This is a genomic window from Bacillus sp. D386 (assembly GCF_006346415.1).
In genome coordinates this window covers 173014-288356 of the sequence record NZ_VEMV01000006.1, presented here as the reverse complement: position 1 = coordinate 288356, position 115343 = coordinate 173014, and the positions used below count along the sequence as shown (strand labels likewise).

General features: G+C 37.9%; 97 protein-coding genes, 1 pseudogene and 1 riboswitch (2 of these 99 only partly in view). Of the genes and pseudogenes, 77 read left to right on the top strand and 21 right to left on the bottom strand.

Translation table 11 applies throughout. The annotated features are described in order from the left end of the window. From purF to rlmD, 21 genes are all read left to right on the top strand, one after another. Nucleotides 1–818, top strand: partial view of an amidophosphoribosyltransferase gene (gene purF / locus FHY45_RS18610; RefSeq protein WP_139892760.1) — the 3' portion only. 601 nt of this gene lie to the left of the window's left edge; only the last 818 of its 1419 coding nucleotides appear in the window; its start codon lies beyond the left edge, outside the window; the stop codon is at nucleotides 816–818. 42 nt (nucleotides 819–860) lie between these two features. Continuing rightward, nucleotides 861–1886, top strand: coding sequence for a phosphoribosylformylglycinamidine cyclo-ligase (gene purM / locus FHY45_RS18605; RefSeq protein WP_139892759.1), 1026 nt, complete (start codon nucleotides 861–863; stop codon nucleotides 1884–1886). Between the two features lie 68 nt (nucleotides 1887–1954). Further along, nucleotides 1955–2536, top strand: coding sequence for a phosphoribosylglycinamide formyltransferase (gene purN / locus FHY45_RS18600; RefSeq protein ID WP_066108508.1), 582 nt, complete (start codon nucleotides 1955–1957; stop codon nucleotides 2534–2536). After that, nucleotides 2533–4065, top strand: a complete 1533-nt coding sequence (gene purH / locus FHY45_RS18595; protein WP_139892758.1) for a bifunctional phosphoribosylaminoimidazolecarboxamide formyltransferase/IMP cyclohydrolase — start codon at nucleotides 2533–2535, stop codon at nucleotides 4063–4065. The genes purN and purH overlap by 4 nt, the downstream gene beginning before the upstream one ends. A 19-nt stretch (nucleotides 4066–4084) precedes the next feature. Beyond that, nucleotides 4085–5356: a phosphoribosylamine--glycine ligase gene (gene purD, locus FHY45_RS18590; protein ID WP_139892772.1), complete on the top strand. Its 1272-nt coding sequence runs from the start codon at nucleotides 4085–4087 to the stop codon at nucleotides 5354–5356. 851 nt (nucleotides 5357–6207) lie between these two features. After that, nucleotides 6208–7953, top strand: coding sequence for an adenine deaminase C-terminal domain-containing protein (locus tag FHY45_RS18585; protein WP_139892757.1), 1746 nt, complete (start codon nucleotides 6208–6210; stop codon nucleotides 7951–7953). 70 nt (nucleotides 7954–8023) lie between these two features. Continuing rightward, nucleotides 8024–9055 carry a DUF3048 domain-containing protein gene (locus tag FHY45_RS18580; RefSeq protein ID WP_139892756.1) on the top strand — a complete coding sequence of 344 codons (1032 nt, stop codon included), beginning with the start codon at nucleotides 8024–8026 and terminating at the stop codon, nucleotides 9053–9055. A gap of 15 nt (nucleotides 9056–9070) precedes the next feature. Beyond that, nucleotides 9071–9370 carry a YerC/YecD family TrpR-related protein gene (locus FHY45_RS18575; protein WP_066108496.1) on the top strand — a complete coding sequence of 100 codons (300 nt, stop codon included), beginning with the start codon at nucleotides 9071–9073 and terminating at the stop codon, nucleotides 9368–9370. Nucleotides 9371–9609: 239 nt separating this feature from the next. Further along, nucleotides 9610–10302 (top strand): heptaprenylglyceryl phosphate synthase, encoded by a 693-nt coding sequence (pcrB, locus tag FHY45_RS18570; RefSeq protein WP_066108493.1) that lies wholly within the window; start codon nucleotides 9610–9612, stop codon nucleotides 10300–10302. A 64-nt stretch (nucleotides 10303–10366) separates the two neighbouring features. Further along, nucleotides 10367–12640, top strand: coding sequence for a DNA helicase PcrA (gene pcrA / locus FHY45_RS18565; protein WP_066108490.1), 2274 nt, complete (start codon nucleotides 10367–10369; stop codon nucleotides 12638–12640). Between the two features lie 37 nt (nucleotides 12641–12677). Further along, complete coding sequence (gene ligA, locus FHY45_RS18560; protein WP_066108485.1) at nucleotides 12678–14693, top strand: NAD-dependent DNA ligase LigA; 2016 nt, start codon at nucleotides 12678–12680, stop codon at nucleotides 14691–14693. Nucleotides 14694–14703: 10 nt separating this feature from the next. Beyond that, nucleotides 14704–15882 (top strand): CamS family sex pheromone protein, encoded by a 1179-nt coding sequence (locus FHY45_RS18555; protein WP_066108482.1) that lies wholly within the window; start codon nucleotides 14704–14706, stop codon nucleotides 15880–15882. Nucleotides 15883–16036: 154 nt separating this feature from the next. Continuing rightward, entirely contained in the window at nucleotides 16037–17584 is a 1548-nt protein-coding gene (pruA, locus tag FHY45_RS18550; protein ID WP_066108479.1) for an L-glutamate gamma-semialdehyde dehydrogenase, read from the top strand. 598 nt (nucleotides 17585–18182) lie between these two features. Next, nucleotides 18183–19772 (top strand): malate synthase A, encoded by a 1590-nt coding sequence (gene aceB, locus FHY45_RS18545; RefSeq protein ID WP_066108474.1) that lies wholly within the window; start codon nucleotides 18183–18185, stop codon nucleotides 19770–19772. Between the two features lie 42 nt (nucleotides 19773–19814). Then, nucleotides 19815–21092 (top strand): isocitrate lyase, encoded by a 1278-nt coding sequence (gene aceA / locus FHY45_RS18540; protein WP_139892755.1) that lies wholly within the window; start codon nucleotides 19815–19817, stop codon nucleotides 21090–21092. A gap of 434 nt (nucleotides 21093–21526) precedes the next feature. Then, complete coding sequence (gatC, locus tag FHY45_RS18535) at nucleotides 21527–21817, top strand: Asp-tRNA(Asn)/Glu-tRNA(Gln) amidotransferase subunit GatC (protein WP_066108467.1); 291 nt, start codon at nucleotides 21527–21529, stop codon at nucleotides 21815–21817. A gap of 16 nt (nucleotides 21818–21833) precedes the next feature. Beyond that, nucleotides 21834–23303, top strand: a complete 1470-nt coding sequence (gatA, locus tag FHY45_RS18530) for an Asp-tRNA(Asn)/Glu-tRNA(Gln) amidotransferase subunit GatA (protein WP_066108465.1) — start codon at nucleotides 21834–21836, stop codon at nucleotides 23301–23303. A 1-nt stretch (nucleotide 23304) separates the two neighbouring features. Further along, the gene (gene gatB / locus FHY45_RS18525; protein ID WP_139892754.1) at nucleotides 23305–24735 is read left to right on the top strand and encodes an Asp-tRNA(Asn)/Glu-tRNA(Gln) amidotransferase subunit GatB; all 1431 of its coding nucleotides are present in this window, start codon (nucleotides 23305–23307) and stop codon (nucleotides 24733–24735) included. 230 nt (nucleotides 24736–24965) lie between these two features. Continuing rightward, nucleotides 24966–27128: a GDYXXLXY domain-containing protein gene (locus tag FHY45_RS18520; RefSeq protein ID WP_066108460.1), complete on the top strand. Its 2163-nt coding sequence runs from the start codon at nucleotides 24966–24968 to the stop codon at nucleotides 27126–27128. Between the two features lie 97 nt (nucleotides 27129–27225). Continuing rightward, nucleotides 27226–28206, top strand: a complete 981-nt coding sequence (locus tag FHY45_RS18515; RefSeq protein WP_139892753.1) for a diacylglycerol kinase — start codon at nucleotides 27226–27228, stop codon at nucleotides 28204–28206. 240 nt (nucleotides 28207–28446) lie between these two features. Further along, nucleotides 28447–29823 carry a 23S rRNA (uracil(1939)-C(5))-methyltransferase RlmD gene (gene rlmD, locus FHY45_RS18510; RefSeq protein ID WP_066108449.1) on the top strand — a complete coding sequence of 459 codons (1377 nt, stop codon included), beginning with the start codon at nucleotides 28447–28449 and terminating at the stop codon, nucleotides 29821–29823. A 74-nt stretch (nucleotides 29824–29897) separates the two neighbouring features. Here the strand turns inward: rlmD and FHY45_RS18505 are convergent, their stop codons facing one another. Further along, nucleotides 29898–30584: a hypothetical protein gene (locus FHY45_RS18505; RefSeq protein ID WP_066108446.1), complete on the bottom strand. Its 687-nt coding sequence runs from the start codon at nucleotides 30582–30584 to the stop codon at nucleotides 29898–29900. A gap of 881 nt (nucleotides 30585–31465) precedes the next feature. Between FHY45_RS18505 and FHY45_RS18500 the strand changes: the two genes are divergently transcribed. The 8 genes from FHY45_RS18500 to FHY45_RS18465 all read left to right on the top strand — a co-directional run bounded on the left by FHY45_RS18500 (nucleotide 31466) and on the right by FHY45_RS18465 (nucleotide 38579). Further along, nucleotides 31466–32305 carry a tyrosine-type recombinase/integrase gene (locus FHY45_RS18500; protein ID WP_139892752.1) on the top strand — a complete coding sequence of 280 codons (840 nt, stop codon included), beginning with the start codon at nucleotides 31466–31468 and terminating at the stop codon, nucleotides 32303–32305. A 250-nt stretch (nucleotides 32306–32555) separates the two neighbouring features. Continuing rightward, a complete protein-coding gene (locus tag FHY45_RS18495) occupies nucleotides 32556–33251 on the top strand; it encodes a hypothetical protein (RefSeq protein ID WP_139892751.1) in 696 nt (231 codons plus the stop codon). Between the two features lie 254 nt (nucleotides 33252–33505). Further along, on the top strand, nucleotides 33506–34237 hold the full coding sequence (locus tag FHY45_RS18490; RefSeq protein ID WP_066108437.1) for an ABC transporter ATP-binding protein: 732 nt from the start codon (nucleotides 33506–33508) through the stop codon (nucleotides 34235–34237). Then, on the top strand, nucleotides 34234–35298 hold the full coding sequence (locus FHY45_RS18485) for an ABC transporter permease (protein WP_066108436.1): 1065 nt from the start codon (nucleotides 34234–34236) through the stop codon (nucleotides 35296–35298). The genes FHY45_RS18490 and FHY45_RS18485 overlap by 4 nt, the downstream gene beginning before the upstream one ends. 40 nt (nucleotides 35299–35338) lie before the next feature. Further along, nucleotides 35339–35992: a TetR/AcrR family transcriptional regulator gene (locus FHY45_RS18480; protein WP_139892750.1), complete on the top strand. Its 654-nt coding sequence runs from the start codon at nucleotides 35339–35341 to the stop codon at nucleotides 35990–35992. Nucleotides 35993–36683: 691 nt separating this feature from the next. Continuing rightward, nucleotides 36684–37112: a helix-turn-helix transcriptional regulator gene (locus FHY45_RS18475; RefSeq protein ID WP_066108432.1), complete on the top strand. Its 429-nt coding sequence runs from the start codon at nucleotides 36684–36686 to the stop codon at nucleotides 37110–37112. A 4-nt stretch (nucleotides 37113–37116) separates the two neighbouring features. Beyond that, nucleotides 37117–37848, top strand: a complete 732-nt coding sequence (locus tag FHY45_RS18470; RefSeq protein ID WP_066108428.1) for an ABC transporter ATP-binding protein — start codon at nucleotides 37117–37119, stop codon at nucleotides 37846–37848. Continuing rightward, nucleotides 37848–38579 carry an ABC transporter permease gene (locus tag FHY45_RS18465; RefSeq protein ID WP_066108426.1) on the top strand — a complete coding sequence of 244 codons (732 nt, stop codon included), beginning with the start codon at nucleotides 37848–37850 and terminating at the stop codon, nucleotides 38577–38579. The genes FHY45_RS18470 and FHY45_RS18465 overlap by 1 nt, the downstream gene beginning before the upstream one ends. An 814-nt stretch (nucleotides 38580–39393) precedes the next feature. On the opposite strand, the gene FHY45_RS18460 is transcribed toward FHY45_RS18465, so the two are convergent. After that, nucleotides 39394–40662 (bottom strand): MFS transporter, encoded by a 1269-nt coding sequence (locus FHY45_RS18460; protein WP_066108425.1) that lies wholly within the window; start codon nucleotides 40660–40662, stop codon nucleotides 39394–39396. Between the two features lie 820 nt (nucleotides 40663–41482). Between FHY45_RS18460 and FHY45_RS18455 the strand changes: the two genes are divergently transcribed. After that, the gene (locus tag FHY45_RS18455; RefSeq protein ID WP_066108423.1) at nucleotides 41483–41671 is read left to right on the top strand and encodes a hypothetical protein; all 189 of its coding nucleotides are present in this window, start codon (nucleotides 41483–41485) and stop codon (nucleotides 41669–41671) included. A gap of 139 nt (nucleotides 41672–41810) precedes the next feature. Here the strand turns inward: FHY45_RS18455 and FHY45_RS18450 are convergent, their stop codons facing one another. Further along, nucleotides 41811–42971, bottom strand: a complete 1161-nt coding sequence (locus FHY45_RS18450) for an ROK family transcriptional regulator (RefSeq protein WP_139892749.1) — start codon at nucleotides 42969–42971, stop codon at nucleotides 41811–41813. A 250-nt stretch (nucleotides 42972–43221) separates the two neighbouring features. On the opposite strand from FHY45_RS18450, the gene xylA reads away from it, so the two are divergent. The 8 genes and pseudogenes from xylA to FHY45_RS18410 all read left to right on the top strand — a co-directional run. Next, complete coding sequence (gene xylA / locus FHY45_RS18445) at nucleotides 43222–44529, top strand: xylose isomerase (protein ID WP_066108417.1); 1308 nt, start codon at nucleotides 43222–43224, stop codon at nucleotides 44527–44529. Nucleotides 44530–44656: 127 nt separating this feature from the next. After that, the gene (locus tag FHY45_RS18440) at nucleotides 44657–46267 is read left to right on the top strand and encodes a glycoside hydrolase family 43 protein (RefSeq protein WP_066108416.1); all 1611 of its coding nucleotides are present in this window, start codon (nucleotides 44657–44659) and stop codon (nucleotides 46265–46267) included. A 53-nt stretch (nucleotides 46268–46320) separates the two neighbouring features. Continuing rightward, nucleotides 46321–47829 carry a sugar ABC transporter ATP-binding protein gene (locus FHY45_RS18435; RefSeq protein WP_066108411.1) on the top strand — a complete coding sequence of 503 codons (1509 nt, stop codon included), beginning with the start codon at nucleotides 46321–46323 and terminating at the stop codon, nucleotides 47827–47829. Between the two features lie 65 nt (nucleotides 47830–47894). Further along, on the top strand, nucleotides 47895–48857 hold the full coding sequence (locus tag FHY45_RS18430) for an ABC transporter permease (RefSeq protein WP_077248174.1): 963 nt from the start codon (nucleotides 47895–47897) through the stop codon (nucleotides 48855–48857). An 82-nt stretch (nucleotides 48858–48939) separates the two neighbouring features. Then, complete coding sequence (locus FHY45_RS18425; protein ID WP_066108405.1) at nucleotides 48940–49968, top strand: sugar ABC transporter substrate-binding protein; 1029 nt, start codon at nucleotides 48940–48942, stop codon at nucleotides 49966–49968. Between the two features lie 94 nt (nucleotides 49969–50062). Further along, the gene (gene xylB / locus FHY45_RS18420) at nucleotides 50063–51556 is read left to right on the top strand and encodes a xylulokinase (protein ID WP_066108401.1); all 1494 of its coding nucleotides are present in this window, start codon (nucleotides 50063–50065) and stop codon (nucleotides 51554–51556) included. A gap of 68 nt (nucleotides 51557–51624) precedes the next feature. Beyond that, nucleotides 51625–54003, top strand: a complete 2379-nt coding sequence (locus FHY45_RS18415; RefSeq protein WP_066108398.1) for a phosphoketolase family protein — start codon at nucleotides 51625–51627, stop codon at nucleotides 54001–54003. Nucleotides 54004–54047: 44 nt separating this feature from the next. Next, nucleotides 54048–54185, top strand: a pseudogene (locus FHY45_RS18410) (adenine deaminase C-terminal domain-containing protein); the annotation flags it as partial. A gap of 352 nt (nucleotides 54186–54537) precedes the next feature. On the opposite strand, the gene FHY45_RS18405 reads toward FHY45_RS18410, so the two are convergent. After that, on the bottom strand, nucleotides 54538–54837 hold the full coding sequence (locus FHY45_RS18405) for an IS3 family transposase (protein WP_066108397.1): 300 nt from the start codon (nucleotides 54835–54837) through the stop codon (nucleotides 54538–54540). A 383-nt stretch (nucleotides 54838–55220) separates the two neighbouring features. On the opposite strand from FHY45_RS18405, the gene FHY45_RS18400 reads away from it, so the two are divergent. The 6 genes from FHY45_RS18400 to FHY45_RS18375 all read left to right on the top strand — a co-directional run bounded on the left by FHY45_RS18400 (nucleotide 55221) and on the right by FHY45_RS18375 (nucleotide 61340). Beyond that, nucleotides 55221–55403 (top strand): Sec23/Sec24 zinc finger-containing protein, encoded by a 183-nt coding sequence (locus FHY45_RS18400; protein WP_066108395.1) that lies wholly within the window; start codon nucleotides 55221–55223, stop codon nucleotides 55401–55403. A 60-nt stretch (nucleotides 55404–55463) separates the two neighbouring features. Then, on the top strand, nucleotides 55464–55709 hold the full coding sequence (locus FHY45_RS18395) for a hypothetical protein (RefSeq protein ID WP_066108394.1): 246 nt from the start codon (nucleotides 55464–55466) through the stop codon (nucleotides 55707–55709). A 731-nt stretch (nucleotides 55710–56440) separates the two neighbouring features. Further along, nucleotides 56441–57580 carry a BMP family lipoprotein gene (locus FHY45_RS18390; RefSeq protein WP_218975792.1) on the top strand — a complete coding sequence of 380 codons (1140 nt, stop codon included), beginning with the start codon at nucleotides 56441–56443 and terminating at the stop codon, nucleotides 57578–57580. Between the two features lie 124 nt (nucleotides 57581–57704). Beyond that, on the top strand, nucleotides 57705–59237 hold the full coding sequence (locus FHY45_RS18385; protein WP_066108391.1) for an ABC transporter ATP-binding protein: 1533 nt from the start codon (nucleotides 57705–57707) through the stop codon (nucleotides 59235–59237). Beyond that, the gene (locus FHY45_RS18380) at nucleotides 59230–60381 is read left to right on the top strand and encodes an ABC transporter permease (protein WP_139892748.1); all 1152 of its coding nucleotides are present in this window, start codon (nucleotides 59230–59232) and stop codon (nucleotides 60379–60381) included. Before FHY45_RS18385 ends, FHY45_RS18380 begins: the two co-directional genes overlap by 8 nt. Further along, on the top strand, nucleotides 60381–61340 hold the full coding sequence (locus FHY45_RS18375; protein ID WP_139892747.1) for an ABC transporter permease: 960 nt from the start codon (nucleotides 60381–60383) through the stop codon (nucleotides 61338–61340). Before FHY45_RS18380 ends, FHY45_RS18375 begins: the two co-directional genes overlap by 1 nt. A 286-nt stretch (nucleotides 61341–61626) precedes the next feature. Here FHY45_RS18375 and FHY45_RS18370 read toward each other — a convergent pair whose 3' ends face one another. Next, nucleotides 61627–62121: a DinB family protein gene (locus FHY45_RS18370; protein ID WP_139892746.1), complete on the bottom strand. Its 495-nt coding sequence runs from the start codon at nucleotides 62119–62121 to the stop codon at nucleotides 61627–61629. A gap of 466 nt (nucleotides 62122–62587) precedes the next feature. Beyond that, nucleotides 62588–62692, top strand: a riboswitch (purine riboswitch). A gap of 84 nt (nucleotides 62693–62776) precedes the next feature. Between FHY45_RS18370 and ade the strand changes: the two genes are divergently transcribed. Then, nucleotides 62777–64486 carry an adenine deaminase gene (gene ade, locus FHY45_RS18365; protein ID WP_066108381.1) on the top strand — a complete coding sequence of 570 codons (1710 nt, stop codon included), beginning with the start codon at nucleotides 62777–62779 and terminating at the stop codon, nucleotides 64484–64486. A 503-nt stretch (nucleotides 64487–64989) separates the two neighbouring features. Here the strand turns inward: ade and FHY45_RS18360 are convergent. The 3 genes from FHY45_RS18360 to FHY45_RS18350 are packed head-to-tail and all read right to left on the bottom strand — an operon-like array spanning nucleotide 64990 to nucleotide 67154. Further along, nucleotides 64990–65358: a hypothetical protein gene (locus tag FHY45_RS18360; protein WP_139892769.1), complete on the bottom strand. Its 369-nt coding sequence runs from the start codon at nucleotides 65356–65358 to the stop codon at nucleotides 64990–64992. A gap of 54 nt (nucleotides 65359–65412) precedes the next feature. After that, on the bottom strand, nucleotides 65413–66486 hold the full coding sequence (locus FHY45_RS18355; RefSeq protein ID WP_139892745.1) for a HAMP domain-containing sensor histidine kinase: 1074 nt from the start codon (nucleotides 66484–66486) through the stop codon (nucleotides 65413–65415). Further along, nucleotides 66483–67154, bottom strand: coding sequence for a response regulator transcription factor (locus FHY45_RS18350; protein ID WP_139892744.1), 672 nt, complete (start codon nucleotides 67152–67154; stop codon nucleotides 66483–66485). The genes FHY45_RS18355 and FHY45_RS18350 overlap by 4 nt, the downstream gene beginning before the upstream one ends. Nucleotides 67155–67454: 300 nt before the next feature. Between FHY45_RS18350 and bsh the strand changes: the two genes are divergently transcribed. The 6 genes from bsh (at nucleotide 67455) to FHY45_RS18320 (ending at nucleotide 73642) form a co-directional block, all read left to right on the top strand. After that, on the top strand, nucleotides 67455–68453 hold the full coding sequence (bsh, locus tag FHY45_RS18345) for a choloylglycine hydrolase (protein WP_217491085.1): 999 nt from the start codon (nucleotides 67455–67457) through the stop codon (nucleotides 68451–68453). A gap of 392 nt (nucleotides 68454–68845) precedes the next feature. Next, a complete protein-coding gene (locus tag FHY45_RS18340) occupies nucleotides 68846–69217 on the top strand; it encodes a DUF956 family protein (protein ID WP_066108374.1) in 372 nt (123 codons plus the stop codon). A 434-nt stretch (nucleotides 69218–69651) separates the two neighbouring features. After that, the gene (locus FHY45_RS18335; RefSeq protein ID WP_066108371.1) at nucleotides 69652–70620 is read left to right on the top strand and encodes a mannose/fructose/sorbose PTS transporter subunit IIA; all 969 of its coding nucleotides are present in this window, start codon (nucleotides 69652–69654) and stop codon (nucleotides 70618–70620) included. A gap of 37 nt (nucleotides 70621–70657) precedes the next feature. Then, nucleotides 70658–71464: a PTS mannose/fructose/sorbose transporter subunit IIC gene (locus FHY45_RS18330; protein WP_066108368.1), complete on the top strand. Its 807-nt coding sequence runs from the start codon at nucleotides 70658–70660 to the stop codon at nucleotides 71462–71464. An 18-nt stretch (nucleotides 71465–71482) separates the two neighbouring features. Next, the gene (locus FHY45_RS18325) at nucleotides 71483–72394 is read left to right on the top strand and encodes a PTS system mannose/fructose/sorbose family transporter subunit IID (protein ID WP_066108365.1); all 912 of its coding nucleotides are present in this window, start codon (nucleotides 71483–71485) and stop codon (nucleotides 72392–72394) included. Between the two features lie 231 nt (nucleotides 72395–72625). Next, nucleotides 72626–73642, top strand: coding sequence for an oxidoreductase (locus FHY45_RS18320; protein ID WP_066108362.1), 1017 nt, complete (start codon nucleotides 72626–72628; stop codon nucleotides 73640–73642). A 126-nt stretch (nucleotides 73643–73768) separates the two neighbouring features. Here FHY45_RS18320 and FHY45_RS18315 read toward each other — a convergent pair whose 3' ends face one another. Beyond that, the gene (locus FHY45_RS18315; protein WP_180350020.1) at nucleotides 73769–74797 is read right to left on the bottom strand and encodes an HD domain-containing protein; all 1029 of its coding nucleotides are present in this window, start codon (nucleotides 74795–74797) and stop codon (nucleotides 73769–73771) included. 451 nt (nucleotides 74798–75248) lie between these two features. Between FHY45_RS18315 and FHY45_RS18310 the strand changes: the two genes are divergently transcribed. Beyond that, nucleotides 75249–76226: a tRNA dihydrouridine synthase gene (locus FHY45_RS18310; RefSeq protein WP_066108600.1), complete on the top strand. Its 978-nt coding sequence runs from the start codon at nucleotides 75249–75251 to the stop codon at nucleotides 76224–76226. A gap of 280 nt (nucleotides 76227–76506) precedes the next feature. Then, nucleotides 76507–78168, top strand: coding sequence for a M4 family metallopeptidase (locus FHY45_RS18305; protein WP_066108356.1), 1662 nt, complete (start codon nucleotides 76507–76509; stop codon nucleotides 78166–78168). Nucleotides 78169–78577: 409 nt separating this feature from the next. On the opposite strand, the gene FHY45_RS18300 is transcribed toward FHY45_RS18305, so the two are convergent. Continuing rightward, entirely contained in the window at nucleotides 78578–79432 is an 855-nt protein-coding gene (locus tag FHY45_RS18300; protein WP_139892742.1) for a DegV family protein, read from the bottom strand. 151 nt (nucleotides 79433–79583) lie between these two features. Between FHY45_RS18300 and FHY45_RS18295 the strand changes: the two genes are divergently transcribed. The 3 genes from FHY45_RS18295 to FHY45_RS18285 all read left to right on the top strand — a co-directional run bounded on the left by FHY45_RS18295 (nucleotide 79584) and on the right by FHY45_RS18285 (nucleotide 82980). After that, nucleotides 79584–80147: a TetR/AcrR family transcriptional regulator gene (locus tag FHY45_RS18295; protein ID WP_066108350.1), complete on the top strand. Its 564-nt coding sequence runs from the start codon at nucleotides 79584–79586 to the stop codon at nucleotides 80145–80147. A 354-nt stretch (nucleotides 80148–80501) separates the two neighbouring features. Next, the gene (locus FHY45_RS18290) at nucleotides 80502–80906 is read left to right on the top strand and encodes a MerR family transcriptional regulator (RefSeq protein WP_139892741.1); all 405 of its coding nucleotides are present in this window, start codon (nucleotides 80502–80504) and stop codon (nucleotides 80904–80906) included. A gap of 574 nt (nucleotides 80907–81480) precedes the next feature. Continuing rightward, on the top strand, nucleotides 81481–82980 hold the full coding sequence (locus FHY45_RS18285) for a malate:quinone oxidoreductase (RefSeq protein WP_139892740.1): 1500 nt from the start codon (nucleotides 81481–81483) through the stop codon (nucleotides 82978–82980). A 115-nt stretch (nucleotides 82981–83095) separates the two neighbouring features. Here the strand turns inward: FHY45_RS18285 and FHY45_RS18280 are convergent, their stop codons facing one another. Next, a complete protein-coding gene (locus FHY45_RS18280) occupies nucleotides 83096–84190 on the bottom strand; it encodes an SH3 domain-containing protein (RefSeq protein WP_066108340.1) in 1095 nt (364 codons plus the stop codon). Between the two features lie 303 nt (nucleotides 84191–84493). On the opposite strand from FHY45_RS18280, the gene FHY45_RS18275 reads away from it, so the two are divergent. The 4 genes from FHY45_RS18275 (at nucleotide 84494) to FHY45_RS18260 (ending at nucleotide 89277) form a co-directional block, all read left to right on the top strand. Next, nucleotides 84494–85279 carry an SDR family oxidoreductase gene (locus FHY45_RS18275; protein ID WP_139892739.1) on the top strand — a complete coding sequence of 262 codons (786 nt, stop codon included), beginning with the start codon at nucleotides 84494–84496 and terminating at the stop codon, nucleotides 85277–85279. Nucleotides 85280–85652: 373 nt separating this feature from the next. Then, nucleotides 85653–86414 carry an SDR family oxidoreductase gene (locus tag FHY45_RS18270; RefSeq protein WP_066108337.1) on the top strand — a complete coding sequence of 254 codons (762 nt, stop codon included), beginning with the start codon at nucleotides 85653–85655 and terminating at the stop codon, nucleotides 86412–86414. Between the two features lie 278 nt (nucleotides 86415–86692). Next, nucleotides 86693–88657: an ABC transporter ATP-binding protein/permease gene (locus FHY45_RS18265; protein ID WP_139892738.1), complete on the top strand. Its 1965-nt coding sequence runs from the start codon at nucleotides 86693–86695 to the stop codon at nucleotides 88655–88657. 8 nt (nucleotides 88658–88665) lie between these two features. Beyond that, nucleotides 88666–89277: a TetR/AcrR family transcriptional regulator gene (locus FHY45_RS18260; RefSeq protein WP_066108333.1), complete on the top strand. Its 612-nt coding sequence runs from the start codon at nucleotides 88666–88668 to the stop codon at nucleotides 89275–89277. Nucleotides 89278–89333: 56 nt separating this feature from the next. On the opposite strand, the gene FHY45_RS18255 is transcribed toward FHY45_RS18260, so the two are convergent. The 4 genes from FHY45_RS18255 to FHY45_RS18240 all read right to left on the bottom strand — a co-directional run bounded on the left by FHY45_RS18255 (nucleotide 89334) and on the right by FHY45_RS18240 (nucleotide 93775). Then, nucleotides 89334–89813: a flavodoxin domain-containing protein gene (locus tag FHY45_RS18255; protein ID WP_066108330.1), complete on the bottom strand. Its 480-nt coding sequence runs from the start codon at nucleotides 89811–89813 to the stop codon at nucleotides 89334–89336. A gap of 272 nt (nucleotides 89814–90085) precedes the next feature. Further along, nucleotides 90086–91267, bottom strand: coding sequence for an NAD(P)/FAD-dependent oxidoreductase (locus FHY45_RS18250; protein WP_139892737.1), 1182 nt, complete (start codon nucleotides 91265–91267; stop codon nucleotides 90086–90088). Between the two features lie 85 nt (nucleotides 91268–91352). Beyond that, nucleotides 91353–91778 carry a DUF1641 domain-containing protein gene (locus tag FHY45_RS18245; RefSeq protein ID WP_066108324.1) on the bottom strand — a complete coding sequence of 142 codons (426 nt, stop codon included), beginning with the start codon at nucleotides 91776–91778 and terminating at the stop codon, nucleotides 91353–91355. 365 nt (nucleotides 91779–92143) lie between these two features. Continuing rightward, nucleotides 92144–93775 (bottom strand): Na/Pi cotransporter family protein, encoded by a 1632-nt coding sequence (locus tag FHY45_RS18240; protein ID WP_175354313.1) that lies wholly within the window; start codon nucleotides 93773–93775, stop codon nucleotides 92144–92146. Nucleotides 93776–94124: 349 nt separating this feature from the next. On the opposite strand from FHY45_RS18240, the gene FHY45_RS18235 reads away from it, so the two are divergent. The 6 genes from FHY45_RS18235 to megL all read left to right on the top strand — a co-directional run bounded on the left by FHY45_RS18235 (nucleotide 94125) and on the right by megL (nucleotide 99739). Further along, on the top strand, nucleotides 94125–94355 hold the full coding sequence (locus tag FHY45_RS18235; protein ID WP_066108321.1) for an excisionase family DNA-binding protein: 231 nt from the start codon (nucleotides 94125–94127) through the stop codon (nucleotides 94353–94355). A gap of 265 nt (nucleotides 94356–94620) precedes the next feature. After that, complete coding sequence (locus FHY45_RS18230) at nucleotides 94621–95613, top strand: Gfo/Idh/MocA family protein (RefSeq protein ID WP_066108319.1); 993 nt, start codon at nucleotides 94621–94623, stop codon at nucleotides 95611–95613. A gap of 177 nt (nucleotides 95614–95790) precedes the next feature. Further along, nucleotides 95791–96087, top strand: coding sequence for a phasin family protein (locus FHY45_RS18225; protein ID WP_225983642.1), 297 nt, complete (start codon nucleotides 95791–95793; stop codon nucleotides 96085–96087). 40 nt (nucleotides 96088–96127) lie between these two features. Then, complete coding sequence (locus tag FHY45_RS18220) at nucleotides 96128–97804, top strand: ABC1 kinase family protein (protein ID WP_139892736.1); 1677 nt, start codon at nucleotides 96128–96130, stop codon at nucleotides 97802–97804. Nucleotides 97805–97818: 14 nt separating this feature from the next. Further along, complete coding sequence (gene ybaK, locus FHY45_RS18215; RefSeq protein ID WP_139892735.1) at nucleotides 97819–98301, top strand: Cys-tRNA(Pro) deacylase; 483 nt, start codon at nucleotides 97819–97821, stop codon at nucleotides 98299–98301. 253 nt (nucleotides 98302–98554) lie between these two features. Then, nucleotides 98555–99739 carry a methionine gamma-lyase gene (megL, locus tag FHY45_RS18210; protein ID WP_139892734.1) on the top strand — a complete coding sequence of 395 codons (1185 nt, stop codon included), beginning with the start codon at nucleotides 98555–98557 and terminating at the stop codon, nucleotides 99737–99739. A gap of 28 nt (nucleotides 99740–99767) precedes the next feature. Here megL and FHY45_RS18205 read toward each other — a convergent pair whose 3' ends face one another. Further along, nucleotides 99768–100904, bottom strand: coding sequence for an amidohydrolase (locus FHY45_RS18205; RefSeq protein WP_066108308.1), 1137 nt, complete (start codon nucleotides 100902–100904; stop codon nucleotides 99768–99770). Between the two features lie 168 nt (nucleotides 100905–101072). On the opposite strand from FHY45_RS18205, the gene FHY45_RS18200 reads away from it, so the two are divergent. Next, entirely contained in the window at nucleotides 101073–101648 is a 576-nt protein-coding gene (locus FHY45_RS18200) for a beta-class carbonic anhydrase (RefSeq protein ID WP_066108306.1), read from the top strand. Between the two features lie 589 nt (nucleotides 101649–102237). Here FHY45_RS18200 and FHY45_RS18195 read toward each other — a convergent pair. Next, nucleotides 102238–102453, bottom strand: coding sequence for a hypothetical protein (locus FHY45_RS18195; protein WP_066108303.1), 216 nt, complete (start codon nucleotides 102451–102453; stop codon nucleotides 102238–102240). 59 nt (nucleotides 102454–102512) lie between these two features. Then, nucleotides 102513–103637 (bottom strand): o-succinylbenzoate synthase, encoded by a 1125-nt coding sequence (menC, locus tag FHY45_RS18190; protein ID WP_373925503.1) that lies wholly within the window; start codon nucleotides 103635–103637, stop codon nucleotides 102513–102515. Between the two features lie 149 nt (nucleotides 103638–103786). Here menC and FHY45_RS18185 point away from each other — a divergent pair, with 149 nt between their 5' ends. The 5 genes from FHY45_RS18185 (at nucleotide 103787) to FHY45_RS18170 (ending at nucleotide 109507) form a co-directional block, all read left to right on the top strand. Beyond that, nucleotides 103787–105427: a M20/M25/M40 family metallo-hydrolase gene (locus FHY45_RS18185; protein WP_066108300.1), complete on the top strand. Its 1641-nt coding sequence runs from the start codon at nucleotides 103787–103789 to the stop codon at nucleotides 105425–105427. Between the two features lie 91 nt (nucleotides 105428–105518). Continuing rightward, nucleotides 105519–105677, top strand: a complete 159-nt coding sequence (locus tag FHY45_RS20680) for a hypothetical protein (protein WP_175354311.1) — start codon at nucleotides 105519–105521, stop codon at nucleotides 105675–105677. A gap of 332 nt (nucleotides 105678–106009) precedes the next feature. Further along, entirely contained in the window at nucleotides 106010–108268 is a 2259-nt protein-coding gene (pflB, locus tag FHY45_RS18180) for a formate C-acetyltransferase (RefSeq protein WP_139892733.1), read from the top strand. Nucleotides 108269–108367: 99 nt separating this feature from the next. Further along, on the top strand, nucleotides 108368–109117 hold the full coding sequence (gene pflA, locus FHY45_RS18175; protein ID WP_066108295.1) for a pyruvate formate-lyase-activating protein: 750 nt from the start codon (nucleotides 108368–108370) through the stop codon (nucleotides 109115–109117). Between the two features lie 144 nt (nucleotides 109118–109261). After that, nucleotides 109262–109507 (top strand): DUF2164 domain-containing protein, encoded by a 246-nt coding sequence (locus FHY45_RS18170; RefSeq protein ID WP_066108292.1) that lies wholly within the window; start codon nucleotides 109262–109264, stop codon nucleotides 109505–109507. Between the two features lie 187 nt (nucleotides 109508–109694). Here FHY45_RS18170 and FHY45_RS18165 read toward each other — a convergent pair whose 3' ends face one another. Next, nucleotides 109695–110153, bottom strand: a complete 459-nt coding sequence (locus tag FHY45_RS18165) for a C40 family peptidase (protein ID WP_066108289.1) — start codon at nucleotides 110151–110153, stop codon at nucleotides 109695–109697. A gap of 427 nt (nucleotides 110154–110580) precedes the next feature. On the opposite strand from FHY45_RS18165, the gene motA reads away from it, so the two are divergent. From motA to FHY45_RS18150, 3 genes are all read left to right on the top strand, one after another. Beyond that, on the top strand, nucleotides 110581–111396 hold the full coding sequence (motA, locus tag FHY45_RS18160) for a flagellar motor stator protein MotA (protein ID WP_066108286.1): 816 nt from the start codon (nucleotides 110581–110583) through the stop codon (nucleotides 111394–111396). Next, the gene (motB, locus tag FHY45_RS18155; RefSeq protein ID WP_139892732.1) at nucleotides 111365–112129 is read left to right on the top strand and encodes a flagellar motor protein MotB; all 765 of its coding nucleotides are present in this window, start codon (nucleotides 111365–111367) and stop codon (nucleotides 112127–112129) included. The genes motA and motB overlap by 32 nt, the downstream gene beginning before the upstream one ends. Nucleotides 112130–112400: 271 nt before the next feature. Next, entirely contained in the window at nucleotides 112401–112919 is a 519-nt protein-coding gene (locus FHY45_RS18150) for a type 1 glutamine amidotransferase domain-containing protein (RefSeq protein WP_066108283.1), read from the top strand. Between the two features lie 46 nt (nucleotides 112920–112965). Here the strand turns inward: FHY45_RS18150 and FHY45_RS18145 are convergent, their stop codons facing one another. Together FHY45_RS18145 and FHY45_RS18140 are read right to left on the bottom strand one after the other, a co-directional pair. Then, the gene (locus FHY45_RS18145) at nucleotides 112966–113199 is read right to left on the bottom strand and encodes a DUF1128 domain-containing protein (protein ID WP_066108582.1); all 234 of its coding nucleotides are present in this window, start codon (nucleotides 113197–113199) and stop codon (nucleotides 112966–112968) included. Nucleotides 113200–113252: 53 nt separating this feature from the next. Further along, nucleotides 113253–114608, bottom strand: coding sequence for an alanine/glycine:cation symporter family protein (locus FHY45_RS18140; protein ID WP_066108579.1), 1356 nt, complete (start codon nucleotides 114606–114608; stop codon nucleotides 113253–113255). Between the two features lie 201 nt (nucleotides 114609–114809). Between FHY45_RS18140 and FHY45_RS18135 the strand changes: the two genes are divergently transcribed. Together FHY45_RS18135 and FHY45_RS18130 are read left to right on the top strand one after the other, a co-directional pair. Beyond that, entirely contained in the window at nucleotides 114810–115229 is a 420-nt protein-coding gene (locus FHY45_RS18135) for a YtxH domain-containing protein (RefSeq protein ID WP_139892731.1), read from the top strand. A gap of 32 nt (nucleotides 115230–115261) precedes the next feature. Then, nucleotides 115262–115343: the start of a YihY/virulence factor BrkB family protein gene (locus FHY45_RS18130; RefSeq protein ID WP_066108277.1), read on the top strand. It continues 758 nt past the right edge of the window; only the first 82 of its 840 coding nucleotides appear in the window; it begins with the start codon at nucleotides 115262–115264; its stop codon lies beyond the right edge, outside the window.

Below are 115343 nucleotides of genomic sequence, written 5' to 3'. Positions count from 1 at the left end.
TAGCTGCATCTGAGACATGTGCCTTCGATTTAATAGGTGCTGATTATATTCGGGATGTTCGGCCCGGAGAGCTGGTGACGATTAATGATGACGGCATCCAATCAGAGTATTTTGCTGAATCACAGGGCAGAGCCATGTGCAGTATGGAGTATATTTATTTTTCAAGACCCGATAGCAATATAGATGGTATTAACGTTCATACGGCCAGGAAGAACCTGGGGAAACAACTGGCTATTGAAGCGCAAATTGAAGCGGATGTTGTCACAGGTGTACCGGATTCAAGTATATCGGCAGCTATCGGTTATGCCGAAGTAAGCGGGATTCCATATGAGATGGGGTTAATTAAAAATCGATATGTGGGACGGACCTTTATACAGCCATCCCAATCTCTACGTGAGCAAGGGGTGAAAATGAAGCTGGCCCCAGTGCGCGGTGTGGTCGAGGGCAAAAGGGTCATCATGGTGGATGATTCGATTGTAAGGGGAACGACCAGCAGGAGGATTGTGACGATGCTTAAAGAAGCCGGCGCAAAAGAGGTACATGTGTGCATTAGCTCTCCTCCAATCAAAAATCCCTGTTTTTATGGAATTGATACATCGTCCAAAGAAGAGCTGATTGCCGGGTTTAACTCGGTTGAGGAAATCAGGGAGATGATCGGAGCAGATTCTCTGACCTTTTTAAGTGTGGAGGGGACGGTTGAGGCAATTGGCAGGCCTTTTGGTGGCGAGTATCGAGGTCAATGCATGGCATGCTTTACGGGGAACTATCCAACTGAAATTTATGCCACCGATGATCAGGCATATGAAAAAATAAAGTAACGGCAATAGATTATTGACAGGAAGTATGAAAGGATGGTCACTTTGGCGAACGCATATAAACGTGCAGGAGTGGATATTGAAGCAGGCTATGAATCCGTCTCACGTATGAAAAAGCATGTAAGCCGTACACAAAGACCAGAGGTACTCGGTGCTTTGGGCGGGTTCGGAGGTATGTTTGATTTGTCGGCATTGTCCCTTAAGGAGCCTGTACTCGTTTCGGGAACAGATGGAGTCGGGACTAAATTGTTGCTCGCTATGATGATGGATAAGCACGATACAATTGGTGTTGACTGCGTTGCCATGTGTGTAAATGATATTATTGCCCAAGGTGCAGAACCATTATATTTTCTTGACTATATTGCTTGCGGAAAAGCAGAACCGATAAAAATTGAGGCAATCGTAAAAGGAATAGCGGATGGATGTGAGCAGGCAGGCTGTGCCTTAATTGGCGGTGAAACGGCTGAAATGCCTGGAATGTATTCTGTAGATGAATATGATCTGGCTGGTTTTACGGTTGGTGCGGCAGAAAAAAGGAAGCTGATTGATGGAAGCCTTGTACGAGATGGCGATGTATTAATTGGGCTGCCTTCAAGTGGGATTCATAGCAATGGGTTTTCGCTAGTGAGAAAGGTATTACTTGATGAATCGTTAATGAAATTGGATCAATTTATCAAAGAGTTGGATTGTATGCTTGGAGAAGAATTACTGCGTCCAACTAAGATTTATGTAAAACCCATCCTTGAAGTTTTGAAGTCCGGCTCAGTTCATGGAATCGCCCACATTACCGGAGGAGGATTTATCGAAAATATACCGCGCATGCTTCCGGATGGATTTGGGGCGGAAATTAAAAAAGGAACATGGGAAATTAATCCGATTTTCAACCTTATAAAGGATAAAGGATCACTTGAAGAGGATGACATGTATTCGATTTTTAATATGGGGATTGGCATGGTTCTAGCTGTACAGGCTGAAAAAGCGAGTGAGCTAATTGGTACCCTGAATCAATTGGGGGAAGACGCAAAAAGAATCGGTCGGGTGATTCAAAAAGAAGGCGTGCATTTCCGTTGATTTACAAAAAGGCAAAGACAATTTAGTAGCTTATTAAGTTGAAATCATATAAGACTAAGGGAGAAGCTATGAAAAAAATTGCTATATTTGCATCAGGTAATGGCAGTAACTTTCAAGCGATAGCAGAAGCGGTGGAAAAAGGAAAATTGTATGCCTCGATAGAATTGCTGATTTGTGATCATCCAGGTGCTTACTGTATAGATAGGGCGGAAAAGTTAAATATTCCGGTATTATCCTTTTCTCCAAAGGATTTTCCTTTGAAAGAGGATTATGAACAGCAAATTTTACAGGAGTTGCAGGCGAAAGAAGTCGAGATGATTATTTTGGCAGGCTATATGCGATTAATTGGCTCAGTGCTGTTAAGGGCCTATCCTAATCACATTATTAATATTCATCCTTCTTTATTGCCAGCCTTTCCAGGAAAAAATGCCGTTTTGCAGGCGATAGAAGCAGGCGTCGAAGTGACGGGGGTTACGGTTCATTATGTAGATGAAGGCATGGATACGGGACCGATTATTGCACAGAGAGCCGTCTCGATACATAAAGGGGAGAGCGTGGAGGAGATCCACAGGAAAATTCAGCAGGTAGAGCATAACCTATATCCACGCATTATAGAGCAGTTAAGCAACGAACAGGAGGAGAAAGTATGAAAAAGCGGGCATTGATCAGTGTATCAAACAAAGAGGGGATTGTAGAATTCGCCAAAGGAGTTACGGAGCTGGGCTTTGAGATTATTTCCACAGGTGGAACCAAAAAAACATTGTCGGATCATGGTATTCCAGTTATCAGCGTCAGTGACGTGACAGGTTTTCCGGAAATAATGGATGGGCGCGTAAAAACTTTACATCCCTATATTCATGGGGGTCTCCTTGGAAAACAAAACGGTGAATCCCATATGGCTCAGCTTGAAGAACAAGGGATTGCTCCTATTCAGCTAGTTTGTGTGAACCTTTATCCATTCCAAGAAACGATTGCTAAACCAGGCGTGACAGTTGAAGAGGCAATCGAGAATATTGATATTGGCGGTCCTGCAATGCTGAGGGCCTCTGCTAAAAACCATGAGTCTGTAGCAGTTGTGGTGGATCCTGCTGACTATGGAAAAGTACTTAATGGTTTCCGTAATGGAGAACTTTCCTTATTGGATAGAAGAAAGCTGGCGGCAAAGGTTTTTCGCCATACAGCGGCTTATGATGCCCTGATTGCTGAATACATGACAAATTTGGCAGAAGAGGATCAGCCTGAAAACTATACTGTTACATACACGTTAAAGCAACCACTTCGCTACGGTGAAAACCCTCATCAAAAAGCTGCGTTTTATGCAAAACCACTTGGCTCTACTTTTTCAATTGCAGCAGCCAGGCAGCTGCATGGTAAGGAATTATCCTATAACAATATCAATGATGCAGATGCTGCCCTGCAAATCGTGAAGGAATTTGAACAGCCGGCTGCTGTTGCTGTGAAGCATATGAATCCTTGCGGCGCAGGAACTGGAGACACTATTTATGAAGCATTCCAAAAGGCATATGAAGCGGATCCTACATCTATCTTTGGCGGTATTGTTGCGTTAAATCGGGAAGTAGATGCTGAAACGGCGAAACTGCTTCATGAAATTTTCTTGGAAATTGTGATTGCCCCATCATTTACTGACGAGGCATTAGAGGTCTTAACATCTAAGAAAAATATTCGCTTACTTACTATTCAATTTGAGGGAAGAGAGAAAAGGGAGAAAAAACTATCTTCCATTACAGGCGGTTTACTTGTCCAAGAGTCAGATGAGGCAACTATACAGGATGCAGAGCTTCAGGTTGTTACAAAAAGAGAACCTACTGAAGCTGAATGGAAAGCTCTTCAATTTGGATGGAAACTCGTAAAGCATGTTAAATCAAATGCAATCATCGTAACAGATGAGCAAATGACACTGGGAGTAGGTGCTGGTCAAATGAATCGTATCGGCGCTGCGAAGATTGCCTTAGAACAGGCTGGTGAAAAAGCGAGAGGCGCCATTATCGCATCAGATGCATTCTTTCCAATGGATGACACAGTGGAAGCCGCGGCCAGAGCCGGGATTACCGCTATCATTCAGCCAGGCGGATCAAAGCGAGATGAGGACTCTATAAAAAAAGCAGATGAGTATGGTATTGCGATGGTTACTACCGGAGTACGGCATTTCAAACATTAAGAGGGAGAGACACGAGATGATGAAAGTACTTGTTATAGGGCGTGGAGGTCGCGAACATGCATTGGCCAGAAAATTTGCTGAGAGCAAGCGCGTTACAAAAGTATTTGTAGCACCAGGCAATCCCGGAATGGCAGATGTTGCTGAGATTGTGGATATCCAGGAGATAGATCATACCAGATTAGTTGATTTTGCGAAAGAAAATGAAATAGAACTAACATTTATAGGTCCGGAAACTCCTTTAGTGAACGGAATTGTAGATGAATTTCTGGACCATGACCTAATCGTATTCGGACCCACCAAAGCTGCCGCCATAATAGAAGGAAGTAAGTCTTTTACGAAGGATTTGCTGAAAAAATATGATATTCCTACAGCAGAATATGAAACATTTACGGATTATGAAAAGGCAGTCCAATATGTAAAGAAAAAGGGTGCACCAATTGTTATTAAGGCGGATGGTCTTGCAGCAGGCAAGGGTGTAGTCGTCGCAATGACGGAAGGGGATGCGCTCAGTGCCTTGAAAGAAATGCTGCTCAATCAAAGGTTTGGAGAGTCTTCTAAAAAAGTTGTGATTGAGGAATTTTTGATTGGGGAGGAGTTCTCCTTTATGGCTTTTGTAAATGGAGAAAAGGTCTATCCGATGGAAATTGCTCAGGATCATAAACGTGCTTTTGATGGTGATAAAGGTCCGAACACAGGTGGAATGGGAGCTTACTCTCCTGTTCCGCACATCAGTCAAGACATGGTTAGCCAGGCGTTAGCGAAAATTCTGATACCGACAGCAAAGGCAATGGTGAAAGAGGGTAAATCATTCACCGGGGTCCTTTATGCCGGATTAATCGCTACTGCTGAGGGTCCAAAGGTGATTGAGTTTAATGCCCGATTTGGTGACCCGGAAACACAGGTCATCCTACCAAGGTTAAAGTCAGATTTTATGGATGTGGTTGAAAACGTTCTGAATTCTGTCGATATGGATTTGGAATGGTCTGAAGAAAGCGCCCTTGGAGTCGTCATGGCAGCTAATGGCTACCCAGGTGAGTATGAAAATGGCAGTATTATAAAAGGCTTAAAGTATGTTGATATCGATACACATATTTATCACGCAGGGACAAATAAAAATGAACTGGGTGAGTTTTTGACAAATGGAGGAAGAGTCCTCTTACTAACTGCACTCGGTAAAACACTGGAGATTGCCCAGAAAAAGGCTTATCGGGAGCTAGAGGGAATTCAATGTAATGGTCTCTATTATCGCCATGATATTGGAGAGCGTGCTATTGAAAAATATAACGGTTAGAGGCTGTTTATTAGCTAGTTAGTAATGCAAGGAACATTAAATTGGCTACTGGTCGACCTGAAGAGGTCGGCCTTTTTCATATGCCAAAAAGGTATGCAGAGGAGCATGGTTAACGTTGGCAAAAAGTGATCCAATCACTTTATGTTTAGTAATAAGATAAATTTTAAATCGCTTCAAACAAACTTCAACAAATCAGAAGGGAATTCGCGTAAAATCTATTAATATCGCTCAATCACAGTATAATTCGCTCTATTCTCTGAAATTCGCTCATAAATCCTCTAAAATCGCTCAATAATCTTTGTTTTCGCTCATTTATTTTTAAAATCGCTCAATAGTTTAATAAATTCGCTCATATACCTTTAAAAAACAATAATATTCTTAAATATTAGACTAGAAAAATCATTAACTTGTTCTTTGCGACAAAAATTACTAAAAAGATATCATTTTTTAAAGAGAAATGATGTTTTTTGAAGAAGTATAGGATACTTCCTATCCATATACATTTTTGTATCCCTGCATCTTGAGAGCGATAAAATAAATAATGCGGCTTTACAGGTTTAGTTTAAAGGGGCAAGGGAAGAGTCTATTTGGGGGTTGTCTAATCTTTTTCCTTTATTAAAGGGAACTTTTTAATGTGATTATACGTAAAAGTCATATATCCAAAAATACTTATAGTTATTTAATAATGCTGAAATGTAAAGAATTACAAATTAATTTCATTCTTTAATGCTCTAAATAATAAAAATATGTTAGTATATTGAAAGGGCTTACATTTTAATTTTAAAAATGGAAGGGCGATGCTTCCGTTTTTTTAAATATAAGAAATGATGTTTTGCGAAGGGGGTATTTTTATGCTTGGACAACGATATAGATGGAAAAATAAACAACTGCGCGAGCATGTTCATGTGATAGATGGTAAAGTAGCGCCAACTCTTGTTTTAACGAATACCGTGTATTTGAATCAGGTGTTTAAAAAGTGGATGAAGGCGAATATATGGATCTATGAAGATCGAATTGTATATGTCGGGGATAACATGCCTGTTATACAGGACGGGTATGAGATTGTAGACTGTACGGATCAATACCTGGTACCAGGTTATATTGAACCGCATGCCCATCCATATCAATTATATAATCCGGCTACTCTTGGCATGCATGCTGCTCAATATGGAACAACCACCTTAATCAATGATAACATGCTTTTGTTTACTCTTTTGGACAATAGACAAGCGTTTGCACTGCTGAAGGAATTACGTCATCTTCCAATCAGCATGTATTGGTGGGCCAGATTGGATTCTCAAACTGAGCTGAGAAATGAAGAGATGGTATTCTCGCATTCTAATGTAAAGAGCTGGCTTGAGCACGATGGAGTCCTGCAGGCTGGAGAGCTAACAGGATGGCCGCGTCTTCTTGATGGAGATGACATGATGCTTCACTGGATACAGGAAGCAAAAAGAATGAGAAAGAAAATTGAAGGACATTTCCCGGGCGCTTCTGAAAAAACATTATCTAAATTAATGCTGCTTGGTGCGGATTGTGATCATGAGGCTATGACAGGAGAAGAAGTCATTCGCAGACTGATGCAGGGATATGATGTGTCCTTGAGGCATTCATCCATTCGTCCGGATTTACCCCGTATTTTGGATGATTTAAAAGAATACGAATTGAACTCCTATGATCGATTATTTTTTAATACAGATGGTTCAACACCTGGATTTTATAAAGATGGATTTACGGATCAATTAATCTCGATAGCAATTGAAAAAGGTGTGCCTATTATTGATGCGTATAATATGGCTTCCTTAAATATAGCCCGCTATTATAATATCGATTATTTACACGGAAATATTGCGACAGGACGAGTAGCCAATATTAACTTCCTGTCTGCCAAGGATCAGCCTACTCCTCACTCTGTTTTATCAAAAGGGCAGTGGGTGAAAAGGGATGGAAGACAGGTTGAAACGAATCGAACATCGATCGCCTGGAAAGACTTTGGCCTTAGCCCTCTGGAGCTTGATTGGGAGCTTACAGATTACGACTTCCAATACTCAATGCCATTTGGCATCAATATGGAAAATAGCGTCATCACTAAGCCATATTCGATTCATATTGATATTTCAAGAGAAGTTTTGGATGAAGACCATGATGAGAGCTTTTTTACGTACCTAACAAGAGATGGTAAATTCAGAATCAATACGATATTAAAGGGGTTTGCCAACCGTTTGTATGGATTTGCTTCATCCTTTTCTAACTCTGGGGATATATTGTTGATTGGAAAAAGTAAGAAAGATATGAGACTGGCTTTTAACCGAATGAAAGAAATCGGTGGGGGAATTGTGATTGCAGAGAAAGGTGAAATATTGTTCGAAATGCCTCTGGAGCTGCAAGGAATGATGTCTAATCAAGAACTCCCGATTTTAATAGAAGAAGAAACTAGATTGCGAGAAATATTGACTGAAAAGGGATACCCATTCGAGGATCCGATTTATTCTTTACTGTTCTTTTCCTCTACTCATTTACCTTATATAAGGGTAACACAGGCAGGATTATATGACGTTATGAATAAATCTGTACTCTTTCCGACTATAATGCGTTAAAATAATAAAGAATAGAGAAAAATAAAAGGTAGATCATGGTGGGTTAATTTCACTTTAAGGGGTGTAGGGCATGTTGAGGAAAGCTGGGTTCATGGTGGCTTTAGTTTTTGTCCTTCTGGCAGGGTGTTCAGGGAATAAGATAGAAACCATTATTGATAAACCTCAAACTGATAAAGAAGAGGTAGCTGCTAAGCCGGTGAATACGTATCCGTTAACGGGTGTGGGAACGGACGAAGAGGTCAACCACAGGGCTGTATCGGTTATGGTCAATAATCATCCCAAAGCAAGACCACAGTCTGGCCTATCTAAAGCAGATGTCGTATATGAGGTTTTAGCTGAAAGTAATATAACTAGGTTTTTGGCTATCTACCAAAGCGAATTTCCCGAAAACATTGGGCCAATTAGAAGTGCGAGAGATTATTATATAGAGCTTGCCAAAGGATATGAAAGCCTGTATATTTTTCATGGCTGGAGTCCTGATGCGAAAAAGCTGATTCAATCTGATTATATAGACCACTTGAACGGACTTAACCATGACGGGACACTCTTCAAACGATCTTCTGATCGAAAAGCGCCGCATAATTCCTATATCACCTATGAAAATATCTTAGAGGGTGCACAAAAAGAAGGTTATTCAATGGAAGAGAATACCCCGCCGTATAGCTTTTTTTCCGACGATGAAACAGGATTAATTTCCGGTGATGACTATAAAGTTGCTGCTCTATCTTATGGATCTCTAGATTATGATGTGACCTATAAGTATGATTCGGCGAGTGAAAAGTATACACGCCATACAGCGGGAGTACGCACGGAAGATCAAGATACGAAAGATCCCGTTCTACTGGATAATATCCTTATTGTGGAAGCTATTCATAAGGTGATTGATGATAAAGGCCGCAGGAGTATTGATTTAACTGCGGGCGGAGATGCATACTTACTGCAAAAAGGTAAACGCCTGGAGATTCAATGGGTAAGTAAAGATGGTCGAATTGTACCTGTATCCGGTGAAACGGAAGTAAAATTGGTGCAGGGAAAAACATGGATTAATATTATTCCGGATCAACCGGGCTTAAATAATAGTGTCAAACTCTCAAATGATTAGGAGGAACCTGGATATATGCAAATTAACAAACTAAAAGGGAAAGAGTTGGATCAATTATTCAACGCGATATTATCCTTGAAAGATCTCGATGAATGTTATCGTTTCTTTGATGATTTATGTACGGTGAATGAAATACAATCTCTTGCCCAACGCCTCGAGGTTGCCCGAATGCTTGAAGAAGGTAAAACGTATCATATGATTGAAACTGAAACCGGAGCAAGCACTGCAACTATTTCAAGGGTTAAACGTTGTTTGAATTACGGGAATGATGCGTACTCAATGGCACTTGGAAGATTAAAGGAAGATAATGCCTGAAATAAATAAAAGCAAGCAGACCGCGTGGAATATGCACATCGGTTGCTTGCTTTTTTATATGTACACCTTTGTCTATGAACGTATCCTCTAATTTTCAATTAAGTAGGCGCGCACCAGAGTAGAACACATATTTATAACCAGTTAGATAACAGTTGTGCATATGAATTTTCTAACTCTTTGGGAACTCTAAAAGGAATGCTATAATGGTTAAATGGAAATTAGAATGGGGGCTGTTTTGCATGTACGATTTTCGCGAGTGGAAACATGTGTTTAAACTCGATCCTAATAAGGAAATTTCAGATGAAGCACTCGAAAAGGTTTGTGAATCGGGTACGGATGCTATTATTGTCGGAGGAACAGATGGTGTTACACTAGAAAATGTTCTGGACTTAATGGCCCGCGTTAGGCGTTATACATTGCCTTGTGTGCTTGAAGTATCAAATATAGAATCCATAACCCCGGGATTTGATTTGTATTTTATACCATCTGTTTTAAATAGCAGGAATCCGGATTGGATTCTTGGTTTGCATAAAGAAGCAATTAAAGAATTTGGCCACATGATTAATTGGGACGAAATGCATGTGGAAGGATATTGCATCATGAATGCTGATTGTAAGGCAGCAGATTTAACGGATGCCAATACCGATTTGACGGAAGAAGATGCGGCAGCCTATGCTCTTGTGGCAGAAAAAGTATTAAATTTGCCTATTTTTTATTTGGAATACAGCGGAAAGTATGGGGATCCAGCACTTGTCAAGACCGTTAAAAATACATTGATGAATACAACGCTATTCTACGGCGGAGGGATTACAAGCATCGAAAAAGCTGAGGAAATGTCCAGCTTGTCAGATGTAATTGTAGTCGGAAACCTCGTCTATGAGGATTTAAAAACGGCTCTCTTGACAGTAGATTCTGCCAAAAAGAATAAATAAAATTGTCGTTAAAGCCATTGGATGAAGTATAATAAGAACAAATGTTCGTTAGGGTGGTGTCATAATGCAATTCTTAACAGATCGACTGTTAACGGGATTAAATAATAAACAAAAAGAGGCTGTACAAGCTACGGATGGACCTTTGCTAATTATGGCCGGAGCGGGCAGTGGGAAGACAAAGGTACTTACCCACCGCATTGCCTTTCTAATTGTAGAAAAAGAAGTAGCACCGTGGAATATTCTTGCCATTACGTTTACCAATAAGGCAGCAAGAGAAATGAAGGAAAGAATTCAGGGAATCCTAGGCGGCGCTGCAGAGGATATTTGGATTTCTACTTTCCACTCAATGTGCGTGCGAATCCTGCGCCGTGATATTGACCGAATTGGTATGAATCGCAATTTCTCAATTCTTGACCCAGGTGATCAGCAAACGGTTATTAAGCAAATAATGAAAGAGAAGAATATTGATACGAAGAAATTCGATCCTAAGACGATTCTTGGGTCCATTTCCTCTGCCAAAAATGAATTGATCAACTATGAGGAATTTGCGAACAGTGCAGGCAATTACTATGAGCAAACAGTAGCTGATCTTTATACAGAGTATCAGAAGCGACTCCGTAAAAATCAGGCATTGGACTTTGATGATTTGATTATGAAGACATTTGAACTTTTTGATAAGGTTCCGGAAGTACTGGAATTCTATCAAAGAAAGTTTCAATATATTCACGTGGATGAGTATCAGGATACGAACCGTGCACAATATATGCTTGTAAAGAAATTGGCACAGCGTTTTAAAAACCTATGTGTAGTTGGTGATTCCGATCAGTCCATCTATCGCTGGCGTGGTGCTGATATTGCCAACATTCTCTCCTTTGAAAAGGATTATCCTGATGCCAATGTTATTTTGCTTGAGCAGAATTATCGCTCCTCAAAACGGATTTTAGCGGCTGCCAATGGAGTAATTAACAACAACCTGAATCGTAAGGAAAAGAATTTGTGGACAGAAAACCTGGAAGGGAATAAGTTGGCATATTACCGTGCGGACAGTGAACAAGGTGAAGCACAGTTCGTTGCTGGAAAGATTAAAGAGCTGACAGAACAGCAAGGGAAGAAGCTATCTGATATTGCCATTTTGTACCGTACGAATGCTCAGTCAAGGGTAATGGAGGAAGTTCTGCTTAAATCCAATATTCCATATACGATTGTTGGCGGTATTAAGTTCTATGATCGTAAGGAGATTAAAGATATTCTTGCTTATCTGCGACTCATTGCCAATCCGGACGATGATATTAGCTTGCGCAGGGTCATCAATGTTCCAAAGCGTGGAGTTGGAGCAAGCTCAGTTGATAAAATTGCTAATTATGCTGCCGATCATGATATTTCTATGTATCAGGCTATGATGGAGCTTGAATTTATTGGACTTAGCGGTAAAGCTTATAATGGGGCTGCTGAATTCAGGGACCTAATTAAAAACTATACGCAAATGCAGGAATTCCTGTCTGTTACAGAATTAATAGAAGAAGTCATTGAAAAATCAGGGTATCGAAAGTCGTTGGAAATTGAGAAGACGATTGAAGCAGAAACACGCCTAGAGAATATTGATGAGTTCTTATCTGTTACGAAAAACTTTGAAAAGGGCAGTGATGATAAGAGCCTGGTTGCCTTCTTAACAGACCTTGCTCTTGTTGCGGACATTGACCGTATGGATGAGGATGAAGCCGTGACAGATGGCGTTGTATTAATGACACTTCACTCGGCAAAAGGGCTGGAATTCCCTGCTGTATTCCTGATTGGACTTGAAGAAGGTGTCTTCCCGCATAGCCGTGCCTTAATGGAAGAAGCGGAAATGGAAGAAGAACGACGGCTTGCTTATGTTGGGATCACACGGGCTGAACGTGAATTATTTATTACGAATGCACAGATGCGTACATTATATGGACGTACTAATCTGAACCCTGTATCTCGCTTTATTAAAGAAATTCCACAGGATTTAATTGAACTGTTAAATCCGCCTGAAGAGCAAAGGCAGTCAAGACCTTCCTTTATGCATTCAGGTTCAGGTACAAGAACTAGAACGGGTATAAATGGTGCCGGTCTTAACAATTCAGGAATCAATGGTGCAGCAAGACCTAAAACTGTCGGAAGATCGATGATGAATGAGTCCGGCGGAGAAAAACTCGACTGGCAGGTTGGCGATAAAGCGGCCCATGGTAAATGGGGCGTAGGTACAGTTGTCAGCGTAAAAGGAAGCGGAGACGGTCTGGAGCTGGATATTGCATTCCCATCTATGGGTATCAAACGACTCCTTGCCAAATTTGCACCAATCACAAAACAATAGTCCGCAAGAGAAACATTGAGTAGAGAGGGCTGAAAATATGGATATAAAAGAAGCGCAAAAACGAGTGGCTGAGCTTCAATCACTATTAAACCAATATGGATATGAATACTATGTTCTCGACCAGCCATCAGTTCCTGATTCTGTATATGATCAGACGTATAAAGAGTTGGTGGAATTGGAGAGTCAATATCCGGAGCTGCAAACCCCAGATTCACCTACTCAAAGAGTTGGTGGACAAGTGCTTGATACGTTTGCAAAAGTAGAACATATTACACCGATGCTAAGTCTTGGTAACGCCTTTAACGAAAGTGATTTGCGCGATTTTGACCGCCGAGTAAATTCAGGGCTTGGTACAGACCGATATTCTTATATATGTGAATTGAAAATAGATGGACTGGCAGTTTCCCTGCGTTATGAAGAAGGGCTATTTGTTAAAGGGGCTACAAGAGGAAATGGAACAATTGGTGAGGATATTACTGCTAATCTTAAAACCATTCGTTCCATCCCACTCCGATTGAATGAACCAGTTACATTTGAGGTACGCGGTGAGGCATATATGCCAAAGAAATCGTTTGTTTCCTTAAATGCAAAGAAGGAAGAAAATGGGGAAGAGCCATTTGCCAATCCACGAAATGCAGCAGCAGGATCCTTGCGTCAGCTTGATCCACGCATAGCTGCTTCGCGGAATTTAGATATTTTCCTTTATGGGATTGGTGAAACAGGAGAAACAGGTGTTGAATCCCATGGTGAAGGACTTGACTTTCTTCAAAAATTAGGATTGAAAACCAATCCGCATCGCAGAAGATGTGCTACGATTGAAGATGTATTAGAGTATATTGAGGAATGGTCAGCCAAAAGGCCTGAGCTTGATTATGATATTGATGGAATCGTCATCAAAGTCGATTCACTTTCTCAACAAGAGGAATTAGGATATACTGCAAAAAGTCCAAGATGGGCGATTGCATATAAATTCCCTGCAGAGGAAGTCATCACTATTCTTCGCGATATTGAATTGACTGTCGGTCGTACAGGCGTTATTACGCCAACCGCCTTATTGGACCCGGTAAGAGTAGCAGGTACAACAGTTAAACGGGCTTCCCTTCATAATGAGGACCTAATCCGTGAAAAAGATATTCGGCTTGGAGACCATGTTGTCGTCAAAAAAGCCGGTGATATTATTCCGGAGGTTGTCAATGTTCTGTTTGATAAGCGGACAGGGGAAGAAAAGGAATTCCATATGCCAACGCATTGCCCTGACTGCGATAGTGAGCTTGTTCGTTTGGAAGGAGAGGTAGCTTTGCGCTGCATCAATCCAAAGTGTCCAGCTCAGATTAAAGAGGGGATGATTCACTTTGTTTCACGAAATGCCATGAATATTGATGGTCTGGGTGAAAAAGTCATCATTCAATTATTCGATGAATCGTTAATTAAGGATGTAGCGGATATTTATAAATTGACATATGACCAGCTGATTAATTTGGAGCGTATGGGGGATAAATCAGCGAACAATCTTTTGAACGCTATTGAAGCATCTAAGAGCAACTCATTGGAGCGCCTTTTATTTGGACTGGGAATCCGCCATGTTGGTGCTAAGGCTGCAAGAATCCTCGCGGAAGAATTTGAAGACATGGATCGTCTAATGTCGGCAAATGTAGCTGAATTGACAGCTATTAATGAAATTGGGGACAAAATGGCTGATGCGGTTGTGACTTATTTTAATCAGGAAGAATGCCAGCAATTGATCGATGAATTAAAAAATGCTGGGGTTAATATGCTCTATAAAGGTAAAAAGAAAAATATCGCTGAAGCTACAGATAGTTATTTTTCTGGAAAAACCATTGTACTTACAGGAAAGATGGAAAAGTACGGACGAACTGAAGCAAAAGAGTTGATTGAAGCTTTAGGTGGAACTGTAACGGGTAGCGTAAGTAAAAAGACAGATTTAGTAATAGCCGGAGAAGATGCCGGATCAAAATTAAAAAAAGCCCAGGATTTAGGAATTGAAATATGGGATGAAAGCAATTTACTGGAAGAACTGGGCAAGCAGGGATAGAGGTGTAGGGATGAAGCGTTTGATAGCAATAACCATGGTACTGGCACTTATGCTTGTAGGCTGCGCACCACAATTTGATAAGGATGAGGTAGTAGAGGATAATACCGAGAAAGATTCCAAGAAAGAGTCTTCCATTATTCCCGAATATCAAATCTCCGACAATTATTATCAAACGATGCTGCCTTATCAGATAAGCAGTTCCAGAGGTCTTGTGGTTTCAAACATTAATACGCGACTTGATTTGGAAGAGTTTGAAACAGGGCTGATGAGATTGTCTCATGACCCATTCTCAACGGAGGAATATATTTTTAGAGAAGGTCAGTTATTGGACACGAAAACGATTAAAAGCTGGCTGAATCGTAAATATACAAAAGGGCAGTTGAAAGAGAACAAACTGACTGCTGAGGACAACGTCGGCTTAAACCCTTTAGATGATGGGAAGGGTGATATTGAGGAAAGATATGAGAAAAATCCAGAATATCTTGCCCATATTTTAGAGCATGATTATCTGATCAAAACAGATGATAATAAAGTTGAGTTGGGCGGCATTTCGATAGGGCTTGCCTTGAATTCAGTATTTTATTATCAAAAGGAAAAGTATGGGGAAACGTACGAAATAAAAATTGAAGAAGATAAACTGCTTGAAGAAGGTCAAAAAATTGCAGCTGAAGTTGTGAAACGAATTAGAACAATGGAAGGCGGAGAAACCGTTCCGATTATGGTTGCTTTATTTGAACAAGGAAGCAAGGATGCGGTTGTGCCTGGGAATTTTATTTCTTATACAAAAGTAGGAGAGAAAAGTAATAAGATTTCCAAATGGACAAACGTACAAGAAGAGTATTATTTGTTCCCATCCAATAAAGCAACAAAGGATTTCCGTGATGATGCAACGACCTTTGCTAATTTTAAGCAGGATGTTGAAGAATACTTCCCTAATTTTAATGGAGTAATTGGAAAAGCCTTTTATGTGAATAAAGAATTGCAAAAGCTGACCATCTCCATAGATATGCAGTTTTACGGAAAAACAGAGGTTATTGGATTTACACAATATGTGGCTGGATTGGTGAAATCGAGTTTCCCTGAATATTTATCGGTGGAGACAAAAATTGCATCTTCCAATGGACAGGAATCACTCATTGTGAAAAAGGCAAATTCCAAAGAACCAGATGTGTATATATATAATGAATAAACAGAGCTACCCATTGTGGTAGCTTTTTTGTGGATATAGATATGTAGTTAGTTTCTTGTGAAGATTTTGAATATAAACTATTTTAGATGACTTACAAGCTTCCAATAGAGTAGAATAAAAAGGGGTTACTACAGAAATATAGGGAGGGAATCAAATGGTACAAGCATATAAGCACGAACCACTTACTGATTTTTCTGTAAGCGAAAACAAAAAAGCGTTTGAGGATGCTTTGGGATTAGTAGATAGCTATCTTGGCAAGGACTATGATTTGATTATCGGTGGAGAAAGAGTATCTACAGATGATAAAATTGTTTCCATTAGCCCATCAGATAAAAAAGTAGTAGTAGGCCGCGTTTCCAAGGCAAATAAAGATTTAGCAGAAAAGGCAATGCAGGAGGCACTAAAAGCTTACAAGACTTGGAGTAAAACGAAACCTGAAGTGCGTGCAGATGTTTTATTTAAAGCAGCTGCCATTATTCGCCGCAGAAAGCATGAATTTTCTGCCATTATGGTAAGAGAAGCGGGAAAACCATGGGTTGAAGCGGATGCGGATACAGCTGAAGCAATTGATTTCCTTGAGTACTATGCTAGACAAATGTTGAAATTAAAGAATGGGCAGCCGGTACAAAGCCGTCCTAATGAATATAATAGATATGACTACATACCACTGGGAGTGGGAATTATTATTTCCCCATGGAACTTCCCATTTGCGATTATGGCCGGTACATGCGTAGCAGCTGTTGTTACGGGTAATACAGTATTGCTAAAACCAGCTTCCACAACACCGGTCGTGGCTGCTAAGTTCGTAGAGGTTATGGAAGAGGCCGGTCTTCCTGCAGGCGTTATTAACTTTGTACCTGGAAATGGAAGTGAAGTGGGAGACTATCTTGTTGATCATCCGCAAACTCGTTTTGTCAGCTTCACAGGTTCCCGTGAAGTTGGAACCAGGATTTACGAGAGAGCTTCTAAGGTACAGGAAGGCCAAATTTGGCTGAAGCGTGTTATCGCTGAAATGGGCGGTAAAGATACAATTGTCGTAGATTCAGATGCTGATCTTGAATTGGCTGCCAAGTCAATCGTTGCGTCAGCGTTTGGATTTGCCGGACAAAAATGCTCTGCTTGTTCAAGAGCTGTTATTGTAGAAGATGTGTATGATAGAGTACTGGACAGAGCGATTGAATTGACAAAAGAATTGACTGTAGGAGATCCGACCGATTCTGCTACATTTATGGGACCAGTCGTGGATGCTTCTGCATTCAAGAAAATAACCGAGTACATTGAGATTGGCAAAAATGAGGGTCGCCTCATGACAGGCGGAGAATCGGATGATTCCAAAGGATTCTTTGTTCAACCGACCATTATAGCCGATTTGGCACCTGATGCTCGAATTATGAAAGAAGAAATCTTCGGTCCTGTTGTAGCATTCAGCAAAGCCCGTAACTTTGATGAAGCAATTGAAATAGCTAATAATACAGATTACGGATTGACAGGCGCTGTAATTACTAGAAATCGTGCACACCAAGAAAAAGCCCGTGAAGATTTCCATGTTGGAAACCTATACTTTAATAGAGGCTGTACAGGTGCGATAGTCGGCTACCAACCATTTGGCGGCTTCAATATGTCCGGTACAGATTCAAAAGCAGGCGGTCCTGACTACTTAACATTGCATATGCAAGCTAAAACTACATCTGAAACCTATTAATATATATGGCTATATTAAAGCTCCTCTCCGATTGTTTTCGGTGGGGAGCTTTTTTATTAACAGGGGGAATAAGAGTCTATTAACATAAAAAATTTGATTGAGGGGGAAATCAAATTTTTTAAGCAAACTATCAAAAATAATAAGCTTTTGAGTTTCTTGGGTAAGAAAACTAAGACTTTTAATGGAGAAATGAGCGAAAGAGCACTTTATTGGGCGGATTTTGGTAGGAATTGAGCGGAAACAGAAATTTATGAGCGAATAGGTTTTTATTGAGCGGAAATAGATCCTAATGAGTGATAATCATAGTTTTTTAGCGATTGTTACTTTGATTGAGCGAGATTATCAATCAGTCGTCTTGTGTTCAAGATAAAGTTAAGAATATCAAAATGGTTATTGTCTATGAAATTCATACTATACCTGTAATCTCTAAATATTACATTTCTCCTTAGTTTGTGAGATGTTTTACCCTATTTTATAAAATATGCAAAATTTTACTGCAAAATAGTTTGCAAAAACCACAAACTGTTATATAATACAAAATATAATAATTTTTCTGTTTTATAACAAAACATACAGGTAAAGGAAGTGAATGTCTTACATGGCAGTACAAACGAATGGAATCAATATTCTTGGAAAAATGGAGAATGGTTTTGATGAGATATTGACTCCGGAAGCTCTTGAATTCATTGAGAATCTGGAAAGGCACTTTGGATCAAGGCGAAAGGAATTGCTTGAGCAGCGTACCAAGCGCCAAGAAGAAATTGATAATGGTAAACTTCCAGACTTTTTGCCGGAGACAAAAAGTGTTCGTGAAGGTGATTGGACAATTGCACCTTTACCACAGGACCTGCAGGATAGAAGAGTTGAAATTACAGGACCTGTAGATCGGAAAATGGTGATTAATGCTTTAAATTCAGGCGCTAAATGCTTTATGGCTGATTTTGAAGACGCCAACTCCCCAACATGGAAAAACAATATTGAAGGCCATATTAATCTCCGCGATGCTGTAAACCGTACAATTACTTTTGAAAATCCAAACGGTAAAAAATATAAATTAAATGAAGAAACTGCTGTTCCCATCATTCGACCAAGAGGTTTTCATTTGGAAGAAAAAAATGTCACGTTGGAAGGACAGCCGATCTCCGGTGGACTTTTTGACTTTGGACTTTACTTCTTCCATAATGCAAAGACCTTACTCGAAAATGGAAGCGGTCCCTACTTTTACTTGCCTAAAATAGAGAGTCATCTGGAAGCACGCTTATGGAATGACGTCTTCGTTTATGCACAAAATCACCTAGGTATTCCACAAGGTTCCATTAAAGCAACTGTCCTCATTGAAACCATCCTTGCAGCATTTGAAATGGATGAAATTCTGTATGAATTGAAGGATCATTCAGCCGGTTTAAACTGTGGAAGATGGGATTATATTTTCAGCTATCTGAAGAAATTCAGAAACCATGATTCTATCATTCTACCGGATCGATCTGTTGTCACAATGGCTGTGCCATTCATGTCTGCCTATTCCCAGTTGGCCATTAAAACCTGCCATAAACGGAATGCACCAGCTATTGGCGGCATGGCTGCACAAATCCCGGTTAAAAATGATGAAAAAGCAAATGAAGAGGCCTTTGCCAAGGTAAAGGCTGATAAGGAACGCGAAGCGAAAAATGGCCATGATGGAACATGGGTCGCCCATCCTGCTCTTGTACCAGTGGCAAAGGAAGTATTTGACCACTATATGCCGAAGCCGAATCAAATCGATAAAAAGCGTGACGATGTTCAGGTTACAGCAACTGATCTCCTCGAGGTGCCAGAGGGCTCCATCACAGAGCAAGGTGTTCGGACTAATATTAATGTTGGAATTCAATATATAGAATCCTGGCTTAATGGAAGAGGTGCAGCACCGATTAATAATCTGATGGAGGATGCAGCTACTGCTGAAATCTCCCGAGCTCAAGTGTGGCAATGGTTACGTCATCCTAAAGGTGTATTGGATGATGGACGCAAGATTGATATGGAGATGTACAAAACATTAAAAGAAGAAGAGCTGCAAAAGATTAAACAGGATCTTGGTGAAGAACGTTTTGAGAATGGGCGTTTCACCGAAGCAGCAGAGCTTTTTGATAAATTGATTATCAGTGATGAGTATTATGACTTCTTGACTTTACCTGCCTACGAAATTCTATAAAACAAATCATTAGGTTTCATATAAAAGGAGGAAGTACAAAAGATGAGAGAAGAACTGATTAAACAAATAGAGGCTGAGTGGAAAGATGAAAGATGGGAAGGAATTGAACGTTCTTATACAGCAGAAGATGTATTAAAACTGCGTGGTTCCATGCAAATTGAACACACTTTAGCAAGAAGAGGTTCCGAAAAGCTTTGGAATTACCTTAAAACAGAGGATTATATTAATGCGCTAGGTGCATTAACAGGTAATCAGGCTGTCCAACAGGTAAAAGCAGGATTAAAAGCGATTTACTTAAGCGGATGGCAAGTTGCTGCAGATGCGAACCTTTCCGGAAATATGTATCCTGACCAATCTTTATACCCAGCCAATAGCGTACCGGCTGTCGTAAAACGTATAAACCAGGCGCTTCAACGTGCGGATCAAATCCACTACTCAGAAGGTAAAGAAGATATCGATTGGTTCCAACCGATTGTTGCTGATGCTGAAGCAGGCTTTGGCGGTCAGTTGAATTGTTTTGAACTGATGAAAGGCATGATTGAAGCAGGTGCAGCAGGTGTTCACTTTGAAGATCAGCTATCTTCTGAAAAGAAATGCGGCCATTTGGGCGGTAAAGTACTTCTTCCAACGCAAACAGCAGTGAGAAACCTAATTGCAGCTCGTCTTGCTGCAGACGTAATGGGTGTCCCAACTATTCTGATTGCCCGCACGGATGCGGATGCAGCTGACTTAATCACAAGTGATATTGATCCTACTGATAAGGAATTTATCACAGGTGAAAGAACTCCTGAAGGATTCTATCGTACGAAGGCAGGCATTGATCAAGCAATTGCAAGGGGACTTTCTTATGCACCATACGCAGATTTAATCTGGTGTGAAACATCTGAGCCTAATCTTGAGGATGCGAAGAAATTTGCCGATGCCATCCATGAAAAATATCCAAATAAAATATTAGCCTATAACTGTTCACCATCCTTCAACTGGAAGAAAAAATTGGATGATGATACCATTGCAAACTTCCAAAAGGAAATCGCGAAAATGGGCTACAAATTCCAATTCGTTACACTTGCCGGATTCCATGCCCTGAATCATAGCATGTTTGAATTAGCAAGAGGATACAAAGAGCGCGGAATGGCTGCCTATTCTGAGCTGCAACAGAATGAATTTGCAAGCGAACAATACGGCTACACAGCAACAAGACACCAACGTGAAGTAGGAACTGGCTATTTTGATGAAGTAGCACAGGTTATTACTGGAGGAACTTCTTCTACAACGGCCCTAAAAGGTTCTACGGAAGAAGAGCAATTCCAAGAAGCCTAATATACAAAAGGAATCTGAAACTTATTCAGATTCCTTTTTTTATATTTGGAAAATGAATCTCCAAACTATTTGAATAACCGAAGTATTTTCGAGCTATTCTGCTTACAAAAAACAGGTCATAGGTGGAAAAAGGTTGAGTTATCTATCGGGTCTTTGAAAGAAATGTATAAGTGACTGGTCAAAGAAGGAAGATTGATTTATAAAAAGGTGTAGTATGTCGTATTTTATCAACAATTGAGATTAATGGATTTTTCAAATCACGACAAACTTTTCCCGGGCAATAATTCGGTGATCAGGGGAATAATTCCATCTTTCTTTATTTAATTGTCTATAAGCTAGTTTCTGTGGTTAATTCCGATTGCTTTAACGCGCGAAAGTTTGGTATTATCATAATAATTGTATTTGGAGCACGTAGCAAAATGGAGGTGTATGAAATGACTCGCATTTCAAAAGAAGAAGTAAATCATGTTGCTAATTTGTCAAGATTAGCTATTACAGAAGAAGAAACTGAAAGGTTACAAAAACAGTTGGATTCAATTATTACGTTTGCTGAACAATTGAATGAGTTAGATACTGAAAATATCGAACCTACTACACATGTTTTACATATGAAGAATGTCTTGAGAGAAGACAAGGCATCTAAAGGATTGCCTAGGGAAGAAGTACTGAAAAATGCTCCTGACCATCAAGATGGACAAATACGTGTACCGGGAATAATGGAGTAGTCAGGGAGGGAAAATCATGTCTTTATTTGATCGTAAAATAGCGGACTTGCATGAGTCGCTTCGTAAAAAGGAATTATCAGTAACAGATCTAGTTTCAGAATCCTTTTCTAAAATAAAAAAAGTTGAAGACAATGTAAATGCATTTCTAACATTAAATGAGGAAAATGCATACAAAGAAGCTGAAAAACTGGATGAACAGCTAGTTTCCGGAGAAATCGGCGGTCCTTTATTTGGAATGCCAATTGGAATTAAAGATAATATTGTAACTAAGAATCTTCGCACGACCTGTGCCAGCAAAATATTGGACAATTTTAACCCGATTTATGACGCAACAGTTGTGGAAAAGTTAAAACAAGAGCAAACCATCACAATTGGTAAGTTGAACATGGATGAATTCGCGATGGGTTCTTCCACAGAAAATTCAGGTTACAAAAAAACAGCTAATCCATGGGATTTAGAACGTGTGCCTGGAGGTTCTTCAGGTGGATCAGCGGCTGCGGTTGCGGCTGGTGAAGTCCCATTTAGCCTGGGGTCAGATACAGGCGGTTCTATCCGTCAACCGGCTTCCTTCTGTGGGGTTGTAGGGATGAAGCCGACATACGGACGTGTATCCCGTTATGGTTTAGTAGCATTTGCTTCTTCATTGGACCAAATTGGGCCGATTACACGTAATGTAGAGGATAATGCTTATTTATTAAATGCCATAGCCGGACTGGATCCAATGGACGGAACTTCAGCGCATATTGAGGTGCCAGATTTTACAAGGGCATTAACTGGTGATGTAAAGGGGCTTAGGATTGCTGTTCCGAAAGAATATCTTGGCGAAGGCGTGACTGAGGAAGTACGTCAGTCAGTCCTCGATTCATTGGCAGTTCTGGAGAAATTGGGAGCAACATATGAAGAGGTATCTCTGCCGCATTCTAAATATGCTCTATCAACGTATTATTTATTGTCTTCTTCTGAAGCATCTGCAAACCTTTCTCGTTTTGACGGTGTTCGTTATGGACATAGAACGGAAAACCCACAGAACTTGCTTGAAATGTATAAACAATCGAGAGCCGAGGGCTTTGGGGATGAAGTAAAAAGACGGATTATGCTTGGTACCTTTGCATTAAGCTCCGGTTACTATGATGCATACTACAAGAAAGCACAAAAAGTACGTACATTAATTAAACGGGATTTTGAAAACGTATTTGATCAGTATGATGTCATTGTAGGACCAACTACACCGACACCTGCATTTAAATTGGGTGAAAACACAAATGATCCGATGACGATGTATATGAATGATATTTTAACTATCCCTGTCAATCTTGCTGGAGTGCCGGGAATTTCCGTTCCTAATGGATTTAGTAAAGGCTTACCGCTTGGTTTACAAATTATTGGGAAGCATTTTGACGAAAGTACGGTTTATAAAGTTGCCCATGCCTATGAACAGGCAACAGATTTTCATAAACAAAAACCGTCTCTACAGGAGGTGGAGTAATTTGAAATACGAAACAGTCATTGGGCTTGAGGTCCATGTTGAATTAAAAACCGAATCAAAAATATTCTCCTCCTCTCCGAACCAATTTGGAGCGGAGCCTAATACGAATACATCCGTTATCGACTTAGGATATCCAGGTGTTTTACCGGTGTTGAATAAAAAAGCAGTTGAATATGCTATGAAAGCAGCAATGGCACTGAACTGTGAAGTGGCGACTGATACAAAATTTGATCGTAAAAACTATTTCTATCCGGATAATCCGAAAGCTTATCAAATTTCACAGTTTGATAAACCGATTGGTGAAAATGGTTGGATTGAAATTGAGGTAAATGGTGAGAAGAAAAAAATCGGAATTACTCGTCTTCATTTAGAAGAAGATGCCGGGAAATTGACACACACTGCTGATGGCTATTCTTTGTGTGATTATAACAGACAGGGAACACCGCTTATCGAGATTGTTTCTGAGCCGGATATTCGTACACCTGAGGAGGCGTATGCTTACCTTGATAAACTAAAAACGATAATTCAATACACAGGTGTGTCTGATTGTAAGATGGAAGAAGGAAGCTTACGCTGTGATGCGAATATTTCCTTACGCCCATATGGTCAGGAAGAGTTTGGTACGAAGACGGAATTGAAGAACTTAAACTCCTTCAACTTTGTTCGTAAAGGACTTGAGTTTGAACAACAAAGACAAGCGGAAGTACTGAATGAAGGCGGAGAAATCCAGCAGGAAACTCGCAGGTTTGATGAAGCGACAGGTGCTACCCTTTTGATGCGTGTTAAAGAGGGCTCTGATGATTATCGTTATTTCCCTGAACCAGATTTAGTTGAATTATATATCGATGATGAATGGAAAAGCCGTGTGCGTGCGGAAATTCCTGAATTGCCGGATGCAAGGATCAAGCGTTATACAGAAGATTTCGGACTGCCGGCATATGATGCGAGTGTGCTAACTGTTACAAGGGAAACAGCCGATTTCTTTGAAGCAACAACGGCTGCCGGTGCTGAACCTAAGCAGGCTTCCAACTGGATTATGGGTGAGCTTTCAGCTTACTTAAAAACGTCTCAAAAAGAACTGCATGACACGGCTCTTACTCCAGAAGGATTAGCTGGCTTAATCAAATTGATTACGGATGGTACAATCTCTTCGAAAATTGCTAAAACTGTATTTAAAGAATTAGTGGAGCATGGTGGAAATCCTGAAACGATTGTAAAGGAAAAAGGTCTTGTACAGATTTCTGATGAGGGAGCCTTACGTACAATCGTCACAGAAATATTGGATAAGAATCCTCAATCCATTGAGGACTTTAAAAATGGTAAGCAAAAAGCGGTTGGATTCCTTGTTGGACAAATGATGAAAGCAACAAAAGGGCAAGCCAATCCGCAAATGGTCAATAAATTGATCATGGAAGAGCTTCAAAAAAGATAAATGGTAACTGACAGCCTCCCTATATGTATGGGAGGCTTTTTAAGTATCACTGGAAAGCCAACAGTCTTTGTCGGCTTTTTTTAGGTTCCTCTCTGTCGGAAAGTTTGATATGGTAGATATATACATATTTTCAGATTAGTCAGTTATTTAGGTGTTAACAACTTTGGTAAGGTGGAGGTTTTTTTGATGAGTAGAAAGAATATACATGATAGAGAAAAGGGGTGAAAGGATTGAAGTATGAAAAGATGACGAAAACAAGTTACCTGATTGGGCTGCTCTTTGGGTTGAGCGCGATCATTTATTTTTTTGCGGCCAACTGGGGAGGAATGGACCGCTATGTGAAAATAGCATTAATCGTAATTTTAATGCTTTTATTTTACGGAGTAAGCTATGGCTTTTCAAAATGGAAGCAGCATCAGCAGGACGTAGGAGCCTGGATATTCTGGGGAGGATCAATCGCATTTGGAGTAGTGGTAGCACTTTTGGGGCAGGTATATAATTCACACGCTGATAGCTATACATTATTTTTAGTGTGGCTGATTCCCTCTGTCCTGTTAGCTGTGTTTACCCAATATCCGATATTTTTTGTTCAATCCTACATACTTTTGAATATAACGGTATACACGTATTTCTTTCCTTTAAATAGCTGGATTGATAGAAGTGATACAGAGCACACATTAATTCTTCTGGGAGTCATTATGTTAAACATTGCTTGTCTGTATGGCTTCTCAAAAAGAGGACCAAGGCTTATTTCTTATTTATCCAGCGCCTGGATTCAGTTATTATCTATTGAACTGACTATCCGGTGGACATCTATCTATTTATTTAATGAGGAGCATGCTTTTTCTTATATCGGGATCTTTGTCTATCTGGCAGTTGCCCTCATTTCGGGCTGGATTTTCTATGACTATATGAATAACAGACAGAATAAAGTAGTTATTGTCATTGTTTCTTTAGGAATTTCAATTAATCTCATAGCGCAGTTTATCATGGTTTCATCATGGATAAATGGATTCTTAGCATATTTTGTTGGGTTACTTATTGCAATCACCCTCATTATTTTGGGCTCTAAATGGCTGGCTAAATTCACTGCTTCCAAAACAAATGATGAAAATAACTTTCTCCCAACACTTATTAAGCTAGTCTTTGTTTTCCTGGCAGTTTTACTTTTATCCTCCTCTTTAATCGGTATGCTTTATTTGATTGGATTAGGTGAGGATATCGCATGGTTAATGGTGAGTATGGTCATTCTCGTTCCAATTGGCAGTCATATTGGCAGGGAGCATTCCATTCTTCGATACACAGTGATGTTGACGGGCTGGCTTATTTCATCTTCGATTCTGTGGTATCACTCAAGCGTTGTTCTAATCATCTATTTACTCCTGATTGGCTATACAACCTGGCGTGAAAGAGAGAGAATCATATACCCATTGGGTTTAGGTGGGACGATTTATGCAGTGGTACTTCTGCTCTATGAATTATTCTCAGGAATATCAGGTGAATTGGTCGTCATACTACTGATTGCATTAGCCTTTGGACTTTACTTTTGGCTAAAAAATCCATATACAAAAGGATGGAACCTGGTTGCGATTCTGACACTTTGGCTCATTCTTACATTTTTCTCGGAAAACAGTGTGCTTTACTACCTTTACAATTTCAGTTATCTTTTCTTCCTGGTTTATTTTACATACCGTGTTGTACATAAAAGAAATCACTGGTTAGAGTATGCCGCTATTCTTTATCTGATCGGATACCTCGCTTATAAATACTATGATTTATTTTGGACACTGCTCCATAAGTCGATTACCTTTGCGATTGTAGGAGCAATATTCTTCTTTATAGCAATTTATCTGGATAAGAAAACAGAAAGAAACAATAGCACGGGGCGATTCGAATTTGTCCTAAGGAGTGTGCGTAAATGGGTACCAATTGTATTCGTTCAGCTAATCATCCTGATCGTGATTATTTTTCAGAAGGAAACGATCTTACGGAATGGGACAGATATTATCTTAAAAGTAGAGCCGGTTGACCCGCGTTCTATTATACAAGGGGATTATGTTCAATTATCCTATAATATTAGCCAGATAGATTCCGATGAACGTTATGATCGTGTATATGTGCTTGTGGAAAAGAATTCAAAAGGGATTTATCAAATGAAAGGGATATATGATACTATAGAAGAAGCTAAAAAAGAAAGAACAGATGACCATCAAGTGATTGTTACAGGAAAAGCAAATGGAAATACGATTACCTATGGCATTGAGAATTTTTTCATTGAAGAAGGCACGGGGATAGAAGTAGAACAGAATGCTAAATATGCAAATATAAAAGTCGGCAGTAATGGGGATGCCATTTTGATCAGTGTATCATCAAATCTGCCCGAAGATAAGTAAAATTAGCAATTGTTTTATCACGGATGTATAATAGTAGAGGTATTTTTTTTGACAGATATATTAACTCCGAATTTGTAATATAGGATGATGATTGATTATGAAAAAGGCAAGGATAATATACAATCCTACCTCCGGGAAAGAAGCATTTAAAAGACAGTTACCTGAGGTTTTGGAAATTTTAGAGAAGGCTGGATATGAAGCTTCCTGTCATGCAACTACTGGAGCGGGCGACGCGACAAGAGCGGCACAAATTGCTGTGGAAAGGCGCTATGACGTGGTTATTGCAGCGGGTGGAGATGGAACGATATATGAAGTGGTAAATGGATTGGCCGAACAGGAATACCGACCTAAATTGGGAATTATCCCAGTAGGTACCACAAATGATTTTGCTCGCGCTTTACGTATATCAACGAAATCGATACTTGAAGCTGCTGAAACTATTGCAGAAGGGCTTACGATTCCAATTGATATTGGAAAAATGGATAATCGTTATTTCATCAATATAGCAGCTGGTGGCCGCTTAACCGAGCTTTCATATGAAGTGCCAAGCAAGCTGAAAACCAGACTGGGACAGCTGGCCTATTATATGAAAGGGTTGGAAATGTTGCTTCCGTCTCTTAAGGCGACTCCGGTGTCAATAGAATATGACGGTAAACTGTTTGAAGGTGATGCAATGCTTTTCCTTGTTGCTAACACGAACTCAGTTGCTGGTTTTGAACGCTTAGCACCAGATGCTTCCCTCAATGATGGTATGTTTACGCTTTTAATTCTAAAGAAAATTAACCTGCCAGATTTTGTACGGATCGCAGCGTTGGCTTTACGAGGAGAGCATATTCATGATCCGTCTGTGATATATGTGAAGGCGAACCGCATTAAAGTACATTCATCCGAAAAGCTGCAGTTAAATTTAGATGGAGAGTTTGGCGGTTTGGCACCTGCTGAATTTGTTAACCTCTATCGTCATTTGGATGTATTCGTGCCGGAAAGCGTACACGAAAAGCAGAAAATAACAGATCGGCATATACTTGTTTCAGACGATGCCGTATTTGAGAAGCCAGATTTAGACCAACTTCTTTAAGAGGTTGGTTTTTTTATCCCGTTCAAACTAGCATAGACACCTCTATATTAAACGTAAGCAGAAGTTAAATTGGAAGATAAGCGCCAGCAGAACCTGAGTAGTCAATTACTCCTCAATGGGAGATGAATGAAAACCCGTTTGAGCAAAGTTTCACTTTATGGTAAAATCCATGGATTATCTGTCTGTCCTGTTTTATGATACAATCATGAGTACTCAATAAAAAATCGAGGTTAGCAAAGAATGACTGAAAAGAAAAAAGCGCCAATTCAAAAAAATGATTATATAGATGTTGTATTTGAAGATCTGACTCATGAAGGCTCCGGAGTTGCAAAAGTGGAAGGGTATCCTATTTTTGTTCCGTTTGGTTTACCGGGAGAAAAAGCCCGCATTAAAGTGACCAAAATTAATAAAGGCTATGCCTTTGGCCGCTTGATGGAGCTATTGGAAGAAAGTCCTGATCGAGTAGAGCCTCCCTGTCCAATTTATCGTCAGTGCGGAGGCTGCCAGCTTCAGCATTTATCCTATGAAGGCCAGCTGAAAGCAAAGGAAAAAATGGTTCGGGAAATTATGGCGAGAATCGGAAAACTGCCTGATGTACCGGTCCATCCAGTACTTGGTATGGAACAGCCATGGAACTATCGTAATAAAGCCCAAGTACCTGTTGGAGAAATGGAAGGCGGCTTAGTTGCCGGCTTTTATGCTAAACGTTCACATGAAATTATTAATATGGATGAATGTCTGATTCAGGTTTCAGAAAACGACGATACGATCCGCACAGTGAAGAATATTTGCGAAAAGTACCGTGTCCGTGCCTATGATGAACGGAATCATAAAGGATTGCTTCGTCATATTATGGTACGTCATGGACAAGTGACTGGTGAAATTATGGTTGTCCTTGTAACAAGAACACCTGAGCTCCCGCATGCGAGAGAAATCATCAAAGAGATTATTGATGCAGTTCCTGGGGTTAAATCCATTATTCAGAATGTGAATTCCTTGAAGACAAATGTTATTCTTGGGTCGAAAACAACAGTATTATGGGGAGCAGAAGTGATCTATGATTATATCGGTGATGTTAAATTTGCCATCTCTCCGCGTTCCTTCTATCAAGTGAATCCTACTCAGACGAAGGTTCTCTATGATAAGACGCTGGAGTATGCGAATCTATCAGGTAACGAAACGGTTATTGATGCTTATTGCGGAATCGGTACAATTTCCTTATTTTTAGCACAAAAAGCCAAAAAGGTATATGGAGTCGAAATCGTCCCAGAAGCAATCGAAGACGCCAAAAAGAACGCAGAACTAAACGGCATCACCAATGTCGACTTTTCGGTAGGCAGTGCTGAAACCGTCATCCCGGCCTGGTATGAAGAAGGAATCACAGCAGACGTATTAGTTGTCGATCCACCACGTAAAGGCTGTGACGAAAATCTCTTAAACACCATCGCAGAAATGAAGCCGAAAAAAGTCGTCTATGTTTCCTGCAACCCAGCAACATTGGCACGTGACTTAATGTATTTGGAGGAGCATGGATATCAAACGGTGGAAGTGCAGCCTGTGGATATGTTCCCGCAAACGATGCACGTGGAGTGTGTAGCAAAATTAGTATTGAAATAAGGCAGTGCCACACAGGGCACTGCCTTATTATCCTTATTTTCATTCAGTTTTTTATCCAGATTCTTGTTAATGATTTAAAGATCTTCTAGTTCTTTGTTAACTAAATCTAGCTCTTCTTCCGATTCTTCGAACTTGATATCTCTGATAGGAACTTTGATTGTTTCATTTTCAATTAATTTGTTTATTTCGTCTTTTAAATGACCTTGCACTTTTTCTCTACCTGTTTGAATATTATCTCTAATTGTCTGCTCGATAACTGTGTTAGCTTGTTCATCATATATTTTTGCTTCATCATAGGAAGTCGGAGAGAGTATGGATTGTACCCAGCCTAAATTTTCATCAGATTCAACTAATTCTTTTGCGTAAAATGCAGTTAGTTGAGGCTCTTTAATTGTTAGTATCTTCTCTTTCTCATTGTATTCTACTGTTTTTTCATCAAACTCACCTTTATACCCCCATCTAACTATGGCCTTATATTTCAATTCAACTACCTTTTGCATTCCCATAACCTCGTTATAGAAAAAGTTCCCTTGTTTATCAACAGGTTTAATAGTAGTTGTCACTGGGTTACCTGCTATGTAAGTCTCTTTAACGATATCTTGTATAGCTCCAACCTCTAATTCAGTAATTTTATAGATGTCTTTCCCTAGTGGGGCTATAATCGTTTCTTTTGCTTCAGAGTCTCCGAAAAACACTAAAAATAATCCTACAAGAATTGCTGTAGAAGCTGCTCCAATAATAAATAATTTAACTTTAGGCACGATGTTCTTCCTTTCATAGATGTTTTTAAATTATAGTGAGCGGTGTTATTTTGTTGTGAAATATTTATTCTTAAAGGGAAGAAAATAAATAACAATGAAAAAAAGAAATGAAAGCTAGAATAAAAAAAGGAAATATTTCCTATCTACTTAAGTAGTAGATTCAAACTGTAGGGATTTCTATATATTACTTGTAAGGTTCCTGCTAATGGCCATTCTGATTAAATGGATATGTTTGAACAAAAGAAGAGCTAGTAACTTTATTAAAGTGATAGTAGGAAGTATTGAGAACAACAAAAGAAAAAACCTAATCACCTTTACTATATTAGAATAATATAATTTCAAGCTTATGTGAATAAATAGACAAAAATATTTTTATATTTAATATATTTCGTTAATTATATTTAAATTCTTCTGTAACGATTGTTATTGTACCTTTCCTTACTCAACTATAAGTGCAGATCTCTGTAATTTAATTTTTAACTATTAATGTCTGCAGAGAGAAGCTGTTGAACATAAACCCACCAACATCCCATTGTGTTGCCACATACATTCCACACACGTAGAGTGTGTCTCGCAAATTATTTTAAAATAAGGCAGTAAGCCCTCTAAATAGGGGGCACTGCCTTTTTTCGTTTCTTACAAAGGAATTACGAAGTGATACTTAATCCTAATTTCCTCACTAGATTTACAAGTAATTTTTCTACAAAAATTTGTAGTACCTGTGGAGTTAAGTAATAGAATTGCCCTCGTGGTTTTTAAATAAAACCTTATAAATCTTATCTTTTATAAAAAAGTTTCATAAGAAATCATTTAATAAAATTGGAGTATTACTTCCTTTCTATTTGTCTATACTGATAAAAATAGATTAGGAGAGTAATAGGATGATACTATCTGAAGCGAGGGATTTATATAAAGCTGATAAACAGATCCAAGGATATTCATTTCAGACTTTAAAAGCCTATAATGTCCAATTAAACTTGTTAATCCGGAATCTCGGTGATCGATCCCTTGATGAAATAACCACCGATTCATTAAAGCTTTATCTTGGGAATGTTGCTGATCAATTAAAGGCTGCTAGCCTGAGTCATAGGATACGTTTTATAAAGTCGTTGTTTAGATGGGCTCAAGATGTAAATGTCCTGAATGGTAATCCAGCCGCGAAAATTAAGGAACCGAAACTAGATGTCCGCATACCAAAGTTTTTAACTGAAGTAGAAATTGAGCATTTAAGAGAAGCTTGTGATACAACATTAGAAAATGCATTGTTCGAGTTTATGTATTCAACCGGTTGTCGAATTGGGGAAGCCGTTAATTTGAATCGACAATCTATTAATTTTTCTAACCAGTCCGTAATTGTCTTAGGTAAGGGAAATAAAGAAAGAGAAGTTTACTTTAATACTAGGTGTGATATCTGGTTGAAGAGGTACCTGGATGAGAGAACAGATGATCAAGAAGCTTTATTTGTAACCGTACGTGCTCCTCATCGTATGAGCATAGCTCAAATGAGATATATCATAAAACAGATATCGAAAAGATCTGGCATCAATAAAAGTATTCACCCCCATCAGTTGAGACATAGTTATGCCACTACTTTATTGAATAATGGGGCACCTTTAGAAGTCATTCAAAATTTGATGGGACACGAAAAGAGCGAAACGACTAAAATTTACGCTTATTTAAGTGGGGCATTGCGAAGGGAGTTATATAAAAAGTTTTTCTGATACGATCAAGGGCATTGATCCAAGAAGGATTAATGCCTTTTTATGTTGAACCTCTTATAGAGCTAAAGGGCAGGTTAGCGGAAGAAGGATTATCTATTTTACCCGTCGAATTTATATGTTTAATGAATTGGAAATATTAAATTACTGGAGTACATTTATGTATAATTGTGAAAATATCATTTTTATTCATCTCACTTTGTTCATCTAAACTTCCGGGTGAACAATTTTTATAGTTTATAGGGGGAAATATATGATAAGTTCTTTAGTATTATTTTTTCTGGGTTTTCTGTACAGTTATTACTTCCACAAAGATGGACAAAAACAATATGAAATCACAGTCTTTCCAGACACAACTTTTGCTAAAGAGCAAATTTACTATTATTATGTTTGGAATTCCGGAAAAACAACTATTTTTCACGAAGATTTGTTGAATGAGTATGATGGTTTTGAAGTTTATTTTGAAGATAAAGTTTGTGTTGAATATGTTAAAATTTCAGACCAAACAAGCCGATATTTCAATTTAGACGTAGTTAAAAACTCCAAAAATATTAAGATACATTTCGATTTATTGCGACCAGATGAAGGATTTACTTTAATGGTAAAAGGAAGAGAACAACCTAAAGGAGGTCGTTGGCATCTCCCTTTAAAACAGCGAAAAGATATATTTAAATTCCCTCGTTTTATAAAAGCTAGAGGAAAGACTTCTATGTTGTATTTAGCCAATAATCTTTCTAGTTTCACAGTTCTTACTTTCGTTTTATATACATATTTTGTTGCTGATAAAACTAAATTAAGTGACCTAGGTGGATTTGTGAGTTATTTTCAATTCTTTGTTTACACAATTTTAGCTATGTTTGCATTTTATATGCTCCCAGTTCTCTTCAACAGAATTAAAGCAGCTCGTCCACCAATAGAGTTAAAGCTCCATTTTATAAATAAGAGATGAGAAAACTAATTTTTAGACGTGTTTGATCTAAGTTGGTATCCTATAAATTTGACTCTATTCGTAGATATTACTGCTTATGGAATGCTCTTCCTTCTTCTACTAACGGGGCAGGTTAGTTGCATAAGAAATATAATATATAAACCCTTTAAAAAAAAGTGAGTAATTACTCACTTTTTTTTATTGAAAACCAGTTAACTTGGAATTATAATCAACCTAAGTGAGTAAACGCTCACTTTTGAAAGGAGGATTACATAATGAATGAAACTAATACTATTCAAATACAAGCAGTAACGAAAAGTTTCGGCAAAAAAGTGGTATTAAAAGATATCAACTTAGATATTAAACAAGGTAGTATCTATGGTTTTATAGGGCCTTCAGGAGCAGGAAAAACAACCTTGATAAAGTTGATTGTTGGAATGGATTTTCCTGATGAAGGTTACGTCCATTTATTAGGTGAAAAAATGCCTAATTTAAACATCTTGCAAAAAATTGGCTATATGGCACAATCAGATGCCTTATATGAAGCACTTACTGGTAAAGAAAATCTTATGTTTTTCGCATCGCTCTTTAAATTAAACAAAACTGAAAAACAGAAACGGATTGCCTATGCAGCACAATTAGTTAACTTGACCGCAGATCTTAATAAAAGAGTGTCAGCGTACTCAGGTGGTATGAAACGTCGATTATCTCTTGCAATCGCTTTAATTCAGGATCCCCAAGTTTTGATATTAGACGAACCTACTGTGGGAATAGATCCTGAATTAAGATTAAGTATTTGGAATGAGCTGTTAAGATTGAAAAACGAGGAAGGCAAAACGATTATTGTAACGACTCACGTAATGGATGAAGCCGAAAAATGTGATTATATCGCAATGGTTAGAGATGGTTCATTCATAGCATCTGGCACACCTCGCCAATTGAAAGAACAATATAATGTCAATAGTTTAGATGAGGTATTTTTGGATGCTGGGAGGAAAGTACAATGAGAACAGTAGCACTTATTAAGAGGATTTTATTGCAAATACTTAGAGATAAGCGTACATTGGCTCTTCTCTTTGTTGCTCCATTATTAGTATTAACACTAATGAACCTAGTCTTTAATGGAAATACCGTTGATCCTGTTTTAGGAGTTGCTAATGGGAATCAGCAAATCATCGAAAAATTAGAAGACGCAGATATTGTAGTAAAAGAATATAACAAAGTTTCTAATGTTAAGGATATGATACTTGATAAAGATTTAGATGGTTTTTTACAAGTGGAAGGCGATCAAACAACCTTAACTTTACTGAATGATGATCCGACAATAGCAAAAAGCTTAGAAATGAAAGTAAAGCAAATTGATACTCAAGCAAAGCAATTAAAATTGATGGGGACTAACGCAATACAGAGTGAATTGCTCTCACAAGATTCCTTGAACACAAATTATGTTTATGGCAGCAGTGAAACAGAGCTTTTTGATACCTTTAGTCCTATTTTAGTCGGGTTCTTTGTCTTCTTCTTCGTCTTCTTAATCTCTGGCATAGGCTTATTAAACGAAAGAACAACTGGCACGTTGGAACGACTATTAGCAACCCCTATTAAAAGAGGAGAGATTGTCGCAGGATACCTTGTTGGCTATGGTTTACTGGCATTGATACAGACAGTTATAATCGTTTTGTTTGCGATAAATGTATTAGATATGGTTTTAGTTGGTTCCATTTGGACTGTTATGTTAATCAATGTCATCATCGCCCTTGTAGCCTTGTCACTTGGAATATTATTATCTTCTTTCGCAAGTTCCGAGTTTCAGATGATTCAGTTCATACCAATTATTATTGTGCCACAAATATTCTTCTCAGGTATTTTCTCCATTGAGGGAATGGCGGATTGGCTACAAGTATTCGCAAACTTTATGCCGTTGTATTATGCAGCAGATGCATTAAAAGGAGTAATGTACGAGGGCTTAAGTTTATCTGAAATTAGTAGTAATCTATATATTCTATTGGCTTTTGCAGCAGTATTTATCGTTTTAAATTTGTTTGCTTTGAAAAAGTATCGTAAGCTATAATACGGAAGCGATACAGCTTTACGCAAAGATGGTGATTTAAATGGTTAATAATAATCTACTGGATGAAATGGCTAAAATACTTGAAAAATCCAATAAACAAACGGTTAAGCAAAAGAAAATTATTGAGGTTGCTATCACCTCTTTTGCGGAAAAAGGATATTCAAATACATCAACATCTGAAATAGCTAAAAAAGCAGGCGTAGCAGAAGGAACAATTTTCAAACATTATGGAACAAAGGAAAATTTATTGTTATCTATAATGGTTCCTTTTCTAAAAGATTTTTTTCCTACGATGGCAGATGAACTCATTGGGGAATTAATGAATGATAAGCGTTCTTTTGAGGAATTCTTAAGAGTTCTTTTAACAAATCGTAGTGCTTTTCTTGCGGAAAATAGAGAAATATTTCAGGTGTTCATTAAGGAAATATTTTATAAAGAGGAACTTAGAAACGAATTCCTTCCCTTTGTTTTAGAAGTTGGATCCAATCACTTAATAAAAGTGATTGAAGCGTTTAAACAACGGGGCGAAATTAGAGATATACCGAATGAAATAATTTTAAAAATGCTAGGCACTGTAATAGGTGGATTATTTATTTCTAATTTTGCATTGTTAAATAAACATTCGGTTAGCGAAAATGAAATTGAGGAAGCCATATTTTTTATACTGAATGGTCTTGGACAATCTCCTCAATAGAGGGATTTTTCTTTGAAGATTATGGATAACCTCTCTTTTCATTTAAAGGCAGTTATATTTTAGCTGCCTTTCCTTTTTATACAGAAAAATGATGGAATTATGCCAATTCACATAATAAACATTGTGAATGTTTGTACTTAAACTAATAGGGGCGTTGATCCAAGGAGGATTAATGCTCTTTTTTGTTGAATTCCTTATTGTAGAAACGGGGCAGGTTAGTTGAAGATCGATATTAAACTTATGTTCAACAATCGGTCCATATTGTCAAGTAAATATTTACTTGTATAGCATTACATCAGGTAAGACCGTATCGTAAGTAAGTACGGAATTATAAAATATCTACCTGAGATGCTGTTTAGTCAGCATCTCAGGTAGATATTTTAATTAGGATATGTTAAATTTCAACGTTGAAAAATGAGAGAAGATTTTAAGTGGTAATTAGTAGTAGATTTAATTTTCTTATTAAATAATTGTAGATAGCCGTAAAGGAGGCTATCCCTCTTTTTCTTAACATTCAATTTTAACAGAGCTAAAGTCTTAAAAATTTTACGGTTTGTTAGAATGTGGGGTTTATCATTCACATCTATTTTCATTTTACATTTTGCTACGAATAATAACATTAATGTTATACTCCGTTGGTAGATTTACTACTAAAATAGTATTTATAATTACATATGAGAGGATGAAAAGTATGATTAATATGAATTTATGCTCGATGAGAAAACGTCATAATCTAACTCAGGAGCAATTAGCCCAAGAATTAAATGTTTCACGTCAAGTAATTGCAAAATGGGAAAAAGGCGAATCGACACCAGATTTACACCATAGTATGAATATTGCCAATTTCTTCGGAGTAACCTTAGATGCGTTAGTAAACCATAACCCAGAAGAAATGGGTATAGATATTCCACCCAAAGGCCAGCATTTTTTTGGGACAGCAACAGTAGGGGAACGTGGTCAAATTGTAATTCCCAAAAAAGCCCGTGAAATTTTTCAAATTACCCCAGGTGATTCAGTCGTTATTATAGGGGATGAGGATCGTGGGTTGGCGTTAGCACCTGAAAAAATGATTAAACAGTTTTTAAATATGGTGAAAAATCATCAAAAAGAGGAGGAATAAATTAATGAGTGCTGCAATTGAACTTCAAGGTTTATCAAAACGCTTTAAAGAAAAAGTTGCCGTTTCTCCGATGACACTTACGATTAACCAAGGTGAACTATTCGGACTCCTTGGAGTAAATGGTGCTGGTAAAACGACAGTTATCAATATGTTAAGTGGCCTTGCCAAACCGACTTCAGGAGATGCGCTTGTACTTGGGCATTCGCTTAGTAAAGAGTTGCCAAGTATTCGGGGATTACTCGCTGTCTCACCTCAGGAAACGTCCATTGCACCAAATTTATCTGTGCGCGAAAATTTATTATTAATGGCACGCATTCACGGCTTTTCGAAGGATGAGTCCATTGAAAAAACGGAGGCTTTAATTAGCCAGTTTTCACTACAGCCTTACGAACATCAACGTGGTAAAAAATTATCCGGTGGTTGGCAACGAAAGTTAAGTATTGCAATGGCTCTCATTGCAGATCCAAAAATTTTATTTTTAGATGAACCTACATTAGGGTTAGATATTATTAGCCGCCAGGAACTATGGGCAATGATTAATAAACTGAGAGAGACGACTACAATTGTACTTACGACGCACTATTTAGAAGAAGCGGAAGCATTGTGTGATCGCATTTGTATTATGAGGGATGGCGAAATAAAGGCACTAGGTACAGTAGACGAGCTCCTTACAACAGCAAGTAAAGAAAACTTTGAGGATGCATTTGTGCATTTCGTAACAGGAGGCGAATTATAATGAGGGCATTGGCATTTGCTGGACGTTGTACGAAAGAAATTGTACGTGACCCGATTTCATTATTTTTTGGTATAGTCTTTCCAATCATTTTACTTATGATTTTAACTGCGATTAATCGCAATGTTCCAGAAGCACTTTTTAATATTGAACATTTGACACCTGGCATCGCAGTATTTAGCCTTTCTTTCATTGCTTTCTTTGCAGCACAAACGTTAGGAAAAGACCGTTCTACTTCTTATTTAATAAGATTGCTAACTACTCCTATGAAAGCAAGTGATTTTATTATTGGATATACGCTTCCTTTAGGGATATTTGCTGTGCTTCAAAGTATTACTTGTTTTATAACCGCTTACTTTTTAGGTTTGGAGCTATCTTTCAACCATGTATTTGCATTTATTGCCTTACTCATTACATCTACTATTTTCATAGGAATCGGACTGTTATGTGGCTCCTTATTTAACGAAAAGGCAGCAGTAGGCTTATGCGGAGCTTTATTAACTAACTTAACAGCATTTTTATCTGGCGCATGGTTAGATTTATCGTTAGTTGGAGGAGCTTTTGAAAAAGTCGCTTATGCCCTGCCATTCGTCCATGCTGTTGATTTAGTTCGAGCAATTGTGGCAGAAGACTTTAGCGCAATGTTTCCCCATTTATATGTTGTGGTAGTTTATGCAGCTGTCCTTTTTAGTCTTTCGATTTTTATTTTCAAATATAAAATTCAGCAAAATTAATAGTTAATCAAACTTACGTTACTTAAACGTAGGTTTTTTTATTTAAATTAATAGCTCTGTAAAAGTTGATTATTGGAATAGAAAGCGCTAGCCTTTGTTACGGTGCAGAAAATAAAAAAATACTTTCTTAGACAAATTAGAAAATGAGCTTAAAAGCTGATTGTTATTCAATTAAAAGGCACAATTGTTGAATAAGGTTGCTTCTCTTTTCCTTATTGAACTAACAGGGGCGTTTGTTTAAGAGCAAGTATACCGACTTTCTTTCTGAAGGTGCCTGTTTTCATATCTCGAATAAATATTAGACAAAAGCAACAATCCTTACGAAAACAGGTAAAGATGTTGATAAACCCACCAACATCCCTTGTGTTGCCACATACACTCCACACACGTGGAAAGTGTAGCAAAATTAGTATTGAAATAAGGCAGTTGCCCTTTGGCGCTGCTTTTTTCTTTTCCCTGTAATTAGATTTAAGTACTGTACTTTTTCAATATATAGCAGTAGAAAATTTTCTTAATGATTTCAATCGGTAATACTATTTAAAAAAATTTGGTAGTCGTATCCTCATAATTCTTTCGCCTTTCAAGTCCAATACAGACCCATAAAAGCAAGCTATATTTTTCTATGTATTTATATCTACTCTCATTCTTAGCTCCCCTTTGCTGATTTCTATTCGGGAATATTTCCGTTTTCCTTGCTCTAAAGAAAACGTTCCCTTTGGGTTTAAAGCAAACTGCTAATAGAGAAGTGAAAAAGGAGGGTATCAAAAAGAGCGAAACCACAGATGTGATTTCGCTTACTCCTTAACTATATCGCTTAATTCCATTGACCCGCTTTTTCTAATTTTTCTTTACCTTTGAACGCAATGATGATTAACAAGACACTTAACAGAATCATCCCTGCAACAGCATATAACACGTATAGATAGCTGCCCGTTGCATCAAATACAAACCCATAAGCAGGGAGCGCCGTAATACCTGCTAATGCTAATCCTAATGCTGCCGTTCCATAAATGGCGCCATATTCTTTCGTGCCGAAGATAGAAGTAGTCAATAACGGTCCTAGCGTTCCAACTGATGAAGAAACAAATCCAAATAATCCGATTGCCACTGAAAATACCATTGGATTGTCTGGTATGAAGATCAATAAGAAAACGGAAATCAATCCGACGAACATGGAGAAAAAGGTGGTTTTCTTTGCACCCATTTTATCGGTCAAGAAACCGAACACCAATGATCCAACTAAAACACCAAACATGAACACACCCATGACATTTCCGGCAAACTGGACATCATACCCAATGCTTTGTGCGTAAGGGGCAATAAATTGAGCAAAACTTGCAACCGCGGTAATTAAGAATAAAAAGAATAATAGAGCATAAAAGGCCAATGACTTTTTCGCCACTGCGGCTGTGACACCTTTGTTTTCTACCGTTTGTGCATCTTGTTTCGAATCGTTAGCTTCTACCTTGTCTAAGCCATAAGGTAATAGACCTTTTTGTAGTGGTGACATACGAATGAACAGTAAAACCACTGGTATTACAATGACAATCGCCGCAATCCCAACAATGATGTAAGAAGTTCTCCAACCTTGTGAGGCAATTAACGTTCCTACATTCGGTTGAATGATCGCCCCAAACATACCGCTCGCTGCCATCATAATACCAAGGGCTAGTCCGTTTCGTTTTTTAAACCATTGGTTTATAAGAACGGGACCTGCCAATTGTGTCACAAGAACACTACCGACAGACAGCGGAATCGCTAATAAATACCAGCCCCATACCGAATTCATCATTCCAAATAACGCAAATGCACCACCTTGTAACAGAATGGATACAATCAAGACCATACGAATATCGTATTTACCCATTATCTTTCCGGCAAACGGCAAGAATACCATCATCGCAATGGAAGAGACACTCAAGTATAGGGTAAGTTGTCCCATACCAACGCCTAAATCTTCTGACACAGGTGTTAAAAATAAACTAGCAGCATTATTTATGCCACCACGTGCAACACCCATCATAATGGCTAACCCAAACAATACCCACCAAGCAAAATGAATTTTTTTCTTTTTCTGTTGCATGTTCTACCCCTCCTGTCCCTGTATAATTTTTTCTTTCCATAACCCTTTGCTTTCGCAAAAAAATATATCAGTATGTTCTTTATTTATTTTACCTTATAAAAAAGGAGAGTTACAATTTTGACCTTCCTCTTTTTTATATACTCACATAATACCTTTATCGAAGCTTAGTAGGATTAACACCTGTTTTTAATATAGCTAATGAAAAGTTCAAAGATTTTACTCAGTATATTGTTGAATCGGCTATATCAATAAGATCAATAGAAAGTAAGATTGGCAATTTAAAGGTGAAGCAACATAAGAGACATTTGGGACTTGCAAATGATTTGGCTGTTAGAAGCCAACTTACGCTTTCTATATATTCTTTTAGGTTATTTAAAAACATCACCAACATCCCATGTGTTGTCAATTACACTCCACACACGTGGAAAGTGTAGCGAAGCTTATATTAAAATAAGGAAGTCAGCCCTTTTTTGATCTGACCCAAGAAAGTTAGAAATAAATAGTCATGCTGCTTTGAGGACCTGAGTCCGTTATTCAACCGGGTTTAGGTCTTTTAATTTTGCCTTCATTCGTTTGTGATTGTAATAATGTGCCATCCAAACTTATGAAAAAGTGGCTATAAACTATTCGATTGGTAAATTCGAAACGAAGGGATATGAATGGACATATAAAGCGGAGAGTAACTGTGTTTTAGCAAAAAGGCAAGCCGGTGAAGTGTTTACGATAAGTAAAATTTCACCGGCTTTTTTGCATGCGAAAACGTGAAAAGAAAGGCCTTGCTATATATAATATTTGAAATTGAAGTGAAGAGAGGGGTGAAATGAGATTAACTTTACGATTTGTCAGTAAATTCGAGGGCAATTACTATGAAAATTGCGGTACATGGAATTTATGGCTAACAGGGATCGGAAGCGAACGTTTTATTTATGCCCTCATAGCATTTTCAGCTCTTTTATCTGGTTATCCATTGTGTGGCCTAATGAACATGGTAAAGTCGCTTGAGCCTTGATGCATGCAAGTTCTGGGAATCTAATTGAAAATGCCCAAACAAGTCTGCATAGTTGACTACTTGGGCATTTTTACCTATGGAAAATCATTTGAACGAGAGCAAACGCAAAGAAATCCATTAGGTCCATCTGAAAATTCCACTAAGCCTTTGTATTGAATTTCATATGTTTAATACCAAGGAAATTTTGGAGATTTAAGGCTAAGCCTCCTAGAAGAGTAGCTCGTTCATTAAGTTTGCTGTTTCGAACAATTATACATTTAGAAAAAGTGCTATATAGATTATTTTTTAACATTGTCATCATTTCAGGAATTTCGCGGTAAAGAGAACTATTTAAAACGATAACCTCAGGGTCGTAATGGGCAATCATATTATTTATACCGAAACTTAAATAGCGTGTATTCTCCTTGACGACTTTTTTGGCATCAGTATCCCCATTGTTATAGTATTCTCTTAAAATAATTGCATTGACATAATCCATATCTTTTAATTGTGCAAAATATTCAAAGGAAGCTTTATTTGAGGCATAGGCTTCTAAACACCCGAGATTCCCGCATTTGCACTTCTTACCGCCAGCAGAGATAATTTGGTGGCCAATCTCTCCAGCGAACCCATGCGAACCAGTTTGTATAATTCCGTCTCGGACGATACCGGCACCTATACCTCCATGAATATTAATACTGATTAAACTAGAGGATTCAGATGTAAAAGTATACTCACCTAGCGCTGATAAGTTAGCTTCGTTTTCTAGAAATATAGGGTAATCAATTAGGCTTTCAGTTATTTCACGGAATCGAATCTTATCTAAATTGTAATGTGGAGTAAAAATAATATTTCCATTAAAAACAGGTCCATGAACAGCGATTACTACACCAATAATATCGTAGAGCGATTTAGGCTTTATCTTATCAAAAGAAGAGAATATCTCAGAAAAATAAGATCTAACGGTGTCTTCATTTAAGGTAATTGGTTTCTTCTCAATGTAGAAAATTTCTTCACCATCAAGATAAGTTAATAAGGCGCGAATGTAATTATATCCAACATCAATAGAGATAGAGAGACCGGATTTTCCATTGTATTGTAGCTTGATGGGTTTACGTCCGCCTAAATTACTGCTTTGACCACTGCCTGTTTCAGTGACTAAATTGTCATCCAGTAATTTCTTAACGATGCTAGAGACAGTAGCTTTAGTTAAACCAGTTATGGTAGCCAGTTCAGCTCGTGACACACCTAGATTATTAATAATCGTCTCCAGACAAAGGGATTCATTTTGAGTACGTATAATATAATGAGAGTTTTCCATATCATAAACACCTCCTTTGTTAATTTATTTATTAAACATACTAACTAATATACTAATAGATTTTTCATAAATTTACTAGTCATTTGTTGGAAAAGTAGTAATTTACTAGTCATTTGTTGGAAAAGTAGTAATTTAGTATAAATTTATTATAGTGCGAAAATTACTTGACTACTAAAATGAAAGCGACTACAATCAAGTTAGTAAAACATATAAACAAACTAACTTGCTTAGTTTGGGAGGAGGATTTCAGATGACTTATTTTCCGAATGTAGGAAAAATCAAGTATGAGGGAAAAAACTCAGATAACCCGTTTGCTTTCCGTTATTACAATCCAGAAGAGGTTGTGGCCGGCAAAACAATGAAAGAACATTTGAGATTTGCGGTCGCATACTGGCATACAATGACACAAGATGGTAGTGATCCATTTGGTTTGCCTACAAATCAACGAACTTGGTTTGGTGAAACAGCAATGGATACAGCTAGAAACCGTGTGGTCGCTTTCTTTGAAATTTTAGAGAAACTAGGCGTTGAATATTTTTGCTTCCATGATGTGGATATTGCGCCGGAAGGTAATTCTTTAGAAGAGTTCTATAGAAATCTAGATGAAATTACTGATTTGATAAAAGAACAAATGGATAGAACTGGAATCAAATTACTGTGGAATACCGCAAATATGTTTAGTCATCCAAGATATGTAAATGGAGCAGCTTCTACTAATAATGCAGATGTATTTGCTTATGCAGCGGCACAAGTCAAAAAAGGGCTTGATATTTCCAAAAAGTTGAACGGCGAAAATTATGTGTTCTGGGGCGGCCGTGAAGGCTATGAAACACTATTGAATACAGACATGGCTCTTGAACAAGATAATATTGCGCGTTTATTCAAGATGGCTGTAGCTTATGGAGAAAAGATTAATCATAAACCACAATTTTTGATTGAACCTAAACCAAAAGAGCCATCTAAACACCAATATGATTTTGATGCTGCTACCGCATTACAGTTTATCCAAAAATATGATCTTACTGGTGAATTTAAGCTGAACCTTGAAGCAAACCATGCTACACTTGCTGGCCACACATTTGAACATGAGATTGAAGTTGCACGCATAAATAATGCCTTAGGATCTCTCGATGCGAACCAAGGTGATGTTCTGCTAGGTTGGGACACAGACGAATTCCCAACAAATGTTTATGATGTTACGATGGCCATGTATGGTGTACTAGAAAATGGAGGAATTGCACCAGGTGGTATTAACTTTGACTCTAAAGTGCGTCGTTCCAGCTTTGAAATGGAAGATTTGTTCTTAGCCCATATTGCCGGTATGGACACATTTGCTAGAGGACTAAAAGCAGCGGCTAAATTAAAAGAAGATCGCTTCTTTGATAGTTTGAAAGAAAAACGCTATGCCTCTTTCTATGAAGGAATTGGAGCTTCCATTGTTAATGGCAAGGAAGACTTAGAAAGCCTGACAGAATACGCATTAAAATTAGATGACATCAAATTGGAATCCAGTCATATTGAATACGTGAAATCTCGCTTAAATGACTATCTATACTAAAAAGGATTTACATCTCCAGTCACAGTGTATAAGCTACTTAATCTTTTAAACCTATTATATAGTATTGATTTAACAGGGTACCGTCTTTATGGAATAGCGTATAAAGAACTTAAGAATGGAGTTTATCATGAAAATTACAAATCCTATTTTAAAAGGCTTTAATGCAGACCCTTCTATTATTCGCGTAGAAGATACCTATTATATTGCGACTTCTACTTTTGAGTGGTTTCCAGGTGTAAGGATTCATGAATCAAAGGATTTGATTCATTGGCAATTAGTTTCGCATCCATTATCAACTACTGAATTGCTGGATATGAAAGGAAATGCGGATTCTGGGGGAATATGGGCGCCGGATCTATCTTACGCTGACGGGAAATTTTGGTTAGTTTATACTGATGTGAAAGTGGTAAACGGTGCGTTTAAGGATTGTACAAACTATCTGACCACCTCAGAAAATATCCATGGCCCTTGGAGTAAACCAATCAAATTAAATGGAGTAGGCTTTGATGCTTCCCTTTTTCATGATGATGACGGGCGGAAATATCTGCTGCAAATGGAATGGGATCATCGAGAATACCATCATCCATTTAATGGTATTAAGTGCACGGAGTATTCTGTGCAGGATGAACGCTTACTTCCAGAAACCGCAAAGATTATATGGAAGGGTACGGATGTAAAACTGGTTGAAGGTCCACATCTGTATAAATTATTCGGAAAGTACTATCTTTTCTGTGCCGAAGGCGGAACAACTTATACACACCAAGAAGTTGTAGCTAGATCTTCTTCGATTTATGGTGAATATGAAAGTCAACCAGATACGTTCCTGACCGCTTTTAATCATCCTGATCATCCTTTGCAAAAATGTGGGCATGGGTCTTTAGTGGATACACCGGATGGAGAATGGTATTTCGCCCATTTAACGGGACGTCCATGGCACCATTCTTACGAATCTAGCCATGATCCTCGTGGCTGGTGTACGTTAGGAAGAGAAACTGCGATTCAAAAAGTTGAATGGTCGAAAGATTTATGGCCAATGATTGTTGGTGGAAAACAAGGATGCGTTGAAGTGGAACCGCCTAAAAATGTGGTGCCAAATAGTTATCCTTCTAACTATTTGGTGATGGATGATTTTGATCAACCAGAGTTAAACATTCACTTTAACACTCTACGTGTACCATTTACAGAACAAATTGGAAAAATCAAAGATGGTCATCTTGTATTGATGGGCTCTGGAAGCTTAACTAATCTGCATGAAAATTCACTTGTGGCTAGAAGATGGCAGGCATTTGAATTTGAAGCAGAAACAAAATTAAGCTATCACCCAACAACTTTTCAACAAATGGCTGGACTGACTAATTACTACAATAGTCAGCATTGGTCCATGGTTCAAGTAACCTGGAACGAGCTTAATGGTCGTGTAATTGAAGTGACTGAGAATAATCGTGGTGTACTCACTAGCTATTTAAAGGAAAGGGCAATTGCCATTCCAGAAGAAGTTCAATATGTTTACTTTAAGACGGTTGTGAAGAAGAGCTATTATACATATGCTTATTCATTTGACGGATTAACGTGGATAGATATTCCTGTCCAATTGGATGCCAAGATCCTATCTGATGATTATGTGAATCAAAGCTATGGCGGTTTCTTTACAGGTGCATTTGTAGGAATGGTGAACGTAGACTATTCTGGTTATGAGCTAGAAGCTAAATTTGATTACTTCAAGTATCAAGAAAAATAAATAAATTGTAGCTCTTAGTTACTTATTTTCTGAGAAAGGAGGATTAAGATACCATGAAAGATGAGATTTTATTTTCAATGACTGGTATTGAAAAAAGTTTTGGCAAGGTTCATGTATTAAAGAATACTCAATTTGAAGTCCGTAAGGGCGAAATTCATGCATTGATGGGTGAAAATGGTGCTGGCAAGTCTACCTTGATGAATATTCTAGCGGGACTATTAGATAAGGATGCTGGTGAAATTACTTTTGAAGGAAAACAGATAAGCAAAATGACACCAGATCTTGCATCCGAATTAGGAATTGCTTTTGTACATCAGGAATTAAACTTAGCAGAGGATTTATCAGTTGCAGAAAATGTCTTCATCGGACGTTTGCCGTATATCAATAAGTTTCTTGGGATAATTGATTTTAAAAAATTATATGAAGATACACAGTACTGGCTGAATATGGTTGGAGCTAAGGTGAAACCTACAGATCTTGTAAGCTCTCTTTCTACGGCAAATAAGCAGTTGATTGAAATTACAAAAGCTTTGAGCTTGAATGCTAAAGTAATTATTTTTGATGAACCAACAACGTCTCTTTCTGATAAAGATGTAGAAGTATTATTTATTATTATCCGTCGCCTAAAAGAGAAAGGCTTTTCGAGTATCTATATCTCTCACCGCATGAGAGAGATCTTTGAATTATGTGAACGGATTACAATCATGCGTGATGGAAATTACATTGCGACGGAGGAAGTAAAGAGTTTATCAGAAGACCAAATTATATCCATGCTTGTTGGTAGGGAAATAAAGGATTTATATCCCAAACAACCTACCGATATTGGACCTGTGCGCTTACATGTGAAAAACTTCACATGTAAGGCCGGGAAAGTAAATGATGTGAGCTTCGAAGCAAAGCGTGGAGAAGTAGTAGGATTTGCGGGGTTGGTTGGTAGTGGTAGAACTGAAACGATGCGATTGCTTTTTGGAGCTGATCGCCTAAAATCGGGAGAAATCACTATTGATAACCGTAAAGTAACCATAAAATCTCCAGTAGATGCAATTAAGAATGGGATTGGATTATTGACGGAGGATAGGAAGCACCAAGGGCTTTTCTTGGGACTATCAATTAAGGACAATATCACAATTACTAGCTTGAAACAATTCCTTCTCAATCAGAAGCAATTAGTCAAAATCACCAATGATTCCGTTGAAGAGGTGAATATAAAAGTTAGTGACATCGATAATCCAGTTTCTAGTTTATCAGGGGGAAATCAACAAAAAGTCGTACTGGCTAAATGGTTAAATGCGGATAATCAAATTTATATTTTTGATGAACCGACAAAAGGAATTGATGTAGGTGCAAAATCAGAAATCTATGCAATTATTAATCAGCTTGCTCTTCGAGGGAAAACCATTTTGATTGTTTCATCGGAAATTCCTGAATTATTGGGTACTTGCGATCGCATTCATGTCTTCCATGAAGGAAAGATAACCGGTGAGTTAATTGTTTCTGATTATAAGAATAGAAAAGATGAAGCACAAGAATTGATTATGAAATATGCAACTGGGAGTCAATGATAAATTTCTTATCCTAGGGAGTCGTTCATCAAATCATACTTACTATGAATGATAGGAGCAAAAACATGGAAAAAGCGGGAAAAAGAATAGACTTAAAATCCCTATTTATGAATTATTCAGTGTATATAGTTTTAATCGTTCTACTGGTATACTTTTCAATCGCAAATAGTGATTTTCTTAGTTCATACAATATTGAGAATTTCTTGCAACAAATACCACCTGTAGGAATCTTAACTGTTGCATATGCCATGATTCTGATTTGTGGTTATGTTGATTTATCGATTGGTTATGTAGCAATGGCCTCTGGTATGGTAGGTTTATATGCTGCTAATAGCGGGCTTCCAGCGCCTGTTGTGATCCTCCTTGCATTGATGACAGGTGCAATATTAGGAACGATGAATGCTTTGTTAATCAAAAAGTTCGACTTACCTTCATTTATTTTGACTTTAGGTTCATGCTATGTAATTAAAGGTATGCTTGGATTTTTCACGAACGAACAATTTATTGGTTCAGAAGCAGAGTGGTTAAGTGGATTAGCCAAAACACCTATTGGTACTGAAACTGTAAAAAGTAACACATTGATATTCATTGTGATAATCGTATTATTTGTCTTTATCATGAAAAAGACACGTCTTGGAAAAAATACATATGCTGTTGGTTCTAATCAGGAGGCAGCACGCCTATCTGGTATCAATACGGACCTTCATATTGTCAAGGTCTTCATTATTGAGGGTATTCTAGCAGCAATTGCCGGTCTATTGATTGTGTCTAATTTAGATGGCGGTGCTTCAAAAGATGCCAATGGTTTGGATTTATTCGCCATGGCAGCTGCGATAATGGGCGGTACATCATTTAGTGGCGGTATTGGTACTATTGGCGGAGCTGTAGCTGGGATCATGACTTTGCAGGTATTCAAAAACGGATTAACTCTTATGGGAGTGAATTCTTTCTTGCAGGATACGGTAACAGGTCTTGTAATCATCCTGGCAATCATCATAGATTACTTCAAACGCAAAGCAAGTCGCTGATCTTGTTTTGAGCAAAAGGGTAACAAATAAGAATTGGAGTTTATTTCTACTCAAATAGATAAGGTAAAGGAGATAGTCTATCATGTTGAAAAAAGGGAAAAAACTAGTTACTGGACTCACTATTGCAACATTGTTATTAGCTGGATGTGGGAAAGAAGAAAACACTGCGAGTGGAGCTGAGGATAAGTCCTTGTATTTTGTTCCTATCGTAGATACGGGTGCCTATTGGAATCCGATGAAAAAAGGAGCAGAGGATGCAGCGAAAGAATACGGTTACACATTAGTAACGAAAACCTCCCCATCCGCTGAGCCAAGTAAGAAAGAAAAACATATTGGATTTATTAAGGAAGCAACAGCAAAAGACGTTGCAGGTATTGCAGTTGCGCCTATTGAAAAGAAAGCATTTGTTTCTCCAATCAAAGCAGCAATGGATAAAGATATCCCTGTAATCACTTTTGATGCAGATTTAGAAAATGAGGCAGATCGTACAGCTTATGTTGGAACAGATAACGTATCTGCCGGTAAAGAATTAGGGGTTCAAGCAGCTACAGAAATGAAGGAAAAAGGGATTACAAGCGGTTCAATTGCAATTGTTTGTGTAGACGTGGCACAGCCGACGATGATTGACCGTGAAAAAGGGATAAAAGAAGGCTTTGAAGAAGTTTATGGAGCTGACGCGAAGAATTTCAAATTCTTAGCTACTATCCAGGATAATGACCAACCATCTGAATCTAAGAAGCAATTAGAAGGTTATATTTCTGCGAATAAAGATTTAGTAACTGTATTCTCACTTGGTTCTGAAGGTCCAGATGTAGGTGTTATGAGTGCAATTCAATCACAAGGAAAAGCTGGAAAAATTCTTCATTATGGATTTGACTATACTGATACTTGGTTAAAAGGTATTGAAGATGGCCGTATTACTGCTATTGTTGATCAGGATGCCTATCAAATTGGTTATCAAGTAATTGAAAACCTAGTAAAAGTAATCGATGGTGAAGAAATTGATTCTACAATTCCAATTGACGTTAAATATGTTAAAGCTGATGATTTGAAAGAATATGGAGAAGGAAAAAGTAAAGTAAAAACTAGCTCTACTGACGATGCAGAATAATAAGCATAGTTCGTCATTTGGAAGATAAATAGAATGAGAGATAAACAGACTGTTTATCTCTCATGTATTAGAATGATCGTTTAGAGGTGAAAAAATGGCATACGTCTTAGGGCTAGATTTAGGTACTAGTGCAATAAAGGGATTATTAGTAAACAAAGATGGAAATCTGGTTGCAGAAGCGACGGCAACATATCCATTGGATACCCCGCAAATAGGATTTAGTGAGCAAAATCCAAAGCATTGGATAGAAGCTGCCAATCATGTAATGCTTGAGCTTTTAGAAAAGGTTCCTGATATGAAAGAGTTGTTAGAGGGAATTAGCTTTTCTGGGCAAATGCACAGTTTGGTATTGTTAGATGAGAAAGATAAGCCACTACGTCCGGCCATTCTATGGAATGATGTTCGTACCACCGAACAATGTAAGGAAATTAAAGAAAAAGCAGGGGAACTGATTCTTTCCCATACTAAAAACATTGCATTAGAAGGGTTTACTTTGCCTAAGATCCTATGGGTTCAAAAGCATGAGCCGGAAATTTGGTCAAAAGTTAAACGCATACAGTTACCTAAAGACTATTTACGTTTCTGGTTAACTAATCAATATCATATGGACTTTTCAGATGCCGCTGGTACCTTGATGTTAAATCAGGATACAAAGGAATGGGATCATGATATTTTAAGCAGATTTGATATTCCAAAGTCAATTTTACCAGATGTCGTACCTTCAACTAAAGTCGTTGGTTTCTTGAAGCCCGAGCTGCAAGAATATTATGGTTTTTCTCGTGACGTCAAGATTATTACGGGTGGAGCAGATAATGCATGTGCTGCAGTTGGAGCTGGTATTTTGCAAGAGGGTATTGGTATGTGCTCTATTGGAACCAGTGGTGTTTTTCTCTCATATGAAGAAGATGCCAAAAAGAATTATCAAGGAAAATTGCATATGTTTCATCATGCTATGGATGATGCAAACTATTCAATGGGTGTCACCTTAGCTGCAGGAAATAGTTTAAACTGGTTTAAACAAAATTTTGCACCAAATCAATCATTTGGGGAACTTTTAGCTGATATTAATTCTGTGGCTATTGGCAGTGATGGGCTTCTTTTTGCTCCATATATTGTTGGTGAAAGAACACCGTATAGTGATAGTCAGATTCGCGGAAGCTTTATTGGAATCGATACACATCATCAATTAAAACATTTTGCAAGAAGTGTATTAGAAGGTATTACTTTCTCTTTGATGGACTCAAAAATAATCATGGAGGAAATTGCAGATAAGAAATTCGATCGTATTGTGTCAGTGGGCGGTGGAGCCAAAAATAATGACTGGTTACAAATGCAGGCGGATATTTTTGATACAGCCGTTGTTAACTTAACGACAGAACAAGGGCCAGGTTTAGGAGCTGTAATGCTGGCAGCAGTTGGCTGTGGCTGGTTCTCTGATTTAAATGATTGTGCAGCGCGTTTTGTTTCTTATAAAGAAGAAATCATACCTAAAGCAGAGAATGTAGAAAAATATAAAGAAGTTTATGCGCGTTATCGCAAAGTATATGAAGGAACAAAAGAGATTTGTCATAGTTACTTTGGCAAATAAGGTCTGAGGTATAACAAGTAAGATGAACTGGTTTAACGTTTGATGGGAATTGGAAGGAGATCTTATAAATGACAAACTTTGATTCGAAAGATTATTTAGCAAAAGTTGACGCGTGGTGGCGTGCTGCTAACTATATTTCAGTAGCACAAATGTATTTAAAAGATAACCCACTGCTTAGAGAATCAATTCAAGAAAAGGATATAAAAACCCACCCAATTGGGCATTGGGGGACAATTTCTGGTCAAAACTTTATTTATGCACATTTAAACCGTGTTATCAATAAATATGATTTAAATATGTTTTACATAGAAGGCCCCGGACATGGCGGTCAAGTGATGGTAGCGAATTCGTATATTGATGGCAGCTACACTGAAATATACCCGGAAATTACACAGGACGAAGCGGGTTTAAAAGAGTTATGTAAAATCTTCTCTTTTCCAGGAGGTATAGCATCACACGCAGCACCTGAAACACCTGGATCTATTCATGAAGGTGGAGAACTTGGATATTCATTAGCACATGCGACAGGTGCCATTTTAGATAATCCGGATGTAATTGCAGCAACTGTTATTGGTGATGGAGAAGCGGAAACAGGCCCGTTAGCAGCAGGCTGGTTTTCAAATGTATTTATTAATCCAGTCAATGATGGAGCTGTCTTGCCAATTCTTTACCTAAATGGCGGGAAAATTTCAAATCCGACTATCTTAGAGCGTAAATCAGATGAAGAGTTAGCGCAATACTTTAAAGGTTTAGGCTGGGATCCTATTTTTGTTTCTGGAACAGACCCGGAAGTAGTCCACCCATTAATGGCTGAGCAATTAGATAAAGCTATTGAGCAGATTAAAGCTATACAAACCGAAGCTCGCCAAGAAAAGGCTGAGGTAGCCCAACTCCCTAACTGGCCAGTTCTCATCGTTCGTACACCAAAGGGATGGACAGGCCCTAAAGAGTGGGATGGAGAACCAATTGAAGGCGGATTTCGTGCCCATCAAGTGCCAATTCCAGTAGACGCTCATCATATGCAGCACATTGATGCGTTGATTGATTGGTTGAAATCCTATCGTCCAGAAGAGTTATTTGATGAAAAAGGTGCAATTGTTGAGGAAATTCGTGAGATTTCACCAAAAGGCGATCGCAGAATGTCTGCTAATCCAATTACAAATGGCGGCATTGATCCAAAACCAATGAAGATTACGGATTGGAAGCAATATGCGATTGATACGACGAAACCTGGAGCAGTAGTCGCACAGGATATGGTGGAATTCGGCAATTTTGCAAGAGATCTAGTTCTGGCAAATCCAGATAATTTCCGGATATTTGGGCCTGATGAATCCAAATCGAATCGCTTAAACAAAGTTTTTGAAGTAACGAATCGTCAATGGTTAGAAGCCAAACATAATGATTATGATGAATGGATCGCTCCGGCTGGTCGTGTAATCGATTCACAGTTGTCTGAACATCAATGTGAAGGTTTCTTGGAAGGGTATGTTTTAACTGGGCGACATGGGTTCTTTGTAAGCTATGAGGCATTTTTGCGTGTAGTAGATTCAATGATTACCCAACATTTTAAATGGTTGCGTAAGGCTAAGGAACAATCATGGCGTAAGAACTATCCATCATTAAACTTGATTGCCACTTCAACTGTTTTCCAACAGGATCATAATGGTTATACACATCAAGATCCAGGATTGTTAACGCATTTAGCGGAAAAGAAACCGGAATTCATTCGAGAATATTTGCCAGCGGACACTAATACAATGATGGCTGTCATGGCAGAGGTTTTGAGTTCAGAAGAACTAATTAATCTGGTTGTTTGCTCAAAGCATCCACGTCCGCAATTCTATTCTGCCGAAGAAGCGGAAATTTTAGTGAAGGACGGCTTAAAAATAATTGACTGGGCATCCACTGAAATTGATGGTGAAGATCCAGATGTTATTATTGCAGCGGCAGGAACAGAGCCTAATTTAGAAGCCTTAGCTGCTGTTACAATACTAAATAAAGCATTCCCTGAACTTAAAATTCGTTTTATCAATATTGTAGATATTTTAAGATTACGCCATCCTGATATTGATCCAAGAGGTCTAACGGATGAAGAATTTGATCAGTATTTCACGAAAGATAAGCCTGTTATATTCTGTTACCATGGTTATGAAGGAATGATTCGTGATATTTTCTTTGATCGTCATAATCATAAACTATATATTCATGGTTATCGTGAAAATGGTGACATTACAACACCATTTGATATGCGTGTTTATTCTGAAATGGATCGTTTCCATGTTGCAAAAGATGCAGCTAATGCAGTATATGGTATGGGAGCAGCAGATTTCGCAAAACAAATGGATGAAACAATCAGCTTCCATCATAGCTACATTCGTGAGCATGGAGTAGATATTCCGGAAGTTATAAATTGGACTTGGGGATTAGAAAAAAAAACAGCTTATTAGAGCTTAATAAATGATTTCATAAAAACTCCCTTAGATTCAGCAACAATCTGAATCTAGGGGAGTTTTTTGATTCATTGCTGACATTATCCTTTTTGTTCTTGCCAGTTATTCCTTCGTTAAAGCTTACAAATCAAGGATTGTTAGATGTTGATACATTTACGTTTGTGGATGTAAGTGTGTAAATTAAACGAAGAGGCCTCTCGAAAGTCTTCAATCATGCTTGAGAGGTCTGTTTCCACTTGTTTGTAGCTAAATGCGTATGAATCATTCACGTAAATTTGTTCAACAATCCATCGAATGCGGTATCTACATATGTAGTTAAGTTAGTGGGAAATTCTTTAATAATCGGGTCTTCTCCGGTATTGGCAGGATAGTAAGGTGTGCATTAATAGTACAGTCATAGATGCAAGGTTCTGGTAAATAAATTGTCCTGCTACATTGTGTTTAAACGCAATGGTACATCACCATACTGCTAAAGCTCGAATAGCTGGTCTTATCGTATTAAAGACGTGAGGTGACCTCAAAAAGTTAGAGTTATAATGAAGCAACTGGTTGGCTGGTATGAAGACGGTATTCAACCGGAATCATACCAACCAATTCTTGCTTGATGCGTTTTGTATTGTAATAGTTAATGTATTTGTTAATCTTATTCTTTAATTCTTCATAGGTACATAAAGGTTCTCCATAATACATCTCTTGTTTCAGTACGCCAAAAAAGTTTTCCGTCGGTGAATTGTCCAGGCAGTTGCCCATATGGGACATACTTTGGAATACTTGTCCATGAAGGTACTTCTGTACAACTTTGTATTTAAATGATTCGCTGTATTTAGTCAAAATAAAACACCCCTAAAGTTAGTTTTTTTAACTCTAACTTTAGGGGTGGACTTCAATGTGTCTTTCGACTTTACAAGGTTGCCCGGTTTTGCGCCAAATCGCCACAATACTGCCAGTTGTTCAGGGAAAGGAAGATGTATGCCATTGTAGAGAAGTATTTTTGCTAATGAAAATATATTAATGAACTATAGGATAGAACGAATTGAATTGAAATTATTTGATAAAATATTCAGAGAAATATTACTATAATTATATAATATATTAGTATGATTTATACTGTGTTGCTTAATTCATAGGTGCTCCATGCGCCATGCTATTACACCATATGGCATTAGGAGCATATTAATTACTTGGGGCAAATTCAGAACAAGGAGGTGGACATTATGCAGGAGAGATTTCCGGGTATCGTGTGGTTTTGCGATCGCTGCAATGCTTGCCTGAGCGAGCAGCCGGGTTTTGATGACCATCACTATGTTTGGAAATGTACAGAGTGTGGTCATAAGAATAGCATTTCTTCGGATACAATCTATGAATCTAAGGATGATTTCAGAAATTATGACGGTTAAGTACAATTGGCTTGGGATTTCTTGAGTAGACTGCTTTATAAATATAAAGGAGGGTAAGCAATGGCTAATTTAAAATTTCCAAGAAGTGGACGATTTGTTCCATTCGGTGTACTTAATAATGAATCTGATAAATCTAAAGAATTAGGCGAGTATGATGGTATCAATGATATTGAAGATATAGACGATATTGAAGAATTAGATGAGTCATTAAGTGTTTACGAAGCAGCGGAGATATGGGCTTCTCACGGGAAAGATGAAGATTATATGTTTGGTTATACTGAAGAAGAATTGGAAGATGCTCTTTAAAATACAGCACCCTGCTAGCTTTATATAGTTAGCGGGGTGTTAGGCATCTTAGGGGTTTGCATTCCATTCTTGTAGGGGAACTACATATCCTATTTTGAATAAATCGATACATAATAAGCAACCGGCCTATACTAATGATTTTTTATAAATGGCCAAAAAGAAATTGATGGGACTTCATACACATTGGTTCCAGGTCTAATTGATTCACATGTCCACATTGAATCTAGTATCCTCGGTGAAATGCGTGACAAGTCCGGGGAAATTCGGAGGAAAAGGGTTTATGGCCTGGACATACTCGGGCTATGCCTGGCCTATCCCTGATCAAAGGAAGGTCAAATGCTATTCAAGTCCATATGAAGTATGAATCAAACTCCTTCATCCCTATCCATAAAATACAAATCACATTGCCCCCCTCTTATTAGGGATATTTCGTTTTTTTGTCAATCTTATGCATGTATTCTTCTGTAATATTCGTGTTTGTTGTATTAATAGCGAATATTAATCGTTATTTTTTAAAAATCGTACGGATTTTTTATTGACGAACTTACCTCTTGTTGATATGATTGGTTTGTACTGATTAATGTTATTTTAATATAATATAAAGGCTATGACTTAAATATTTCTGCTGGGGCATTATGAATAGTGTAAATAGATTTTTTCAGTTGGAATTGGATATGTTCTATAGCCAGAAGAAAAAATTAATAGTAAAGATGATATAGGAGGATAATATCTTGAAGCGAAATGCAAAGAAATTGGTTATGTTAGTATGTATTGCCCTACTGACTTTTGCTATGGCAGCATGCGGGAAAAGTGAAGATAAAGAATCCGGAAGTAATAAAGATGGGTTAAAAATTGCGATTGTAACAAGCCTAACTGGTGTTGACGATGGCAACTTTAACGAAAATAACTACAATGGTATTTTAAAATTCATCGAAAACCATCCAACAGCTACTGTAAAAGCTATTAAAGAAGAAACGGGTGATCCTGCTGCGGGAGTACAAGCCGTTGCTGATATCGTGGCAGATTATGACGTGATTGTAACACCTGGCTTCCAATTTGCTGGAGTTTCCAGTGTTGCTTTAGAAAATCCTGATAAGAAATTTATTTTAATTGATTCTGAGCCTACACCTGTAGGTGACCAAAAAACGTTCGATAATATTTACTCTATGACTTTTGCCGAACAAGAAGGTGGCTTTTTTGCCGGAATGGCAGCAGCACTTGAAACAAAATCAAATAAAGTTGCAGTCGTAAATGGAATTGCTTATCCATCAAATGTAAACTATCAATTTGGTTTTGAATCTGGCGTAGAGTTTGTTAATAAAAAGTATGAAAAAAATGTTGAGGTTGTTGAGTTATCTGGATATGCAGGAACTGATGTCAACGGAGTGGATGTTGGCGGTAACTATGCAGGATCTTTTGGAGATGAAGCAACAGGAAAAGTAATTGGTAATGCATTGATTAAAAAAGGTGTAGACCAAATCTTTGTTGCAGCAGGTGGAACGGGTAACGGTGTGTTCACTGCTGTTAAGGAAGCGAAAGGCGATGTTAAAGTAATTGGTTGTGACGTTGACCAATTTGATGATGGTGTAAATGGTTCTGAGAACATTGTATTAACATCTGCAGCTAAATTTATGGGCATGAACGTTGAAAAGCAATTAAATGCAATTGTTGACGGAAGCTTTAAAAGCGGAAACGTAGTTCTTCATGCAGATTCAAATTCTACTGGATTTATAAAAGAAGAAGGACGTCACCAATTATCAGAAGATACCCTTACGAAAATGAATGAAGCGTACGAGTTAGTGAAAGAAGGCGAAATCGTGCCGGCATCTAACTTTAATGGTTATACGCCAGAAAAATTCCCAGGGTTGTAATATTCATTAGAAAAGCATGATGGAATAATCGTTAGAAGTTTATCCCTTCCTGATTTACTGGATCAGGGGGAGGGTGAACTTCTAATTTTTTCCTTTCCATTTAATGTGATAAAGGAGCAGAAAGATGTCTGATTATATTGTAGAGATGAAACATATAACCAAACGATTTCCTGGAATAGTAGCGAATGATGATGTATCCATTGGCATAAAAAAGGGAGAAATCTTTGCTTTACTTGGAGAAAATGGTGCTGGTAAATCAACGTTGATGAGTATGCTGGGTGGCATGTATGAACCGGATGAAGGCGAAATCTATATCCGGGGTGAGAAAGTGAATATCAGCTCACCTAACCATGCGGCGAAGCTCAATATAGGGATGGTCCATCAGCATTTTAAACTGGTATCAGATTATACGATTACAGAGAATATTATTTTGGGAATCGAGCCAATCAGAAAATTTGCAGGTCTCTTTCCATATGTGGATATTCGAAATGCCAATCGAAAAATTGAAGAGCTATCCAAGAGCTTTGGATTAGAAGTGGATCCTACGAAAAAAATAGCTGATTTAAATGTTTCCATGCAACAGCGTGTGGAAATTTTAAAGGTGCTTTATCGGGAAGCAGACATCCTTATTTTTGATGAACCGACTGCAGTCTTAACACCGCAGGAAATTGAATTCTTGCTGGATATAATCAAAGGACTGCGAGACGGTGGGAAAACGATCATATTAATTACACATAAGCTGGAAGAAATTAAGAAGGTCGCCGATCGATGCGCCGTATTGAATAAAGGCAGATTAATTGATGTTTTGGATGTAAAGACAACCTCCGTTAATCATATGGCCCAATTAATGGTAGGGCGAGAGGTAAACTTTGAAGCAGAGAAAGAGCCAGCTCAATTTAAAGACGAAGTATTGAAGGTAGAAAACCTAACCGTTAAGAATGAAGATGGGTTTGAAGTAGTGAAAGATGTTTCCTTTACCATTCGCAGCGGTGAAATCTTTGCCATTGCAGGAGTTGCAGATAATGGACAGGTTGAAATAGCGGATGCAATAGCTGGACTAACAAAGGTCAGCAGCGGAAATATACATCTTAATGGCAAGGATATTACGAATGAAACGATAAGAAGCAGAACAGAAGCTGGTATATCGTATATACCTGAAGATAGACAAAGCTTTGGACTGTTTTTGGATTTCGATTTAGCTACTAATCTAGCATTAAAGCAGTACTATAAGGAGCCTTTTTCTAGTAAGTGGATGCTAAATAAAGAGGAATTCGAGCGATCTGGCAGTGAGTTGATTGATAAATATGATATTAGAAGCGGACAAGGCGTCAAAACGCAAGTTCGTTCGATGAGCGGTGGTAATCAGCAAAAAGCCATTATTGCCCGAGAAATCGAATTGCAATCACCTCTTATGATTTTTGTTCAACCAACACGGGGAGTAGATATTGGCGCAATCGAAAATATCCATAAGATGATCATTCAGGAACGTGATCGTGGAAAAGCGATTCTCCTTATATCATTGGAGCTAGATGAAATTATGAATGTAGCAGATACGATAGGAGTTATCTATAATGGCCAACTTCAAAAGATTGCTAGCAGAGAGTCATTAACGACCAATGAAGTCGGTGAATATATGATGGGGGCAAAGCATGAGTAAAGATAGAAAAAGTAATAAGTTACGTAGTAGTCTTATTCGGCTGATAAATAATGAGAAGTGGCAATCGATCTCCATTCCACTAGTCGCCATAATCATGAGTTTTATTGCGGCAGCTATTGTCATACTTTTAATGGGTAAAAATCCTTTGCAGGCGTTTTACAACTTATTTCAAGGGGCAGGAATTTTACCGAAGCCATTTTATGCTGGCTATAAAAGCATGCTGACTGATTTCATGAGTTTGCTGAATGCGATGACGCCGCTTTTATTTGCAAGCTTGGCAGTTGCTGTCGCATTTAGAGCGGGTCTATTTAATATTGGGGTTGCCGGTCAAATGCTCGTCTCTGGTTTTTTTGCGACGATTATTGTCGGCTACAGTGGCTTGGATGCGGTGATCGCAAAGCCGCTTGTTTTACTGATTGGTATAGTCACCGGGGGACTAATGGGAGGATTAGTTGGGTGGCTCAAATATAAATTTAACATCAATGAAGTCGTATCTACGATTATGTTGAATTATATTGCTCAATATGTTATCAGCTTTTTTATTCAAATGTATTATATTGATCCAGTCTCAAGGCAATCTAAATATATTTCTGAAGCAGCAAGATTAACATTGGCGAATGTTGAAATAGGAAATCTGAAAATGGATATTCCGTTAGGCTTTGTTTTGGCCATCATTACCGCTATTCTAATAAAGATTCTCATGGACAAAACGGTTGTTGGATTTGATATTAAAGCGGTAGGCTCCAATCGTAATGCTGCAAAATATGCGGGAATTAATGTGGGAAGAAATACAGTCCTGGCAATGGTTATATCGGGTAGTTTGGCTGGACTTGCAGGTGTCACATATTATTTAGGTTATTACGCTTCTATACAACCAAAGGTATTATCAGACATCGGCTTTGATTCCATTGCTGTAGCCCTATTAGGAAACTCTCATCCAATTGGTGTTATTTTTTCTTCCTCACTCATATCAATCATTGATCAGGGAAGCACATATATGAGTTCACAGGCAGGAATCAGACAAGAAATTTCTTCTGTGATCATCGGGTTGATCCTATTGTTTAGTGCATGTGGTGTATATCTGAAGTATAAAATTAGCCGCATGAATGAAAAAGCAGCGGAACGAAAGGAGAGTAAATCATAATGGATACAGTACTTATTGATGGTCTATCCTTTGCTTTGCCTCTTTTTATTATAGCAATTGGCGGTATATACAGTGAAAAGAGTGGTATTACCAACTTAGCACTTGAAGGATTTCAAGGTTTTGGGGCATTCATCGGGGCGCTGTCAGCTGTATTAATCGCAAATGCCTTTGGTACAGATATTCAAGATTTGTTTTACGTAGCGTTACTATTTGCCATGATCGGCGGAATGGTTTTCGCAGTTATTCACGCTGTACTATGCATTAAGTTTAAGGCAAACCAAGTTATCAGTGGTGTCGTCATTAATATACTGGCGTTGGCTTTAACAACATTCTTAACGACACAGATCAATGCGCTTGTCTTCGGAACTGCTTCGGACAAGTTCCAGTTAGGTGTCATGGAGCGGTTTACTATTGCTGGTTTAGCCGATATACCAGTAATAGGTGCAATCTTTACGAATGTGTATCCGTTTGAAGTAATTATCATCGCGATTGCCATTTTTGCTTGGTATCTTTTATATAAAACAAAGTTCGGCATGCGCTTAAGAGCGTGTGGGGAAAATCCTCATTCCGTTGATGCAGCAGGTGTAGATGTTGCGAAACTCAGGTTTACAGCAGTCTTAATATCAGGTCTATTATCTGGTCTGGGCGGCATGTGTTTTGCCTATTCCATTTCAGCTAACTTTTCTTCCAGCATTTATATGGGATATGGGTTCTTAGCCATTGCCGCATTAATTTTCGGTAATTGGAAGATTGTCCCGACGCTAGCTGCGTGTCTTTTGTTTGGTTTTGCGAAATCTGGTGGAGCTTTTATTGCTCAATCAATGGCATTGCCAAGCAGTTATACTGATTTATTTATGATATTGCCGTATGTATTAACATTATTGTTATTAATCTTCTTTTCTAAATCAAACCGTGCTCCGAAAGCGTTAGGTGAGATTTATGACAAAGGAAAGAGATAAATAAATTTACTAAGCAGTTTCCATGGGCTAACATGTTAAATTTGGTTGACGCAACGTGTGAGTATCGATAAATTACGGTCTAAGATAATGCACACTCTTATCGTGCGTCGACATAAGGTGGAAATATACCTAGTGTGTGGACATACAGTCCACATGTGGATAGTGTAGCAAAGCTTATAATGAAAAAGGCAGCAGCCCTCATTGGGGCGCTGCCTTTTTAGGTTTCTTACAATGAATTTACAAAGCTGGATTTAATGTGAATTGTCTTATCTGATTGTCAGGTTACCTACCAAATGCTATCCCAAGAGGATTGCAACTTTCGCAATAGAACAATTTGGCCGATATGATACGAATCGTGCATCATGATATTGCTGAGTAAACGCTCAATAGAGTACCTGTTAGCTGCATACAAAGTTTTTAGCTTTTCATCCTCAAGGTCCGCCGCAATGACCGTTTTTAATTTACTCATGACTTCATTAAGGCGCTGCACTGTCTGGGCCCATCTGATTTCGTCTTCTGGATCCCCTGGATTTCCAAAGGTTTCTTCATTGTTTTCTGGCTTATGCGGATTCTCAGTTCCCTTAATTCGGTGGATTACATCTTCATTCCAAAATATCAAGTGATTGACAATTTGCCAAATCGAATTGCTGTTTTCCGAACTTCTCCATGCCGCCTCAGCTGCAGTGACTCCATGAAGTGCCTGATTCATGGAAGCAAACCATTCATTCTCATGGCAGTGCATGTCGAGTTGTTCTAAAAACACTTTAGTTACAACTTGCATACAACCAATCTCCTCTCTGTTTGGGATAATTTAAAGTAAAAATCTGACAATAATAATCCTATAATCTATTTAACAAAAAGCCACTCATACGCATAAAATAACCATCATTTTGGACTGTTGGCTATATAAGGACGAATATATTCTCAATAAAATGCTCTATACATTTATATTGAGAATACAACCAAACTATAATACTCTGACTTTATTCGGCGCATCCAGCATGTATTCCTTCCACATAACAAATAAAGTTCTTATATATGGGATAGGTAGGCTATGCTTAACAAATTCCTCATAAACCTACGATTATTCCTGGTGATAAAAGCTATTGATCCCATACCAGGAAGTTTAAGATTAAAATAATAAGGTAAATGCTTCTTTTCACAAAAATAAATTTAGTAAAAATATTTTCATTGACTATCACTGCATGCGTTGTTAGAATGCAAAAAAGGTTTACGAAATAAAAACAACTAAATTATAAAAATAAACTCGTATAATCTTGGAAATATGGTCCAAGAGTTTCTACAAACTAACCACTTTAATTAGTTCGTCTACGGGAATAGATACGTACAGAATGTATAGTAAACTGCTATATTTTATTTATACATCCTTCTACTTTCTTATTTTTCCCGCCGAGCAAAAAATGAGGAGGAATAAGATGAAAACCCCAAAACAAATCAAATCCCAAATACTAGCGGCAAGAAATATCAGTTTACCTGAGTTAGTTATTAAAAATGTTCAATTAGTAAATGTGTTTACGGATGAAATGGAGCGTGCAGATGTTGCCATTCATAATGGTAAGTTCGTAGGTATCGGCCACTATAATGGTAAAAAGGAAATCGATGGCACTCCATATACAATGGTTCCGGGTTTAATTGATTCACACGTCCACATCGAATCTAGTATGCTTTCTCCTTCTCAATTTCAAAAAGCTGTTTTACCGCGAGGGATTACAACTATTATCACAGATCCTCATGAAATAGCTAATGTCCAAGGATTAAAAGGAATAGAATGGATGTTGCAGGACAGTGAAAACTGTCTATTGAATTATCGCTATCAACTGCCGTCCTGTGTCCCGGCAACTTCCTTTGAGGACAATGGAGGGACTCTGACGGCTGAGGATCTTGCGCCGTTTTATAATCATAAGCTTGTGCTTGGCTTGGCGGAAGTGATGGATTTCCCTGCAGTATTATCAGGTCAGGAAGATATAATGGCAAAGCTGTCAGGGGCAATGATCAACAATGTTCCGATTGACGGACATGGTGCCGGTTTAAGCGGAAAAGATATTAATGCCTATTTGACAGCGGGTATTACAACGGATCACGAATGCGTAAAACCAGAGGAAATGATTGAACGCGTCAGACGAGGTATGTATGTGATGCTTCGCGAAGGCTCTGCTGCCCGCAATCTTCATGATTTGTTAGCCGGCTATAGTAAAGAGCTTTCACATCGTTTAATGTTTTGTACAGATGATAAGCATATAGATGATCTATTGGAAGAGGGAAGCATTGATTATCATGTACGTGAATGCTTAAAGGCTGGAATCGATGTATATTCTATTATGAGAATGGCATCTCTTAATGCATCTCAATGCTATAATCTAAAAGGAAAAGGGGCAATTGCGCCTGGCTATGATGCTGATTTTATTTTATTGAATGCCATTGAAGGCTTTGATATACATTCTGTTTGGGTAAACGGAATCCGTTACGAAGAAGATAACGAACAAGAGAAAGAAGCGTCTTTTGAAAATACCGTTATATTGGGAAGCTACTCAAAAGAGCTTTTGCGTCTGTCATTGACTACTGATATAGCGAGGGTAATTGAAATTATTCCTAATTCGATTGTGACGAAAAAAGCGCAATACAAGGTACCGGTTGTCAATGGCCTGTTTGTGCCAAGTGAAGAAGAGGATTTCGTGAAAATGGCTGTAGTCGAAAGACATAAAGGTACAGGAAGTGTAGGAGTCGGTATTGTAAAGGGCTTCCGTCTGCAAAAAGGAGCTATTGCTACAACGATTGCTCATGATTCGCATAATATTATCTGCATCGGAAAGAATGATGAAGATATGGATGTCGCAATCAGGGAGCTTGAGAAAATTGGCGGAGGTATTTCAATTGCTTGCAATGGAGAGACAATCGCTTCATTATCATTGCCTGTGGCAGGATTAATGACAACTATCTCACCTGAAGAATTAAATAAGCAATACAGCCAGTTGCTGATTGCACTGTCATCACTTGGAATTACGGATGAATTCTCACCTTTACTAACATTATCCTTTTTGGCCTTGCCAGTTATTCCTTCGTTAAAGCTTACGAATCAAGGATTGTTTGATGTTGATACATTTACGTTTGTAGATGTAAGTGTATAAATTAATCAGAGGGGCCTCTCTAAAGTCATCAATGATTTTTGAGAGGCCCTTCTTTGTTTGTGCTAGTGCGTATGAATCCTCCCCAGTAAATTTGTTTAAAAATATCCATTGGATGGAGCACCTGTATGTATAACTAATTCAGTGAAAAAGTGTCGCAAAGCTTATTGAAATGAGGCAGTATCCCTGCGTAATAAGGGCGCTACCTTTTTATATTTGAGAATGCAGTGATTATTGGATAACTTTATAAGGTGGATTCGACAAACCTAGTGTAAGCACATACCCTTCTGCAGCATCAATCAATAATGTAATAAAAGTCTTTTTGTTTTCCATCTTGTAATATCTCCTTTGTATACTTCATTTGATAGTTTTATCTTACCTATTTGATGTTTGTGAATTGCAAAAGAAATGTTTACTAAATGTTAAAATGAAAAAATATTATCTATATATAAAAGAATCCTATAAACGATTACCGTTTATAGGATGTTCTACTTCCCTTATGAAATCTATTTTAATAATTCCTCGCTTAAAGACAGTATCTTTGGTGCTAGTTTCTCTCGTTTTCTTTTTGTTATTTTCACATATATGGGATAGGCAACGCTTATTAGCACAAGTCCTAAAAAACCTATGATTATTCCTGGTATTAAAAGCTGTTCACCCCATACTAGACAGCAGCTCATACCTATTCCAAACAATAATGTTCCTATAAGGCCTGACATAATGGCCAAGATTGTTCCTGGTCTTTCTGCACTTTTATCCAAATTTCGTAACTGTTCGAATGGATCATCTTCCTTTTTCATATATTTCTTTTTAATAGCTTCTATTTCTGCCTGCCTTTTTGCAGAATATATATACTCAAATTTACTATTTTCCATCATTGTCCTCCATTTCTGATTTATATTTACGCATAAGACAATATTTCTATAATTTTATTTGATGACGCTCTCCCTTAAGTAGACAGTAAACGTACTTCCTTCTCCTAATGTACTTTGTACATGAATATCGCCACCAACTATATCAATCACTTTCTTTACCAAAGCTAGTCCCAAACCGTTTCCCTGCACAGCATGGGAAGTATCCCCCTGATAAAATTTTTCGAAAATATGCTTCCCTGTTTCCGGGCTAATGCCACAACCGCTGTCGCTGACTTCTACAAATGCGGTAAGTCCTTCTTTTTTCACCTTAACACCAACAGCTCCGCCATTATCTGTAAACTTTATCGCATTTGAAAACAGATTGTTCCATACTAGACTTAACAGTTCGGCATCTTCGTGTATGAAAATATCTTCCTCTAGATCGGTTTCAATATTAATGTTCTTACTTGCCCATGACTGTTCATATAGAAGTAAACATTCGCGAATCTGTTCTGTTAAATTATAGTATTTTCTCTCGGGAAAGATTTGTTGATTTTCCAGGCGATTTAATTTCAATATATTTGTAATCAGACCAGATAATCTTCTTGTCTGCTCGGTAATGGCCTTTGCATATTCTACCTTCTGTTTTTCTGAAAGGGAATGTCCCTGAAGCAGTGTTCCATAATTTTGGATAGCCGCAAGGGGAGTCTTAATTTCATGAGAGACATTTGAAATGAAATCTGTTCGGAGAGTTTCTACTCCAGACAACTCTACAGCCAGCTCATTAATCCCTTTGATAATTGCATCGAATTCATTGCTACTTTTTTCATTTCTAATATAGGGAATCTGTGTCTTGAAATTGCCGGACATTATTTCATCCAGACCTGCCTGAATCCGTGCTATTGGTTTTCTTACCATCAAGGTACGGCGAATTTCATCAATCATACTGAAAATAAATGTGAGAATGATAACGTTTAAGAAGGTAATGGGAACAGCAGCTTTCATTTCTTCCGTCGTCAAATCAACCCAATGTAAAAACAGTACCAGATTGCAGGTAACTACAAATGCCATCAGTATAAAAAATATTAGGAATCTCCCAAAATTAAATAAAAACTTTTTCCTATTTCGTTCATCTGTTGTAATTTTCATTTGAGCACCGTTTTATATCCTAATCCATGCACGGTGACAATTTCAAAATCCTTGCACGCAGAAAACTTATCTCTCAATTTTGTAATATAAACATCCACTACACGTGGTCCGGACTGGGATTCGGCATCCCAGAACTCATCCATCAATTGAGTTCTTGTAAATGTTTTCTTTGGGTATGACAACAGCTTATACAATAACTTGAATTCTCTTACTGTCAGATTGATTTCTTCCTCGTTCAAATAAGCTGTATGCTCTTCGATATCAAGCCTCAGCTGGCCAATTTCGATTTTTTTATTGGATGCAATTTTTGCCCTGCGGAGCAATGCTTCCAGTCGAAGGAGTAATTCATCCAAATCTACAGGTTTAACCATGTAATCATCCACACCGGCATGGAATCCTTTTCTTTTTGATTCGAGATCTTCCTTTGCTGTCATAAATAACATAGGGATATCATTGTTCAATTCCCTAACAGACTTAGCAAATTCAAATCCATCAATCCCCGGCATCATTATGTCAGAAATAATTAAATCAAATATATGGTCAGTCATCGCATCATAGGCATCATTGACATTTTGAACACCTTTAGCTTGATAGCCGTTTAGGTTCAAATAAGTACAGACTGTCTGATTTAAATTTTCATTATCTTCTACTACTAATATTTGAAACATATGTATTCTCCTCGTTGTATTTTTGACATTATAGCATGTGATTGTTTACGAAATGTTAACGTATTATTAAAACGTCTAATAGATAAATAAAAGATATGCTATAAGAACCATCAGAAGAAGAAATTGGTCTATTGTTGACTGATACTAATGAGAGCCTAATCTAGAGTCTTTAAACAAAACTGATTCAATAATGATTACGATGTGAACATAGCTTGTATAAAAATTAAAAAATGCAGAAAAATATAGTGGATGATAGATGGTTATTTTTGCATATCTGATCTTTTGTAATATAAAAATGAGGTGACCGATATTTGTACAGGATTAAGTATTCAATCTCAAGAGGGTAAGTGGTTTTTTGGAAGGAATATGGACTTAGCCTATTACTTCAATCAAGCAGTTATGATTATCCCAAGAAATTATCAATATCAAGATAGAGTCTCAGGTAATATGGTAACCAATAAACGCGCTATCATTGGAATGGGGACGGTAATTGATAACCATCCTCTTCTGGCGGATGCTATGAACGAAGTTGGCCTAGCCTGCGCAGGATTAAATTTTGAAGGGTACGCGTACTTTGAGAAAGAACCGATTGAAGGGAAAAATAATATTGCACCCTACGACTTTATACAATGGGTTTTATCAAATCACGAAACAGTAGAAGAAGTTAAACGTGGAATTGAGCATTTAGAACTTGTGGATTGCCCAATCAATGAAAATACACCTGTTTCAATGCTTCACTGGATGATTACAGATAAGACAGGAAAGGCTATTGTGGTAGAAAAGACAAAAGACCGATTGACTGTACATGACAATCTGATAGGAGTTTTGACCAACAATCCTACCTTTGATTGGCATTTAACTAACTTGAATGAGTATTTACATCTGACACCAATTTCACCAAAAGAAACAAAATGGGGCAAGCAAACATTAAAAGCACTAGGCATTGGAGCTGGAACATTAGGGATACCCGGAGACTTTGCTTCCGTTTCCAGATTTGTAAGGATAGCTTATATTCGTACACATATGCCTAAAATTGAAGGAGATATACATTCTATTACACAATTTTTTCATATGCTGGATTATGTAAAAATGGTTAAAGGAGGGGTCCTTACAGATGATGGGTTAGAGGATGGTACAACCTATTCTTCTTGTATGGATCAAGAAAAAGGCGTTTATTACTATAAAACGTATGAAAATAATCGTATCAATGCGATAGATATGCATAAGGAACAATTAGAGGGGACAAATCTTAAAATCTTTAAATACCTCACAAACCAGGATTTCAATTATCAGAATTAGGTTTACCTAAGAGTTTACATAAGCGAAAAATATTTCGTAACTTATATTAAAAGGCACTCCGTCCTTAGCTAATGGGACGCTGCCTTTTGATTTTTCCAGTATTGGATTTATCAATATGTATAGACTCCGGAAATGCAGGCATTTTCTCGGCAAGTGAGTGAAGGAGTTGAGCAGTTATTGTCTTTAGGATTGAAAGGATCTTCATTAAGTTGATTAATATCTTTCATTATTCTAGATAAGCTCAGTTAGTAGTAATATCCACTGGCAAGCATCTACTTGTTTAGTTTTATCTATGATGCTGGTTTTTCTATGTTTATTAACTCTATTCACTTAAAGTGAGAAAATGCGTATAATAATGAATATTAAAAGAGAGAAATGGAGTAGTATATCAAATGGTTCAATCAATCAATACAAAAGTCGAGTTAGTTATTGATGCGACCTCACATAACGGGCTTCCTGAATACGGAAAAATTATGATTGGTGACAAAGGATTTGAATTCTTTAATGAACGTGATGCTCGTAAATTTATTCAAATTCCTTGGGAGGAAGTTGATTATGTGATTGCTTCTATCATGTTTAAAGGGAAATGGATTCCGCGTTATGCTATTCAAACTAAACGAAATGGGACATTTACATTCTCCTCGAAGGATTCAAAAAAAGTTTTGCGAGTCATTCGTGAACATGTTGATCCCGCTCATATGGTGCAATCATTAAGTTTCTTTGATGTGGTCAAACGCGGTATGAGTAGTATATTTAAAAAGTAATAGTTTTAAAAAAAGATAAGTTAGTACTTGTCTTTTTTTTGTCGAAAAAAACAAAAATTGCACGGTATGTAAATGTCCTTGGCAAAGAGGCTTTGGACATAGAAAATTTTAATCCTGCTTGAAAGCGGATTATATAGCGTGCTATAATCACTAAGAAAGTTTATTGAAATTTTCGAAAAGCTAGTCTAAATAACCATCTCCTTTATTTTTTACGCGATACTACTTCGATTAGATGTAAGTAAAAAGTATTGATTGATGAAGAGAAAAAGGGGAGTCTTTGTACCTATAACTTCATTTAATCACTTTTTTTTATGTCTTTTTTTGTCGAATATAGTCGTTTTCAGATGGTTGGAAAACACATCTATAGAAATATAGAAATAGACGTGTTTTACCGTATTAGTTTGCTTGTAACAATAATAATAGGAGGTAAAAAGATGGTAGGGATTATCATTGCTAGTCATGGTGAATTTGCGAATGGTCTCTTGCAATCTGGAGAAATGATCTTCGGAGTACAAGAAAATGTAAAAGCTGTTACATTGATGCCGAGCGAAGGACCTGATGATGTAAAGGCAAAAATGAAAGAAGCAATTGCCTCTTTCGATAACCAAGATGAAGTCTTATTCTTAGTCGATCTTTGGGGTGGTACTCCTTTCAACCAAGCCAATAGCTTGCTTGAAGATCACCAAGACAAATGGGCAATCGTTGCTGGTATGAACTTGCCAATGTTGATTGAAGCTTTTGCATCTCGTTTTTCAATGAACAAAGCACATGAAATTGCCGCTCATATTTTGGGCACTGCTAAAGAAGGAGTTAAAGTTAAACCAGAAGAGTTAGAACCCGTTACAGAGGTTAAACCTGCTGATAAACCGTCAACTGCAGGTGCGCCTGGTAAATTTGAGTACGTGTTAGCTCGCATCGACTCTCGTTTGCTTCACGGACAAGTAGCGACTGGTTGGACTAAAGCAACAAATCCTACTCGTATCATTGTTGTATCTGATACAGTAGCTAAGGACGATCTTCGTAAGAAATTAATCCAACAAGCTGCTCCACCAGGTGTAAGGGCACATGTTGTTCCTGTACATAAAATGATTGAACTTGCAAAAGATGATCAACACTTTGGCGGTCAGCGCGCATTGCTTCTTTTCGAAAACCCGCAGGATGCACTTAGGGCGGTTGAAGGTGGCGTTCCATTAGAGACAATCAATGTTGGTTCTATGGCACACTCACCTGGTAAAGTTCAACCGAATAAGGTATTGGCATTCAATCAAGAGGATATTGAGGCTTTTGCTAGTTTAAAAGAGCGTGGTTTGAAATTTGATGTACGTAAAGTTCCGAACGATTCAAAAGGCAACATGGACGAGATTATCAAGAAGGCTCAAGAAGAGTTAAACAAACAAAAATAATCATGATTATCACGAAAAAAAGGGAGGATAAATCATTATGGATTTGACTATTATTCAAATAATATTAGTCCTTTTCGTAGCATTCTTAGCCGGTGTAGAAGGAATTTTGGATGAATTCCATTTCCATCAGCCAATTATTGCATGTACGTTAATCGGCTTAGTTACAGGAGAACTTGTACCTTGTCTTATCTTAGGCGGTACGCTTCAAATGATTGCTTTAGGATGGGCAAATATTGGAGCAGCCGTAGCACCGGATGCTGCGTTAGCATCAGTTGCATCTGCTATTATTTTAGTTTTAAGTGGACAAGGTCAAGATGGAGTATCTTCTGCAATCGCGATTGCAGTTCCGCTTGCAGTTGCTGGCCTTTTATTAACAATTATCTGTCGTACGATTGCGACTGCATTTGTTCACTTTATGGATGCTGCAGCTGCAGAAGGAAATATCAGAGTAGTAGAATTTTGGCACATTGCTGCAATCTGTATGCAAGGATTACGTATTGCAATCCCAGCTGGATTAATTTTAGCCATTGGTGCAGGTCCGGTTCGTAGCTTGCTTGAATCTATGCCAATGTGGCTGACAAATGGTTTAGCTATCGGTGGTGGAATGGTTGTAGCTGTTGGTTATGCAATGGTTATTAATATGATGGCTACAAAAGAAGTATGGCCATTCTTTGCAATTGGATTCGTATTAGCAACTGTTACAGAAATCACACTTATTGGTTTAGGTGCTATCGGTGTGGCTCTAGCACTCATCTATTTAGCTCTTTCTAAACAAGGCGGTTCAGGTAATGGCGGAAATGGTAATACAGGTGATCCAATAGGCGCTATTATTGATAATTACTAAGAAGGAGGAGGACAGAAAGTGGAAAAAGAATTGAGATTATCGAAAAAAGATCGTATTTCTGTTTGGTGGCGTTCAACCTTCATTCAAGGTTCTTGGAACTATGAACGAATGCAAAACGGTGGTTGGGCGTATGCAATGATTCCAGCTATTAAAAGATTATATAAAACAAAAGAAGACCGCTCTGCTGCACTAAAACGTCACTTAGAGTTCTTTAACACTCATCCATATGTAGCTTCACCTATACTCGGGGTAACTTTAGCGCTTGAGGAAGAACGTGCAAATGGTGCACCGGTTGATGACGTAGCTATTCAAGGTGTTAAAGTTGGTATGATGGGACCTTTAGCGGGTATCGGAGATCCAGTTTTCTGGTTCACGGTTAAGCCAATCCTTGGTGCGTTAGCAGCTTCTCTTGCCATGACTGGTAATATACTTGGACCGATTCTTTACTTCGTTTTATGGAATCTTATTCGTATGGGATTCACTTGGTATACACAGGAATTTGGTTACAAAGCAGGATCTAAAATTACAGATGACTTATCTGGCGGGTTACTTCGAGATATTACTAAAGGTGCATCGATACTCGGGATGTTTATCCTTGGTGCATTAGTTAACCGTTGGGTTTCTGTTAAGTTTACGCCAACTGTATCTTCCGTTCAGCTTGATGAAGGTGCCTATATTGATTGGGATAAGTTACCTGCAGGAGCAGAGGGAATTAAAACAGCGTTGGAACAACAAGCTGCTGGTCTATCATTAAGTGATGTTAAAGTAACAACTCTACAACAAAATTTAGATAGTTTAATCCCAGGCTTATCTGGATTGCTATTAACACTTCTTTGTATGTGGCTGCTTAGGAAGAAAGTATCACCAATCGTAATGATCCTTGGATTGTTCGTAGTTGGTGTTGTCTTCCATGTATTAGGCATCATGTAAAAATAAATTTATAAAGCTTGTTCAGACTTATACAAAGATAGATTATAAGACTGTTAAACAAATAGGGAAGCACCTCCTGAAATTGAGCGAATCATTTTTCAGGGGGTGCTCTTTATATACCGCCAGAAACTTGATCATTACTACTATATACATATCAATGGAAACCATTTTGAATTAAACTATAGCTTAATAGAAGATATTAAGTATAAATTTATATTTTAGGAGGCTGCCATGCTTACAATTGGCTATATTGGAAATGGGAAAAGCACGAACAGATACCATTTACCGTTCGTCCTGCAAAGAAAGAATATAAAGGTAAAGACAATTTATCAAAGGAATCCTAAACATGAAAGCTGGGATCGGATTCCAGGGGTCACTTATACATCTGACTTAGATCAACTGTTAAATGATAAAGATATACAACTCATTGTAGTTTGTACAAAACATGACAGTCATTATGAATACGCCAAATTGGTATTAGAACATAATAAACATTGTTTAGTTGAGAAGCCTTTTATGGAAACCTCCGAGCAGGCAAAAGAAATATTTGCAATCGCGCGTGAGAAGGGACTAATTGTTCAAGCTTACCAAAACAGACGCTTTGATAGTGATTTTTTAACTGTTCAAAAGGTTATCGAAGAAGGGAAGCTAGGAGAACTGCTGGAAGTAGAAATGCATTTTGACTATTTCCGCCCCGAAGTACCAGAATCCACTACTACTTTCGATCCTGCTATGTCATTTTTATATGGACATGCATGCCATACATTGGATCAGGTTATCAGCTATTTCGGCAAGCCGGATCACATCCACTATGATGTTAGGCAATTATTGGGGCAAGGCAAAATGAATGATTATTTTGATTTAGATCTATATTATGCTGAATTGAAGGTTACTGTAAAATCCAGTTATTTTAGAATTAAAGAAAGGCCTAGCTTTGTAGTTTACGGTAAAAAGGGATGCTTTGTGAAAGCAACGAAGGACCGCCAGGAAGAACACCTAAAATTATTTTACATGCCGGATAACAAGGATTTTGGAGTAGATACGCTAGAACATTATGGTGTACTGACATATGTTGATGAAGAAGGTACCATCCATGAAGAAAAAGTGAAATCCATCAATGGTGATTATGGGTTAGTGTATGATGATTTATATGAAGCCATTATGAATGGTAAAGATAAAACTATTACAGATGAACAGACACTGCTGCAAATGGAAATATTAGAAACTGGCATTAAGAATTTAAAATAAAATAAAATAAAATAAAATTAAATGATAGAGACAGCCCCCAATACGGCACACTATGCATGGTATTGAGGGCTGTCCACTTTTTTAGGAAAACACAGTTGTATGTGATGCTAACCAGCCTCACATATCTTATTGATCTTTTTGCTCGTAGAGAGCCAGAAATGCACATTCTATTGCGCGCAAAGTATGGGCTGGAATTCCGCCGCCCATATTATTCCACAGATCAGCGAATAGTCTAGGACTATGACCTTCACGCAGTAGCTTTTTGGCGTATAAGACTATCATATTCGGATCGCGTTGATGACGTAACAAGCACATCGGAGACGGATAGTCTTCACGAAGTCTATTTTCCATCTCAAGAGCTTCTCTTTTCGAAATGGCAGTCAGTGTCGGTTGAATTTTTTCCCACTCATCGAGCATAATGGGTATCCATTGGCAATTGTCCTCATGGTAGAAGTAAGTCTCCTGACCATTGGTCTGATAAATAATTTCTGCACCTTCGTTAAATTCACGATAATAGGTTACGAAAATATCCGTATACAGATTGGAAATTTCCCAATACATATCATATTCATGCAGGGGTGCAAATGCATCAATTAGCCTACTGTAATACCAGCTCTGCTGCTCTTTTCCACGGTTGAACCTGGTCCAGAGTTCGTCTCCGCATTCAATATAGTCTGCTTTAATACTGCGGAGATTGGATAGTTTGTCCGCGCAGGCAAGTAAGAGCTCTTCAAAGCTAGCTGACTCTGTCATGTAGTCGATGGTATGCTGCTTTCGCTCTTCCCAGCTGCGTGACTTGTCCTCGCTGTTTGACTGAATAAGGGATAAAACTAAAGGACCAAACTCGTTTTCAATTGCATCAGAAGTCTCGTCTGTATCTTCCAGAACGTCATGCAGCAGGCCTGCAATAATCAGCACAGTATTACAGCCGGCAGAGGTTAGAATCTGGGCAACCTCGAATGGATGAGAAATATACGGAATATCGGTTCCTTTACGAGTCTGTCCCTGATGTGCTTTCGTTGCAAAGAGAATTGCTCGATGCAGGATGGCATTTCCGAACCACGTATTTGGCGTATATAGTGTACACTCTTCATCTGCCTTTTCGACTTCAGGTATCTTTTTAACCTTAGATGAATCTATCCTCTTTTCCGTCATTGAGTTTCCCTCCTTCATTTCTTTTCCTCTTATAGTTAGGGATATATTATATAAAAATAATTATAACATCTATAAGCTAAGACTGATGAGGAAGACAATCAAGTGAAATATCGTCTATTTGATTTCTTCTGTTCCATTCCATTAATATATTGGTTCTCTTACTAGGAATTATTCAGATTAGCAATTCAATATCTTAGTAAAATAATTTGGAAATAAGTAAGTAATGAATATGAACATGGTTGATGTACTTTATCATTGACCAGACTGGACCTAATTTTCCTGGTTTTCTTTGTACTTTTTGTTCATAATAAGGGATAATATGTTCAAAATTTCTATAGTTTGATAAAAAGTGCCCAAGCATGCTATAAGTGTAAAAGAAGATTATTTATGTTTAGTTTTGGGATAGATTTTTATATGATATCCCATTTAATGAGAGGATTGGAATTTAAATATGAAAGAAAATTTTTGGCGTGATCTACCACGACCTTTTTTTGTACTGGCACCAATGGAAGATGTGACGGATGTTGTTTTTCGTCATGTCGTGAGTGAAGCTGGGAGACCTGATGTGTTTTTTACAGAGTTTACAAATTCGGAAAGCTATTGTCACCCTCAGGGAAAAGAGAGTGTGCGTGGACGTTTAGCCTATACAGAGGATGAACAACCGTTGGTAGCCCATATTTGGGGTGACAGGCCTGAAAACTTCCGAAAAATGAGTATTGGTATGGCGGAGTTAGGGTTTAAAGGCATAGATATCAATATGGGATGTCCCGTACCCAATGTAGCTGACAATGGGAAGGGAAGTGGTCTGATCTGCCGTCCCGAAGTTGCAGCCGATTTAATACAAGCAGCTAAAGCAGGGGGATTGCCGGTAAGTGTGAAGACGCGGCTTGGTTTCGCGGATATAGACGAATGGCGTGATTGGCTGACACATATATTGAAGCAAGACATTGCTAATCTTTCTATTCATTTGCGTACAAGAGATGAAATGAGTAAAGTAGATGCTCATTGGGAGCTTATTCCGGAGATTAAGAAACTTCGTGATCAGGTCGCACCCGATACACTTTTAACGATCAATGGAGATATCCTTGACCGTGAAATGGGATTGAAACTGGCTGAACAATACGGTGTAGATGGGATTATGATTGGGCGTGGTATTTTCAAAAATCCATTTGCCTTTGAGCATGAGCCAAAGGAACATAGCAGTAAGGAATTGCTGGATCTCTTGAGGCTGCATTTAGATCTCCATGATAAATATTTAGAAGTAGTAGCTCGCAAGTATACACATCTTCATCGTTTCTTTAAAATCTATGTCCGTGGATTCCATGGGGCTGGTGAATTAAGAAATGAGTTGATGAATACGAAGTCCTCAGATGAAGCGCGTGCATTGATCGATAAATTTGAAGAGCTTAATGGGATGGACGAAAAGTAAGAAGCAATCGAATGAGAAAATTGTTGCTACTTCTCTATAGTAGAACGGATTTCAAATCTGTATGGTATGTTATGAAGTAATCCTAATCTTAAAATAACCCTTGGAACTGCGTGTTTTCCGCATGTCTAAGGGTTTTTCCTTTAGAATAATCTATTGCTGCTTCTAGTATTGTAGGATTAACTATCTATCGATTTAAATATTTTAATAATTCAAATTATTCATGATATTATTCTTCCTCCGCTTTATAATGAATAAAATAGAGTTTAGTGGAGGGAATACATTGAAGAAAAAATTGATAGTACCAGTACTTTTAACATCCGCTATATTAGTAGGCTCGATTCCGGCCGGAAGTGTAATTGCACAGCCAGTTAATTCGAAAGCAGTTAGTAAGGAGTGGAATGAGAGGGCTAGCGTTCCTTTATTCGTGAAGGAGCGGTCTGCTGAAAAATACTCTTCTAGTACCCCTTCCAATGCTTTGAATTATTTGAAGAATAGTCAAGGAAAGACTGGAATCAGTAATCCGGAGAAAAACTTGAAGGTGAAAGATGTACAAAAGGATGAACTGGGCATGACGCATATCCGCTTTAATCAGACGGTAAATGGAGTAAATGTTGAAGGTTCAGACATTATCGTTCATTTTAATAAGGATAATGAAGTTGAATCCGTTAATGGTAGGATGAATCAGACACTTAGTGAATCAAAAGTGAATACAGCTGTCTCTTTAAGCAGTGAAAGAGCAGTAAAAGAAGCCTTATCCTCTGTTAAAGCCCCTGAAGAGCTGACATATGAACCTACTACTGAATTGGTTGTCTATCCTTTTAAAGGAGAAAACCATACAGTCTATAAAGTAAATGTTAACTTTATGGGTGTGGAACCTGGAAACTGGTTTGTCTTTGTAGATGCACAAACGGGTGAGATAATTGATCAGTATAATGCCATCATGCATGCCGCTGAAAGAAAAACACAAAAAGGTACAGGAATCGGTGTGCATGGAGAACGCAGAGAATTACACATTACCCGTGTAAAGGAAGCGAATTCTGGTACTAAGTTTTCTTTAGCGGATTATGCTCATGCTAACCTTGGTGGAATTGAAACATACGATGCCAAAAACGATAACACTTCCAGTAATGATACGCTTTATGTAGGGAATTCAGCTTCATTTATCAAAGACTACGATCGTGCTGCTGTCGATGCGCACTATAATTCCGAAAAAGTATACGAGTATTTTCTAAACGAGCATGGCCGTAATTCTCTAGATGGAGAGGGAATGGCAATTATATCTAAAGTCCACTATGGTACCAATTATAATAATGCTTCCTGGAACGGACGTTGGATGACCTACGGTGATGGAGATGGAGAGTTTATGATTTCTCTGGCAGCAGGTCTTGATGTAGCTGCTCATGAAATGACCCATGGTGTAATTTCTCACTCAGCTAATCTGGTTTACCGGAATCAATCAGGAGCACTAAACGAGTCTTTTGCTGACGTGTTTGGTGTACTAGTTGATGATGGTGACTGGGAAATGGGAGAGGATATTATGGCACCAGCTGCCAAAGCTGAAGGGGTGACGGTATTGCGCAGTTTAAGTAATCCTAACAGTGTAATCGTCAGCAACGAGCAAAGAAGAGAATATAGCACAAATGGTGGTGTCTATCCAGACCATATGGATGAGTTTTATCATATGCCGACTTCCGTAGATGGCGGTGGTGTCCATGTTAATTCATCTATTACAAACCATGCTGCATACTTGATCGGTCAAGAACTTGGAAGAGAAAAATTGGGGAAAATCTACTATCGAGCTTTAACGGTTTATTTAACCTCTAATTCCAATTTTAGCGATGCTCGGAACGCAATTGTGCAGTCTGCTATTGATTTGTATGGTGAAGGCAGCGAGGAAGAGGCGGCCGTACAATCTGGTTTTGATGCGGTGGGAATCTATTAATTCATCCAGATGACTTGAAGGAAGGTTAGTTTATATTTATTTGCTCCCTTAGACGATGAGTTTAAGGGATTTTTTATGTGCATATATAAACTATTAGCGATCCAGAGTAGGAAATTTCTACATTAAAAAGAGGCTGGGACATAACTAAATTTACTATGTCTAAAACCGAATGATGTATTTGATTTTTATTAATCTAAATAGAAAAAGCCGAACTATTATTAATAATTGATGTTAACACTGCATTATATAATAGTTCGGCTTTTATAGATGCTGGAGACCTTTTGTCCCAATCTCTTTTTGTCTCTTATTGAGGCAATAATATCAATGTTTGATACTCTAATTGGCTCATTGAGTTTAGTTAGGTGATAATCTCCTGTCGCCCAGTCGGAGATATCCCTTCTATTCTCATTTATTGTTTTATATAAGCAAGTCCTAGACAACCTGGGCCTGTATGGCTGCCAATGGATGGGCCGATTTCAGTGATGAATACTTGATCGAAGGATTGTTCTAATTCTAGATCTGCTTTTAAGGTTAATGCATGATCAAGATTATTAGAGTGTAAAATACAAATCATTTCTCTCTCAACATTTGAAGCTAGGAATCTTTCTTTGATTTGCTTGGTTGCACCGGATGTTTTTCGAGCTTTGCAGACAGATTCAATGACTCCATTATCTGTAACAGAAAGGATTGGCTTGATTCCGATTAGTCCACCAATCTTCGCAATAGCCGGATTTAGTCTGCCACCTCTGGCTAAGTATTGTAAGTCATTCACGTAAAATTCCACGTGGAAGGATTGTTTGTTTTCTTCCAGATATTCGACAATTTGGTCGTAGGAATACTTCTCATCTCTCATCATGCAAGCTTTAACCACTAACATACCCATAGCCATAGAACCGGTCAAGGAATCGATTACGGCGATGCGACTTTCCGGATATGAATCTAGTAATTCCAGACTTGCCAATCTAATATTATTAAACGTGCAGCTTAATGCGCTGGAAAGAGTTACACAAATGATATCATTTCCTTTTTCCAATTCTTCTTTTAATACTTGAATTGCGGCTGAAGGAGAGCTGGCACTGGTCTTGGCAACCTCGCCATTTGTTAATCTATTATAAAACTCCGTAATTTCCATTTTACGTTCGGAACCGTACTCTATTTGATCCTCAAACTGAAAATGAAGAGGAATTAATTTTATTCCATATTTTTCGATTACCTCTGCTGGGATATCGCAACTTCCATCGGTAATAATTGATATATTCTTCATGAAAACCTCCGTTAGTTATTAAACACTGTGTTGTATAAAATTTGTTATCATTGTATAATGTTGCCCCGGAAGCATCAATCATCAATTTTAATCAGAATGAAAGTTATTAAACAGAATGGGACGATTTGTTTAAGAATAGGAGTCAGAATGGATGGAAGATCGCAGAATAAGATATACCAAAAAAGTAATTAAAGACACATTTATTGAATTGTTAGAACAAAAGCCAATCAATAAAATTACCGTAACCGAGCTATGTACAAAGTCTGAAATCAATCGGGCTACCTTTTATCGGTACTATGAGGATGTATATGATTTGATGGAGAAGCTAAAGAGTCAATATGTGGATGAACTGAAGGCAGCTATCTCCATTTCAAAGGACGACTACACGATTTCGGGATTTACAAATGAAATTCTTGAGGTGATTCTAAGAAATAAGGAACTGAGCAGAATTCTCTTTACTTTGAAGAACGGAAAAGACTTTCTTGATGATGTGTTAGATATTGCCCATATGAAATGTATAGAAAAGTGGAATCGTTACGGGAAAAATGTACCGCAAACACAAGTGGGGTATCTATCAACGTTTATAACTGCTGGGACAATAGGTATCCTGAATGAATGGATTCAAAATGATTACAAGGAGTCTCCCTCAGAGATTGCCAATCTGATTGAAAATATAAGTCACTACGGTCTGGCGAAGATTATTTATGGGAAGTAATTGAAGTAACCAACTTTTAGGTGAAGGTTGGTTGCATTGGCTTTAAACCGTGGAGTATGTGCCGCAATTCAACAGTAAAATTTGATTGTTAAATAAAATCTCTTCCAGAGTTTCTATCTGGAAGAGAAACCACTTCGAAATATTTAATATTGAAGTTTATATTGTATTAAATTGAAGATTTGAAGATGCATCTATGGTATGTAATAAATTTCCTTAGGGTATATATGATTTATTAGACCGTTTGATTTTGAATTATATAACGTTTGTTTTTGGTAATATTTATACATTTACATACGGTATAAACGTTAGTAAAGTTTTTAGGGTATTGAAACATAATAAGGAGTTTAGATAACTGTGGATAAAATTTATACCCCTAGTGAATGCGCAAAAATCTTTGGAGTAACTGTTAATGCTCTAAAACAAAGAGCCATTTTAGCTGAAAAAAATGGTTATAAGATTAATCGTAATGAAAAAGGCCACAGGATATACACTGAGAAAGATTTTTCAGTATTATATCCCAAAAAGAAAGTTGATAAAGTGATCTCAGAAAATATTTCCCATTCATTAGATAATTTAGATATAAACGATACTATTAGAATTTCAAAAAAAGCATTAGAGAATGAAATGGTTGTTATAGAAGAAACTATTAAGAATTTGGAAGACGTAATTGCAAGAAAAAAAGAAGAAGTAAAGGAAAATATAATTAAGAGGGAAAAGACAGCAGAAATGTTGAAATCTATAGATATTTATTTAGGTTGATATTCTAGAATTTGATCCTGTAAATAGAAATAGCAAAAATCCATAATGAGGAGATTACTAGATAAAATAAAACATGCAAAACATAGATGTTTTGCATGTTTTATTTTAATGATTAATTAAATTTCTTCTTCCAACGTAAAGAAATCAAGCTTGAGGATATAGTGAATGACGTATATAAGCTAAAATGAAACCCCGACATTAAAATCCTCAGCAACGGCTCGCTATAGTAATTCTTCACAACTAACAATAATCCCCATACTGTGTAATTGTATTTCACTCTATTAATTATTGAATTGTGAATCCACCATCGATTGGCACAGCTGCACCGCTCATAATTTCTAATATCCTTATTAACATTACTCTAGCTTTGAAAAGCTTCCATCTTCAATAAAATCGACAAATAGTTTATAATTATCTGTAAATAGTAGATATTTTAGTCGAAGAATCATTATAATGGTATGAGATATGGTAAAAAATGAGATGAAAGGGTTTCTTAAGTAGAGCCTTTCTTTTTGCTTTGTTTAAACAGGAGAGCTTGCTCTTTTTTACAAATTAGGGGATGAGGATGGTTATAATGAGCAACATGCAGAAGAAAACAGACGTTATCTTAATTGGTGCCGGGATTATGAGCGCGACATTGGGGGCAATACTTAAAGAGTTAGCACCTGAATGGAACATCAAAGTATTTGAAAAACTTGCAAGTGCAGGGGAAGAAAGCTCAAATGAATGGAATAATGCAGGGACGGGTCATTCTGCACTGTGTGAGCTTAACTATACATCTGAAAAAGCTGATGGATCTTTAGATATTAGCAAGGCTATCAATATTAATGAGCAGTTTCAGCAATCGAAGCAGTTTTGGTCATATTTGGTTAACAGCAATTTGATTCAAAATCCACAGGATTTTATCATGCCAATTCCTCATATAAGTTTAGTGCAGGGAGAGGATAATATAACTTTTTTGAAAAAGCGTTTTAAAGCGCTTTCTAAAAATCCTTTGTTTGAAGGAATGGAATTTACAGAGAATCCAGAGAAACTAGAAGAATGGATTCCTCTTATCATGGAGGGACGCTCAACGGATGAACCGATTGCAGCCACAAAAATTGATTCAGGAACCGATGTTAACTTCGGTGCGTTAACACGTATGCTGTTTGAACATTTACATAGTAGCGGTGTAGAAGTCAATTATAGTCATAGTGTAGAAGATATTAAACGTACCACTGATGGTCTATGGCAGGTGAAGGTGCATGATTTAGAAGATGGTAAACTTGAGTACCATACGGCACATTTCGTCTTTATCGGTGGAGGAGGCGGAAGTCTCCCTTTACTTCAAAAAACAGGCATTCCGGAGTCCAAGCATATCGGAGGTTTCCCTGTAAGCGGACTGTTTATGGTTTGTAACAATCCGGAAATCGCTGAAAAGCATCATGCAAAAGTATACGGAAAGGCTAAGGTTGGTGCACCACCAATGTCTGTTCCTCATTTAGATACACGATATATCGATAATAAGAAAACGTTATTATTTGGGCCATTTGCCGGTTTTTCGCCCAAGTTCTTAAAAACTGGTTCCAACTTTGATTTATTTGGGTCCGTAAAACCGAATAATGTTATTACGATGCTGGCGGCGGGAGTTAAAGAAATGGCATTGACTAAATATTTGGTTCAGCAAGTCATGCTATCGAATGAGAAGCGTATGGAGGAATTACGTGAATTTATTCCAAACGCCAACAGCGAAGATTGGCATACAGTTGTGGCAGGCCAACGTGTGCAAGTAATCAAAGATACAGAAAAAGGAAAGGGAACACTTCAATTTGGTACAGAAGTGGTCAGTGCTGAAGATGGTTCGGTTGCTGCATTGCTCGGAGCCTCTCCTGGAGCCTCTACTGCTGTTCACGTTATGCTTAAAGTATTGGATAAATGTTTCCCTCAAAATATGAAGGAGTGGGAACCTAAAATAAAAGAAATGATTCCATCTTATGGTCTATCTTTAATGGAAAATCCTGATCTTTTCAAAGAAATTAATCAATCAACTACAGAAACACTGGGACTTTGTACAAAAGAAATGATCTGTAACTAAGCATAGCTTAATTATAAATAAGGGCAACTCACTATACTAAGCGGGTTGCCCTATCTTTATTTTATGAACAGTAGAAACAACCCTGCACTAGACTTACCAATGCAGGGTTGTTTTATTAGTACGTATTTAGTTCATTAATTGGAGTCTGAATAATGACTGGTTTCTTTTTAGGGTCTAACCATTTCAAAATCTTTTTCACGTTTGCTTCAGATGTTGCGGTGCAGCCTAAAGTATAGCTGTTGCCAATGTGGAAGAAGATTGCGCTTCCCTTATAAGGTGTTCGCTTCGTATTGTAGTTGATTACAAACCCATATGTGTAGGCTGATATATTCATATTTTCTGCACTTTTCCATTGACCCTTGGTTTTCTTTTTGGACTGCCAAGTGTTGTATAGTTTCGATTTCGGATCATCAACCCATACGTCATCCGCTGTGATTTTACGATAATTCAGCTTTGTTCCGGGATTTGCTTTTCGGCCAAAAGCTGTACCGATTGTATACTTCCCAATCGGAGACCTCTTGCCACTTTCTTTCATGTCCTTTTCCTTTGCAAATCCATACTTCCCAATATAACCTTTGGTTATTAATACAGGTACCCATTTTCCTTTAGAGTTCCTCTCGAATGTGCGGATTTCAGCTTTCGATGTATTATATCCACTTGAAGTAACGAGAATGAGTTGCTTGTTGCTTTCGACTGTCTTTAAGCCTTCAGCTAAATTTTTCGGAGCTGCGGGCTTTTTGGAAGTTAAATAGTTACTGGAAGCCCAACCGGTTTTGCTGCCAATGATTACTTTGCTCCAAGAGCCTTTCGTTTGAGTTACTTTAACTGAGCTGTTCTTTTTAACAGTTGTAACTACTTTGTACTTAGTTCCGGCTCCACTGCGAATATTTAATGTACTTGCTGTGACATACATCGTTTTAGAAGTTACTTCTGCAACAGGTTTTTTAGATGTTAAATATTTGCTGGAAACCCAGCCAGTCTTGCTTCCAACCGTTACTTTTTCCCATGAGCCTTTCGTTTGAGCTACTTTGACTGAGGTATTCTTTTTAACAGTTGTAACAACTTTGTATGTAGTTCCTGGACCACTTCGTACATTTAGTGTACTGGCCGTTACATATTTGGATGATGCAGCTTGAACGTTATTTTCCACGGGAAGACCTGAAAGAATCACGAACAGTGCGATTATGATTGCAATCCCCTTTTTGATCATGTATTCACTTCTCCTTAATAATTTATGTACTTCCTTATTCTATTTACTTCTAAATGTAGTCGTAAACGAGCTCTTCTTATTTTACTAGATTTAAATTTTTTAATCATGTGGTCCTGCCCAATTTCGTTCTATTGTTCTATGAATTTTACGGATATTTAATGAAATATTTTTAAAATTAATACATGGTTTACCAATATAGCAGATCTCAAGTAATAATTTTCAGCCAATGGATGAATGTTTATGCTAATTGCCATCGGGAAGAAGAAAAAAGAAGTGATAGAAGGGGAAAGGAGGAAATATAAAATGGAAAAAACAATTTTTATTACTGGAGCAGGGAGCGGACTCGGCAAAGGATCGGCTATTGGTCTGGCGAAAAAAGGTCATCATGTCATAGCGACGACTGAGACGACATCTCAGAAAACAGCGCTTATGCGGGAAACGAGAGACTTGGGAATAAATATGGAAGTTTTTAAGCTCGATATTACCAATCCTATTGATTTAAGAGAAATTGATAAATATGATTTTGATATTTTTGTGGCGAATGCCGCGATTAATGAAGGTGGACCGCTCGCTGAAATACCAATGGAACGGTTCCGCGCTATCTTTGAAGTGAACGTTTTTGCCACGCTTGAGACAGCTCAAATCGCTGCAAGAAAGCTGGTTAACAAAGGTATGGGCAAAATTGTTTTCTTAAGTTCAATGGCAGGCATTATGACAACTCCTTATGCAGGTCCATACGCAGCGACCAAGCATGCCATTGAAGCAATGGCTTTGACATTAAAGGATGAATTAAAAGAGTTTGGCATACAGGTGGCGACTATTAACCCGGGTTCATTTGATACGGGTTTCAACGATCGGGCTGTAGAAGAAAAATGGAAATGGTTTAATGAGGAAGAACACTTTACCCGTAAAGAAGATATGAAAGCAATGGAAGAGGGATTGAAAAATCAAATGGATCCAGAGGATATGATTGAAAAAATGATAGAAATTATCCCGGCAGAACACCATAAATTCCGTACAGTTTATCCAGAGCAAACAGAAAAACAGATGAAGGAAGCTGAACAGAAAAAGTGGGGGATGGAAGTTTAATTCGACAAAGTCTTAATATACTTTCACTCTTTTTTCTCTTTAACTACTAATTGTCACATTGTGTCCAACTTTTGATCTAGTAGGTTAGGTGTTTTAGTTTTATTTAAATTTAAATATAAGTTAAAATATTCCTGAAGCAAGAATATCATTTTTTTCGGGTAAACTTACTTTCTTTTATGTCTAGGCAAAATTAGGCTATGTTAAAGTCCGTTATGTTGGCTAAGCAGGTTTTACTTGAAATGGATCTGAGGACATTGGGTATGTCTCGCTTTTATGCTGGATTAATACGAAGTGTCACAGACAAATCCAAGTATAAATTTTAAAATCCGTATGGATAAACAGAGCCTATACTTTAATGAGGAGGTAGTTCAAAATGAAATTAGAGGGAAAAGTAGCGGTTGTAACAGGTGCAGCATCCGGAATGGGGAAAGCGATTGCAGAGCTTTATGCAAAAGAAGGAGCTAAAGTCCTTGTAACAGATCTTAACCTTGAGGGTGCCGAAAATGTAGTCGAAGGGATTACAAACAATGGTGGTACAGCGAAAGCATTGCAAGTGAACGTTGCAAAGCTTGAAGATATCGAGGGAATGATTGATACAGCTGTTAGTGAATTTGGTACATTAGATATACTTGTTAACAATGCAGGCATTATGGATGGTTTCGAACCTGTTGCGGATATACAAGATGAAAGATGGGATTTAATTTTTGATGTAAATACAAAAGGTGTTATGCGTTCCATGCGTAAGGTCGTTCCATTATTCCAGGAAAAAGGCCAAGGCATAATTATAAATATTGCTTCTACTGGTGGATTAAACGGTGCTCATGCAGGTGCAGCCTATGGTGCTTCCAAGCATGCGGTGGTTGGTCTTACTAAGAACACAGCCTTTATGTATGCAAAAGAAGGCATTCGCTGTAATGCAATCGCACCAGGTGCGGTTGAGACCAATATTTCTGCATCGATGGGAAAAGTTAATGAATTTGGAATGGGACGTTCTAGATTAGCACAAGCTGCGATTCCTAAAGTGGGACAGCCGGAAGAAATTGCAGCAGCTGCCTTATTCCTTGCTTCTGAGGATTCCAGCTTTGTAAATGGTACAGTTTTAGTAGTTGATGGTGGTTGGACTTCAGCATTCTAATAAATATTAAATAATTGATTACAATTAGGCAGCTTGTTTCTCTGATTTAGAGGGACAAGCTGCTTTTTCTTTTGAATAAGAAAATATATATTTAAATAACAAAATTTCACATAATCACTTTAAATAAAATATATTCAGTTAATAAATATTATTTTAATATAATTAATTGACAGGTGACAGGTTGTCACTTATAGTAGTCTTACTTGATAAACTGTCATGAAACTGACCAGACTAATTACATCAAGAGACTAATAAGTAAAGGGTGTCATCAAACGTATATGAAAGTACTTGAGTTGCATCATGTGAACAAACAATACCCGATTGCAGATGGTCAATACTTCCCTGCTCTTAAAGATGTTAATGTTTCCTTTGAGAAGGGAGAATTGGTCTCCATCATTGGTGAATCAGGAAGTGGTAAATCCACTCTAATGAATCTGATTGGCGGGTTGGATTCTGATTTTACCGGTTCCGTTCAGTTTGAAGGGAAGAATATTGGTGAGTTTAATGAAAAAGAAATGGATGAATATCGAAAAAATAAAATAGGCTTTATTTTTCAAAGCTTTAATCTGATTCCGCATTTGTCTGTCCTCGATAATGTCACGATTGCGATGACTTTATCGAATGTAGGGAAAGAGGAACGCATTAAAAGAGCGGAGGAGATCCTAACTCAGGTTGGTTTGAAAAATCATATTTATAAAAAGCCAAATCAATTATCCGGCGGTCAAAAGCAAAGGGTTGCGATTGCGCGTGCATTAATTAATGATCCTGAAATCATCATTGCCGATGAACCAACCGGAGCACTTGATTCTGAAACAACGGAACAAGTATTGGCGATCATAAAAGATATTGCTAAGCAAGGTAAGCTGGTTATTATGGTTACTCACTCTGAGCGAGTAGCGAACCATTCCTCAAGGGTAATCCAAATTGCAGATGGGAAAATTATCCGTGATGACAGAGGAGAACCTCTAGAACAAATGGAACCTCAATCCAATCAAGTGGAAAAGAAGGTTGGTGAAAACCTTAGCTTTGTGGCGGCCGTGAAACTTGCATTTCTGAATATGAAAGAGAAGCTTGGTAGAAATGTTTGGGTTTCATTAGGAGCAAGCATAGGAATCATGAGTGTCATCTTTTTCCTTTCATTAGGAAATGGTGTGAAGACCTATATGAATGACTCTATGAACAGTATGGTGAATCCGCTTGTCGTAGAAGTTAATATGCCTTCTGAGGAAGAGGAACTTCCGCCATCAGTGGATGAAAATCAGGCAATGATGCTATCGATGATGGGAGAACAGACACCATTTGAGGAAAAGGATATCGAGAAATTATCCGAAATCGAGCATGTTTCTTCAGTGGAAAAGGGATTTAATCTCATCTCATTTGGCTCCAATGCGGTTAAATATGGAGACAAAAAGGTTGATTTGATGATGATTACAACCATTTCATCTAACATAACAGATACGAGTATTAAGGAAGGCACTTTACCTGGAAAACAAGAAATTCTCCTTGCGGAGGGTACCGCTGAAAAATTAGGCGGAGATATGATCGGTAAAGATGTTAACGTAACGCTAATGCTTAATGAACAGTTATATGAAAAAACCTATACGGTTAGTGGAATTATTTCATTAGGCAGTCAATTTGCAGCGATGGATTTAATCTATGCCAATTATGAGGATCTGGTACAGCTTGCAGAGGATAACGGTCAGACATTGGATCCTACAAGTATCTATTTAGTTGCAGATAATGAAGAGTTTACGGAAGATATAAAAGCAAAAATCAAGGATATGGGCTACAATGGTTCATCGCAAGAAACAATGACAGCTATGATGAACGAAATGCTGGATGTTTTGACATATGTATTAACCGGGATTTCAGGCATTTCACTTTTTGTTTCAGCAATCATGATTTTGGTTGTTCTCCATATTAGTGTTGTTGAGCGTACGAAGGAAATCGGGGTCCTAAAAGCGATTGGTGCAAGACGCATGGATATTAGAAGAATTTTTGTATCTGAAGCATTCCTGATTGGATTATCGAGTGGAATTATCGGTGTTCTGGCAGCCTCTTTATTAACCTTTGTAGCTAATAGCCTTTCAACTAAATTAATTGATTTTGAAATTGTACAAATAACCCCAGCATATCTTGTTTTCGGTGTTGCTGCTAGCATCATTATTAGCATGCTTTCTGGACTTATGCCCGCCAATAAAGCGGCTAAATTGGATCCAGTTGACTCTTTACGCAGAGAGTAGGAAAGTATATGCCGAGTCAAACATTTGTGAATTTACCAGCGGAAAAGAGAATCAGGATTATTCAGGCTGCTAAGGAGGAATTTAGCCAATATTCCTTCTATGATGCATCAATTAATCGAATTATTAAAGAAGCGCAAATTCCTCGGGGAAGCTTCTATCGTTACTTTGAAAATAAAGAAGATCTGTTTCTGTATTTATTAAATGAATATAAAAGTGACCTCTTGGATCAGATTAACAGCAAGATTAACGCCGGGGTAAACCTCTTTTCAATTCACTTTCTGCTATTTGATTATATAACTAAGAAAGCGATGGATCCTGCTCATTCCAAGTTTTTGGTCAATGTATTTACGCGGACGGATAGTAAGCTAGCTGAACATTTAATGAGCTTTACGGATGTACGTGAAATGGAAGAGAAACAAGAGAAGTTTCTGAATCTAGTTACTGACACTCATTTACTAAAGGTTGAAATAAAAGAGGAATTGTTTCAAGTTATTGAGATATTGAGAACTATCACATTCAATCAAATTATCCTGGCGTTAAATGATCTTTCGACTGTAAGCCAAAAAAGAAAAGACATGGAGCGTCAATTTCATTTTATTAAATATGGTGTACTGAAATAAACAAAGTAAAAGCCTTGAACGTGTGTTCTAAACAGGTTCAAGGCTTTTTATTATAGTCAGGTAGCTTCCACTCGATCTGCAAATATATGAATATTATCTTTAAGAATAGAAGGCTGTTGGTCTGCCGGGTACGATTTTAATGCTATTTTGGCAATGAATTTCTCGAAAATTCCCAATGCGTGAGAACGAATTTCTCCACCGAAGCAGTCAATTGCTGTTGCTTGCTCAAGTAACTCATCTGGAAAGTTGGTTTGAAAGTATTTTTCAGCATTTCCGACATCAGCGCAGCAAATAAATAGACCGACCTCTTTCTGTTTAAAATCTTTAAGATGGTTTTTTACGAATTTTTTAACCGACGAATGAAGTTTCCCATAACGGATGGGACCGCCAATCAAAACAGTATCATAGGCATCCAGCGAAGGATCAGTGTGCGTAAGATCAACTAATTTTGCATGCCCATTAAAGTCTTGTTCAAGGATATGTACGCATGTTTCTGTAGTTCCGCTTTTTGAAGCATAAGCAATCAATATGTTCATGACTAATATGGCTCCCTTCTAAGATGACGTGTCTATATAAAGCATATACCCTTTTTGTCATCCTACCAAGGGGAATTATCAGAAACTTCTAGTATTATCTGACATTAGGTTTTAGAGATAGAGGGCAATCTGTAGAAATAATCTTTGGCCGCAAGTAGTTGATTGGTCCGCCAGCTACTTATCCATGGAAAAGGTTAATAGGATAAGAGAGAGGTGTATAAAGCCAATAAAAAATCCTGTCCGCTGGTTTAGCGGACAGGATTTAACATTTATTAATAGGCTATGCTGAATAAACCTTTAATGTGTGAAAGATAACGGATATTACTTGCTTCTTTCATCATTGTAGCCGGTAAGCCTTTTAATGGTGTTGAGTTCCCACCAATAATGGCTACGCCATCTTTACGTCCAAGACTTGCTAATGTTCCTGAGTTTACTGGAGCAAATACTTCAGGAAGAGTACCCTTAATGGATGCCGCAATATTATATCCGATCAATTCGCCCATTTGCCAAGCCATTTGTGCAGTTGGCGGGTATGGTCTTGCTCCAGGAGCAGGGAAGACAACTGCACTGTCACCAGCAATATAAACATCAGGATGTGAAGTAGATTGAAGATATTCATTAACTGTAGCACGGTTACGATCTACAGCTAAACCAGATTCACCAACAACAGGAAGGCCTTGTACGCCGCCAGTCCATACAAATGTGTTAGCGATAATTTTTTGACCATCTTTTAATTCGATCACATTTCCGTTTACACCTGTGACAGGAAGTCCAGTCAAGAATTGAACTCCACGATTCTCTAAGCTTGTCATCGAACGTTCAATTAAATGATCAGGAAGCATAGGTAAAATTTTTGGACCTGCTTCAACTAGGATAAATTTAAGCTCAGAAGGATCAACCATATATTTTTTAGCAACTTTAGGAGTTGTATCCGCAATTTCTCCAACTAATTCAACACCGGTTAGTCCACCGCCACCGATTACAATGGTTGCATCTGCTGGATTTTTAGTTTGTGCATATTCTTTTATTCGATCTTCGATATGCTTGTTAATTTTATTAGCATCCTCTGCTGATTTTAAGACCATACTATTTTCTTCAAGACCAGGAATGCCAAAATAAGCAGTTTGGCTGCCTAATCCAACGACTAATTTATCATAGGTTAAGATTTTTCCGCTTGAAAGGGTTACCTTTCTTTCATCTGCTGATATAGAGTCAACTTTAGAGATAATTAAATTAATATCTTTTCCTTTAAACAAACGATCTAATGGCATAGCAATTCGGCCTTCGCTAATATTGCCTGCTGCCAAGCGATGCAGTTCAGTAATAATTTGATGTGTCGGATATTGGTTAACAACTGTAATAGTAGCTTCTTCAGGAGTTAAATGCTGACGTGCTGATAATGCTGAAAGAAGACCGCCATACCCTGCTCCTAAAATAACAATTTCTTGTGCCATGATATGTTCCACCCTTGTTTGTAATTTTTTAAATCCAGTATTTTTCGAAAATTATAGAATAAGTGCTTTTTAAATAAATGAACTTTTATTTAGAACGTTCGTTGCTTACTTGAAGATAAGCGCTGGCAAAACGAAGAACCTTTTGGATTTGAGGATCTTTTAGCATTTTCATCAAACCGAATACACTGATCACTTCTTTGCTTTGTTCAGCTCTTTCCTTTGCTTCCATAGCATTGACAGCTATATGTTTGGCTGTTTTCGTAACAGGCTCTGCAAATTCCTTCGCTGTACTGGCAAAATCGTTTACTAATACTTTATCAGTAGCGACGGATTGAGCGAATTCATATGATTTGTTCAGTGCTGTTACAACTTCAGTTAATTGTGGTAATTGATTTAATAGTGTAACTAATGATTCCTGAACCTCTGGTTTTGATAATTGTTTTAACAATTCTTCTTGTGAAGCAACCGGAGAGGATTGTGTCTCTGATTGCTGTTTCATTGTGTCTGACATAGCAAATACCCCATTTCTGTTTGTTATAGCGAAAAATTAAATTAGTTATATTTATATAACCATAAATCCTCTACTTTAAGCATACTCCTTGTGTATAAATTCACAAAACTTTTTGCTCGAAAAAAGCGCTTTCATAGCAAAAAGAATACTATTTACACTATATTGATAGTGAAATATTTCATTCATCAATAGTTACCGTTGTAATTTTGATTTATAAATAATGAAAACAGGAGGATTTTTGAGGATGATAAATATGTGTAAATCTAAAATAGTTAATGGGGAGAGAGTGTGTTTAGGGCATTTTATAATAGTGAAATAATGAAGGAATAAAAAAATAGACCCTCCGAGGAGAGTCTACTTCCTGATTATTCTTGTTCACCAATAATCGTTTCGGCAATGTTTTTAGCATGATCGCCGATACGTTCAAGATTACTTAAAATATCAACGTAAACGAGGCTTGCTTGTGCAGAGCAGGATCCATTATTTAAGCGGATGACATGCTGCTTTCTTAATTGGCGCTCCATCTTATCGATTTTACGTTCCAATTCAAGCACCTTATATGCACTTTCCTTATCTTGATTCTCTATTGCCGCCATCGCTTCTTTGACCGCTTCTATAGTTAGTGTGAACATTTGAGACATGCCTTCTGTGGCCTCATCTGTAAATGTTGCTTTATTTGTATTTTTATACTCTGCAAATTCCAGAATATTTTCGAAATGATCGCCAATGCGTTCGATATCTGTAATGGTATGCATTAGAATATTATGTTCGTCAGATTCATTAGCAGACAGTGAACTTGTGGAGACTTTAACAAGATAATCTGTTATTTTGTGATCTAAATTATTAAGAGCCTCTTCAATTTGATTACCTGTATTCAATGAAGCAGTTTCATTAGTTAACAGGTAGTTATACGTTTCTTCCAATCCTTTAATAGCAAACTCGCCCATTCGCAAAGTTTCCTTTTTCGCCTGTCCAAGTGCAATAGAAGGAGATTGGTCGATGATTCGTTCATCCAGATGCTCTGGTTTATACTCAATAACAGTATCTTTTCCTGGAATGAGTTTAGTAACAATCCACGCATATACACCAATGAATGGAATCATGATCAGTGTGTTTGTAATGTTGAATGTTCCATGTGCAAAGGCAATGGTCATTTCCGGATTTAGTCCAAGTGTTTGTTGGAACCAGCCAATAAGGGACGTAAATGGAACGAGCAAAATCATAAAAATGATTGTACCGAACACATTGAAAAGTATGTGTACACAAGCAGCACGTCTAGCGGCAACTGATGCACCAATCGATGCAAGAAGGGCAGTGATAGTTGTTCCGATGTTATCTCCGAATAGTACCGGTAAGGCACCTTGCAGGTCAATAAGCCCTTCACCAAATAATCCCTGAAGGATTCCGATTGTAGCACTGGAGCTTTGTACTAATAATGTAAAGACTGTTCCTACTACAACACCGAGTATGGAATAATCACTTAAGCTGACAGTTAGATCATGAAACCATTCGAAGGTACGTAGAGGCTTCATTCCACTGCTCATAAGCTCTAGGCCATAGAATAATAATCCGAATCCAAATAGGATTTGACCGAAGTTGTGCAGCTTTTGGTTTTTAAAGAAGAATAATAAAAATGCACCGACAAAGATAATTGGTAATGCATATTCGCCAACATCAATACCGATAATGAAGGCAGTAATGGTTGTACCGATATTTGCCCCCATGATGACACCAATAGCCTGGCGGAGTGTCATAAATCCGGCACTTACCAATCCAACCGTGATAACTGTTGTACCTGAACTACTTTGAATTAAAACTGTAACTAGAATACCAACCAGAATCCCCATAATAGGGTTGGTTGTATATTTATCCAATAGATCTCTTAGTCGATCACCTGCGGATTTTTGGAGTCCATCCCCCATGTATTTGATACCGAATAGGAAGATACCCAATCCGCCGAGAAATTGAAAAAGCATTTCTTGAATACTTACATCCACTGTTTACACCTCAACATTATTTTAGAAAAATATTTTCGATTATCATTATTATTGACAAGAAGTTGAAAGTAAATACTAAACAGTCATATTTAACTATAACTTTACGGTTCCTTTACGTTCGTGTAATTTATCAATAAATTAAAAAAATATATTATTTTAAAATATAGGTTTTTGAAGAAAAACAGTGTATGGTTACATTGAATTCTGGATAGAATTAATGATTTCTATAATAGATAACAGTACCAGATATGAAAGATATGTATACTCTAAATCCTCAACTGAATGAAGAACAGTAGAAAATATGATAGACTTAATAAACAATATTTTCGGGAGAAGAGGGGGATGATTGGTGTACCTTTCCGTGAAAGAAACAGCAGAATACTTATCATTGCCGGAATCCTATCTTGAAACTCTTATCAAGCAAAAGAAAATCCGGGCTATATTTGACGGGGAGCAGTATTTGATTAACAATGATCAATTCTCCAATTATCAAGAGCAGCTGCAGGAATATAAAAAGCTTTTCCAGGAATGGTTAACTGAACCGATTCCTGAAGATTGGGATGCAAAAGATGAGGATTAATAAAACAGGAGGGCAAATTTTGCCTTCTTTTTTTTGCTTAAATCCTTATCCCATCTTCATTGCCAATTAAACAGTTAGTAACAACCAATCTTTGCATCTAATTGTAATGTCTGCAGTCATTTTTTGATATGATTTATGTAGCGTTCGTAATTATAAAAAATTCTTATTATAGGTAAGCATGCTCCTTTATTGGGGTACTAGTAAGAATATAATGGCACTTTTGAAATTATGATTTTTATTTTGGTAGGCGAGGGAGAGGTTACTTATGAATCTAGCAACAATTGGTACTAGTAGCATTACAGAACAATTTATAGATGCAGTTTTAGAAAGCGATGGTCTTTATCTAAAGGCGATTTATTCAAGAAATTTGGATAAGGCATCTCGTTTTGCGAATAAGCATGAGGTCGATCTTGTTTTTAATCAGCTGGAGGAACTAGCTAAATGTAAGGAAATCGATATTGTCTATATCGCTTCTCCGAACTCATGTCATTTTGAACAAGCGGTTTTAATGTTAGAAAACGGGAAACATGTCATATGTGAAAAACCGTTATTCTCTAATGTGGCAGAGCTGGATCAGGCATATCAAATCGCTAAAAGGAATAACGTCTATCTTTTTGAAGCCATCAGAACCCTTCATACACCCAACTTCAAGTTACTGCAGGATAATATTAGACGAGTGGGGAGAATTCGTAATATAAACTTACAATATATGAAATACTCTTCCAGATATGATCAACTACTGGAGGGGGAGATTCCTAATATTTTCTCAGCTGATTATTCAGGTGGTGCTTTGGTGGACCTAGGTGTTTATCCTCTTGCCATGGCCTTCGCCCTTTTCGGAAAACCTATCTCGACCAGCTATACTCCAGTTATGCTTGATAGTGGCGTTGATGGAGGAGGAACACTAATCCTCAAGTATTCTGATTTTGTATGTACAATTGTTTGCTCGAAAATAGTTAATTCCTATGGGTCAAATGAAATTCATGGGGAGACGGGGAATATTATCTTTCCTGGATCAGGAACCATTCAAAAGCTTGAGTATATTGATAGAGAAACAAAAGTGTGCGAACCCTTTTCAATTCCTCAAAAAGAGAATGATATGGTGTATGAAATTGATACCTTTATCGATATTATCAACCATGATAAACAGCCAGATTATCAAAAGCTAATTGAGATTAGTAGAGGGGTACTGGAAATTACAGAGTACTCCCGAAAAGAAAGTGGAATTGTATTTAGTACAGAAAGAGAATCTGAATAATTTTTTAATAGAAGGCTGCCGGCAGGGCGGTCTTCTATTTTTTATAAGCAGAGATGTTTATTAATTCAAAAAAAATACACAATTTATAGGTTTGTTTTAATTAAGGGGTGGAAAGGTAATAGTGGGAAAAACTTTGCTTTATTCTATTAATCATAAGTTCAAGGAGGAGAAGTGAGCATGATTAGGGACATTATAAACAAAACGTTTTCTATGGGAATTGGAGCAGCTGTAACAAGCAAGGAACAAATTGAAAAATTAGTGGATGAATTGGTGAAAAAGGGTGAAGTAACTCAGGCAGAATCTAAATCAATGGTGGAAGATCTAGTGAAAAAGGGTAATGAAGCCCGGACAGAATTTGAACAACAAATTAATTTAAAGGTTAAGCAACGTCTGGCAGAAATGGATCTTGCCACAAAAGAAGACATTGCACGATTGGAAAATCGAATTGCTTTGTTAGAGGAGAAAAATCAATAACAACACAAGTTTATGAATGAGCAGGTTAGGGGGGAAGCAGATGCTTGAAAAGAGAATACGTCACTTTAATCGGTACCAGGATATCATCCGTGCAATGATTCATAATGGATTTGGATCCATTGCCAAAGAACTGGGATTATCCGATATGCTACCGTTTGGAGGGCAGTGGACGTTTGAAGGCAAGGAGGTTAAAAATCGGCCGGCTGCCGAGCGGATTCGTGCCATTCTTGAGGAATTGGGCCCGACTTTTGTAAAGCTTGGGCAGATGCTGAGTACAAGACCTGATATCGTTCCTCCTTCCGTTATTTTGGAATTGGAAAAGCTGCAGAATCATGTGCCTGCCTTCTCCCCTGAAGAAGTCAAAAAGATTATCGAATCGAATCTGGAAGCAACAATTGATGAACTGTTTTCCGACTTTACAGAAGAAGCATTGGCTGCGGCTTCTATTGGTCAAGTACATAAGGCTGTTCTTCATACAGGGGAAGAGGTCGCTGTAAAGGTGCAACGCCCTAATATCCAGGGTAATATTGAGACAGATCTAGAAATCTTGCATAATATTGCTAGATTGGCAGAAAAGCGATTCAGCTGGGCTAGAGATTATGGCATAAGTGATATAGTGGATGAATTTTCTCAATCCTTACATCAGGAACTGGATTATGGAATTGAGGGAAGAAATTCCGAAAAAATAGCTAATCAATTTATCGATAATGACATAATTAAGATACCATCTATTTATTGGGACTACTCTACTAAGCGAGTATTAACGATGGAATATGTAGAAGGTATTAAAATAAATGAAATCGAAATGCTAGATGAACTTGGGTTTGACAGGCAACTAATCAGTGAGCGCTTTACGGATGCGATGATGAATCAAATCTTAATCAACGGTCTGTTTCATGCAGATCCACATCCAGGCAATGTCCTGATTCAACCTGGAAATCGAATTGTTTTGATTGATTTCGGTAATATTGGACACCTGGATACACGGATAAAGTATGCATTTGCAACATTGATTATTGCCTTAAAACGAGGTAATACGGATAGTGTCATGCGTGCAATCCTGAAGCTGGGCTTCACACCTGATGATATCAATTATGATAAACTGCGATCTGATGTAGAAGAAATTATCGATAAGTATTATGGTCATCCTTTAAATACTTTAAATATGAGTGAAGCAGTGAATGACTTCTTTACATTAACCTACTTACATCATATCCGTATCCCATCTGATTTGACTATGCTGGGTAAAACCTTCCTTGCAGTGGAAGGTGTTGTAGAAACATTGAATCCGGAATTCAATATTATTGATGTAATTGAGCCGTTTGGGGAGAAGTTGATTAAAGAAAGACTGAAGCCTAAAAACCTGGCGGATTCCTTGTGGAACAAAGTAGTGGAATACTCGGATATCCTGGACGAAATGCCTCGCAATATAAATGAATTGATGAAGAAGCTGAAAGAAGGTAAATTTCGTGTACAAATAGAAGTGCCGCAACTAGATGTGTTCCTTGGTAAAATGGATAAGGTCGGGAACCAGCTTTCCTATGCGATTATTCTCTTGTCCTTTAGTATTATTATGGCAGGCTTGATTATAGGATCATCATCTAGAGGGAGCGGTTCTATATTATGGCAAGTGCCTATTATTGAAATTGGATCGATTATCGCAACCTTAATGGTACTGTATTTACTGTATTCAATTTTTAAATCGGGCAGATTTTGAGAGGAAGTTTTTAAGTGGGAAATGTGAAGACGAATGCACTGCGCCTTTTAGATCAAAAAGAAATTGAGTATGAAATATTTCAATACGAAAATCGCGATGGGAAAATTGATGGTATTTCCGTTGCAGAGAAGATAGGCCAGAATTATCGTCTTGTCTATAAGACTCTCGTTACCATTTCAGGGACTGGCTCTGTTTATGTATTTGTGATTCCTGTAGATTCAGAGCTAGATTTGAAAAAAGCAGCTAAAGTTTCTGGTGAAAAGAAAGTTGAAATGCTGCCTATGAAAGACATACAAAAATATACGGGGTATATCCGCGGTGGCTGTTCACCGGTTGGGATGAAAAAGCAGTATAAAACATACATAGATGTATCAGCTGAAATTCAGGAAAAAATTATAGTCAGTGCAGGAAAAATAGGAGTGCAAATGAAAGTAAAGGTTGCTGATTTACTTACATCAGTAGTAGATGGCGATTTTGCTGACGTTATACATGGGTGAAAGGTCTGATTAGGGCCTTTTTTTCTTGTAATTTAGGGAGATTAGTAAACAGATACACCGGATTTAATAAGTATTGGGTCCTTATTTTTCTCTGTATGAAGTGATGAGTTCTATTTAATGTTGGGTCAGTAGTTTGTATGTAATGAAAGTCGGGTTTTAAAATATCTGGATAAGACTGTTTACAATTTTTGGGTGAATGCCATATGATAAAGTGGGGATTGAAATTTTTTACATTTGAAATAGGGGGAGCTATATGAATAAGAAATATACCCACTTTGAAACTGCAGCTATCCATGCCGGATATGAATCAAACGAACATCAAGGAAGCCTTTCTATGCCAATCTATCAAACTTCCACCTTTACATTTGAATCTGCTGAACAGGGGGAACAGCGATTTGCCGGTACAGATAATGGATTTATCTATTCGAGATTAGGCAATCCAACCGTACGCTCATTAGAAGAGAAGATAGCAGTATTGGAAGGAGCTGAGGAAGGAATTGCATTTGGGTCTGGTATGGCTGCTGTATCAGCTGTTTTAATGGAACTTACCAAGGCAAATGACCATATTCTATGCTCACTCGGTATTTATGGTTGTACATTCGATTTATTAGTCATGATGAAAGAGAAGTATAACATCCATCATGACTTTAGTCCGATGGAAACAGAGGAACAAATACAGGAGTTAATTAAACCTGAAACAACGTGTATATTTGTTGAAACGCCAATAAACCCAACTATGAGAGTCATTGACTTGGAAATGGTGGCACGGGTGGCTAAAAGAAATGGGATCCCCGTCATTGTGGACAATACATTTCCTTCGCCATACTTGCAACAGCCCCTTCAGCTGGGATGTGACATAGTTGTACACAGTGCAACAAAATATATTTGCGGACATGGGGATGTTGTAGCGGGCTTGGCTGCGGGTTCCCATGAATTCATATCACGAGTTAGAAAAACAATGTTAAAGGACGTCGGGGGAATTATGGCGCCTTTTGATGCATGGCTATTGTTAAGGGGAATCAAAACCTTGCCAATTCGGATGGACCGTCATAGCGAAAATGCTCAAAAAATTTATGAGAAGCTTAAAGAACATCCAAAAGTTGAGCGGATTTATTATCCTGGAGATAAGCAAAACGTTGGATATGAGGCAGCTATGAAACAAATGCGTCAGCCAGGAGGGATTATCGCTTTCGAAATAAAAGGCAGTAAAGAGGATGCACAAGCCTTCCTTAACAGGATGAAGCTTATTAAAATTGCAGTCAGCTTAGGTGATGTTGAAACATTGATTTGTCACCCGGCTTCAATGACTCATGCTATTATTCCGGAATCTGAACGATTGGAAATGGGTGTTACAGACCAATTGCTGCGTGTATCCGTTGGATTGGAAAACTGGCAAGATCTATGGGGGGATATAAAACAAGCGCTGGGAAATGATTAGGTATAACTATAAAGGGGCTGAATCTATATTATAGAGATTCAGCCTTTAACGTATGGAGAATAGCTCTTGTTAGGATTTCGATGCCTTCTATTATACAGGAACGATCAAATGTCATATTTGGGTGATGAAGTCCGGGAGTTAAATCAGCACCAAGTGCCAGCATGGTTGCTTTTATGGAAGGGCGAAGTTTCGTATAAAAGTGAAAATCGTCACTTCCGGGAGTTAACACTGTAGGGCTTAATGCTTTATGCCCCATTGTATCCAAAATAGCTTTTTCCATAAACTGAGCCGCCTTGGCGGAGATGATGGAAGCCGGTGTATCTGGATATGGTTCTAGTTGGATATGAATGCGGAAGATTGATTCTAATTGAGCAAAGGTTTGCTTTATTTGCTCTTTAATGATGTTCAGGTCTTCATTTGATTGAGCCCTGGCATCAATTCCAAACAAAGCAGTACCTGGTATAACATTTAAATTTTCATTACCTGTTTCGAATCTGGTGATTTTGATGGAATGTGGTTTCATCGGCGACAGTTTAATTTGTTGAAGCAGCTGATGCATCATAATTAGGACATCTATTGAACTTGTCCCTAAGTGAGGCCGCGCTCCATGTGCATCTTCTCCAATGATTTTTCCTGAAAGATGGTAGGTTGCCCCATGATTGATCGCAGGAGCTGCCATGCCAAGAGGCAGCTCTTCTATTGGACGAAGATGGAGACCGTATAAATAATCAACGTCATCTACAATTCCAAGATTCGTTACAGCCTTGGCACCTTCACCCGTTTCTTCTGCCGGCTGAAAGATAAATCGAACTGTTCCTTTTTCTTTTTCAGTCTCAGTCAATTCTTTGAGCATCAAGGCTACACCCAAAACGATTGACATGTGCGCATCATGTCCGCATGAATGATTAGCTCTAAAGGTTCCATCACATTCCTGCCAAAGGGCATCCATATCCGCTCGTAAAGCAATGACTGGCTTGCCGGAGCCTATTTCAGCAGCTAAACCGGGAAATGAGGGGAAAGCGTTACACTTAACCCCTTCTTCGATTAATCGCTTTTCAATAAAGGCTGCAGTTTCATGCTCTTTCCAGCTTATCTCAGGATGTGAGTGTAAATATTCAAAAATGGAATGTATATAGGGTTCAAGTTGCCTAAGTTTTGTCTTCAAAGTATATGGATCCTTTCATTAGTTGTCCGGCAATACTGTTTAGTAACCTGTTATGATAGTGTACGCATCTTTTGTTGAAAGTTTCCTTCGGATGAAATTGTATATTATTTCAACTATTATAAATACTTAGGTACAATGGATTTAAGGCTGTATGAAGGGGAGAAATAAATGAATACATTAGATGAAATTCTTGCTTATAATCGTGAATTTGTAAACAAGGAAGAATACTTGCCATATGAGACCACTAAATTTCCCGATAAAAAAATGGTGATAGTAAGCTGTATGGACACCAGGCTGGTTGAGTTGTTACCAAAGGCCATGAATATTGCTAACGGAGATGTCAAAATTATAAAGACTGCCGGGGCAATCGTAAATCATCCATTTGGCGGTGTGATGCGTTCCATCATTGTGGCAATTCATGCATTGGGAGCAAGAGAAGTATTTATTGTAGGCCATGAGGATTGCGGTATGGCTGCCATGGATCCAAATCAATTGATTGGACAAATGACTGATAATGGAGTACCTAATGAGACCTTTTCTACTTTGGAGCATGTAGGAATAGATGTGAAGCAGTGGGTTAAGGGCTTCTCTAATGTCCATGAAAGCGTAACGGAAAGTGTTAATCTGGTTAAGAATCATCCGTTAATGCCTGCATATATACCAGTAACGGGAATGGTTATTCATCCATCGACCGGGGAATTATCTGTTGTCGTCAATGGATATGAAAAAGTGAAATCGGAATAAGTTTATTAATGAATGACGTGGGGACACGTCATTTTTTGATTAAAGGGACTGCGACATATTAAAGAATAGTTAGTATTAGACATTTGTTGAAGTCCTTTAACGATAGGGACTAAATACGACGAGTTACATTAATATGTAATTTAAAAACTCGTCAATCATGAATCCGCATCGAATAGGTGCTGCGTAAACATGAATAGCGGGTTTTTTATTTAAATCTGCACTAATCCATCCAGTTTTTCAACTAGATTATCAAGTTCATTAAAGCTATGAGAAATACCGGTTATTAGCTGGTTTTGCTCTTTGATATTAGCGAGAATCTCCTGTGAGGATGCAGAACTTTCCTGTGTAAAGCTGGATATTCGGATAATCTCTGTTGCAATCCTTTGAGATTTGGCTGTAAGCGGATTGAGTATGTTTTGAACTTTATTGGCCTACTTAGAACCCCCCCCTTGTATAAGAAATATAGAGGGTCTTGGATGACTTTTTGAGGAATATTTTTGAATTTAATTACGGTGTTTTCAGAGGGATATTAGCTAGGGGATTTTTGGAAAGGCGAAATAAATAAGAGCCAGATAAACTGGCTCCATGCTTACTGTTTTTCGGGCTCGTATTTCTTTTCGCTGGAAGAAGTGCTCTTCGTAGCAGTCTTATCTTTTTCTTCAAGATTTTCTTCTCGTAAATCTTCGATAGGAATGGTGTCTACATGCTGTTCATCTTCAAATCTATCGAGCATATGCTCTTTGTCAGTCATTGAGTTTTCAGGATTGTCCATTTTTTTCTTCGATAATGGTTTTTCCTTTGTCATGTGTATTCACTCCCATTGTTCGTTTCTTATTCTATACCCCTATAGAATAAGAATACACATTATTTGGAAGTGAAGGACTCTTTGTGAGTTGAGTAATGGGCTAGCCATTTTCGATTAACTTCAAAACCCATTCCGGCTTGTTCAGGAACTTGAATGACACCGTTCTCGACAATCACGCTAGGGGACGTGATATCTTGCTCCCAATAATGGCTGGAGCTCGAAATGTCACCAGGCAGATTAACCTGTGGCATGGAAGCCAGTGCAATCGTATGGGCTCGGCTAATTCCAGATTCAAGCATACCGCCGCACCAAACGGAAATATTATTGGCTTCACAAAGATGAAGAATTTTAATGGCTTCTGATAAACCGCCGACTCGTCCAATTTTCAAATTAATCACTTTGCAGCTACCCAGAGCAATTGCTTGTTTGGCGTTCTCGAATGATTGAATGCTTTCATCCAGGCATACCGGTGTTGTGATATGTTGCTGAAGAATGGCATGCTCATAAAAATCGTCAAAACGAAGCGGCTGTTCAATCATCATTAAATCAAATTCATCCAGCGCTTTTAGGAGGTCCATATCTGCTAAACAATAGGCTGAATTTGCATCAGCCATAATGGGTAAGTGTGGGTATCTCCTACGAACTGTCCGAATAAGAGAGATGTCCTGACCGGGTTTGATTTTAAGCTTAATTCTCTTATATCCCTGCTCAAGGCTATGATCAATCAGGCGAAATAAATGTTCATCTGAGGTCTGCAGTCCAATACTAACTCCTGTTTCAATCTCATTTTTAGTTCCACCTAAAGCTCTCGATAAGGATTTATTATTTTTCTTCGCATATAAATCCCAAATTGCGCCTTCGAGAGCCGATTTAGCCATTGGATTTTTGCGAACGGGAGAAAAAAGATGCTGAAGTTCATCCGGATGATAGATTGGCTGCTGGATGAGTTTGGGGATTAAAAAATCTTTCATAATATGTGCAGCAGTTTGGAGTGTTTCCTCCGTATACCAAGGTTCTCGGAAGGCAACACATTCACCCCACCCAACCATACCGTCGCAATCAACCATTTCAATAATAATCATTTCTCTATCCTTCAAGCTTCCAAAGCTAGTAGTAAAGGAATTCTTTAGTTCCATTGAAATATAGTGGAGAGTAATCTCTTTAATATTGATAGAAATATCCATTGTAACCGCTCCTTTAATTGTAAGAATACCGTAACATATCTAATTAGCAACGGCAAAATAGAGAGCTATACTATTAATATTTAACTGAATATTCGACCAAATACTGCTATAATTTTAGAAAAAGATAGAAAAAGTGGGGGGGATAAGGTATGGGTCATTGGAATACAAAGGAAGGGATTTTGGAGTTATTATACCGCCTTGTAAAAGTGCCAAGTGTAACGGGAACAAGAGGTGAGTTGCGTATGGAGGACGAAATTTCTGCGATCCTTAAGGAAATGCCTTATTTTCAAAATTACCCCGATCAAATATACAGAAAAGAAATTACAGGAGATCTATTAAATCGAAAAGCAGTTGCTGCGTTTTATCAAGGTAGTAAAACGAGTAAAAAAACAATTATACTTTTAAGCCATTATGATGTAGTTGGGGTTGAAGATTACGGACGCCTTGCACCGCTCGCTTTTTCACCATTGGAATGTACAAGTGCAATGGCAGAGGAAAACCTTTCAGTTGATGCCGAGCAGGATTTGAAGTCTGGAGAGTGGATCTTTGGAAGAGGAATTATGGATATGAAAGCCGGACTTGCTATTCAGATGGCTTTACTATCAGAAGCTGCCGAACATGGCAATTTGAAACATAACCTATTATTTTTAGCTACACCGGATGAAGAGAGATATTCGGCCGGAATGTTTGCGGGAGTTGAGTTGATTAAGGGACTCAAGGACCAATATCAACTGGATTTGGAAGTGGCCATTTGCTCGGAGCCGAGTTTTGGTGCATATCCAGGAGACCGTACAAAATATTTTTATACAGGATCTGTGGGTAAGTTATTGCCCTTAATTTTTTGTGTAGGAACTGAAACACATGTGGGCGAACCGCTTGAGGGCATGAATGCCGCCTGGATGGCAGGTGTGATAGCGGAAAGACTGGAGTTATCCTTAGCCTTTTTAGAACAAGAACGCGGGGAACAGAATCCTCTGCCTACGATCTTAAAATTAATGGATCTAAAAGAAGCATATAATGTCCAAACGCCAACTGCAGCATATGTACTAGCTAATATCCTTACGCTAAAGCAAAATCCGGAAGAAGTCATAAACAAGCTGAAAGATATTGGCGAAGAAAGCAGCAGGTATATAGAAGGACGGTTATCAAATATTTATGATTTACTTGGGTATGGAAGACATGGTTCAAGAAAACCTAACCTTAAGCCCAGTGTATATACTTATCAAGAGTTATTTGATAAAGGCTGTAGAGAATATGGCCATATGTTTATGAAAGAAATAAACGCAAAGATTGCATTGCTCGAACAGGACGCAGGCATGAATATGGCCAAATTAACAGCTGAAATTGCAGATGTAGTGGCAGCGTTTTTCAAATCAGAGGCCCCTTTTTATATGATCATGCTCGCTCCACCTTATTATCCACACGTTTATTTGGAAGATGATGAAAGGGATCAGAAAGCAAAAGGTATAGTAGAGCACTGCGTTAGGATCGCTAAAGAGAAATTTAATGAAGAAATAAAGATCATGTCTTATTTTCCAGGGCTTTCCGATGTAAGCTATTGCCGTTTACGTGATCGTGATTTAGTGATGCCGGTGTTAGAAAATGAAATGCCTCTATACGGGAAGGGGTATAATCTTCCGCTTTCTATTATTGGGGAATTGGATATACCAGCCGTAAATATCGGTCCATATGGTAAGGACGCACACAAACGTACAGAAAGGCTGCATATTCCATTTTCCACTGAGGTTGTTCCCAAATTGCTTAAACAAGTGGTCTATGGCTGCCAATAATGATGTTCTTTTTGTACTATATTGCCTCAACTTACCTGCCATAATTCTCGCCTTTCTGTAGAAAATGATAATAAGGGAAGGAGGTAGGATTATGGCGAGAGGTAAAGGTTTTAATCATAAACGTAAAAGTCATCCTGGGAATTTTCCTCACCATGCTGAAACGGGTGGAAATCAGGAACAACATACAAACCACGAACAATATATTGTGACGAAGGAAGCCTTTAAAAATAGATCAGACGTGCATAAATGACAGAATTGTTATATAATGGTATCTATAAAGGCATCTGTATTTAAGAACAGATGCCTTTTATAGTACAGTTTAGCTTTCAGAGTGGATTTTACTATAACAGTTTTATTTACTGTCAAGGGTTCCTGATATTAGAATTATTCGAAAATAGAAAGAAAAGATTGATTTAACAACGTTGTTTTCGATTTCACCAGATTGTCATAATTTACATGTTCACTTTTTCACATATAATGTGTATTATAAGAGTATAGAAAGCTGTTATATAATTTAAAAAAGCTGAACATCTAGAAATTTGAAATAATATTCCTGAACGTAATATTAGGAGGTAAAATAAAATGGCAATGGTTATGGATAATGTAACTAAAAAAGATGCATGGAGAGGCTTTGCTGGAGGAGATTGGCAGAATGAAGTTAACACACGTGACTTCATTATGAAAAACATCACTCCATACACAGGAAACGATGAATTCTTAGAAGGCCCAACAGAAGCTACAAAAGAATTATGGAAGCAAGTAATGGAACTTACTAAACAAGAACGTGAAGCAGGCGGCGTCCTTGATCTTGATTCTAAAATTGTTTCTACTATTACATCACATGGTCCTGGATATTTAAATAAAGAACTTGAAACAATTGTTGGTTTCCAAACAGATAAACCATTCAAACGTTCTCTTCAACCATTCGGTGGTATCCGTATGGCGGTAGCTGCAGCTGAATCTTACGGATTCACAGTAGATGAAGAAGTGCAAAAAATCTTCACTGATTACCGCAAAACACATAACCAAGGTGTATTCGATGCTTATACGGATGAAATGAAGCTTGCTCGTAAGGCTGGTATCATCACTGGTCTTCCAGATGCATACGGACGCGGACGCATCATCGGTGACTACCGTCGTGTAGCATTATACGGTGTAGACTTCTTGATCGCTGAACGTAAGAAAGATTTGAAAAACTACGGATTAAGAACAATGTCCGAAGAAGTTATTCGTCAACGTGAAGAATTAAGCGAGCAAATCCGTGCTTTAGGTGAATTAAAACAATTAGCTGAGATTTATGGTTATGATATCTCTAAACCAGCTACAAATGCAAAAGAAGCAGTACAATGGTTATACTTTGCTTACCTTGCTGCAATTAAAGAACAAAACGGTGCAGCGATGTCACTAGGACGTACATCTTCCTTCCTTGATATTTATATCGAACGTGACCTTCGTGAAGGCACATTAACTGAACAAGAAGCACAAGAGATCATCGATCACTTTGTTATGAAGCTTCGTCTTGTAAAATTTGCTCGTACACCTGATTACAACCAATTGTTCAGTGGAGACCCTACTTGGGTAACAGAATCAATCGGTGGTATGGCATTAGACGGAAGAACACTTGTAACGAAAAACTCTTTCCGTTTCTTGCATACATTAACAAACCTTGGACCAGCTCCAGAACCAAACTTGACTGTATTATGGTCTACGAAGTTCCCAGAAGGGTTCAAACGTTTCTGTGCAAAAATGTCTATCCAAACAAGTGCGATTCAGTACGAAAACGATGACATCATGATCAGAGAATACGGCGATGACTACGGTATTGCTTGCTGTGTATCCGCAATGCGTATCGGTAAACAAATGCAATTCTTCGGAGCACGTGCAAACCTTGCAAAAGCATTGCTTTATGCAATCAACGGTGGGGTGGATGAAAAACTTAAAATTCAAGTTGGACCGAACTTCAAAGCAATTACTTCTGACGTGTTAGATTATGATGAAGTTATGGCTAACTTCGATAGCACAATGGAATGGCTTGCAGAGCTATACATCAATACATTGAATGTAATCCACTACATGCACGACAAGTATAGCTATGAGCGTATTGAAATGGCATTACATGATGTTGAAATCCTTCGCACAATGGCAGCGGGAATTGCTGGATTGTCTGTAGTAGCCGACGCATTAAGTGCGATTAAATATGCACAAGTTAAACCAATCCGTGATGAAAATGGTGTAGCAGTTGACTTTGAAATCATCGGTGATTTCCCTAAATACGGAAACAATGATGATCGCGTAGATAGCATGGCTGTTGAGCTTGTTCGTAACTTTATGACTAAATTGAAAAAGCATAAAACATACCGTAGCTCTGTGCACACACAATCCATTCTTACAATTACTTCTAACGTAGTATATGGTAAGAAAACTGGTAACACTCCAGATGGACGTCGCGCTGGCGAACCATTCGCACCAGGTGCGAACCCAATGCACGGACGTGATACAAAAGGTGCTCTAGCTTCTCTATCTTCTGTATCTAAGCTTCCATACGATTGCTCTTTAGACGGTATTTCTAACACATTCTCTATGGTGCCAAAAGCACTTGGACGTGAAGAAGAGCAACGTGAAGCGAACCTTGCTGCAATCTTGGATGGTTATGCTTCCAAGGAAGGTCACCACTTGAATATCAACGTATTCAATCGTGACACATTGCTAGCTGCTATGGAACATCCAGAAGAGTATCCACAATTAACAATCCGTGTATCTGGATACGCTGTTAACTTCATCAAGTTGACTCGTGAGCAACAAATTGACGTTATCAATCGTACGTTCCACGAAACTATGTAATATAGAAGTACTTGTTACTAGGAGGTCTCCCTGTATTAGCAGGGAGACTAACTTTTAACTTCTACTTGGATATTTTTAGAAAAGAAAGGATGGGATCTCATGACAACATATGGAAATATACATTCCGTTGAAACATGCGGCACAGTAGATGGCCCGGGGATCCGCTACATTGTCTTTACGCAAGGGTGTTTGTTGCGCTGCCAATATTGCCATAATGCCGATACGTGGTCAATTGGAACAGGCAAGCAAATGAGTCCTGAAGAAATCGTTAAAGATATTGAATTATATAAACCATTCATGGATGCATCAGGCGGGGGAGTTACCGTCAGCGGCGGAGAACCGCTATTGCAAATTCCTTTTATTATAGAACTGTTTAAATTATGTAAGGAAAGAGGAATTCACACGACCATTGATTCCTCAGCTGGCTGTTTTTCGAGATCACCAGAATTTTTAGAGCAATTCGATGAACTGCTTGAATATACAGACTTAATCCTACTGGATATTAAACACATAGATAGCAAACGCCATATTAAGCTAACTGGTAAACCGAATGAACATATTTTGGATTGCGCCCGTTATCTTTCTGACAAAGGACAACCGGTTTGGATTAGACACGTACTAGTTCCAACGGTTAATGACCAGGATGAATACTTGGAAAGAATGGGTCAATTCTTAGGTACACTTAATAATATTGAAAAGGTAGAAATCTTACCATATCATCAATTAGGTGTTTATAAATGGGAAACACTTGGCTACAAATATCCACTGGCGGGAATCCAATCTCCTAGTGATGAACAAGTAGAGCATGCCTACAAAATGCTAACCAAGTATATGAAAAAGCCAGCTTGAAAAGAGCATGAAATTAAATAATTAAAGGCCCAAACAATAGGTGTTACGCTTAAAAAAATAGTAGGAGAAACCACATGAGGTTTATATCCTACTATTTTTTTGTTATAAATGAAAGATAAAGTAAATTTCAAAGGAGGGGTACAATTGCTAATCAATTGGAAAGCAGAAGATAAAAGATGGATAATTGGTCAAATTCAACAATATTTTCAAAAAGAGCGTGATGAAGAGATTGGAGAACTGGCTGCTGAGAATATTTTGGAGTTTTTCACAGAAACGTTAGGACCTCATTTTTACAATGCTGGAGTGAAGGATGCAGGGAAACATGCTGAAGCATATGCTGCACGCTTGGAAGAAGACTTATACGCATTAATGCGACCAATAAAAAAATAGATGCTTTAAAAACCTTCCTGAAAAGAAAAGGAGAGATCAGAGTCTATAGTGAAATACCATCAAGTGAGATGCTGACTGGTTAAGACAGTATGCAAGCTATACTCGATGAAAAGGTCTACACTTTTTACAAGTGGGTAAAAAAAAGGCAAAATAAAAAGGCGAAGGATGTCCGCCTGGAAAATAGAGTTTATATTCTTTTAGCACCTACATAACGCTTCTTCCAATATGAAGAGCTTAATGAATCTATTTTTACACCTTTAGATACAGAGTGAATGACTTTGTTGCTGCCAATATAGATTGCTACATGGGAAACTCCTTTTCCAGAAGTATTAAAGAAAACTAAATCACCTTTTTTTAACTTAGATTTAGCGATCTTTTTCCCCTGTTTATACATACTGGTTGAGGTCCTTGGAAGTTTCTTTCCTGCCGCTTTTTTGTAGGTATACCCCACAAAACCAGAACAGTCAAATCCTTTAGGTGTTGTTCCGCCGTATCGATAAGGCGTTCCTACATATTTTTTCCCGGTTGAAACAACTTTGTTAGCTTTACTTGTCGAAATAGCGGCTGAGGCTTTAGATTCAAATGGTCCAAATGGCACAAGCGTGGATGACAGAAAAATAGCAAGAGCAATAATTATTTTTTTCATAGTGACCCCCGAAATGTTTTTTTGGCAGCATTGTTAAATCTTACCGCCTTTTTCTCTACTTTTTTACTATAACTAAAATACTAGTTTCTATGGTTACAGCATTATTGAATTTAATTTACAAAAATATTACAGAAATTTGGTTACTTCGACATATTTGTTAAAAAACCCCATATTATATTCATGGAAGATTAAATGATAGAGGGGATAAAGTTAAGTCATTCTCCTCAGAATTGCTATTGCAAGGTATCTGTAATTGTTGATTCAACTCTTAATCGATTAAAAAAAGTGATGTTTTCATCACTTTTTTTTATGTCTTTTTACCTAAAATTGATTCTCATATCTTTTTAAAAGCTTATTAGTGTTAAGGAATTTATTGAAATGTCGATACTAGAAGAGATAAAAGAATAGTAGAAAACGGGTGAATTATATGGACAAGTCTTCAATCATAGGGATTATGTTGGCCATCGTTTCAGTAGGTGTTGGAATGGTGCTTAAAGGTGTTGATATCGCAGTTCTCGTCAATCCAGCTGCTATATTAATCATTTTCTTAGGAACGGCTGCAGCTATATTAGTTGCTTTTCCAGTTAATGAATTGATTAAGCTTCCTAAGCTATTTGTCATCATTTTTTCAGAAAAAGCAATGGTCTCAACGGAAGAATTAATTCATACATTTTGCGATTGGGCACAAACAGCTCGTAAAGAAGGTTTGCTTGCGCTAGAAAAAATTTCAGAATCAGTTGAAGATCCGTTTTTAAGGAACGGCTTGAATTTGGCGGTTGAAGGACAAAGTGCAGATTATATTCGCGACATCCTTTCAGAAGAAATAGATGCCATGGAGGAAAGGCATGCTGTTGGGGCTCAGATTTTCACACAGGCTGGTACCTATGCTCCGACCCTCGGGGTATTAGGTGCAGTAGTAGGATTAATTGCAGCCTTGGGCAATATGAGTGATACAGAGATACTGGGCCATGCCATAAGTGCAGCATTTGTTGCTACATTGATGGGAATCTTTACGGGATATTTATTGTGGCACCCGTTTGCGAATAAATTAAAGAGAAAATCTAAACAGGAAGTACGTATTAAAGAGATGATGGTAGAAGGTATTCTATCTATATTAGAAGGTGAAGCACCAAGGACAATAGAGCAAAAACTATCTTCTTATTTACCTGCTGCGGAAAGGAAGAAGTGGTTGGAAGGCGAGATGAGAAACAATGTCCAGGCGAAAAAAGAAATCTCAGCATGAGGAGCATATGTCCGAATCCTGGCTGCTCCCATATAGTGACTTATTAACCTTATTATTAGCGTTATTTATTGTCTTATTTGCTATGAGTTCTGTAGATGCCCAAAAGTTCTCTGAACTATCACGAGCCTTTAATAAAGCATTAGATGGAGGAACAGGTGTTTTTGAGCATCCGAGCCCGATGCCTGAAGGGATGATGGCAGAAACAGACCCAGAGAAATTTGATGGGGAAGAAGAAGGAACAGAGGAAGCCAGCCCTGAATTGGAAGAATTAAAGGTAGTCCAAGAAAAAATAGATACTTATATTAATGACAGTCATTTAAAATCCAATTTAGAGACATCTCTGACAGAGGAAGGGTTGCTGTTAACCATTCGTGATAATGTATTGTTTGATTCGGGGATCGCAATGGTCAGAGAGAGAGATGAAATAATTGCCAAGGAAATATCTGAACTGCTTGTAATGGAACCTCCCAGAAATATTATCATTAGCGGACATACGGATAATGTTCCGATTCGTAATGCAGAGTTTGAGTCAAATTGGGAATTAAGCGTTATGAGAGCTGTTAACTTTATGAAGCTTCTTCAAGATAATAAAAAATTAAAACCGGAATGGTTTAGTGCAAAAGGCTTTGGAGAATTTAAACCAGTATCGCCTAATACCACTGACAGTGGGCGGGAGAAAAATAGACGCGTAGAAATCCTCATCATGCCCCGTAAAACATTAATTGGTGAGTAGTGGATTATCCATTAGGTTGGTTAATGAATTTAGAGGGGGTATCTGATTGTTAGGTAGGATGAGGATTAGTTCAAAGATTTTGAAGACATTGTAAAACGGTGAAGTTTATTAGGGAAATGTGGAAATCTCTAAGCGAATGACTTAGGCAGTGTGAATATCATTCACACTGTTTTTATATTCCTTGATTAGATAAAAGAGAATGTTTATGAAAATTTTGCCGAGGGAAAGATGAAACTGTAACTATTATTTTTCAAAAAAGGAGATTGATAGTATGAGTAAAAGAATTGCATGTGTCATAACGGATATGTTTGAAGATGTAGAATATACAGACCCTGCTAAGGCTTATAAGGAAGCTGGTCATGAAGTAGTAACCATCGGCTTTGAAAGTGGACAAAATGTTGAAGGTAAGCAAGGAAAAGAAACGGTGGAAATTCAAAAGGGCATTGATGAGGTAAAAGCGAATGAGTTTGATGCTTTATTTATTCCGGGTGGATTCTCTCCTGACATTTTAAGAGGAGACGATCGTTTTGTTTCTTTTGCCAAGGAATTCATGGACGCAAAGAAACCAGTATTCGCAATTTGCCATGGTCCGCAATTGTTGATTACTGCAAAAGCGCTGGAAGGAAGAGATTCAACAGGTTACAAATCAATTAAAGTTGATCTCGAGAATGCAGGTGCCACTTATCATGATGAAGAGGTATTTGTATGTGGAGAACAATTAGTAACAAGCAGACAGCCTGATGATATCCCAGCTTTCAACAGAGAATCCCTTGCATTGCTGTCCAAATAAAATGAAGCTCCTCTGTTCAATGAACAGAGGAGCTTTTATTGCCTATTTACTTTCTCAATTTGCCAATCTCTTCGACAATTGCTTGCATTTCACTAGGGCTGAAGCGGTCCTTGGACATGACCATTTCATATATCTCCAGTAAATCCTCATAGGAGCTATCATTAAAGCTGTCTGCACGCATAGCTGAACTGTTGATCATTTGTAATTTTTCTTGGATGCCATTAATCATAATTTTAATATTCTCAGTGGATTTAACCGATAAATCTGCCACTTCATTCATCCCTTCCGCACTAGATAGAAATATCATTCCATGGAATTCGCTATCTGTCAAATTCAAGTTTCAAATGTCTTTCTCTGCTTATTTTGTTTTTCACTATTAATAATTCTGATAATGATTTTTGTTTCAGCTATAATCACAGCTGAAAGTCCGAGGAGGCCAATCAAGTTAGGAATTGCCATTAAAGCATTCATAATATCAGCAAAGCTCCAAACAAGATCAAGGGAGCTTACGCAGCCAATAAAAACAGCTAAAACAAAAACGATTCGATAGCTAATCACGGTCCTATCTCCAAATAAGTAGGAATAGCATTTCTCACCATAATAAGCCCAACCAATAATTGTGGAGGCAGCAAAGAAAATTAACCCGATTGAAACGATGTAGGAACCAACAGGACCTAATAATAAATCAAAGGAGACGGATGTCAGTTCTGCTCCTTCTAATCCACTATGATATTGGTCTGCCATTACAAGTGAAATTCCTGTTATTGAGCAAATAATGATTGTATCAATAAATACTTGCGTCATTGATACAAGTGCTTGTCGGGCAGGAAAATCCGTTTTAGCCGCAGCTGCCGCAATCGGAGCTGACCCTAAACCAGCTTCATTCGAAAAGACACCTCTAGCCACACCCCAACGGATTACAGTACCGATTGCACCGCCAGCTACTGCCTGTCCAGTGAAGGCATCTGTGAAAATCAGTTTAATTGCATTTGGAACGAGTTCAGCATTTAAGATAAGAATTAAGATTCCACAAATTAAATAAAAGGCGGCCATAACCGGTACAAAATAGGAGGTGACTTTACCGATGCTTTTAATGCCTCCGACTAACACAAGAGCGGCAAAAATAGTCAGGACAATCCCGGTTACCCAGGTTGGGATGGAGAAAGTATCATGAATCGTGTTGGCTACTGAATTAGCTTGGACCATATTACCGATTCCAAAAGCTGCAATCGCACCGAAAATCGCAAAGGCGACGCCAAGCCATTTCATTCTCAGCCCTTTTTCTAAATAATACATAGGTCCACCTGACATTTCACCATTAGCATTTACGATTCTGTATTTAACCGCAAGTACTGCTTCTCCGTATTTCGTCGCCATACCAAAAAAGGCAGCAACCCACATCCAGAAGACGGCCCCTGGTCCACCGCTGACGACTGCTGTAGCCACTCCAACAATATTCCCAGTTCCGACTGTTGCTGCAAGAGCAGTCATTAAAGCCTGGAAATGGGAAATATCTCCGTCCGATTTTTTATCCTGGCTTTTAGTGAAGGCCAATTTTAATGAATAAGGCAATAATTTAATTTGTAAAAATCCAATTCGAAATGTTAAATAAATACCTGTACCAACAATTAAAATTAAGAGGGGTGGCCCCCAAAGAAAATTACTTATTGTTTCTAAAAGTACAGTCAAATCTTTTGAAAACTTATTCAAAAAGTCAATCAAGTAAATTCACCCTATCTGTATGTTGTTAATATTAAGAATATTCTTGAAACAATTTTGCGTCAAGATAAAAAATACTTAATTGCCATTTTATGTTTAGAATTCCGCTATTATAGGTAAATCAATAAATATAAGAATAAGCAAGTAAAATTAATTCGGGAGGGATAAATAATGAGTAGAAGCAGTCAAAAGAGCAATAAGCTATGGTTAGGAATTTTAGGTGGAGCAGCAGCAGGTTTTGCAATCAGCCTATTGGATAAGAACACTCGCAAAACAGTAATGACAGGCGGCCAAAAAATGATAACGAATGTTAAATCGATGGCTAAAGATCCGAATTCTATAGTGGAAAATGTGAAGGAGATGTCTGGTAAAATTCGTACAAACATAGATCAAATTGGTCAGGATGTATCTTTTATATCTGAAAAGGTAGATGAAATGAAAGAAATGCCACCGCAAGTAGCAGGGGTTATTAAGGAAACAAAAGAAGTAATGGTAGACAAAAAATCTTCTGATGGTTCGGCTTCTACGACAGAGAACAGTAATACTTCCTCTGTATCTGATGATATAAGTACCACTTCTACGCGCAAATAAAGTCAAACAAGCTGAATAGAGGTGGTACTGGAATGGAAGGTAGGAAGAAGTATGTAAATAAAAGCGTATTTAAACATTTATACGATAAAATTCAAGGTGATGAAGTAACAGGCT

Bases quoted from the DNA above. Each gene is read 5' to 3' on its own strand.
- FHY45_RS18280 (WP_066108340.1), bottom strand. From the start codon at position 84,190: ATGATCAAAAAGGGGATTGCAATCATAATCGCACTGTTCGTGATTCTT.
- FHY45_RS18295 (WP_066108350.1), top strand. From the start codon at position 79,584: ATGGAAGATCGCAGAATAAGATATACCAAAAAAGTAATTAAAGACACA.
- FHY45_RS18185 (WP_066108300.1), top strand. From the start codon at position 103,787: ATGGGTCATTGGAATACAAAGGAAGGGATTTTGGAGTTATTATACCGC.
- FHY45_RS18145 (WP_066108582.1), bottom strand. From the start codon at position 113,199: ATGAATGAAGTGGCAGATTTATCGGTTAAATCCACTGAGAATATTAAA.
- FHY45_RS18270 (WP_066108337.1), top strand. From the start codon at position 85,653: ATGAAATTAGAGGGAAAAGTAGCGGTTGTAACAGGTGCAGCATCCGGA.
- FHY45_RS18285 (WP_139892740.1), top strand. From the start codon at position 81,481: ATGAGCAACATGCAGAAGAAAACAGACGTTATCTTAATTGGTGCCGGG.
- rlmD (WP_066108449.1), top strand. From the start codon at position 28,447: ATGACTGAAAAGAAAAAAGCGCCAATTCAAAAAAATGATTATATAGAT.
- FHY45_RS18430 (WP_077248174.1), top strand. From the start codon at position 47,895: ATGGAAAAAGCGGGAAAAAGAATAGACTTAAAATCCCTATTTATGAAT.
- FHY45_RS18230 (WP_066108319.1), top strand. From the start codon at position 94,621: ATGAATCTAGCAACAATTGGTACTAGTAGCATTACAGAACAATTTATA.
- FHY45_RS18255 (WP_066108330.1), bottom strand. From the start codon at position 89,813: ATGAACATATTGATTGCTTATGCTTCAAAAAGCGGAACTACAGAAACA.
- FHY45_RS18580 (WP_139892756.1), top strand. From the start codon at position 8,024: ATGTTGAGGAAAGCTGGGTTCATGGTGGCTTTAGTTTTTGTCCTTCTG.
- FHY45_RS18315 (WP_180350020.1), bottom strand. From the start codon at position 74,797: ATGACGGAAAAGAGGATAGATTCATCTAAGGTTAAAAAGATACCTGAA.
- ligA (WP_066108485.1), top strand. From the start codon at position 12,678: ATGGATATAAAAGAAGCGCAAAAACGAGTGGCTGAGCTTCAATCACTA.
- FHY45_RS18195 (WP_066108303.1), bottom strand. From the start codon at position 102,453: ATGACAAAGGAAAAACCATTATCGAAGAAAAAAATGGACAATCCTGAA.
- FHY45_RS18310 (WP_066108600.1), top strand. From the start codon at position 75,249: ATGAAAGAAAATTTTTGGCGTGATCTACCACGACCTTTTTTTGTACTG.
- FHY45_RS18435 (WP_066108411.1), top strand. From the start codon at position 46,321: ATGAAAGATGAGATTTTATTTTCAATGACTGGTATTGAAAAAAGTTTT.
- FHY45_RS18450 (WP_139892749.1), bottom strand. From the start codon at position 42,971: ATGGAAAACTCTCATTATATTATACGTACTCAAAATGAATCCCTTTGT.
- FHY45_RS18415 (WP_066108398.1), top strand. From the start codon at position 51,625: ATGACAAACTTTGATTCGAAAGATTATTTAGCAAAAGTTGACGCGTGG.
- megL (WP_139892734.1), top strand. From the start codon at position 98,555: ATGAATAAGAAATATACCCACTTTGAAACTGCAGCTATCCATGCCGGA.
- xylA (WP_066108417.1), top strand. From the start codon at position 43,222: ATGACTTATTTTCCGAATGTAGGAAAAATCAAGTATGAGGGAAAAAAC.
- FHY45_RS18250 (WP_139892737.1), bottom strand. From the start codon at position 91,267: ATGGCACAAGAAATTGTTATTTTAGGAGCAGGGTATGGCGGTCTTCTT.
- FHY45_RS18340 (WP_066108374.1), top strand. From the start codon at position 68,846: ATGGTTCAATCAATCAATACAAAAGTCGAGTTAGTTATTGATGCGACC.
- FHY45_RS18495 (WP_139892751.1), top strand. From the start codon at position 32,556: ATGATAAGTTCTTTAGTATTATTTTTTCTGGGTTTTCTGTACAGTTAT.
- FHY45_RS18575 (WP_066108496.1), top strand. From the start codon at position 9,071: ATGCAAATTAACAAACTAAAAGGGAAAGAGTTGGATCAATTATTCAAC.
- FHY45_RS18500 (WP_139892752.1), top strand. From the start codon at position 31,466: ATGATACTATCTGAAGCGAGGGATTTATATAAAGCTGATAAACAGATC.
- motB (WP_139892732.1), top strand. From the start codon at position 111,365: ATGTCCAGGCGAAAAAAGAAATCTCAGCATGAGGAGCATATGTCCGAA.
- FHY45_RS18440 (WP_066108416.1), top strand. From the start codon at position 44,657: ATGAAAATTACAAATCCTATTTTAAAAGGCTTTAATGCAGACCCTTCT.
- purD (WP_139892772.1), top strand. From the start codon at position 4,085: ATGAAAGTACTTGTTATAGGGCGTGGAGGTCGCGAACATGCATTGGCC.
- purH (WP_139892758.1), top strand. From the start codon at position 2,533: ATGAAAAAGCGGGCATTGATCAGTGTATCAAACAAAGAGGGGATTGTA.
- FHY45_RS18370 (WP_139892746.1), bottom strand. From the start codon at position 62,121: ATGCAAGTTGTAACTAAAGTGTTTTTAGAACAACTCGACATGCACTGC.
- FHY45_RS18330 (WP_066108368.1), top strand. From the start codon at position 70,658: ATGGATTTGACTATTATTCAAATAATATTAGTCCTTTTCGTAGCATTC.
- FHY45_RS18265 (WP_139892738.1), top strand. From the start codon at position 86,693: ATGAAAGTACTTGAGTTGCATCATGTGAACAAACAATACCCGATTGCA.
- FHY45_RS18165 (WP_066108289.1), bottom strand. From the start codon at position 110,153: ATGAAAAAAATAATTATTGCTCTTGCTATTTTTCTGTCATCCACGCTT.
- FHY45_RS18395 (WP_066108394.1), top strand. From the start codon at position 55,464: ATGGCTAATTTAAAATTTCCAAGAAGTGGACGATTTGTTCCATTCGGT.
- motA (WP_066108286.1), top strand. From the start codon at position 110,581: ATGGACAAGTCTTCAATCATAGGGATTATGTTGGCCATCGTTTCAGTA.
- FHY45_RS18350 (WP_139892744.1), bottom strand. From the start codon at position 67,154: ATGTTTCAAATATTAGTAGTAGAAGATAATGAAAATTTAAATCAGACA.
- FHY45_RS18470 (WP_066108428.1), top strand. From the start codon at position 37,117: ATGAGTGCTGCAATTGAACTTCAAGGTTTATCAAAACGCTTTAAAGAA.
- FHY45_RS18475 (WP_066108432.1), top strand. From the start codon at position 36,684: ATGATTAATATGAATTTATGCTCGATGAGAAAACGTCATAATCTAACT.
- FHY45_RS18355 (WP_139892745.1), bottom strand. From the start codon at position 66,486: ATGAAAATTACAACAGATGAACGAAATAGGAAAAAGTTTTTATTTAAT.
- FHY45_RS18245 (WP_066108324.1), bottom strand. From the start codon at position 91,778: ATGTCAGACACAATGAAACAGCAATCAGAGACACAATCCTCTCCGGTT.
- FHY45_RS18300 (WP_139892742.1), bottom strand. From the start codon at position 79,432: ATGAAGAATATATCAATTATTACCGATGGAAGTTGCGATATCCCAGCA.
- FHY45_RS18480 (WP_139892750.1), top strand. From the start codon at position 35,339: ATGGTTAATAATAATCTACTGGATGAAATGGCTAAAATACTTGAAAAA.
- pruA (WP_066108479.1), top strand. From the start codon at position 16,037: ATGGTACAAGCATATAAGCACGAACCACTTACTGATTTTTCTGTAAGC.
- purN (WP_066108508.1), top strand. From the start codon at position 1,955: ATGAAAAAAATTGCTATATTTGCATCAGGTAATGGCAGTAACTTTCAA.
- FHY45_RS18380 (WP_139892748.1), top strand. From the start codon at position 59,230: ATGAGTAAAGATAGAAAAAGTAATAAGTTACGTAGTAGTCTTATTCGG.
- pcrB (WP_066108493.1), top strand. From the start codon at position 9,610: ATGTACGATTTTCGCGAGTGGAAACATGTGTTTAAACTCGATCCTAAT.
- FHY45_RS18150 (WP_066108283.1), top strand. From the start codon at position 112,401: ATGAGTAAAAGAATTGCATGTGTCATAACGGATATGTTTGAAGATGTA.
- ade (WP_066108381.1), top strand. From the start codon at position 62,777: ATGAAAACCCCAAAACAAATCAAATCCCAAATACTAGCGGCAAGAAAT.
- FHY45_RS18400 (WP_066108395.1), top strand. From the start codon at position 55,221: ATGCAGGAGAGATTTCCGGGTATCGTGTGGTTTTGCGATCGCTGCAAT.
- pflA (WP_066108295.1), top strand. From the start codon at position 108,368: ATGACAACATATGGAAATATACATTCCGTTGAAACATGCGGCACAGTA.
- gatC (WP_066108467.1), top strand. From the start codon at position 21,527: ATGACTCGCATTTCAAAAGAAGAAGTAAATCATGTTGCTAATTTGTCA.
- gatA (WP_066108465.1), top strand. From the start codon at position 21,834: ATGTCTTTATTTGATCGTAAAATAGCGGACTTGCATGAGTCGCTTCGT.
- FHY45_RS18320 (WP_066108362.1), top strand. From the start codon at position 72,626: ATGCTTACAATTGGCTATATTGGAAATGGGAAAAGCACGAACAGATAC.
- FHY45_RS20680 (WP_175354311.1), top strand. From the start codon at position 105,519: ATGGCGAGAGGTAAAGGTTTTAATCATAAACGTAAAAGTCATCCTGGG.
- FHY45_RS18485 (WP_066108436.1), top strand. From the start codon at position 34,234: ATGAGAACAGTAGCACTTATTAAGAGGATTTTATTGCAAATACTTAGA.
- FHY45_RS18220 (WP_139892736.1), top strand. From the start codon at position 96,128: ATGCTTGAAAAGAGAATACGTCACTTTAATCGGTACCAGGATATCATC.
- aceB (WP_066108474.1), top strand. From the start codon at position 18,183: ATGGCAGTACAAACGAATGGAATCAATATTCTTGGAAAAATGGAGAAT.
- FHY45_RS18135 (WP_139892731.1), top strand. From the start codon at position 114,810: ATGAGTAGAAGCAGTCAAAAGAGCAATAAGCTATGGTTAGGAATTTTA.
- FHY45_RS18200 (WP_066108306.1), top strand. From the start codon at position 101,073: ATGAATACATTAGATGAAATTCTTGCTTATAATCGTGAATTTGTAAAC.
- FHY45_RS18455 (WP_066108423.1), top strand. From the start codon at position 41,483: ATGAGATTAACTTTACGATTTGTCAGTAAATTCGAGGGCAATTACTAT.
- FHY45_RS18585 (WP_139892757.1), top strand. From the start codon at position 6,208: ATGCTTGGACAACGATATAGATGGAAAAATAAACAACTGCGCGAGCAT.
- FHY45_RS18375 (WP_139892747.1), top strand. From the start codon at position 60,381: ATGGATACAGTACTTATTGATGGTCTATCCTTTGCTTTGCCTCTTTTT.
- FHY45_RS18275 (WP_139892739.1), top strand. From the start codon at position 84,494: ATGGAAAAAACAATTTTTATTACTGGAGCAGGGAGCGGACTCGGCAAA.
- xylB (WP_066108401.1), top strand. From the start codon at position 50,063: ATGGCATACGTCTTAGGGCTAGATTTAGGTACTAGTGCAATAAAGGGA.
- FHY45_RS18460 (WP_066108425.1), bottom strand. From the start codon at position 40,662: ATGCAACAGAAAAAGAAAAAAATTCATTTTGCTTGGTGGGTATTGTTT.
- FHY45_RS18385 (WP_066108391.1), top strand. From the start codon at position 57,705: ATGTCTGATTATATTGTAGAGATGAAACATATAACCAAACGATTTCCT.
- FHY45_RS18425 (WP_066108405.1), top strand. From the start codon at position 48,940: ATGTTGAAAAAAGGGAAAAAACTAGTTACTGGACTCACTATTGCAACA.
- FHY45_RS18490 (WP_066108437.1), top strand. From the start codon at position 33,506: ATGAATGAAACTAATACTATTCAAATACAAGCAGTAACGAAAAGTTTC.
- menC (WP_373925503.1), bottom strand. From the start codon at position 103,637: ATGGATATTTCTATCAATATTAAAGAGATTACTCTCCACTATATTTCA.
- FHY45_RS18360 (WP_139892769.1), bottom strand. From the start codon at position 65,358: ATGGAAAATAGTAAATTTGAGTATATATATTCTGCAAAAAGGCAGGCA.
- FHY45_RS18260 (WP_066108333.1), top strand. From the start codon at position 88,666: ATGCCGAGTCAAACATTTGTGAATTTACCAGCGGAAAAGAGAATCAGG.
- FHY45_RS18515 (WP_139892753.1), top strand. From the start codon at position 27,226: ATGAAAAAGGCAAGGATAATATACAATCCTACCTCCGGGAAAGAAGCA.
- FHY45_RS18555 (WP_066108482.1), top strand. From the start codon at position 14,704: ATGAAGCGTTTGATAGCAATAACCATGGTACTGGCACTTATGCTTGTA.
- FHY45_RS18335 (WP_066108371.1), top strand. From the start codon at position 69,652: ATGGTAGGGATTATCATTGCTAGTCATGGTGAATTTGCGAATGGTCTC.
- pcrA (WP_066108490.1), top strand. From the start codon at position 10,367: ATGCAATTCTTAACAGATCGACTGTTAACGGGATTAAATAATAAACAA.
- FHY45_RS18225 (WP_225983642.1), top strand. From the start codon at position 95,791: ATGATTAGGGACATTATAAACAAAACGTTTTCTATGGGAATTGGAGCA.
- aceA (WP_139892755.1), top strand. From the start codon at position 19,815: ATGAGAGAAGAACTGATTAAACAAATAGAGGCTGAGTGGAAAGATGAA.
- pflB (WP_139892733.1), top strand. From the start codon at position 106,010: ATGGCAATGGTTATGGATAATGTAACTAAAAAAGATGCATGGAGAGGC.
- FHY45_RS18465 (WP_066108426.1), top strand. From the start codon at position 37,848: ATGAGGGCATTGGCATTTGCTGGACGTTGTACGAAAGAAATTGTACGT.